Annotated in this window: 110 protein-coding genes, 3 tRNA genes, 2 pseudogenes, 1 CRISPR repeat array and 1 riboswitch (1 of these 117 only partly in view); of the genes and pseudogenes, 81 read left to right on the top strand and 34 right to left on the bottom strand. The window is 71.4% G+C overall.

All coding sequences use genetic code 11. The features are described from left to right. Positions 1-13 precede the first annotated feature (13 nt). The 6 genes from IE294_RS15000 to IE294_RS14975 all read left to right on the top strand — a co-directional run bounded on the left by IE294_RS15000 (position 14) and on the right by IE294_RS14975 (position 6,133). Positions 14-1,312, top strand: a complete 1,299-nt coding sequence (locus IE294_RS15000; RefSeq protein WP_189886119.1) for a polysaccharide deacetylase family protein — start codon at positions 14-16, stop codon at positions 1,310-1,312. Positions 1,313-1,432: 120 nt separating this feature from the next. Next, on the top strand, positions 1,433-2,023 hold the full coding sequence (locus IE294_RS14995) for a TlpA family protein disulfide reductase (RefSeq protein WP_189886117.1): 591 nt from the start codon (positions 1,433-1,435) through the stop codon (positions 2,021-2,023). Between the two features lies 1 nt (position 2,024). Further along, on the top strand, positions 2,025-2,798 hold the full coding sequence (locus IE294_RS14990) for a cytochrome c biogenesis CcdA family protein (RefSeq protein WP_189886115.1): 774 nt from the start codon (positions 2,025-2,027) through the stop codon (positions 2,796-2,798). A 3-nt stretch (positions 2,799-2,801) separates the two neighbouring features. Further along, the gene (gene resB / locus IE294_RS14985; RefSeq protein ID WP_189886113.1) at positions 2,802-4,511 is read left to right on the top strand and encodes a cytochrome c biogenesis protein ResB; all 1,710 of its coding nucleotides are present in this window, start codon (positions 2,802-2,804) and stop codon (positions 4,509-4,511) included. Continuing rightward, entirely contained in the window at positions 4,508-5,608 is a 1,101-nt protein-coding gene (ccsB, locus tag IE294_RS14980; protein ID WP_189886111.1) for a c-type cytochrome biogenesis protein CcsB, read from the top strand. The genes resB and ccsB overlap by 4 nt, the downstream gene beginning before the upstream one ends. A 117-nt stretch (positions 5,609-5,725) precedes the next feature. After that, positions 5,726-6,133: an SRPBCC domain-containing protein gene (locus IE294_RS14975; protein ID WP_189886109.1), complete on the top strand. Its 408-nt coding sequence runs from the start codon at positions 5,726-5,728 to the stop codon at positions 6,131-6,133. A 4-nt stretch (positions 6,134-6,137) separates the two neighbouring features. Here the strand turns inward: IE294_RS14975 and IE294_RS14970 are convergent, their stop codons facing one another. From IE294_RS14970 to IE294_RS14955, 4 genes are all read right to left on the bottom strand, one after another. Continuing rightward, entirely contained in the window at positions 6,138-7,544 is a 1,407-nt protein-coding gene (locus tag IE294_RS14970; RefSeq protein ID WP_189886107.1) for a condensation domain-containing protein, read from the bottom strand. A 155-nt stretch (positions 7,545-7,699) separates the two neighbouring features. Next, a complete protein-coding gene (locus IE294_RS14965) occupies positions 7,700-8,662 on the bottom strand; it encodes an isopenicillin N synthase family dioxygenase (RefSeq protein ID WP_189886105.1) in 963 nt (320 codons plus the stop codon). A gap of 57 nt (positions 8,663-8,719) precedes the next feature. After that, positions 8,720-9,073 carry a hypothetical protein gene (locus tag IE294_RS14960; protein WP_189886103.1) on the bottom strand — a complete coding sequence of 118 codons (354 nt, stop codon included), beginning with the start codon at positions 9,071-9,073 and terminating at the stop codon, positions 8,720-8,722. Then, positions 9,070-9,720, bottom strand: a complete 651-nt coding sequence (locus IE294_RS14955; protein ID WP_229917163.1) for a DUF6232 family protein — start codon at positions 9,718-9,720, stop codon at positions 9,070-9,072. Before IE294_RS14955 ends, IE294_RS14960 begins: the two co-directional genes overlap by 4 nt. A 248-nt stretch (positions 9,721-9,968) precedes the next feature. On the opposite strand from IE294_RS14955, the gene IE294_RS14950 reads away from it, so the two are divergent. The 9 genes from IE294_RS14950 (at position 9,969) to IE294_RS14910 (ending at position 17,291) form a co-directional block, all read left to right on the top strand. Then, a complete protein-coding gene (locus IE294_RS14950) occupies positions 9,969-11,426 on the top strand; it encodes a menaquinone biosynthesis decarboxylase (RefSeq protein WP_189886101.1) in 1,458 nt (485 codons plus the stop codon). Continuing rightward, positions 11,423-12,325 carry a menaquinone biosynthesis prenyltransferase MqnP gene (gene mqnP, locus IE294_RS14945; protein ID WP_189886099.1) on the top strand — a complete coding sequence of 301 codons (903 nt, stop codon included), beginning with the start codon at positions 11,423-11,425 and terminating at the stop codon, positions 12,323-12,325. Before IE294_RS14950 ends, mqnP begins: the two co-directional genes overlap by 4 nt. Positions 12,326-12,404: 79 nt before the next feature. Further along, a complete protein-coding gene (locus IE294_RS14940; protein ID WP_103812701.1) occupies positions 12,405-13,055 on the top strand; it encodes a UbiX family flavin prenyltransferase in 651 nt (216 codons plus the stop codon). Between the two features lie 57 nt (positions 13,056-13,112). Further along, positions 13,113-13,568: an Lrp/AsnC family transcriptional regulator gene (locus IE294_RS14935; protein WP_189886097.1), complete on the top strand. Its 456-nt coding sequence runs from the start codon at positions 13,113-13,115 to the stop codon at positions 13,566-13,568. A gap of 38 nt (positions 13,569-13,606) precedes the next feature. Beyond that, the gene (gene mqnE / locus IE294_RS14930) at positions 13,607-14,770 is read left to right on the top strand and encodes an aminofutalosine synthase MqnE (protein ID WP_189886096.1); all 1,164 of its coding nucleotides are present in this window, start codon (positions 13,607-13,609) and stop codon (positions 14,768-14,770) included. 84 nt (positions 14,771-14,854) lie between these two features. After that, positions 14,855-15,502, top strand: coding sequence for a UdgX family uracil-DNA binding protein (locus IE294_RS14925; RefSeq protein WP_189886093.1), 648 nt, complete (start codon positions 14,855-14,857; stop codon positions 15,500-15,502). A 16-nt stretch (positions 15,503-15,518) separates the two neighbouring features. After that, positions 15,519-16,043: a GNAT family N-acetyltransferase gene (locus IE294_RS14920; RefSeq protein ID WP_189886091.1), complete on the top strand. Its 525-nt coding sequence runs from the start codon at positions 15,519-15,521 to the stop codon at positions 16,041-16,043. Positions 16,044-16,123: 80 nt separating this feature from the next. Then, the gene (locus IE294_RS14915; RefSeq protein WP_189886089.1) at positions 16,124-16,432 is read left to right on the top strand and encodes a DUF4229 domain-containing protein; all 309 of its coding nucleotides are present in this window, start codon (positions 16,124-16,126) and stop codon (positions 16,430-16,432) included. A gap of 208 nt (positions 16,433-16,640) precedes the next feature. After that, positions 16,641-17,291, top strand: a complete 651-nt coding sequence (locus IE294_RS14910; RefSeq protein ID WP_189886087.1) for a TetR/AcrR family transcriptional regulator — start codon at positions 16,641-16,643, stop codon at positions 17,289-17,291. Positions 17,292-17,345: 54 nt separating this feature from the next. Here the strand turns inward: IE294_RS14910 and IE294_RS14905 are convergent, their stop codons facing one another. Next, positions 17,346-18,218 (bottom strand): MaoC/PaaZ C-terminal domain-containing protein, encoded by an 873-nt coding sequence (locus IE294_RS14905; protein WP_189886085.1) that lies wholly within the window; start codon positions 18,216-18,218, stop codon positions 17,346-17,348. 286 nt (positions 18,219-18,504) lie between these two features. Between IE294_RS14905 and IE294_RS14900 the strand changes: the two genes are divergently transcribed. Together IE294_RS14900 and IE294_RS14895 are read left to right on the top strand one after the other, a co-directional pair. Next, positions 18,505-20,445 (top strand): AMP-dependent synthetase/ligase, encoded by a 1,941-nt coding sequence (locus IE294_RS14900; protein ID WP_189886083.1) that lies wholly within the window; start codon positions 18,505-18,507, stop codon positions 20,443-20,445. Between the two features lie 217 nt (positions 20,446-20,662). Further along, positions 20,663-21,544 (top strand): LysR family transcriptional regulator, encoded by an 882-nt coding sequence (locus IE294_RS14895; RefSeq protein ID WP_189886082.1) that lies wholly within the window; start codon positions 20,663-20,665, stop codon positions 21,542-21,544. Here IE294_RS14895 and IE294_RS14890 read toward each other — a convergent pair. Continuing rightward, positions 21,495-21,959, bottom strand: a complete 465-nt coding sequence (locus tag IE294_RS14890; RefSeq protein ID WP_189886080.1) for an ATP-binding protein — start codon at positions 21,957-21,959, stop codon at positions 21,495-21,497. The genes IE294_RS14895 and IE294_RS14890 overlap by 50 nt on opposite strands. Before the next feature lie 107 nt (positions 21,960-22,066). On the opposite strand from IE294_RS14890, the gene IE294_RS14885 reads away from it, so the two are divergent. Beyond that, a complete protein-coding gene (locus tag IE294_RS14885; RefSeq protein WP_229917162.1) occupies positions 22,067-22,930 on the top strand; it encodes a helix-turn-helix domain-containing protein in 864 nt (287 codons plus the stop codon). Further along, positions 22,927-23,124: a DUF397 domain-containing protein gene (locus tag IE294_RS14880; RefSeq protein ID WP_189886078.1), complete on the top strand. Its 198-nt coding sequence runs from the start codon at positions 22,927-22,929 to the stop codon at positions 23,122-23,124. The genes IE294_RS14885 and IE294_RS14880 overlap by 4 nt, the downstream gene beginning before the upstream one ends. Here IE294_RS14880 and IE294_RS14875 read toward each other — a convergent pair. After that, positions 23,080-23,712, bottom strand: a complete 633-nt coding sequence (locus IE294_RS14875) for a class I SAM-dependent methyltransferase (protein ID WP_189886076.1) — start codon at positions 23,710-23,712, stop codon at positions 23,080-23,082. The two genes, IE294_RS14880 and IE294_RS14875, sit on opposite strands and share 45 nt — an antisense overlap. Positions 23,713-23,795: 83 nt before the next feature. Between IE294_RS14875 and IE294_RS14870 the strand changes: the two are divergent. After that, a pseudogene (locus tag IE294_RS14870) lies at positions 23,796-24,098 on the top strand (serine/threonine-protein kinase); the annotation flags it as partial. Positions 24,099-24,243: 145 nt separating this feature from the next. Next, positions 24,244-24,708, top strand: a complete 465-nt coding sequence (locus IE294_RS14865) for a hypothetical protein (RefSeq protein WP_189886073.1) — start codon at positions 24,244-24,246, stop codon at positions 24,706-24,708. 251 nt (positions 24,709-24,959) lie between these two features. On the opposite strand, the gene IE294_RS14855 is transcribed toward IE294_RS14865, so the two are convergent. Both IE294_RS14855 and IE294_RS14850 read right to left on the bottom strand, forming a co-directional pair. After that, on the bottom strand, positions 24,960-25,274 hold the full coding sequence (locus IE294_RS14855) for an AzlD domain-containing protein (protein ID WP_189886071.1): 315 nt from the start codon (positions 25,272-25,274) through the stop codon (positions 24,960-24,962). Beyond that, a complete protein-coding gene (locus tag IE294_RS14850; RefSeq protein ID WP_189886069.1) occupies positions 25,271-25,975 on the bottom strand; it encodes an AzlC family ABC transporter permease in 705 nt (234 codons plus the stop codon). Before IE294_RS14850 ends, IE294_RS14855 begins: the two co-directional genes overlap by 4 nt. 69 nt (positions 25,976-26,044) lie before the next feature. On the opposite strand from IE294_RS14850, the gene IE294_RS14845 reads away from it, so the two are divergent. Next, positions 26,045-26,608, top strand: coding sequence for a helix-turn-helix domain-containing protein (locus IE294_RS14845; RefSeq protein WP_189886067.1), 564 nt, complete (start codon positions 26,045-26,047; stop codon positions 26,606-26,608). Positions 26,609-26,709: 101 nt separating this feature from the next. Here the strand turns inward: IE294_RS14845 and IE294_RS14840 are convergent, their stop codons facing one another. Continuing rightward, positions 26,710-26,913 carry a cold-shock protein gene (locus tag IE294_RS14840; protein ID WP_003992177.1) on the bottom strand — a complete coding sequence of 68 codons (204 nt, stop codon included), beginning with the start codon at positions 26,911-26,913 and terminating at the stop codon, positions 26,710-26,712. A gap of 287 nt (positions 26,914-27,200) precedes the next feature. On the opposite strand from IE294_RS14840, the gene IE294_RS14835 reads away from it, so the two are divergent. The 4 genes from IE294_RS14835 to IE294_RS14820 all read left to right on the top strand — a co-directional run bounded on the left by IE294_RS14835 (position 27,201) and on the right by IE294_RS14820 (position 30,764). Further along, the gene (locus IE294_RS14835; RefSeq protein ID WP_189886065.1) at positions 27,201-28,049 is read left to right on the top strand and encodes a menaquinone biosynthetic enzyme MqnA/MqnD family protein; all 849 of its coding nucleotides are present in this window, start codon (positions 27,201-27,203) and stop codon (positions 28,047-28,049) included. A 50-nt stretch (positions 28,050-28,099) separates the two neighbouring features. Beyond that, complete coding sequence (locus tag IE294_RS14830) at positions 28,100-28,879, top strand: prepilin peptidase (RefSeq protein ID WP_189886062.1); 780 nt, start codon at positions 28,100-28,102, stop codon at positions 28,877-28,879. A gap of 72 nt (positions 28,880-28,951) precedes the next feature. Next, the gene (gene mqnC / locus IE294_RS14825) at positions 28,952-30,151 is read left to right on the top strand and encodes a cyclic dehypoxanthinyl futalosine synthase (protein WP_189886060.1); all 1,200 of its coding nucleotides are present in this window, start codon (positions 28,952-28,954) and stop codon (positions 30,149-30,151) included. 7 nt (positions 30,152-30,158) lie between these two features. After that, positions 30,159-30,764 (top strand): hypothetical protein, encoded by a 606-nt coding sequence (locus tag IE294_RS14820; RefSeq protein WP_189886059.1) that lies wholly within the window; start codon positions 30,159-30,161, stop codon positions 30,762-30,764. An 18-nt stretch (positions 30,765-30,782) separates the two neighbouring features. Here IE294_RS14820 and IE294_RS14815 read toward each other — a convergent pair whose 3' ends face one another. Continuing rightward, complete coding sequence (locus tag IE294_RS14815; protein WP_189886057.1) at positions 30,783-31,790, bottom strand: chitinase; 1,008 nt, start codon at positions 31,788-31,790, stop codon at positions 30,783-30,785. 239 nt (positions 31,791-32,029) lie between these two features. Here IE294_RS14815 and IE294_RS14810 point away from each other — a divergent pair, with 239 nt between their 5' ends. The 4 genes from IE294_RS14810 to IE294_RS14795 are packed head-to-tail and all read left to right on the top strand — an operon-like array spanning position 32,030 to position 36,404. Further along, positions 32,030-32,338 (top strand): hypothetical protein, encoded by a 309-nt coding sequence (locus IE294_RS14810; RefSeq protein ID WP_189886055.1) that lies wholly within the window; start codon positions 32,030-32,032, stop codon positions 32,336-32,338. A gap of 19 nt (positions 32,339-32,357) precedes the next feature. Beyond that, positions 32,358-34,595: a bifunctional polysaccharide deacetylase/glycosyltransferase family 2 protein gene (locus IE294_RS14805; protein ID WP_189886053.1), complete on the top strand. Its 2,238-nt coding sequence runs from the start codon at positions 32,358-32,360 to the stop codon at positions 34,593-34,595. Between the two features lies 1 nt (position 34,596). Continuing rightward, positions 34,597-35,715, top strand: coding sequence for an acyltransferase family protein (locus tag IE294_RS14800; protein ID WP_189886051.1), 1,119 nt, complete (start codon positions 34,597-34,599; stop codon positions 35,713-35,715). Next, positions 35,712-36,404: a demethylmenaquinone methyltransferase gene (locus IE294_RS14795; RefSeq protein WP_014674276.1), complete on the top strand. Its 693-nt coding sequence runs from the start codon at positions 35,712-35,714 to the stop codon at positions 36,402-36,404. The genes IE294_RS14800 and IE294_RS14795 overlap by 4 nt, the downstream gene beginning before the upstream one ends. 46 nt (positions 36,405-36,450) lie before the next feature. Here IE294_RS14795 and IE294_RS14790 read toward each other — a convergent pair whose 3' ends face one another. Next, complete coding sequence (locus IE294_RS14790; RefSeq protein ID WP_189886049.1) at positions 36,451-36,795, bottom strand: PASTA domain-containing protein; 345 nt, start codon at positions 36,793-36,795, stop codon at positions 36,451-36,453. 82 nt (positions 36,796-36,877) lie between these two features. Continuing rightward, positions 36,878-37,396, bottom strand: a complete 519-nt coding sequence (locus tag IE294_RS14785; protein ID WP_189886047.1) for a GNAT family N-acetyltransferase — start codon at positions 37,394-37,396, stop codon at positions 36,878-36,880. 99 nt (positions 37,397-37,495) lie between these two features. Between IE294_RS14785 and IE294_RS14780 the strand changes: the two genes are divergently transcribed. Next, positions 37,496-38,779: a geranylgeranyl reductase family protein gene (locus IE294_RS14780; RefSeq protein WP_189886045.1), complete on the top strand. Its 1,284-nt coding sequence runs from the start codon at positions 37,496-37,498 to the stop codon at positions 38,777-38,779. Between the two features lie 234 nt (positions 38,780-39,013). Here IE294_RS14780 and def read toward each other — a convergent pair whose 3' ends face one another. Both def and IE294_RS14770 read right to left on the bottom strand, forming a co-directional pair. Continuing rightward, the gene (gene def / locus IE294_RS14775; RefSeq protein ID WP_189886043.1) at positions 39,014-39,637 is read right to left on the bottom strand and encodes a peptide deformylase; all 624 of its coding nucleotides are present in this window, start codon (positions 39,635-39,637) and stop codon (positions 39,014-39,016) included. A gap of 233 nt (positions 39,638-39,870) precedes the next feature. Next, positions 39,871-40,701, bottom strand: coding sequence for a C40 family peptidase (locus IE294_RS14770; protein ID WP_189886041.1), 831 nt, complete (start codon positions 40,699-40,701; stop codon positions 39,871-39,873). A gap of 742 nt (positions 40,702-41,443) precedes the next feature. On the opposite strand from IE294_RS14770, the gene IE294_RS14765 reads away from it, so the two are divergent. The 15 genes from IE294_RS14765 to recQ all read left to right on the top strand — a co-directional run bounded on the left by IE294_RS14765 (position 41,444) and on the right by recQ (position 59,807). Next, positions 41,444-41,803, top strand: a complete 360-nt coding sequence (locus tag IE294_RS14765) for an NADH-quinone oxidoreductase subunit A (protein WP_003992243.1) — start codon at positions 41,444-41,446, stop codon at positions 41,801-41,803. Between the two features lie 15 nt (positions 41,804-41,818). Then, entirely contained in the window at positions 41,819-42,373 is a 555-nt protein-coding gene (locus IE294_RS14760) for a NuoB/complex I 20 kDa subunit family protein (RefSeq protein WP_009190037.1), read from the top strand. Continuing rightward, a complete protein-coding gene (locus IE294_RS14755; RefSeq protein WP_373315820.1) occupies positions 42,370-43,164 on the top strand; it encodes an NADH-quinone oxidoreductase subunit C in 795 nt (264 codons plus the stop codon). The genes IE294_RS14760 and IE294_RS14755 overlap by 4 nt, the downstream gene beginning before the upstream one ends. Beyond that, positions 43,161-44,501: an NADH-quinone oxidoreductase subunit D gene (locus IE294_RS14750; RefSeq protein ID WP_189886039.1), complete on the top strand. Its 1,341-nt coding sequence runs from the start codon at positions 43,161-43,163 to the stop codon at positions 44,499-44,501. Before IE294_RS14755 ends, IE294_RS14750 begins: the two co-directional genes overlap by 4 nt. Further along, a complete protein-coding gene (nuoE, locus tag IE294_RS14745; protein WP_189886037.1) occupies positions 44,498-45,364 on the top strand; it encodes an NADH-quinone oxidoreductase subunit NuoE in 867 nt (288 codons plus the stop codon). Before IE294_RS14750 ends, nuoE begins: the two co-directional genes overlap by 4 nt. Further along, the gene (gene nuoF, locus IE294_RS14740; protein WP_373315819.1) at positions 45,364-46,710 is read left to right on the top strand and encodes an NADH-quinone oxidoreductase subunit NuoF; all 1,347 of its coding nucleotides are present in this window, start codon (positions 45,364-45,366) and stop codon (positions 46,708-46,710) included. The genes nuoE and nuoF overlap by 1 nt, the downstream gene beginning before the upstream one ends. Next, complete coding sequence (locus IE294_RS14735) at positions 46,707-49,235, top strand: NADH-quinone oxidoreductase subunit G (protein ID WP_189886033.1); 2,529 nt, start codon at positions 46,707-46,709, stop codon at positions 49,233-49,235. Before nuoF ends, IE294_RS14735 begins: the two co-directional genes overlap by 4 nt. Beyond that, positions 49,232-50,599, top strand: coding sequence for an NADH-quinone oxidoreductase subunit NuoH (nuoH, locus tag IE294_RS14730; protein WP_189886031.1), 1,368 nt, complete (start codon positions 49,232-49,234; stop codon positions 50,597-50,599). Before IE294_RS14735 ends, nuoH begins: the two co-directional genes overlap by 4 nt. Next, positions 50,592-51,242, top strand: coding sequence for an NADH-quinone oxidoreductase subunit NuoI (gene nuoI / locus IE294_RS14725; protein WP_189886029.1), 651 nt, complete (start codon positions 50,592-50,594; stop codon positions 51,240-51,242). The genes nuoH and nuoI overlap by 8 nt, the downstream gene beginning before the upstream one ends. Further along, positions 51,239-52,084: an NADH-quinone oxidoreductase subunit J gene (locus IE294_RS14720; protein ID WP_189886027.1), complete on the top strand. Its 846-nt coding sequence runs from the start codon at positions 51,239-51,241 to the stop codon at positions 52,082-52,084. The genes nuoI and IE294_RS14720 overlap by 4 nt, the downstream gene beginning before the upstream one ends. Further along, on the top strand, positions 52,081-52,380 hold the full coding sequence (nuoK, locus tag IE294_RS14715; protein WP_189886025.1) for an NADH-quinone oxidoreductase subunit NuoK: 300 nt from the start codon (positions 52,081-52,083) through the stop codon (positions 52,378-52,380). The genes IE294_RS14720 and nuoK (IE294_RS14715) overlap by 4 nt, the downstream gene beginning before the upstream one ends. Positions 52,381-52,395: 15 nt before the next feature. Continuing rightward, the gene (gene nuoL, locus IE294_RS14710) at positions 52,396-54,342 is read left to right on the top strand and encodes an NADH-quinone oxidoreductase subunit L (protein WP_189886023.1); all 1,947 of its coding nucleotides are present in this window, start codon (positions 52,396-52,398) and stop codon (positions 54,340-54,342) included. Between the two features lie 5 nt (positions 54,343-54,347). Beyond that, positions 54,348-55,919, top strand: a complete 1,572-nt coding sequence (locus IE294_RS14705) for an NADH-quinone oxidoreductase subunit M (RefSeq protein WP_059263035.1) — start codon at positions 54,348-54,350, stop codon at positions 55,917-55,919. Then, on the top strand, positions 55,916-57,565 hold the full coding sequence (gene nuoN, locus IE294_RS14700; RefSeq protein WP_132787052.1) for an NADH-quinone oxidoreductase subunit NuoN: 1,650 nt from the start codon (positions 55,916-55,918) through the stop codon (positions 57,563-57,565). The genes IE294_RS14705 and nuoN overlap by 4 nt, the downstream gene beginning before the upstream one ends. A gap of 205 nt (positions 57,566-57,770) precedes the next feature. After that, entirely contained in the window at positions 57,771-59,807 is a 2,037-nt protein-coding gene (recQ, locus tag IE294_RS14695) for a DNA helicase RecQ (RefSeq protein WP_189886021.1), read from the top strand. A gap of 65 nt (positions 59,808-59,872) precedes the next feature. Here recQ and IE294_RS14690 read toward each other — a convergent pair whose 3' ends face one another. Beyond that, positions 59,873-60,820, bottom strand: coding sequence for a M56 family metallopeptidase (locus IE294_RS14690; RefSeq protein WP_189886014.1), 948 nt, complete (start codon positions 60,818-60,820; stop codon positions 59,873-59,875). A gap of 349 nt (positions 60,821-61,169) precedes the next feature. Beyond that, on the bottom strand, positions 61,170-62,387 hold the full coding sequence (gene fahA / locus IE294_RS14685; RefSeq protein WP_189886012.1) for a fumarylacetoacetase: 1,218 nt from the start codon (positions 62,385-62,387) through the stop codon (positions 61,170-61,172). A gap of 308 nt (positions 62,388-62,695) precedes the next feature. On the opposite strand from fahA, the gene IE294_RS14680 reads away from it, so the two are divergent. After that, a complete protein-coding gene (locus IE294_RS14680) occupies positions 62,696-63,508 on the top strand; it encodes an HAD family hydrolase (protein ID WP_189886010.1) in 813 nt (270 codons plus the stop codon). A 40-nt stretch (positions 63,509-63,548) separates the two neighbouring features. On the opposite strand, the gene IE294_RS14675 is transcribed toward IE294_RS14680, so the two are convergent. Continuing rightward, positions 63,549-64,040, bottom strand: coding sequence for a transglycosylase SLT domain-containing protein (locus tag IE294_RS14675; RefSeq protein WP_189886008.1), 492 nt, complete (start codon positions 64,038-64,040; stop codon positions 63,549-63,551). A gap of 5 nt (positions 64,041-64,045) precedes the next feature. Then, positions 64,046-64,227: riboswitch (cyclic di-AMP (ydaO/yuaA leader) on the bottom strand. A gap of 543 nt (positions 64,228-64,770) precedes the next feature. Between IE294_RS14675 and IE294_RS14670 the strand changes: the two genes are divergently transcribed. From IE294_RS14670 to IE294_RS14655, 4 genes are all read left to right on the top strand, one after another. Next, positions 64,771-65,781 carry a polyprenyl synthetase family protein gene (locus IE294_RS14670; RefSeq protein WP_189886006.1) on the top strand — a complete coding sequence of 337 codons (1,011 nt, stop codon included), beginning with the start codon at positions 64,771-64,773 and terminating at the stop codon, positions 65,779-65,781. A gap of 264 nt (positions 65,782-66,045) precedes the next feature. Continuing rightward, positions 66,046-67,257: a LolA family protein gene (locus tag IE294_RS14665; RefSeq protein ID WP_189886003.1), complete on the top strand. Its 1,212-nt coding sequence runs from the start codon at positions 66,046-66,048 to the stop codon at positions 67,255-67,257. 54 nt (positions 67,258-67,311) lie between these two features. After that, positions 67,312-68,286 (top strand): ABC transporter ATP-binding protein, encoded by a 975-nt coding sequence (locus IE294_RS14660; protein ID WP_189886001.1) that lies wholly within the window; start codon positions 67,312-67,314, stop codon positions 68,284-68,286. Continuing rightward, positions 68,273-69,154: an ABC transporter permease gene (locus IE294_RS14655; RefSeq protein WP_189885999.1), complete on the top strand. Its 882-nt coding sequence runs from the start codon at positions 68,273-68,275 to the stop codon at positions 69,152-69,154. Before IE294_RS14660 ends, IE294_RS14655 begins: the two co-directional genes overlap by 14 nt. A 7-nt stretch (positions 69,155-69,161) precedes the next feature. On the opposite strand, the gene IE294_RS14650 is transcribed toward IE294_RS14655, so the two are convergent. Then, entirely contained in the window at positions 69,162-69,764 is a 603-nt protein-coding gene (locus IE294_RS14650) for a flavodoxin family protein (protein WP_189885997.1), read from the bottom strand. A 196-nt stretch (positions 69,765-69,960) separates the two neighbouring features. Here IE294_RS14650 and IE294_RS14645 point away from each other — a divergent pair, with 196 nt between their 5' ends. Further along, positions 69,961-70,953 (top strand): tetratricopeptide repeat protein, encoded by a 993-nt coding sequence (locus tag IE294_RS14645; protein WP_229917160.1) that lies wholly within the window; start codon positions 69,961-69,963, stop codon positions 70,951-70,953. A gap of 31 nt (positions 70,954-70,984) precedes the next feature. Here the strand turns inward: IE294_RS14645 and IE294_RS14640 are convergent, their stop codons facing one another. The 3 genes from IE294_RS14640 to IE294_RS14630 form a co-directional block, all read right to left on the bottom strand. Beyond that, complete coding sequence (locus IE294_RS14640) at positions 70,985-71,452, bottom strand: VOC family protein (RefSeq protein WP_189816411.1); 468 nt, start codon at positions 71,450-71,452, stop codon at positions 70,985-70,987. A 72-nt stretch (positions 71,453-71,524) separates the two neighbouring features. Continuing rightward, positions 71,525-72,517 carry an EamA family transporter RarD gene (gene rarD / locus IE294_RS14635; protein ID WP_189885995.1) on the bottom strand — a complete coding sequence of 331 codons (993 nt, stop codon included), beginning with the start codon at positions 72,515-72,517 and terminating at the stop codon, positions 71,525-71,527. Positions 72,518-72,638: 121 nt separating this feature from the next. Then, on the bottom strand, positions 72,639-73,493 hold the full coding sequence (locus IE294_RS14630) for an SDR family oxidoreductase (protein ID WP_189885993.1): 855 nt from the start codon (positions 73,491-73,493) through the stop codon (positions 72,639-72,641). Positions 73,494-73,584: 91 nt separating this feature from the next. Between IE294_RS14630 and IE294_RS14625 the strand changes: the two genes are divergently transcribed. After that, the gene (locus IE294_RS14625) at positions 73,585-74,052 is read left to right on the top strand and encodes a winged helix-turn-helix transcriptional regulator (RefSeq protein ID WP_189885991.1); all 468 of its coding nucleotides are present in this window, start codon (positions 73,585-73,587) and stop codon (positions 74,050-74,052) included. A 13-nt stretch (positions 74,053-74,065) separates the two neighbouring features. On the opposite strand, the gene IE294_RS14620 is transcribed toward IE294_RS14625, so the two are convergent. The 5 genes from IE294_RS14620 to IE294_RS14600 form a co-directional block, all read right to left on the bottom strand. Next, the gene (locus IE294_RS14620) at positions 74,066-75,127 is read right to left on the bottom strand and encodes a 2-oxoacid:ferredoxin oxidoreductase subunit beta (protein WP_189885988.1); all 1,062 of its coding nucleotides are present in this window, start codon (positions 75,125-75,127) and stop codon (positions 74,066-74,068) included. Next, positions 75,120-77,048 carry a 2-oxoacid:acceptor oxidoreductase subunit alpha gene (locus IE294_RS14615; RefSeq protein WP_189885986.1) on the bottom strand — a complete coding sequence of 643 codons (1,929 nt, stop codon included), beginning with the start codon at positions 77,046-77,048 and terminating at the stop codon, positions 75,120-75,122. The genes IE294_RS14620 and IE294_RS14615 overlap by 8 nt, the downstream gene beginning before the upstream one ends. Before the next feature lie 338 nt (positions 77,049-77,386). Then, the gene (locus IE294_RS14610; protein ID WP_506005254.1) at positions 77,387-78,046 is read right to left on the bottom strand and encodes a response regulator transcription factor; all 660 of its coding nucleotides are present in this window, start codon (positions 78,044-78,046) and stop codon (positions 77,387-77,389) included. A gap of 595 nt (positions 78,047-78,641) precedes the next feature. After that, positions 78,642-79,967 (bottom strand): sensor histidine kinase, encoded by a 1,326-nt coding sequence (locus IE294_RS14605; RefSeq protein WP_189885984.1) that lies wholly within the window; start codon positions 79,965-79,967, stop codon positions 78,642-78,644. Between the two features lie 396 nt (positions 79,968-80,363). Beyond that, complete coding sequence (locus IE294_RS14600; protein ID WP_229917159.1) at positions 80,364-81,599, bottom strand: sensor histidine kinase; 1,236 nt, start codon at positions 81,597-81,599, stop codon at positions 80,364-80,366. Positions 81,600-81,797: 198 nt separating this feature from the next. Between IE294_RS14600 and IE294_RS14595 the strand changes: the two genes are divergently transcribed. The 12 genes from IE294_RS14595 (at position 81,798) to IE294_RS14540 (ending at position 93,665) form a co-directional block, all read left to right on the top strand. Continuing rightward, positions 81,798-82,217: an NADH-quinone oxidoreductase subunit A gene (locus tag IE294_RS14595; protein ID WP_189885982.1), complete on the top strand. Its 420-nt coding sequence runs from the start codon at positions 81,798-81,800 to the stop codon at positions 82,215-82,217. Next, positions 82,208-82,819, top strand: a complete 612-nt coding sequence (locus tag IE294_RS14590) for an NADH-quinone oxidoreductase subunit B (protein WP_189885980.1) — start codon at positions 82,208-82,210, stop codon at positions 82,817-82,819. Before IE294_RS14595 ends, IE294_RS14590 begins: the two co-directional genes overlap by 10 nt. Beyond that, entirely contained in the window at positions 82,816-84,342 is a 1,527-nt protein-coding gene (locus IE294_RS14585; RefSeq protein ID WP_189885978.1) for an NADH-quinone oxidoreductase subunit C, read from the top strand. The genes IE294_RS14590 and IE294_RS14585 overlap by 4 nt, the downstream gene beginning before the upstream one ends. Beyond that, entirely contained in the window at positions 84,339-85,307 is a 969-nt protein-coding gene (locus IE294_RS14580; RefSeq protein WP_189885976.1) for a complex I subunit 1/NuoH family protein, read from the top strand. The genes IE294_RS14585 and IE294_RS14580 overlap by 4 nt, the downstream gene beginning before the upstream one ends. A gap of 2 nt (positions 85,308-85,309) precedes the next feature. After that, positions 85,310-85,870: a NuoI/complex I 23 kDa subunit family protein gene (locus tag IE294_RS14575; protein WP_189885974.1), complete on the top strand. Its 561-nt coding sequence runs from the start codon at positions 85,310-85,312 to the stop codon at positions 85,868-85,870. Then, positions 85,867-86,463 carry an NADH-quinone oxidoreductase subunit J family protein gene (locus IE294_RS14570; protein WP_189885971.1) on the top strand — a complete coding sequence of 199 codons (597 nt, stop codon included), beginning with the start codon at positions 85,867-85,869 and terminating at the stop codon, positions 86,461-86,463. The genes IE294_RS14575 and IE294_RS14570 overlap by 4 nt, the downstream gene beginning before the upstream one ends. Then, the gene (gene nuoK / locus IE294_RS14565; protein ID WP_189885969.1) at positions 86,463-86,837 is read left to right on the top strand and encodes an NADH-quinone oxidoreductase subunit NuoK; all 375 of its coding nucleotides are present in this window, start codon (positions 86,463-86,465) and stop codon (positions 86,835-86,837) included. Before IE294_RS14570 ends, nuoK (IE294_RS14565) begins: the two co-directional genes overlap by 1 nt. Next, positions 86,834-88,828 (top strand): NADH-quinone oxidoreductase subunit 5 family protein, encoded by a 1,995-nt coding sequence (locus IE294_RS14560; RefSeq protein ID WP_189885967.1) that lies wholly within the window; start codon positions 86,834-86,836, stop codon positions 88,826-88,828. Before nuoK (IE294_RS14565) ends, IE294_RS14560 begins: the two co-directional genes overlap by 4 nt. 6 nt (positions 88,829-88,834) lie before the next feature. Then, entirely contained in the window at positions 88,835-90,463 is a 1,629-nt protein-coding gene (locus IE294_RS14555; RefSeq protein ID WP_189885965.1) for an NADH-quinone oxidoreductase subunit M, read from the top strand. Next, entirely contained in the window at positions 90,460-91,977 is a 1,518-nt protein-coding gene (locus IE294_RS14550) for an NADH-quinone oxidoreductase subunit N (protein ID WP_189885962.1), read from the top strand. The genes IE294_RS14555 and IE294_RS14550 overlap by 4 nt, the downstream gene beginning before the upstream one ends. 189 nt (positions 91,978-92,166) lie before the next feature. Next, the gene (htpX, locus tag IE294_RS14545; RefSeq protein ID WP_189885960.1) at positions 92,167-93,030 is read left to right on the top strand and encodes a zinc metalloprotease HtpX; all 864 of its coding nucleotides are present in this window, start codon (positions 92,167-92,169) and stop codon (positions 93,028-93,030) included. A 176-nt stretch (positions 93,031-93,206) separates the two neighbouring features. After that, positions 93,207-93,665 carry a hypothetical protein gene (locus IE294_RS14540; RefSeq protein ID WP_189885958.1) on the top strand — a complete coding sequence of 153 codons (459 nt, stop codon included), beginning with the start codon at positions 93,207-93,209 and terminating at the stop codon, positions 93,663-93,665. 23 nt (positions 93,666-93,688) lie between these two features. Here IE294_RS14540 and IE294_RS14535 read toward each other — a convergent pair whose 3' ends face one another. The 3 genes from IE294_RS14535 to IE294_RS14520 all read right to left on the bottom strand — a co-directional run bounded on the left by IE294_RS14535 (position 93,689) and on the right by IE294_RS14520 (position 99,798). Continuing rightward, a complete protein-coding gene (locus IE294_RS14535) occupies positions 93,689-96,280 on the bottom strand; it encodes a helix-turn-helix transcriptional regulator (RefSeq protein WP_189886177.1) in 2,592 nt (863 codons plus the stop codon). Between the two features lie 527 nt (positions 96,281-96,807). Then, positions 96,808-97,251: direct repeats of the CRISPR family, unit length 24 nt; unit sequence AACAACAATAATAACAACAACAAC. A gap of 700 nt (positions 97,252-97,951) precedes the next feature. Beyond that, positions 97,952-98,353, bottom strand: coding sequence for a YccF domain-containing protein (locus tag IE294_RS14525; RefSeq protein ID WP_189885954.1), 402 nt, complete (start codon positions 98,351-98,353; stop codon positions 97,952-97,954). Between the two features lie 191 nt (positions 98,354-98,544). Continuing rightward, positions 98,545-99,798, bottom strand: coding sequence for an APC family permease (locus tag IE294_RS14520; RefSeq protein ID WP_189885952.1), 1,254 nt, complete (start codon positions 99,796-99,798; stop codon positions 98,545-98,547). A 158-nt stretch (positions 99,799-99,956) separates the two neighbouring features. Here IE294_RS14520 and IE294_RS14515 point away from each other — a divergent pair, with 158 nt between their 5' ends. Further along, a complete protein-coding gene (locus tag IE294_RS14515) occupies positions 99,957-100,223 on the top strand; it encodes a GlsB/YeaQ/YmgE family stress response membrane protein (protein ID WP_014674331.1) in 267 nt (88 codons plus the stop codon). Positions 100,224-100,345: 122 nt separating this feature from the next. Here the strand turns inward: IE294_RS14515 and IE294_RS14510 are convergent, their stop codons facing one another. Further along, entirely contained in the window at positions 100,346-100,834 is a 489-nt protein-coding gene (locus IE294_RS14510; protein WP_189885950.1) for a YajQ family cyclic di-GMP-binding protein, read from the bottom strand. A 138-nt stretch (positions 100,835-100,972) separates the two neighbouring features. Here IE294_RS14510 and IE294_RS14505 point away from each other — a divergent pair. From IE294_RS14505 to IE294_RS14490, 4 genes are all read left to right on the top strand, one after another. Continuing rightward, positions 100,973-101,106: transfer RNA gene (locus tag IE294_RS14505), tRNA-OTHER, on the top strand. A 129-nt stretch (positions 101,107-101,235) separates the two neighbouring features. Then, positions 101,236-101,592, top strand: coding sequence for a DUF6233 domain-containing protein (locus IE294_RS14500; protein ID WP_189885948.1), 357 nt, complete (start codon positions 101,236-101,238; stop codon positions 101,590-101,592). Between the two features lie 44 nt (positions 101,593-101,636). Continuing rightward, a complete protein-coding gene (locus IE294_RS14495) occupies positions 101,637-101,861 on the top strand; it encodes a hypothetical protein (RefSeq protein ID WP_030641125.1) in 225 nt (74 codons plus the stop codon). Positions 101,862-101,922: 61 nt separating this feature from the next. Then, positions 101,923-102,135, top strand: a complete 213-nt coding sequence (locus tag IE294_RS14490) for a hypothetical protein (RefSeq protein WP_041665432.1) — start codon at positions 101,923-101,925, stop codon at positions 102,133-102,135. Between the two features lie 116 nt (positions 102,136-102,251). Here the strand turns inward: IE294_RS14490 and IE294_RS14485 are convergent, their stop codons facing one another. Together IE294_RS14485 and IE294_RS14480 are read right to left on the bottom strand one after the other, a co-directional pair. After that, the gene (locus IE294_RS14485) at positions 102,252-102,908 is read right to left on the bottom strand and encodes an NAD(P)H-binding protein (RefSeq protein ID WP_189885946.1); all 657 of its coding nucleotides are present in this window, start codon (positions 102,906-102,908) and stop codon (positions 102,252-102,254) included. A gap of 566 nt (positions 102,909-103,474) precedes the next feature. Next, positions 103,475-104,740, bottom strand: a complete 1,266-nt coding sequence (locus tag IE294_RS14480; RefSeq protein ID WP_189885944.1) for an amidohydrolase family protein — start codon at positions 104,738-104,740, stop codon at positions 103,475-103,477. A gap of 445 nt (positions 104,741-105,185) precedes the next feature. Here IE294_RS14480 and IE294_RS14475 point away from each other — a divergent pair. The 9 genes and pseudogenes from IE294_RS14475 to IE294_RS14435 all read left to right on the top strand — a co-directional run bounded on the left by IE294_RS14475 (position 105,186) and on the right by IE294_RS14435 (position 110,616). Then, positions 105,186-105,258 (top strand) — tRNA-Thr (locus tag IE294_RS14475). A gap of 45 nt (positions 105,259-105,303) precedes the next feature. Further along, a tRNA-Met gene (locus IE294_RS14470) sits at positions 105,304-105,376 on the top strand. Positions 105,377-105,466: 90 nt separating this feature from the next. Then, positions 105,467-105,631: a 50S ribosomal protein L33 gene (gene rpmG, locus IE294_RS14465; RefSeq protein ID WP_003948671.1), complete on the top strand. Its 165-nt coding sequence runs from the start codon at positions 105,467-105,469 to the stop codon at positions 105,629-105,631. Between the two features lie 172 nt (positions 105,632-105,803). Beyond that, the gene (locus tag IE294_RS14460) at positions 105,804-106,256 is read left to right on the top strand and encodes a MaoC family dehydratase N-terminal domain-containing protein (RefSeq protein WP_189885941.1); all 453 of its coding nucleotides are present in this window, start codon (positions 105,804-105,806) and stop codon (positions 106,254-106,256) included. 7 nt (positions 106,257-106,263) lie between these two features. Next, on the top strand, positions 106,264-106,692 hold the full coding sequence (locus IE294_RS14455; protein ID WP_014674339.1) for a MaoC family dehydratase: 429 nt from the start codon (positions 106,264-106,266) through the stop codon (positions 106,690-106,692). Positions 106,693-106,833: 141 nt separating this feature from the next. Continuing rightward, positions 106,834-107,403: a TetR/AcrR family transcriptional regulator gene (locus IE294_RS14450; protein ID WP_189885939.1), complete on the top strand. Its 570-nt coding sequence runs from the start codon at positions 106,834-106,836 to the stop codon at positions 107,401-107,403. Positions 107,404-107,488: 85 nt separating this feature from the next. After that, complete coding sequence (locus IE294_RS14445; RefSeq protein WP_189885937.1) at positions 107,489-108,943, top strand: MFS transporter; 1,455 nt, start codon at positions 107,489-107,491, stop codon at positions 108,941-108,943. 28 nt (positions 108,944-108,971) lie between these two features. Then, positions 108,972-109,362: pseudogene (locus tag IE294_RS14440) on the top strand (DUF3291 domain-containing protein). A 198-nt stretch (positions 109,363-109,560) separates the two neighbouring features. Then, complete coding sequence (locus IE294_RS14435) at positions 109,561-110,616, top strand: UDP-N-acetylmuramate dehydrogenase (RefSeq protein ID WP_189885935.1); 1,056 nt, start codon at positions 109,561-109,563, stop codon at positions 110,614-110,616. A 70-nt stretch (positions 110,617-110,686) separates the two neighbouring features. Here IE294_RS14435 and IE294_RS14430 read toward each other — a convergent pair whose 3' ends face one another. Beyond that, a complete protein-coding gene (locus IE294_RS14430) occupies positions 110,687-111,319 on the bottom strand; it encodes an NAD(P)-dependent oxidoreductase (RefSeq protein WP_189885933.1) in 633 nt (210 codons plus the stop codon). 114 nt (positions 111,320-111,433) lie between these two features. On the opposite strand from IE294_RS14430, the gene IE294_RS14425 reads away from it, so the two are divergent. Together IE294_RS14425 and IE294_RS14420 are read left to right on the top strand one after the other, a co-directional pair. Continuing rightward, positions 111,434-112,057: a TetR/AcrR family transcriptional regulator gene (locus tag IE294_RS14425; protein WP_189885931.1), complete on the top strand. Its 624-nt coding sequence runs from the start codon at positions 111,434-111,436 to the stop codon at positions 112,055-112,057. 32 nt (positions 112,058-112,089) lie between these two features. Next, positions 112,090-112,283, top strand: the 5' end (the start) of a protein-coding gene (locus IE294_RS14420; RefSeq protein WP_189885929.1) for a hypothetical protein. It continues 514 nt past the right edge of the window; only the first 194 of its 708 coding nucleotides appear in the window; its start codon is at positions 112,090-112,092; the stop codon falls past the right edge of the window.

Raw genomic sequence — 112,283 nt, 5'->3', positions numbered from 1 at the left:
ATCGGGGATTTCCATGCCCACCTTCTCCCGGACCTTCTCCCGGCGGGGAATGCTCGGCCTCGGCGCGGGGGCGGCGGCCGCCGCCTCGCTCGTCGGCTGCGGGAGCCTCACGTCCTCGGACGGCGGCGGCCACCCGAACGGTTCCGGCCAGGCCAAGCCCGGGAGCGGGGACGGCAAGGGGAGCACCGCGCACCCGGCGCGGCCCATCGGCGACGGCTCCACCTCCTTCACCGGCAAGCAGCCGCACCAGCCGGCCAAGCCCGAGCCGCTGGAGCCGGGACAGACCCCGCCCCAGTTCGTGATCTTCTCCTGGGACGGCGCCGGCGAGGTCGGCAACGGGCTCTTCCCGCGCTTCCTGGACCTGGCCAAGGAGCACGGCGCGTCCATGACCTTCTTCCTCTCGGGGCTGTATCTGCTGCCCGAGTCGAAGAAGCGTCTGTACGAGCCGCCGAACAACCCGCGCGGCGCCTCCGACATCGGCTACCTCACCGACGAGCACATCAAGGCCACGCTGACGAACGTGCGCCGGGCCTGGCTGGAGGGGCACGAGATCGGCACCCACTTCAACGGGCACTTCTGCGCCGGTACGGGCACGGTCGGCAACTGGACCCCGCAGCAGTGGGAGAGCGAGATCCGGCAGGCCAAGGCGTTCGTGAAGGAGTGGCGGACCAACAGCGGCTGGACCGACCTGCCCGCGCTGCCGTTCGACTACGACAAGGAGCTGGTCGGCGGCCGTACGCCCTGCCTGCTCGGCCAGAACAACCTGCTGCCCACCGCCCGGAAGCTGGGCTGGCGCTACGACGCCTCCTCGCCGGGCGGCCGTCAGGTGTGGCCGGAGAAGAAGCTGGGGATCTGGGACCTGCCGTTGCAGCAGATACCTTTCCCCGGACGTTCCTTCGAGGTCCTGTCCATGGACTACAACATGCTCGCCAACCAGTCCCTGAACTCCACCAAGGCGCCCGCCTACAACTACCCCGGCTGGCGCAAGCAGTCCGCGCAGGCGTACATCCAGGGCTTCCAGCGGGCATACGAGACAAACCGGGCACCGTTCTTCGTCGGCAACCACTTCGAGCAGTGGAACGGCGGCATCTACATGGACTCCGTCGAGGAGGCCTTCAAGCACATCGCGCGCGAGAAGGAGAAGGGCGCCGACGTACGGCTGGTCTCCTTCCGGCAGTTCGTGGACTGGATGGACGCGCAGAAGCCCGAGGTGCTCGCCAAGCTGCGCACGCTCGAGGTCGGGCAGCGGCCGGCGGGCGGCTGGAAGGAGTTCCTGCGCGGCGGCGGGTCCGCCTCCTCCGACGCCGCCTGAGCCGGCGCCGACTCGGGCCCTGTGTCTGAAATGTCCCGTGTAAATACGCCCTGAAATGCGGTTTTCCGCCCGGCAGGGGGGTGCGCGAGATCCCCGGAACAGGCATGCGAAACTTTTCACATGAGTACCCGTAGCCGCGCCGTCCTGCTCAGCGCCGTGGCCGCCGTCGCGGCCCTGTCCCTGTCCGCGTGCGGTAAGGGCGGCACCTCCGGAGGCGGTGGCGACACCCACTTCGTCACCGGCAACAACGGCATCGACACCGTGCCCGCCGGCAAGCGCGCCACGGCCCCGGACCTGTCGGGCGGGACCATCGACGGCAAGACCCTGGACGTCGCCGACTACAAGGGCAAGGTCGTCGTCGTCAACGTCTGGGGCTCGTGGTGCGGACCGTGCCGCGAGGAGGCGCAGTACTTCGCCAAGGTCTCCAAGGAGTACCAGGACAAGGGTGTCCAGTTCGTCGGCATCAACACCCGGGACACCAGCACCACCCCGGCCGTGAACTTCGAGAAGGAGCACGGCGTCACGTACCCGAGCCTGTACGACCCCACGGGCAAGCTGATGCTGCGCTTCAAGAAGGGCACCCTCAACCCGCAGATCATCCCCTCCACGCTCGTCATCGACCGGCACGGCAAGGTCGCCGCACGGGCCCTGGAGGCGCTCGACGACACGGGCCTGCTGAAGATGATCAAGCCGGTCCTCGCGGAGAAGTGACGTGAGCGCACTGCTGACGCTGGCCGCGGAGACGGGTCAGAACGACACGGTCCTGCACGGCGCCCTGCTGGTCGCCCTGCCGATCGCCCTGCTCGCCGGGCTCGTCTCCTTCTTCTCGCCCTGTGTGCTGCCGCTGGTCCCCGGTTACCTCTCCTATGTGACCGGCGTCGCGGGCACCGACCTGGCCGAGGCCAGACGGGGGCGGATGGTGGCCGGCGCCTCCCTGTTCGTGCTCGGCTTCAGCGCCGTGTTCGTCTCGGGCGGTGCGCTCTTCGGCTACTTCGGCTCCAACCTGATCGACTACCAGGGCGCCCTGTCCAAGGTGCTCGGCGTGCTCATGATCGCCATGGGCGTCTTCTTCATGGGGCTCCTGCCCTGGTTCACCATGCGCGAGTTCCGCTTCCACAAGCGGCCGACGGGCGGCCTGCTGGGGGCGCCCCTGCTCGGCGCCCTCTTCGGCGTCGGCTGGACGCCCTGCATGGGTCCGACGCTCTCCTCGGTGAGCTCCCTCTCCTTCCAGGAGTCGAGCGCGGCGCGCGGCTCGCTGCTGATGGTCGTCTACTGCCTCGGCCTCGGCGTGCCGTTCGTGCTCACCGCGATCGGCTTCCGCAAGGCCCTCGGCGCCTTCGCCTGGGTCAAGCGCCACTATGTGTGGGTGACGCGCATCGGCGGCTCGATGATGATCGTGACCGGTGTGCTGCTGCTGACCGGCGCTTGGAACAGTCTCGTGCAGCAGATGCAGACCTGGTCCGGCGGCTTCAATGTGGGGATCTGACCGATGAGCAAGACCGACACCGACACGAGCCAGGACCGGGACGAGCTGGGCGCGGCCGGCTCCCAGCTTTCCACCGCGCCGCAGGAGGAGCAGACGAGCCTGCCCGGCCTCGGTGTCATCGGCTGGGCGCGCTGGTTCTGGCGGCAGCTGACCTCCATGCGGGTCGCGCTGCTGCTGCTCCTGCTGCTCTCGCTCGGCGCGATCCCCGGCTCGCTGATCCCGCAGACCGGCGCCGACGCGAGCAAGGTCGAGGACTTCCGCGCCGCCCACAAGACGCTGGCGCCGGTCTACGACAAGCTCGGCCTGTTCCACGTCTACAGCTCGGTGTGGTTCTCCGCGATCTACATCCTGCTGTTCGTCTCCCTCATCGGCTGCATCGTCCCCCGCACCTGGCAGTTCGTCGGCCAGTTGCGTGGCCGACCGCCGGGCGCGCCCAAGCGGCTGACCCGGCTGCCCGCCCACACCGCCTGGCGCACCACCGAGGACCCGGAGCGGGTCCGTGAGGCCGCGCTCGCGCTGCTGCGGAAGCGCCGCTTCCGCGCCCACGTCGTCGGTGACGCCGTGGCCGCCGAGAAGGGCTACCTGCGCGAGCTGGGCAACCTGGTCTTCCACATCGCCCTGATCGTGCTGCTGGTCGCCTTCGCCTCGGGCCAGTTGTACAAGTCCGACGGCACCAAGCTGATGGTGGAGGGCGACGGCTTCTCCAACGCGCTGCCGATGTACGACGACTTCAAGTCCGGCAGCCTCTTCCAGCCCGACGACCTGGTCCCGTTCAGTTTCAACCTGAAGGACTTCAAGGGGACCTACGAGCTGACCGGCCCGAACAGGGGCACCGCGCGCACCTTCCAGGCGAAGATCACCTACAACAAGGGCGCCTACGGCAAGGAGACCACGACCACCATCAAGGTCAACGAGCCGCTGAAGATCGACGACTCGAAGGTCTACCTGGTCAGCCACGGCTACGCGCCCGTGATCACCGTTCGGGACGGCAAGGGCAAGGTGGTCTACCGCGACGCCGTGCCGCTGCTGCCGCTCGACGGCAACGTCACCTCCCAGGGCGTCGTCAAGGTCATGGACGGCTACCGCGACGCCAACGGCAAGAAGGAGCAGCTCGGCATCAAGGCCTTCTTCCTGCCGACCTACGGCGGGGCCGGCATGGAGATCGCCTCGGCCTTCCCCGCGCTGCTGAACCCGGTGCTGAACCTGGAGCCGTACCACGGCGACCTGGGCGTCGACTCGGGCCTGCCGCAGAGCGTGTACCAGCTCGACAAGTCCCACATGAAGGACTACAAGGACGCCAAGGGCGCGCAGCTGAGGGACAACCTCAAGCCCGGCGAGACCATGACGCTGCCCAACGGCGCCGGTTCCATCACCTTCGAGAAGGACGTCAAGGAGTGGGCCGGCTTCGAGATCGTCCAGGAGCCGGGCGGCGGCTGGGCGCTCACCGGTGCCCTCGCCGCGATCTTCGGCCTGGCCGCGTCCCTGTTCATCCAGCGCCGCCGGGTCTGGGTGCGCGCGGTGCGCGGGGCCGACGGCGTCACGGTGGTCGAGATGGCCGGGCTCGGCCGCAGCGAGTCCGCGAAGGTGCCCGAGGAACTGGGCGACCTCGCCGGAATCCTCTATGACCAGGCGCCGGGGGCACCCGACCCCGACGACGACTCCGCAGCAACCCCCGACCCCCAAGTCGTACCTGCCGAAGGGGCTGAGAAGTGACTCTCGCCGCCGCAACCGATCTCGCCGCCGCGACCAACGAACACCTCGCGAGCATCAGCAACACGCTGATCTACTCGTCGATGGCGGTCTACACCCTGGCCTTCTTCGCCTACATCGCCGAGTGGCTGTTCGGCAGCCGCAGCAAGGTCGGCCGTACGGCCGCCGCGCTCACCGCCGACAGCGGGCGGAGCGCGGGCGCGCCCGCCGTCACCGTGAAGCGGGCCGGCGGTACCGCCGTGCTGGAGCGGCCGAAGGTCGTCGTCCGCTCGGTGTCCGGCGCGCGGGACGTGCCGGACGGGCCCGGCGCGCACGGCGGTGACGAGCAGGGCGACCTCTACGGCCGGATCGCCATCTCCCTCACCGTGCTCGCGTTCCTGGTGGAGCTGGGCGGCGTCGTCGCCCGCGCGGCCTCCGTGGAGCGGGCGCCGTGGGGCAACATGTACGAGTTCAACATCACCTTCTCCACGGTCGCCGTCGGCGTGTACCTCGCGCTGCTGGCTTTGAAGAAGAACGTGCGCTGGCTCGGCCTGTTCCTCGTCACGACGGTCCTGCTGGACCTCGGCCTCGCGGTCACCGTGCTGTACACGGCCAGCGACCAGCTGGTGCCGGCCCTGCACTCGTACTGGCTGTACATCCACGTCTCCACCGCCATCTTCTGCGGTGCCGTGTTCTACGTCGGCGCGGTCGCCACGATCCTGTACCTGTTCAAGGACTCGTACGAGAACAAGCTCCAGCTCGGCGGCACGCCCGGGAAGTTCGCCTCCTCGGTGCTGGAGCGGCTGCCCGCCTCGGCGTCCCTGGACAAGTTCGCCTACCGGGTCAACGCGGCCGTCTTCCCGCTGTGGACGTTCACGATCATCGCGGGCGCGATCTGGGCGGGCGACGCCTGGGGCCGGTACTGGAACTGGGACCCGAAGGAGACCTGGTCCTTCATCACCTGGATCGCCTACGCCTGTTACCTGCACGCCCGGGCCACGGCCGGCTGGAAGGGCCGCAAGGCCGCCTACCTGGCGCTGATCGCCTTCGGCTGCTGGCTGTTCAACTACTACGGCGTCAACATCTTCGTCAGCGGCAAGCACTCCTACGCGGGCGTGTGACCGCCACCGCCGAGAGAGGGCCGGTTCCAGTGACACGGGTCACGGGAACCGGCCTTCGCCGTCCGGAGGCGGCCCTGACCACGTGCGCATCCCCGGGCCCGGGGGCAGGCTGGTGTCATGAGCGGTTCCATCGCACAGGGCACCAGCCAGACGCACGGGAACACGCACATCCTGCACTTCGTGGTGCGGCTCCCCCGGCGCATGGAGGAGGTCTGGGCCGCGCTGGCCACGCCCGAGGGGCTGGCGTCCTGGTTCACCGCCGCCGACGTGTTCGAACCCCGGCTCGGCGGCGCGGTCACCCTGCGCGACCTGGGCGACGGGCAGGTCACCGCGTGGGACGTGGACCGGGTCGCGGAGTACACGGTCGGCGGTGGCGGCCGGCTCCGGTTCCATCTGGAGCGGGACGGGGAGGACGGCAGCGTGCTCCGCTTCACCCATGAGTTCCAGGGCGAGGAGGACTCGGAACAGCGCTGGCGGAGCCGTTTCGAGCGCCTGATCGAGGCGCTGGGGCCGGGGCGGAGCTGAGCGTCTAGGAGACCGCGGGCAGGCTGTCGTGGGCCACCGAGGCGATCCGGTCCCGCAGCCGCTCGGCGTACAGCCGCATGTTCTTCGCCGCGACGTCCGTGTCCGGGTACCGGCTCGCCAGCCACAGCCCGTCGGGCAGCCGGTTCACCCACACGCACACCTGGTCGCCGTACGACACCCGCATCAGCCCGTACGCCTTCAGCTCCGCCCACCGCTCGGCGCCCGGGATGGCGCGGGTGTCGACGTACGACACGATCGAGTACAGGTCGGGGGAGGTCGGCCGGAAGTCCGCGCCGAGCAGGCTCAGCACCCGGGCCAGCGGCATCCGGGCCAGCGACCGGTTCGCCTGGAGTTCGGCGCGGACCGCTCGCAGGGCCTCCGGGAAGCCACGGGTGCGGCCCACGGGCACCTCGATCGGGGCGCCGCCCACGTACCAGCCCACCGAGTCCGTCCACCGCGACTTCACCCGGGTGTGGAAGGGCACCACCGTCCGGTACACCGGCTGACCGCCGAGTTCGTGCACGATCAGCCCGGTCGCGGCCAGCAGCCCGACCAGGCTGCCGCCGTACGGCCGGCAGTACGCCTCGAACGCCGCCGCCGCGTCCGCGTCCGCCAGCGGCTCGCACAGCATCCGCTGCGTAGGCAGCGGGCCGCCCGGGGTCAGCCCCAGGTCCACCGGGAAGCCCGGCAGCGTGCCGTCGCAGCGGTGGATGAACTCCCGCCAGCGGTCCACGAACGCGTGCCCGCCGTCGATGCCGTCCGCGTCCGCGCGCTCGATCTCGCAGAAGTCGACGTAACTCGCGGCGGGCGTGGCGGAGTCCGGTTCCCGGCCGGCCAGGCCCGCCGCGTACAGTTCGTGGATCTCGGCGACCAGCCGGTGCAGGGAGTAGGCGTCGACGTTGCTGTGGTCGAAGGCCATGTAGACGCTCGCGCCGTCGTCCCGGACGACCGCCGTGTAGATCAGGTTGGGCCAGCGCAGTGCGTCCGCGACCGTGTCGAAGCGCTCCTGGAGGTGCCGGACGAGGTCACCGGCGTCGGGGAAGTCGCCCCCCTCCGCCCGGCGCAGGGACACGTCGGCCGCGTCGAGCGTGAACCGGCGCAGTTCGTCACCGGCCCAGCGGAAGCCGCTGCGCAGCGTCTCGTGCCGCACGGTCCAGGCACGCAGCGCCCGCTCCAGCACGTCGAGGTCGACCGGGCCGGGCAGGTCGAAGGCGGTGCCGAGCCAGGTCGGCACGAACAGCCCGTCCTCCCGGACGCACTTGGCCGTCCTGATGTGCGACTCCTGGATGTAGGCGGGCGGCCGGGAGTCCTCCGGGAGCGCCGTCGCCGCCGCGACGGTCGCCGGGCTCAACGTCCACTCGACGAGCCGTCCCGGCCGGACCTCGCAGCGCTGGATGTCAGTGATTCGCACGCGTCTCCCATCGCAGAAGGGGGCCCCTGGATACGGGCCCCCCTGGAAGCCAATGCCGTGGGACGCGGGCGGGACATGCCCGGCCGGTTCATTTCAACGGAACGGGTGGCGGGCCGAACGCGGAAGTGAATAACGGTCGGTGACCGGTCAGGGGGTCACTCGACGGTGATCGAGTCCAGCTTCTCGCGGAGGTACGCGTGCGAGTCGACGGGCGGGTACACCACCCGGCCCACCGGCGCCGGAAGGGACTCCACCAGCGTGCCCGGGGTGCACTCGCCGAAGTAGACGAGCGAGATCAGCTCCTCGGCGGGCGCGTCGACGGGCGGCGGCAGCACCCGGTGCCGCCCGGACCGCCACCGGTCCCCGGTCCAACGGGCCAGCAGGTCACCGATGTTGACCGTGAACGCCGCCGGGTCGTACGGCGCGTCCTGCCAGCCGTCCGCGTCGGTGTACACCTGGAGTCCGCCCTTGCCGGCCTGCCGGTCGAGGATGGTGACGGTCCCGAAGTCGGTGTGCGGCCCGATCCGGAACTGCCCGGTCCGGGGAGCGCCGACGATCTCCGTCCCCGGGTACCAGTTGATGTTGAAGCCGTACGTCGGATGGTCCATGTGCCGGGTGAAGAAGTCGGCGCCGAGCCCGAGCGCGCACGCCAGCAGGGCCAGCAGCTCCTTCTCCAGCGCGACCATCCGGCCCAGGTACTCCTCGCACGGCCCGCGCAGCGCGGGCACCTCCGCCGGCCACACGTTGGGCGCGTACCACTCGGCGTTGACGACCGGGTCCTCGAACGGCTCGGCGGTGGCGAAGGTCAGCGACTCCTTCAGGTCCGGCGGGGTCTCGGTGCCCTCCGCGTACCCGTTGGCCTCGGCGCCCGGCCCGAGCCAGCCGCGCCCGCCGACCTTCGCCGCGTAGCGCTGCTTGACCCCGGCGGGCAGCAGGAAGAACTCCCGGGCGGCCGACCGGATCCGGGTCCGCAGCGCGGGGTCCACGCCGTGCCCGGTGACCAGCAGGAACCCGGCGGCCTGGAGCGCCTGGTCGACGTCGCGGGCCAGCGTGGCACGCGTCATCGCGTCCCCCACGGTCCAGCGCCGCAGATCGATGGTGGGAATCACACGGCCCATGCTTCCACTCTTCGCCGCCCGTCGCCGCGGTTCCCGGGAGGATCCGCGGGCGGCCTGCTAGCCGCCCAGCAGGCCGATGACCGCCTGGACCGCCTCGGTCACCGGCCGGCCGACCGCGCCGACCGTGGTGGCGATCCCGGCGATCGCCATCAACGCCCGGTGCCGCTCCTGCGCGGGCACGGCCGCCTCGGCGCTGAGCGCGGGCAGGGACTCCTCCAGCAGCTGGGCGCTGGGGGCCGGCACCCGGGCGCGCAGTTCGCCGATCTGCCGGTGCAGTTCGGCGAGGGCCGCGACCAGCGCGGGGTCGAGGCCGGCCGCGCCGGTGCCCGCCTGGGTCTTGACGATGCCCTGGTTGCCCTGGCCGCCGTACATGTTCACGTTGTCGCCGTAGTAGTAGTTGTTGCCGCTCATCGCGTGATCCCCACGTTTCCGTTGCCGCCGTACATGTTGACGTTGTCGCCGAGGTAGTAGTTGTTCGGTGAGACGGTGAGGCGCTCCACCGTCACGCGGAACTCGGTGTCGGGGTGGTCGATGGCGTACGAGATCTGGCCGACGAGCTGGTCCAGGTGGCGCGGGTCCCGGCTGGTGACCAGGCCGGTGGAGGCGCCGGACGTCTCGACGGCCAGGACGTAGTGCGCCTGGGCCGTCAGCACGGACATCATGTCCACGAAGAAGTAGATCGTGGCGGCGAGCGCCAGGAGCCACACCCAGCCGACGTAGCCGGCCCCGCCGGAGTCGGGCCCCTGGAAGGCCAGCGAGGGCAGGCCCGGCAGCATGGCGATGAACCCGACGACCAGCGTCCCGGCGGCGTACCGCAGGAACCGCAGCACCGCCTCCTTGCGCCTCGGCCGCATCACGAAGGTGTAGACGCGCGCGATGCCGTGCAGCGGGTAGACGGCCGAGCCGATCCACAGGATCCGCTTGCTGACCCGCAGCTCGATCGGGACCGGCGGGGCGGTCCGGGCCGGCGGCGGCACGTCCGGCATGGGCGGCCCGGCGTACGCGGTGGCCGCCGGACCGGGCGGCGGACCGGAGGGCGGACCGGACGGGGGGGTCACGGGCGGGGTGGCCGGTGCGGACGGCGGTGCGGGAGGGGAGGGCGGTGTGGAAGCGGGCGTGCGGTCAGGGTGTTCGGGCGGTGTGCTGGTTCCCAAGGGTCCCCCAGAGAGCGAAGATCACCGTTACTCGGCGTCGACCATTAACCCCGCTCCCGTGACCCGCTGTCCAGGGACTTGCCGAACCCGGGGCCGTCTCCGGGGCGACCCGGTGACGGGGCCGGGGTGGCGGGTGGTCGATACTGGGACACATGGCTTACGACGATCTTCGCTCCCTGCTCCGGGCGCTGGAGCGCGAGGGCGACCTCAAGCGCATCAAGGCCGAGGTCGACCCGTACCTGGAAGTCGGGGAGATCGTCGACCGGGTGCAGAAGTCCGGCGGCCCGGCGCTGCTCTTCGAGAACGTGCGCGGCTCGGACATGCCCCTCGCCATGAACGTGTACGGCACCGACCGCCGGCTGCTGAAGGCGCTGGGCCTGAAGTCGTACGGCGAGATCTCGGAGAAGATCGGCGGCCTGCTGCGGCCCGAGCTGCCGCACGGCTTCGTCGGCGTCCGGGAGGCCTTCGGCAAGCTGGGCGCGATGGCCCACGTCCCGCCGAAGAAGGTGAAGCCCGACAACGCGCCGGTGCAGGAGGTCGTCCTCCGGGGCGACGACGTCGACCTCGACCGGCTCCCGGCGCTGTTCACCTGGCCGAAGGACGGCGGCTCCTTCTTCAACCTGGGCCTGACCCACACCAAGGACCCCGAGACCGGCATCCGGAACCTGGGCCTGTACCGCCTCCAGCGCCACGACAAGCGCACCATCGGCATGCACTGGCAGATCCACAAGGACAGCCGGAACCACTACCAGGTGGCCGCGCGCAGGGGCGAGCGGCTTGCGGTGGCCATCGCCTTCGGGTGCCCGCCCGCGGTGACGTACGCCTCCACCGCCCCGCTCCCCGGCGACATCGACGAATACCTCTTCGCCGGCTTCCTCGCGGGCAAGCGGATCGAGATGGTCGACTGCAAGACGGTCCCGCTCCAGGTCCCGGCCAACGCCGAGGTGGTCCTGGAGGGCTGGCTGGAACCCGGCGAGATGCTGCCCGAGGGCCCCTTCGGCGACCACACCGGCTTCTACACCCCGCAGGAACCCTTCCCGGCCCTGAGGATCGACTGCGTGACGATGCGCAGGCGCCCCCTGCTCCAGTCGATCGTCGTCGGCCGCCCCCCGACGGAGGACGGCCCGCTCGGCCGCGCCACGGAACGCTTCTTCCTGCCCCTGCTCAAGATCATCGTCCCGGACATCGTGGACTACCACCTGCCCGAGGCCGGCGGCTTCCACAACTGCGCGATCGTCTCGATCGACAAGAAGTACCCGAAGCACGCGCAGAAGGTGATGCACGCCATCTGGGGGGCACACATGATGTCCCTGACCAAGCTGATCGTGGTCGTGGACGCCGACTGCGACGTGCACGACCTGCACGAGGTCGCCTGGCGGGCCCTCGGCAACACCGACTACGCCCGCGACCTCACGGTCGTGGAGGGCCCCGTCGACCACCTGGACCACGCCTCCTACCAGCAGTTCTGGGGCGGCAAAGCGGGCATCGACGCGACGCGGAAGTGGCCCGAGGAGGGCTACACCCGCGACGGCGGCTGGCCCGACATGGTCCTGTCGGACCCGGATACGGCGGCCCTGGTGGACCGCCGCTGGAAGGAGTACGGACTGTGACCTCGGCCTCCGCCGCCATCCCCCAGCCCGGCCGCACCAAGGCGTTCCTGCGCCTGGTGATGATCGAGCACTCGGTCTTCGCGCTCCCCTTCGCCTACATCGCCTCCCTCACGGCGATGTACGAGTGGGACCGGAACGTCCACTGGGGCCGTCTGCTCCTGGTCACGGTCTGCATGGTCGGCCTGCGCACCTTCGCCATGGCGGTCAACCGGATCATCGACCGCGAGATCGACGCCCGGAACCCGCGCACGGCCCACCGCGAGCTCGTCACCGGCGCGATGTCGGTCAGGCACGCCTGGACGGGCGCGCTGATCGCCCTGGTGGTCTTCCTGGGCGCGGCGGCCCTGCTGAACCCCCTCTGCCTGGCGCTCGCGCCGGTGGCGGTGGTCCCGATGGTGGTCTACCCCTACGGGAAGCGGTTCACGAACTTCCCCCAGGCCATCCTGGGGCTCGCCCAGTCCATGGGCCCCATCGGCGGCTGGCTGGCGATCAGCGGCGAGTGGTCCTGGACGGCGGTGATCCTCGGCCTCGCCGTCGGCGTCTGGATCGGCGGCTTCGACCTGATCTACGCCTGCCAGGACGTCGAGACCGACCGCGAGATCGGCGTCCTGTCGGTCCCGGCCCGCTTCGGCATCCCGGCCGCGATCTGGGGCGCGCGGGTGTGCCACACGATCACGACGGCCCTGTTCGTCTGGTACGGCCTGGCCACCCACGCCGGAGCGTTCTTCTGGCTGGGCCTGCTGATCGTCGCCGGCGCCTTCCTCTACGAGCACTCCATCGTCCGGCCCCACGACCTGTCCCGCCTGAACAGGGCGTTCTTCTCGGTCAACGGCTTCATCGGCATCGCCCTGTTCGTGTGTGCGCTGCTCGATCTCCTCGTACGCGGTCTGACCGTGTGAGCGGCCCGGCACCACCCGGCCCGAGGGCGGTCGGGCGCGCCGGTACGCTCAAGGTGTGAACGCAGGAGAAACGCGGCGTGTGCCTTGGATCGTGGGGGTGTCCGGAGCTTCCGGGACGCCGTATGCCGCTGCCGTGCTGCGGGCGCTGCTGGAGGCCGGGGAAGCGGTGGACCTCGTGGTCAGCCGGGCCTCGCGGCTGACGCTGCTGGACGAGACGGGCATCTCGTTCCGGGACGCGCACTGGCAGGACGACCTGCGGGAATGGCTGGCCCGTGGCGCCGACGGCAAGCCCGGCACCTTCGACGTGGACATCAGCGGGGTGCGGTACTGGAGCGCGGGCGATCTCGCCGCCGGCCCGTCCTCGGGGTCGTACCCGGCGAAGGGCATGATCGTCGTGCCCGCCTCCACCGCCTCCGTGGCCGGTGTGGCGCTCGGCCTCTCCAAGGATCTGCTCCAGCGCGCGGCGAGCGTCACACTGAAGGAGCGCCGGACGCTGGTCGTGGCCGTACGGGAGACCCCCTTGAACGGGCAGACGCTGCGCCACCTCGTCGCGCTGGACGACGCCGGCGCCACGGTCGTCCCGGCCTCGCCCGCCTTCTACGCGGGCGCCACCCACATCCAGGACCTGGTGGACTTCGTCGCCGGCCGCGTGCTGGACGCGGCCGGTGTCGCACACGGCCTGTACCGGCGCTGGAAGGGCGAGCTGGGCGGCGGCACCCCCGGCACGTAAGGCAAGCAGCACTACCCCTCATCACTCCAGGAACTTTCACCGGAAGGCTTCGATCGCATGGACGCGGTGGACAGGCAGCTCATCCAGGCCCTGAGGGAGAACGGCCGGGCCTCGTACGCGGAGCTGGGGCGCCTGGTCGGCCTGTCGGGCCCCAGCGTCACCGACCGCATCAACCGGCTGGAGGCGGCCGGTGTCATCACCGGCTACCGCGCCACGGTGGACGCGGCCTCCCTCGGCCTCGGCGTCATCGCCCTGATCGGCATCTCGCTCTCCGACGCCGCCGACCACGAGGACGTCGCCCAGCGGCTGCGGGACCTGACGGAGATCGAGGACTGCTGGTTCATCGCCGGTGACGACTCCTTCATGCTCAAGGTCCGCTCGACGGACGTGGACGGCCTGGAGAAGACCATCCGCCGGCTCAGCGGGACGAAGGGCGTCTCCCGCACCCGTACCACGATCGTGCTGTCCACCAAGTGGGAGAACCGGGTCGGAGAACTGCCGGACGAGGTCTAGGGATACCGTGGGTCGCGTTGTCGTAGAAAGGTGTGGGTATGGACGTCGGGCTCAAGCGCGAGCTGGAGGAGAAGGTCCGCTCCGGTGAGCGGCTGACCCGCGAGGACGGCATCGCGCTGTACGAGTCGGACGACCTGGCCTGGCTCGGCGGGCTCGCCCACGAGGTGCGGACCCGCAAGAACGGTGACGTCGTCCACTTCAACGTCAACCGGCACCTGAACATGACCAATGTGTGCACGGCCTCGTGCGCCTACTGCTCGTTCCAGCGCAAGCCGGGCGAGAAGGACGCGTACACGATGCGCATCGAGGAGGCCGTCAAGCTCGCCCAGGCGATGGAGTCGGAGAACCTCACCGAGCTGCACATCGTCAACGGCCTGCACCCGAACCTGCCGTGGCGGTACTACCCGCGTTCCCTGCGCGAGCTGAAGAAGGCCCTGCCGAACGTCTCCCTGAAGGCCTTCACGGCGACGGAGATCCACCACTTCGAGACCATCAGCGGCCTGTCGGCCTCCGAGATCCTCGACGAGCTGATCGACGCGGGCCTGGAGTCGCTGACCGGCGGCGGCGCCGAGATCTTCGACTGGGAGGTCCGGCAGCACATCGTGGACCACCGCACCCACTGGGAGGACTGGTCCCGTATCCACCGCCTGGCGCACGAGAAGGGTCTGAAGACCCCGTGCACCATGCTGTACGGCCACATCGAGGAGCCCCGCCACCGCGTCGACCACGTCCTGCGCCTGCGCGAGCTCCAGGACGAGACCGGCGGCTTCCAGGTGTTCATCCCGCTGCGCTACCAGCACGACTTCGTGGACATGAAGGACGGCAAGGTACGCAACACCCTCCAGGCGCGCACCCAGATGGCGACCGGCGCGGAGGCGCTGAAGACCTTCGCGGTGTCCCGGCTGCTGTTCGACAACGTCCCGCACGTCAAGGTCTTCTGGGTCATGCACGGCGTGCAGACCGCCCAGCTCGCCCTCCAGCACGGCGCCGACGACATGGACGGGTCGGTGGTGGAGTACAAGATCACCCACGACGCGGACAACTTCGGCACGCCGAACAAGCTGACCCGCGAGGACCTGCTGGAACTGATCCGCGACGCGGGCTTCCGCCCGGTGGAGCGGAACACGCGATACGAGATCATCCGCGAGTACGAGGGCCCGGACCCGGAGCGCCGGGAGTCCCCCCAGCCGATGCGGGTGTGAGGCGCGGCACGTAGCCGTGCGGCTGCGGGAGCGCGGGGGCTGGTCGCGCAGTTCCCCGCGTCCCCGGGCGGGTACTCGGGGCGCATGCCCACGAAGGCACCCGAAGACCGGTACGACGCGGCTCCCTTCGTTCCCGAGGGAGCCGGCCTGGACGTTCTCCGCCGAGCCGCCGCGGACTGCCGCGGTTGCCCCCTGCACCGCGCCGCCACCCGGACCGTCTTCGGCGCCGGGAACACCGACGCCCGCGTGATGCTCGTGGGGGAGCAGCCCGGCGATCAGGAGGACCGGCAGGGCAGGCCCTTCGTCGGGCCCGCCGGCAAGCTGCTCGACCGGGCCCTGGCGGAGGCCGGCATCGACCCCGCCGCGGCCTACGTCACCAACGCGGTCAAGCACTTCAAGTTCACCCGGGCCGAGCCCCGCAAACGCCGTATCCACAAGGCGCCGAGCCTGCGTGAGATGACGGCCTGCGGCCCCTGGCTCGCGGCCGAGCTGGCGCTGGTGGAGCCGGAGCTGATCGTGATCCTGGGCGCGACGGCCGGCAAGGCGCTGCTGGGGTCGTCGTTCCGGGTGAGCCAGGTGCGCGGGACGGTACTGGAGGAGGAGATCCACGGCCGGCCGGAGCGGCTGGTGCCGACCGTGCATCCGTCGGCCGTGCTGCGCGCGGACGACCGCGAGCAGGCGTACCAGGGCCTGGTGGCCGACCTGAAGGTGGCCGCACGCGCCCTTGGGTAATAAGTAAACTGCCGACGTGCCTCTTACTTTCACCCTGGACCCCGCCGTCACCCCGGCCCTCCGCGACGGCATCCTCGACCTGTGGGCGGACGTCACCGACGCGGGCGGCGCCGTCGGCTTCGTAGCGCCGGCGAACCGCGAGGAGATACGCCCGGAGCTGGTGCGGCACTTCGCGCAGATGGCCGAGGGCCGCACCCGGCTGCTCGTCGGCCGCGACGAGGCCGGCCAGGTGGTGGCGGCGGCCTTCCTCACCCGCAACACCCACCGGCTGATGACCCACTGGCTGTGGCTGTACACGGTGATGGTCCACCCCCGCCACCAGGGCCGGGGTCACGGCCGCGACCTGCTGGCCGCCGCCGCGGACGCGGCGCGCGGGATGGAGGGCATCGAGGCGGTCCGGCTGACCTGCCGGGGCGGGCTGGGCCTGGAGCACTTCTACGGCTCCTGCGGCTACAAGGAGGTCGGCCGCGTCCCGGACGCCATCCGGGTCGCGCCCGGCGACGACCGCGACGACATCATCATGCTGCTGCCGCTCCGCTGAGCCGACCCCCCTGCGTGATCGCCCGCCGCCCGTGCTTCACTGGACGACGACCCCTTTTGGAATCGGACGAGTGGATTGAGATGCTCCGCTACACGCTGATGCGCCTCGGTATCTTCGCGGGCTGCCTCGCGATCGTCTGGGGAGCCGTCTACTCGGGCATCTTCCCGCGCGGCTTCGGCGAGTCCAACGGACTGTGGGTCCTGCTGCTCGCCCTGGTCCTCTCCGCACCGATCAGCTGGGTGGCGCTGCGCAAGGAGCGGGACCGGGCCTCCGTGCAGATCGTGCACAGGGTCGACCGGATGAAGGCCAACCTGGACGCCAACCGCAGCCAGGAGGACGAGTCGGTCGACGCCTCGCGGGCGCAGGGCGGGGCCACCACGTCCGGCTGATCACGCCGCCGGCCCAACTAGGCCCTGTCGTCAAACTCCCGTCTGCCGCGCGACGCCATGCACGCACTCTCGCCGCACCGGGCCCCGACCCAAGTACATCCAGTACGAGGGCCGGGGCCCGGCGCGCCGAGAGCACGCACCTGACGCCGCGCGGCCCGCCCTCCGGGCGGACGACGGGAGTTTGACGACAGGACCTAGGCTTGCCCTCATGGGTGCCGTCAAGACCAAACGGATGCCGAGGGCGGTGCGGGAGCAGCAGATGCTCGACGCTGCCGTACGGATCTTCGGGCAGCGCGGGTACATGGCCGCCTCGATGGACGAGATCGCCGAACTCGCGGGCGTGTCCAAGCCGTTGGTCTACCTGTACCTGAACTCGAAGGAAGACCTCTTCACCGCGTGCATCCGCCGCGAGGCCGCCGCGCTCACGGAGGCCGTGCGCGCGGGTGTCCGGCCGGGGCTGCCCGCCGACCGGCAACTCTGGGACGGCCTGCGGGCGTTCTTCGCGCACACCGCCGAGCACCCCGACGGCTGGTCGGTGCTGCACCTCCAGGCCCGTACGCACGGGGAGCCCTTCGCGGCCGAGGTCGCCGCGATGCGCGCGGAGATCGTCGCGTTCGTGACCCGGCTGGTCGCGGTCGCGGCCCGTACGGCCCACCGGGACCCCGACCTGCCGGAACACGAGGTGGCGGGCCTGGCCGAGGCCCTGGTGGGCGCCGCCGAGTCCCTCGCCGCCTGGGCCAACGCCACCCCGGGGACGACGGCCCGCCAGGCCGCGGCCACCCTGATGAACTTCGCGTGGGCGGGCCTGGGCAACCTGATGCGGGGCCAGGTGTGGACACCGCCGACCGAACCGGCCTAGGGGCGCGGGGAACTGCGCGAGCGACCCCCACCCGGCCGCACCCGGCGACGGTCCTCACTTCCCCCGCACGTCCCCCTCCACGTGCACCCGCCCGCCCTCGGCCCCGCGCAACTCGAACCGCCCGCTCCCGTCGGCCCCGTACGCCACCGTCCCCGGCAACAGCACCGGCGCCCGGAACCGCGCCCGTACCTCGGTCGCCCCGGGTACGCCGTGGGCGGCCAGGCAGCGGGCCAGGGTCCACATGCCGTGGGCGATGGCGCGGGGGAAGCCGAAGAGGCGGGCGGTGAGGGGGTACAGGTGGATGGGGTTGCGGTCGCCGGACGCGGCACCGTACCGCCGCCCCACGTCCCCGGCGAGGCTCCACTCGGCGACGGCGGGCAGCGCGGCGCCGGCGTCCTCGCGTGGCTCGGGTGGCATGCCGGGGCCGGTGCGGTGCCGGGCCAGGTACGTGCTCCGGGACTCCCACACCGCGCTCCCGCCCGACCCCAGCTCCGTCACCACCGTCGCCTCCGTCCCCCGCCGGTGCGCGGCCAGTCCGGCGATCCACACGCCGAGTGCGTACTCCCTGTCGGCCGCCAGCGCGGCGCCCCGCGTGATCTCGATCGACGTGTGCACCAGCCCCAGCAGCGGCAGCGGGAAGTCCCGCCCGCTCATCAGCCGCATGGCCAGCGGGAAGCCGAGGACGTGGGGATAGGTGACCGGTAGGTCGGGCTCGCCGGTCGGGAAGCCGCAGACCCGCTCGTACGCGGTCAGCTTCGTCAGGTCCACGCGCACGCCGGGCAGCACCAGGCGGGTGCGCGGGAAGGCCGCGTCGGGGGCGGCGGGGCGCTTGAAGGGCGAGCGCAGGGCGCCCCGGGCAAGCAGCGGGGCCAGCGCGGGGGGCGCGGTCAGGGGGACGGCGGTCAAGCTGAGGTAGCGGTCGGCCATCTGCGACTCCCGCGCGACTCGGTCCGGAAGAGCTGGAATGTGCTTACTCTTGAGTAAGGTTACCGAAGGTAAGCTCAGGTGGGCCACTGCCGGGCGGAGCCGGGCACGTGGCGGGTAAAGGTGAGCAGCCGTCACATAACCCCCGAGGCTGCACATCCCCGGCCCCGGATCATCCCCGAACCCGCACAACCCCCTCACAGTGGAGCCGTACGATCACCTGCCTAACCAGCGGTAACCCGCTTCCGTGAGGCTCGCCGCAGGTGCACGCACGCCAGAGGAGCCGCCCGTGTCCACGTCGTACCCGACCCCGTCCGTCTCCTCCGGCACCCCGGTCTCCGCCATCGACTACGACGGCCGCCCGGTCCTCGTCGAACCCGAGATACGCCGGCTCGACGGGGCCGTACGGGAAGTGGCGGTCCCCCCGTTCGTCCCCCCGGTCACCCACGGCTCCCTCGCCGACATCCCGTACGAGAACGCGGTGACCGCCCCCGACCAGGTCGTCCTCAGCCGCAAGCGCTCCGACGGCGGCTGGACGGACGTGACGGCCGCCCGCTTCGCCGCCGAGGTGCAGGCCGTGGCCAAGGGCCTGATCGCCGAAGGGCTGATGCCCGGCGACCGCATCGCCGTCATGTCCCGCACGACGTACGAGTGGACCCTGCTCGACTTCGCCGCCTGGGCGGCCGGCCTGGTCACGGTCCCGATCTACCCGACCTCCTCCGCCTTCCAGGCCCGCTGGATCCTGCACGACTCCGGCGCGGTCGCCCTGGTCACCGAGACCCCCGCCCAGGCCGCCGCCATCGGACCCGAACTCGCCCACCTGCCCGACCTGCGCCACGTGTGGGTGATGGAGAAGGACCACGTGGCCCGGCTCGCCGACGCGGGCGCACTGGTGCCGGACGGTGAGACCGGCGTACGCCGGGGCATGCTCGGCCCCGACACGCTCGCCACCCTGATCTACACCTCGGGCACCACCGGCCGGCCCAAGGGCTGCGCCCTCTCGCACGGCAACTTCTTCGCCGAGGTCGACAACGCGATCGAACTCCTCCACCCCGTCTTCAAGGCGAAGGGCGAAGACCCCTCGGTCCTGCTCTTCCTCCCCATGTCCCACGTCTTCGGCCGCATGGTGGCCATCGCCTGCGTCCGCGCCCGGGTCCGCCTCGGCCACGCCCCCAGCCTGGCCCCGCGGGACCTCCTCCCGGACCTGGACACCTTCAAGCCGACCTGCCTGCTGACCATCCCGTACATGCTGGAGAAGGTGTACAACACGGCGCGCGCCAAGGCGGAGGCCGGCGGCCGGGCGTCGGTCTTCGACCGCGCGGCGGCCGTGGCCCAGCGCTACGGCGAGGCGCTGGAGGCCCGTCAGACCGGCGCGGGCAACGGTCCGGGCCGCGCCCTGAAGACACAGCGCGCCCTCTACGACCCCCTCGTCTACCGCCGCATCCGCGCCGCCATGGGGGGCCGCGTCCGGTACGTCATCTGCGGCGGCTCCCCGCTCGGCCGGCGCCTCGCCGCGTTCTACGCCGGTGCCGGCATCGAGATCTTCGAGGGCTACGGCCTCACGGAGACCACCGCCGCCTCCACCGTCACCCCGCCCCTGAAACCCCGCCTCGGCACGGTCGGCTGGCCGCTGCCCGGCACCCGGGTGAGGATCGCGGCGGACGGCGAGATCCTCATCGGCGGCGACCACGTGCTGCGCGGCTACTGGGACCCCCAGGCGGGCGGAGTGGTCCCGGCGACCCGCGACGGCTGGCTGCCGACGGGCGACCTCGGCGAACTGGACGACGAGGGCTACCTGACCATCACCGGCCGCAAGAAGGAACTCCTCATCACGGCGGGCGGCAAGTCGGTGGCCCCGGCCCCGCTGGAGAACTGGCTGCGCCAGCACCCGCTGATCTCCCAGGTGATGCTGGTGGGCGACGGCCGCCCCTACGTCGCGGCGCTGATCACCCTCGACCGCGACGGCATCACGCACTGGCGCCAGATGATCGGCAAGCACCCGGTACCGCCGGAACTCCTGGTCGACGACGAGGAGTTGCGCGCGGTCCTGCAACGCGCGCTGGACGAGGCCAACAGGATGGTCTCGCGCCCCGAGTCCATCCGCCGCTTCGCCGTCCTCCCGGCCGACTTCACCGAGTCGGCAGGCCACCTGACACCGTCCATGAAGCTGCGCCGGGACCAGATCCTGCGGGACTTCGCGGCGGAGGTGGAGGGGTTGTACGAGCGCTGAGGGGACCGGTGCCGGAACGGTGGCCCAACGGTCGCCTCACCGCACCGGCGACGGTCGGCACCCGCTCCTCGCTGGTCCCACCTCCTCCGGACTCGGCGGGGCGGGGAGCGGGTTGCCGCCTGGGTCGGTCGCGGCCCGCGCACGATCCTCGCGCGCTGTGCCGAGCCCAGTCAATCCTTGGGTTTCCTCACCAAACCCCAGTGTTAGCTTGGGTCTTGTGACCCTGGAAGACCTCCGCGTGTTCATCGCCGTGTGCCGTGCGGGCAGCCTCAGCTCGGTCGCCCGTGACCTCGGCCGCACCCAGTCCGCCGTCAGCCAGCACGTCAAGCGGCTGGAGCGGGAGACCGGCGTGGCCCTGCTGGAACGCCGGCCGCGCGGCGTCGTACCGACGCAGGCCGGCCGGATACTGGAGGCCGCCGCGGGCGAGGGCATCAACGCCCTGGACGTCGCCGTACGACAGCTCCGAGACCTGGTCGACGGCCACAGCGGGTACGTCCGCGTGGCCACCGGCGCGACGACCGTCCGGCACTTCATGTCCGACGCGGTCGTCACGTTCCGCCGCCGCCACCCCAACGTCAACCTGGAGTTCCGCACGGTCAGTTCGGGGCGGGGCAGCTTCGACGCCCTCGCCGACGGCACGCTGGACCTCGCCTGGATCACCATCGGCCCGCCGGTCCGGGGCATCGAACAGCGGACGGTCGCCGAGCTGCCGTGGCTCCTCGCGGTCCGGGCGGACGACCCGCTGGCCGGCCGCCCGTACCTGGACCCGGCCGAGCTGTCCGGCGCCCGGGTCATCCGGCTCCCGCCGAACTCCACGTCCGCCGCGCACCTGGAAGCGGCGTGCGCCGAGCGGGGAGTCCGGTTCGCCTACGAGCCGAACGTGGCCGACTGGGACACGGCCCTGCTGCTCGCCGAGCTGGGGATCGGAAGGGCGGTCGTCCCGGCCGTACCGGGGCTGCCGGTCCCCGGCGACGGCCCGCTGCGCCTGGTCCCGCTGCCCGGCCTGCGCCCCCTCCCCGTCGGCTGGGCCGTCCGCCGCTGGGACGCGCTCAGCCCGTCGGCCCGGGCCTTCGCGGACACGGTCGCCGCCCTGCGCTGAGCGCCAGCTCCACCCACACCGTCTTGCCGACGTCCCGCTCGGACACGCCCCAGAGTGTGGCCAGCACCTGCACGATCACGAGACCCCGGCCGTTCTCGTCCTCCAACCGCCCGTCCAGGAACCGCAGGGCGCGGTCACCCCGGGCATCGCTCACCTCGATACGCAAGGTGTCCTTGGCGGGGAGCAGCGCGAGCCGCAGTTCGAAGTCCCGGCCCGGTACGCGACCGTGGGTGACGGCGTTGGCGGCGAGTTCGGCCACGATGAGCTGGGCGGTGTGACTGAGGTCGCTGTCGTGGGGATACCCCCAGGTGGCGAGCGCGGTGCTGGTGAGCTGACGGGCCAGGCGGGCGCCTCGGGGCGTCGAGCTGAGCCGTTGGACGAGTTCGGTTGTGGGGGTGGAGATTTCTACGTTCACATCACCGAGCGTGGTCACTTCTCCCTACGCTGACCAGGGGAGACCCGGCGACTGTCCGTAGTCGTACGGGTGCGTGTCGTGGGAGTACGGGTCAGTCGGAGGGTGGCGTGGCGGAGGAGAGCGAGCGGAGGCCGGAGACGCCGGCGGAGGAGAACGGGTCGGCTGGGGTGTTCGCCGTCCTCGGCAAGCAGCTGAAGCTGATGCGGGAGCGGGCGGGGCTGAACCAACGGGAGTTCGGCCAGCTGGTGGGGTACGGCCCCGACCAGATCTCCGCCATGGAGCGAGGGGTACGCACACCGAGGCCGGAGTTCCTGCGGCGGGCCGACGAGATCCTGGGCGCCAACGGCATGTTCATCGCGGTCATCCCGGAGGTGGAGGAGGCGATGACCAGGGCGCGGACGCGGCATCCTGAGTGGTATCGGGGTTATGCGGCGCTGGAGGAGCAGGCAGTGTCCCTGCACGACTACAGCACCATGGGCGTGCTGGGCCTGCTCCAGACCGAGGACTACGCGCGCGCGGTGTTCACCCAGCGGCATCCGCCCCTGGACGAGGAGACCATCGAGAAGCGGGTGGCCGACCGGCTCTCACGCCAGCAGATCTTCGAGCAGTGGCCGCCGCCCGAGTTCAGCTTCGTCATCGAGCAGGCGGTGCTGGAGCGGCCGATCGGCGGACGGAAGGTGCACCGTGGCCAGCTCCAACAACTGCTGCGAATCGGGCGCATGCGCAACGTGCAGCTTCAGATCATGCCGACAGGCCGGGAGAATCACCCCTCACTTGGCGGTTCGCTCACCTTGCTCATCCCGAAGGGGAAGGAGCAGGTTGCGTACATGGAGATCCAGGGCTACCCCAAGCTGATCAGTGATCGAGAACAGGTCCGCGTCCTCGCCGCTCGCTATGGGATCATCCGGGCGCAGGCCCTCAACCCGTACGAGTCCTTGGACTTGATCGAGAAGATGCTGGAAGAGCGATGACCATAGAGCAGTTGAGCTGGCGGAAGTCCAGTTACAGCGACGGCGAAGGCGGCCAGTGCCTGGAAGTGGCCGCCCACCCCACCGCCATCCACATCCGCGACTCGAAGCAACCCCTCGCCGCCCATCTCACCGTCACCCCCTCCGCCTGGTCAGCCTTCCTTCTGGGCGAGAAGGAACGCCTGCGGAACGGGTGATTCCCCGCGCGTCACCTCGGGGCCCCGCACGGTGGTGGAGCGGAGGGCGAAACCGGCGTCGGAGAGCAGCTCTGCCATGTGCTCGGGGTGGCGCCGGTGGTAGTCCAGGGCCACGTCATGGCCGAAGGGGCGTTCGAGGCGGAGCGGCACGTCGCCCACCTGGAAGGCGAGCAGGAGACGCCCGCCGGGGGCCAGTACGCGGTGGAACTCGGTGAACAGGTCCGGGAGTTCGTCCACAGGTGTGTGGATGCTGGAGTACCAGGAGACCACCCCGGCCAGCGAACCGTCGGCGACGGACAGCTCCCGCATCGAGCCCTGCTCGAACCGCAGCGCGGGGTACCGGCGGCGGGCGATGGCGATCATGGCGTCCGAGAGGTCCAGGCCGAAGACGGACAGGCCCAGACCGGCCAGGTGCGCGGTGACGTCGCCGGGGCCGCAGCCGAGGTCGGCCACCGTGCCGCGGGGGCCGACCTGTTCGGCGTACGCGCCGAGGAGGGCCCGTTCCAGGGGCCGTTCGGCGAGGGGGTCGCGGAAGTGGTCGGCGTAGTCCTCGGCGATGGTGTCGTAGAAGGCGCGGGTGTCGGTCATGGGGAGGGACAGTAGCGGCCCGCACCGACACTCCGCTTAGGCTGCTGCCGTTGGCCAACGCATCAACTGGGGGGTACGGGCCGGTGAACCAGTCGACGGAGGTGTTCCAGCCACTCCAGGCGGACGACCCGCCCGTGGTGGCGGGCTACCGGCTCGCCGCGCGGCTGGGCGCGGGCGGTATGGGCCGGGTGTACCTGTCCCACACGCAGGGCGGCCGGCCCGTCGCGCTGAAGGTCGTACGGCCGGAGTTGGCGGACGATCCGGATTTCCGGCGGCGGTTCGGCAGGGAGATCAAGGCGGCTCGGCGGGTGAAGGGGGCGTACACCGCCGAGCTCATCGACGCCGACGCCGACGGCGTACCGCCGTGGCTGGCCACGCTGTTCGTGCAGAGATCGATTCGAGGGGGAGCGAAGCAGGCCGAAAGCAGCTGGAGCCTCCTCCAACGAGTCCGATCCATGGGGTCAGCACACACGGCGCTCGCTACCATGATCCGCGATCTCGTCAGTTAATCGTTCCTCTCAAAGGAACCGCATGCGACTTCCTCGTCGTGCCCTGGTCTTACTGACTACGCTGGCCACCCTCATAGGCGTCAACCTGCTCATCTCCACCCCCGCGCAGGCCGCCACCTCCTGCTCCGGCACCATCACTCATACCGAGACCTTCTCGTACCCAGGAGAAGGCGTAGTTGGTGAGCTGACCATCTATTACAACAGCAGCAACGGCGGGACCAACAGCGCCTGCTTCTACCACCGAGGCCGCGCCTACGGCGTTGTCGCTGAGACCTACGTCTACATCATGCGGTGTGCGCAAACGTCCGGCGAGGGTCAGCCATGCAAGTCCACCTTCCCTGGCGGCTCTGACGACGGTAACTATGCCTACCAGGCAGGTCCCGTCGGTGTGACCGGCACGGCAAACGACTGTGTCGGAGCGATAGGCTGGATCGTATGGCACGGGACGATCATCGGCACAGGCAATCCTAAGACGTGGGGTTGTTGATCGCGGCGTTCATGGCGGGGCTGTGGCAGATGCCGCAGTCCGGTCAGTCACCGGGCCCTCTGTGAGTACCGTCTCCTCCTCAAGCACGCAACGAAGCACAGTTGGACGCTCAGCATCGCGGCGACCGGTACCGAGTTCTGCATGAAGGACGACGAGGGCAACATCGGGCTGTACGTGATCCAGACGAAGTCCACCGCGATGCCCGACATCGCCTTCCTCACCGGCGACCTGACCGTCTGGCGCAACGCCGCCTAACCCACCCCCACCCCCCGCAGCACCGCCGTCGTCATGGCCGCCCCCAGCACCACCACGGCGAACGGTGCCCGGCGCCAGGCCAGGGCCGCGCCGACGAGGACGCCGGTGGGACGGGCCCAGCCCGCGAAGCCGCCGGACTCGGTCAGGGCGCCGGTGGCCAGCAGGGCGACCAGGAGGACCACCGCGCCCGCCGAGGCCAGTTCCTGGACGCGGGGCGGGACCGTGACCCGGCCGTGCAGGACCGGGCCCACCAGCCGGAACGCGTACGTGCCGACGGCCAAGGCGAGGATCACGACGAGCGTGGTGTTCACGCGGCGGCTCCCCGGTCGGTCGGGCGGCGGTGCAGGGCGAGTCCCGCCAGGGCCAGCAGGACCGGGACCCCGGCCGGGACGGCGGGCGTGGCCGCCAGGGCCAGGGCGGCGCCGGGCAGGGCACACCGCCGTACCGCCGCGTCCCCGCGGAGGGCGGGGAGGACCAGGGCGACCAGGACGGCGGGGAACGCGGCGTCCAGGCCGTAGCGGGCGGTGTCGCCGAGGGCGCTGCCCGCGAGCCCGCCGGCCAGGACGCCGGTGTTCCACACGGCGAACAGGCCGAGCCCGGATATCCAGAACGCCCGCCGCTGCCGTACCGGGTCGGACTGGGCGAGGGCGAAGGCGACCGTTTCGTCGGTGACCAGGTGGGCGCCGAGGAAGCGGGTCGCGCGGCCCGTGCCGATGATCTCGGCCACGGCGAGGCTGAAGGCCGCCGTCCGGGTGTTGAGCAGCAGCCCGGTGGCCACGGCGGCCACGGGGCCGCCCCCGGCGAGCAGCACGCCCACCGCGCTGAACTGGGCAGACCCCGCGTAGACCAGCAGCGACATCAGCACCGGCACCCACAGCGGCAGCCCGCCGGCGACGGAGACGGCGCCGAAGGAGACGCCGACGATGCCGCTGGCCAGCCAGACGAGCGAGCTGTCGCGGAGGAGGGAGCGGTCCGCGCCGGGCGCGGGCGTTGTTCGATGTGGCGAACGCATGTTCTCTACGATGGACAGTGAGCGCCCTGTCCGTCAAGGCGAACGATCGTACCGATGGAGCGAACGCACATGTCCGAGGTGCCCGCCCGGCTCCCCATGGAGTGGATCGCCGCGTCCCTGAAGCGGGAGCGCGGCCGTACCGGCCTGTCCCTGTCCGAACTGGCCAAACGCGCCGGAATCGCCAAGTCCACGCTGTCCCAGCTGGAGGCCGCGAGCGGAAACCCGAGCATGGAGACCATCTGGGCGCTCGCGGTGGCGCTCGGCGTGCCGTTCAGCGCGCTGGTCGAACCGCCCGTGTCGGCGGTGCAGGTGATCAGGGCGGGTGAGGGGCCCACGGTCCACTCGGACCAGTCGAGCTACCTGGCCTCGCTGCTCTCCGCCTGCCCGCCGGGCGCCCGCCGGGATCTGTATTTCGTCTGGCTGGAGCCGGGGACCGTACGGGATTCAGAGCCCCACATTCCGGGGACCGTCGAGCACATCGTGGTCAGCGACGGGGCCGTGAAAGCCGGTCCGCACGGCGAGGCCGTGGAACTCGGCCCCGGGGACTACATGTCGTACCGGGGAGACGTGCCCCACGCGTACGAGGCGCTCGCGGCCGGGACCAAGTTTGTGCTGATCATGCAGCACATGTGAGCGTTCGTGAATACGAAATGAACGGGGAAAGGCAGGAGCCCCGTCGCCGGTGGCGCGGGGCTCCTTGGGTACTGCACTCAGGTTCTGCGATCAGGCAGTGATCAGACGGGAGTGACGTTCTCCGCCTGCGGGCCCTTCGGGCCCTGCGTCACGTCGAAGCTCACCTGCTGGTTCTCCTCGAGGGAGCGGAAGCCGGAGGCGTTGATCGCGGAGTAGTGAACGAAGACGTCGGGGCCGCCGCCCTCCTGGGCGATGAAGCCAAAGCCCTTTTCGGCGTTGAACCACTTGACGGTTCCGGTAGCCATAAGCCCTCCTTGGGCTCAAAAGGGTTGCCCTGCCTCCAGAACCTGCAAGTGCGAAACGGTGCTGCACGACTGCATTCGTCTGAAAACGACGAGAGCCTGCGGTTACATGCTCCGCAGGCTCTGTACTGCAAGGGAAACCAAACTGCAACTTGCGGCAAGCCTAGCATCCGGGCAGCCGAAAGCAATAGGGGTCAAGATCACGTCACCCAGATGTTTGAACGTCCGCTAGGCCGTTTGAGGGTGGGGTCGGTCCCGGCACCGTACCCCACGGGGTCTAGTCTCGCGATGTGGACAATTCTCGCACCCGGCCGCGTGTCGGCCACATCCAGTTCCTGAACTGCCTGCCCCTGTACTGGGGGCTCGCGAGAACCGGCACGCTCCTCGACCTCGAGCTCACCAAGGACACCCCGGAGAAGCTCAGCGAGCGGCTCGTGCGCGGCGACCTCGACGTCGGCCCCGTCACCCTGGTCGAGTTCCTGCGCAACGCCGACGACCTCGTCGCCTTCCCCGACATCGCCGTCGGCTGCGACGGCCCGGTGATGTCCTGCGTGATCGTCTCGCAGGTCCCGCTGGACCGGCTCGACGGCGCCCGGGTCGCCCTCGGCTCGACCTCGCGCACCTCGGTCCGGCTCGCCCAGCTCCTCCTCGCCGAGCGGTACGGCGTCCAGCCCGACTACTACACCTGCCCGCCCGACCTCAGCCTGATGATGCAGGAGGCGGAGGCCGCCGTCCTCATCGGCGACGCCGCCCTGCGCGCCAACCTCCTCGACGGCCCCCGCTTCGGCCTCCAGGTCCACGACCTCGGCGCGCTGTGGAAGGAGTGGACCGGCCTGCCGTTCGTCTTCGCGGTGTGGGCGGCCCGCCGGGACTACCTGGAACGCGAGCCGTTCATCACCCGCAAGGTCCACGAGGCCTTCCTCGCCTCCCGCGACCTCTCCCTGGAAGAGGTGCACAAGGTCGCCGAACAGGCCGCCCGCTGGGAGGAGTTCGACGAGGCCACCCTGGAGCAGTACTTCACCACCCTCGACTTCAGTTTCGGCGCACCGCAGATGGAGGCCGTCGCCGAGTTCGCCCGCCGGGTCGGCCCGACGACCGGCTTCCCGGCCGATGTGAAGGTGGAACTGCTCCGGCCCTGAACGGGGTAGGAACCCGGAACAGGCCGGCCGAGGGGGGAAGCGTGGGCGGGGTGACCACGGGGACGCTGGTGCTCGGCGCCCTGCTGTGGGGCGCGCTGGCGGGGGCGCTGCTGCCCCGTGCCGCCTACCGCTTCGCCGTACCGTCCGGCGAGCCGTGGCGCGACCGCTGCCCCGGCGGCCACCACCCGGTCCGGGGGTGGCTGGGCGGGGTCCGCTGCGGGGAGTGCGCGCGCGGGGGCGAACGCGCGGGAGCCGAGGGGCGCGTGCCCGTCACGTCGTACCAGCCGTACGCCCCTTCCGCGCCCCTGCTCGCCACCGCTACCGCCCTCGTCTGCGCCGCCCTCACCGCCGCCACCGGCACCCGGCCGGAGCTGGCGGTGTGGCTGCTGCTCGCGCCCGTCGGCGTGCTGCTCGCCGCCGTCGACTTCCGGGTGCGGCGGCTGCCCGATCCGCTGACCCTCCCGCTCGCCGCCACCGCCCTCGCCCTGCTCGGCCTCGCCGCCCTGCTCCCCGAACACGCCGGTCACTGGCGCACCGCCCTCTACGGCGCCCTCGCGCTGGGCGCCGGCTACTACGTGCTGTACCGCGTCAACCCGGGCGGCATGGGCTTCGGTGACGTGAAGCTGGCCGTGGGCGCGGGCGCCGTGCTCGGCTGGTACGGCTGGCCCACCGTGCTGCTCGGCACCTTCGCCGGATTCCTGCTCGGCGCGCTCTACGGCGGCGTGCTCGTCCTGGCCCGGCGAGCGGGCCGGAAGACGGCCGTGCCGTTCGGTCCGTTCCTCCTCGCCGGTGCCCTCACCGGCCTGCTGATCGGCGCGTACGCGGCCTGAGCGTGGGCAGCCGAAAGGGCTGACGTAGGCTGACTTAGTCCGTCCACAACCCTTCACGAAAGGGGCACTCTGGTGACCGAGAAGGCCGACCTCACGTCTGTCCTCGACCGTGCCGCCGCCGGTGGGCGGATCACCCCGGAAGAGGCGCTCGTCCTCTACCGCGACGCCCCCCTGCACGCCCTGGGTGCCGCCGCCGACGCGGTGCGCCGCCGCAAGTACGCGGGCATCGAGCACATCGCCACGTACATCATCGAGCGGAACATCAACTACACGAACGTGTGTGTCACGGCGTGCAAGTTCTGCGCCTTCTACGCGGCCCCCAAGGACAAGGAGAAGGGCTGGACGCGGGACCTGGACGACATCCTGCGCCGCTGCGCCGAGACCGTCGAGCTCGGCGGCACCCAGATCATGTTCCAGGGCGGCCACCACCCGGACTACGGCGTCGAGTACTACGAGAAGCACTTCCGGGCCATCAAGGAGGCCTTCCCGCAGCTCGTCATCCACTCCCTGGGCGCGTCCGAGGTCGAGCACATGGCCCGGATCAGCGGGGTCTCGGTGGAAGAGGCCATCACCCGTATCCACGAGGCCGGCCTGGACTCCTTCGCCGGCGCCGGCGCGGAACTGCTCCCCGAGCGCCCCCGCAAGGCCATCGCGCCACTCAAGGAGAGCGGCGAGCGCTGGCTGGAGATCATGGAGACCGCGCACCGGCTGGGCGTCGAGTCCACCTCCACCATGCTGATGGGCACCGGCGAGACCAACGCCGAGCGGATCGAGCACCTGCGGATGATCCGGGACGTCCAGGACCGCACGGGCGGCTTCCGCGCGTTCATCCCGTACACCTACCAGCCCGAGAACAACCACCTGAAGGGCCGTACCCAGGCGACCCTCTTCGAGTACCTGCGGATGATCGCCATCGCCCGCCTCTTCCTGGACAACGTCCAGCACATCCAGGGCTCGTGGCTCACCACCGGCAAGGAGGTCGGCCAGCTGTCCCTGCACTACGGCGCGGACGACCTCGGCTCGATCATGCTGGAGGAGAACGTGGTCTCCTCGGCCGGTGCCAAGCACCGCTCCAACCGCCTGGAGATCATCGACCTGATCCGCAAGGCGGGCCGCGTCCCGGCGCAGCGCGCGACGACGTACGAGCACCTGGTCGTGCACGAGGACCCGGCGAACGACCCCGTGGACGACCGCGTGGTCTCCCACATCTCCTCCACGGCCATCGAGGGCGGCACGGCCCACCCCGAGCTGAAGCTGCTCGCGTCGAACTAGGGCCGCCGTGCTGACGATTCACGCGGACTCCAGGGGGCACGCCTTCCTCGTCAAGGGGGAGTGGATCGAGGCGGTCGGTCCCCTGGAGGAGCTGACCGCCGCGCAGCCACGCGTGCGGGTGCGCGCCTGGCCCGGCATCCTCACGCCCGGGTTCGTCAACCCCTACGGCAACGAGCTGCTGGAGCGGACGTACCACCCGGACCCACGCGAGGCCGACGAGCTCGGCACCGAGCCGCTGACCGGGGACGCGCTCGCCCTGCTCACCCTGGACGACGCCCGCTGGGGCGCGAGCGCCCGGCGCGGCATCCAGCGCATGCTGGCGTACGGCACGGTCGCCGTGGCCTGCGAGCCCTTCCGCAGCCGCGCGGTGCGGGACGCCGTACGACGCACCGGGCTCGGGACCGTGGGACGGCTGGACACCCCTGACGACCCGCCCTCCCTGGACCCCTTCGGCTCTGCCCGGCCCCCCGTGCCGGCGACCGAACGCCGCCAGGGCTCCGCCGCCCGCTTCGCCGTCTTCGACGTACGCGACGAGGACGAGCTGGCCGAGCGGGGCGCGGGGACGTGCGTGGCGACGGTGGTGGCGGGACGGCTGGTGTTCCGCCGCCGCTGAGCCGCCACGGCGGTCCGGTCAGCCGGAGAAGCGGCGCGCGAAGGCGCCCGACGTCTGGCTCACTCCGCTGCAATCCGTGGCCGCGTCGTCCTGCCCGGACCGCCCGTCCTCGCACGCGCGGTCCCGGAACGCCGACCACATCGACACCCAGGCGACCCCCTTGCGCTCCGCGAACGCCCGCACCTGCGCCGCGTCGGACAGCGTGAACGTCTCGCCGGCCACGTCGTTGACGCCGATCATCGAGGTCAGCGCCATGCCCCGCCAGGCGTTCGCGTCCGACAGCCCGAACACCTTCTCCAGCTGGGCGTGCGCGGCGGTCGCGGAGGTCACGGCGTAGCCCCCCATGTCACCGTCGTACGACTCGCCGTAGTTCATGGTCATGAGATTGACCGTGGAGACCTGGACGTCGTAGGTGTTGGCGGACTCCAGCAGCGCGAGGCCGTCCGCGTCGAGCCCCGAGGGCATCACCGGAAGGGTGAAGGAGACCTTCAGGTCCGGGCGTTCCTCCTGCAACCGCGCTATCGCCCGCGAACGCAAGCCGACGGAGGCGGAGTTCGTGAGCTCGTCACCCTCGATATCGAAGTCGGCCTCGCTGGAACCGGCCGCGTCCAGTGCCCTGCCATAGGCGGCGGCGAGTTCCGAAACACTGTCACAGACGGCGGCCAACTCCTTTCCGGAGGCGCCGCCGAACGAAACGCGGACCCCGGCGCCGGTTTTCCTCAGCGCGGATATCCGGGACGTCACGGCGGAGCCGGTGATCGCCTCGGTGCCGTTCCACTCCGGCGTACAGCCACTGCCACCGGAGATCACGAAGGCGAGGTTGTACGCCGCCGGGGACCCGGCGGAGTCGGTGGCCGCGGCCTCGGTGGCGCTGACGTAGGGGGCGTAGTCGGTGCTGGTGGCGGGGGCGGCGGCGGTGCCGGAGGCGGTGGTGTGCGGTGCACTCGTGGCCTCGGCGGAACAACCCGTCACCGCGAGCGCGACCGCGCAGCCGGCCCCGGCCAGCGGCCTCAGTGGACTCCTCATGGGGGGAAATCTCTCACACCGAGATGTGGATTCCGTGCGTTCCCCCAGCTCGCCGACAGGTTCAAGGCGCCTTCATGGGCGGCTCACAAGAACCTCGGGTGGCTCACAAGAATCCCCGAGAAATTGCCACATAAAGGCTCTCTAATATCCGAGGAATGCAATCCGAACCCGCCATCGAAACTCGCACCGCCGGGCGCGGTCGTCGCCGCAAACATGGCAACGGGTCCACAGAGGGACCCGTGTTCGTTGACACCACCGGACGCCGGTCGAAGGTGCTGCGCCGCCTCGGCCTGTTCCTCGGCGCCGTCTGCCTCGCCTACGCGGGCGTGCTCACCGCCGCCTTCACGGGCTGGGGCACCTCGCTGAACCCGTCGTCCCTGCTGCCCTTCGGCACCAGCGCCGAGGGCGGCCGGGCGCCCGGCCGGATACGGCCGGAGGGCGGCATCGGCCGCCAGGCGGACCTGCCGGACACCGTCCGGCCGACGGCTTCCCCCACCGCGTCCACGACCCCGTCCGCCTCCGCATCCGCGTCCGCGGACGCCAACTGACCGGAGCGCAGCGGCAGTCATGACCACTCCGACATCCTCCCGGGGCCGCAGGCGCGCGCCCACCCGCATCGAGCGCGCGGCAGGCAGGGCCGCGGCGCTGCAACGCCCCCGCGTCATCCTCGCCCTCCTGCTCCTGCTCGCGCTGACCTGCGTGATGCTGCTCGACGGGTATCTGCGCGCCGAGGTCGGCGGCGACCAGCGCGTGCGCAGCGGGGCCGACTCCAGCGAGGTCCCGGACGCGATCCTCGACGGCGGTCCGATCCTCACCTTCCGGGGCGGCCAGGCCACCACGGTCTCCGTGCCCGCCAAGACCATCGCCCTCACCTTCGACGACGGCCCGAACCCGACCTGGACGCCGCAGGTCCTGGACATCCTGCGGAAGTACGACGTCCCCGGCACGTTCTTCCTGGTCGGCTCGATGGTGTCGCGCTACCCCGGCATCGTGAGGACGATGGTCGAGCAGGGCAACGAGGTCGGCATCCACACGTTCACGCACGTCGACCTGTCGTACCAGTCCGCGTCCCGCGTCGACCGCGAGATGGAGCAGACGCAGCTCGCCCTCGCCGGTGCGGCCGGCATCACCACGACCCTGTTCCGGGCGCCGTACTCCTCCGAGACGGACGCCATCGACGACTACAGCTGGCCCGTCTACCAGAGGCTCGGCAAGGACGGCTACACCAGCGTCTTCGTCGACACCGACAGCGACGACTGGAAGCGGCCGGGCGTCTCCGACATCGTGAAGTGGGCCACCCCGAAGGGCACCCAGGGTGCCTCGGTGCTCTTCCACGACGCGGGCGGCGAACGGTCGCAGACGATCGCGGCGCTGCCGCGGTACATCGAGAAGATGAAGGCGAAGGGCTACACCTTCACCACCATCAGCGGGGTCATGGAGCGGCAGCGCGCGGCGGACCGGCAGGCGGCGGGCGGCGGCACGCCGACCGGCCCGCGCCTCCAGGCCGCCCACCACCAGGCCACCGGCCTGACCCTCTACGAGGGCAAGGCCCTCATCGCGGCGGTGGCCGTCGCCGAGTGGACCGTACCCACGCTGTCGGTCGGGCTGGCGATCGTCGGGGTGGCCGTGCTGGGCCGCTTCGGGATGATGCTGGTCCTCGCCCGCCGCCACCACCGGCAGCGCAACGGACACCGGTTCGGCTGGGGCCCTGCGGTCACCGGGCCGGTGAGCGTGATCGTCCCGGCGTACAACGAGAAGGAGTGCATCGCCAACACCCTTCGGTCGCTGGCGCGCAGCACCCACCCGATCGAGATCATCGTGGTGGACGACGGCTCGACCGACGGCACCGCGCGGATCGCGCGCGACGCGGCCGCGTCGCTCGGCATGACGAACGTCCGGGTGGTCCGCCAGGAGAACGCCGGCAAGCCGGCCGCGCTGAACAACGGCGTGCGCAACGCGTCGTACGACATCGTCGTCATGATGGACGGCGACACGGTCTTCGAACCGGACACCGTGCGCCACCTGGTGCAGCCGTTCGCCGACCCGTCCGTCGGCGCGGTCGCCGGCAACGCCAAGGTCGGCAACCGCACCACGGTGATCGGGGCCTGGCAGCATATCGAGTACGTGATGGGCTTCAACCTCGACCGGCGCATGTACGACCTGCTGCGCTGCATGCCCACCATCCCGGGCGCGATCGGGGCGTTCCGCCGGGACGCCGTGCTGGCGGTTGGCGGCATGAGCGAGGACACCCTCGCCGAGGACACCGACATCACCATCGCCATGCACCGCGCGGGCTGGCGGGTCGTCTACCAGGAGCACGCCCGGGCCTGGACGGAGGCGCCGGGCTCCCTGGGGCAGCTCTGGTCCCAGCGCTACCGCTGGTCGTACGGCACCATGCAGGCCCTGTGGAAGCACCGCGAGTCCCTGACGGACCGGGGACCGTCGGGCCGCTTCGGCCGCGTCGGCATGCCCCTGGTGGTGGTCTTCCAGGTCGTCACGCCGCTCTTCGCCCCGCTCATCGACGTCTTCACCGCCTACTCCATGATCTTCGTCGACTTCCGGGCGGCCCTGCTGGCCTGGCTGGCGGTCCTCGGTGTCCAGCTCCTCTGCGCGGCCTACGCCTTCCGCCTCGACCGCGAGAAGTACCGCTACCTGCTGATGATGCCCGTGCAGCAACTGGCCTACCGCCAGATGATGTACCTCGTGCTCATCCACTCCTGCGTCACCGCGCTCACGGGCGGCCGGCTGCGCTGGCAGAAGCTGAGGCGGACGGGCGAGGTCGGGACACCGGCGGGGGCGGGCTGAGATGGGAGCGCACAGCAGAACCGGGACCGTTCCCGCCGTACGGCCGTCCCGGCCCGAACCCGCCGGGCGCGACCGCTACTTCGACACGCTCAGGGCCCTGGCGCTGGTCCGGGTGGTGACCTACCACACCTTCGGGTGGGCCTGGTGCGGGCTGGTGTTCCCCTCCATGGGCATCATGTTCGCCCTGGCCGGGACCCTGATGGCGAAGTCCCTGGAACGCCCGGCCCCGAAGGTCCTCAGGAGCAGGCTCAGACGGCTCCTGCCCCCGTTCTGGTTCTGGGGCTTCTTCGTGGTCCTCGCGATGCTGGTCCACGGCTGGATCCCGGGCCGGCAGATCGTCTACTGGATCGTCCCGCTCGGCGACCCGCCGGGCAACGCGTGGGGCGAGCAGGCCTGGGAGATCCTCTGGTACCTGCGCACCTACCTCTGGTTCGTGCTGCTCTCCCCGCTGCTGCTGCGGCTCTTCCGGCTCGCCCCGGTCCCCGTCCTGGTGCTGTCCCTCGTGCCGGTCCTGGTGCTGGGCTTCGTCTGGTCCGGCCCGGACAACCGGCTGGGCAGCGCCCTGTGGGACCTGTCGACGTACCTCTTCTGCTGGATGCTCGGCTTCGCCCACCGCGACGGCGTGCTCCAGCGGGCGAAGCCGGCCCCGGTGATCGTCCTGTCGCTCGCGGCCCTCGGCTACGGCGCCTGGTACGCCTTCGGGCACCAGGCGGACTTCGGGACGTACGACCTGGACGAGAACCCCCTCGCGCAGGCGTTCTGGTCGGCCGGCTTCGTGACGCCGCTGATGTGGGCGAAGGCGCGCTTCGGGATCGGCTTCGCCGCTCTGGCCCGGTTCCGGCGCCTGGACCGCGCGGTCACCGTGTTCAACGCCCGCGCGGTGACGATCTACCTGTGGCACCAGATCGCGCTGGTGCTGGCCGTCCCGCTGATCGACCGGCTCTGGGACGTGCCGGCCTTCGAGACGTACCTCCCGCTGGACAGCCAGTGGTTCCTGTTCGGCGTCGGCTGGATGCTGATCGCCTTCTTCGTGCCGGCGTGCGGGTGGGTGGAGGACATCGCGGCACGCAGGAAGCCGACGCTCCTGCCGGGAGGGCGGGCTGCAAGAATGGGCGGGTGACCCGCGCTTCCCTGAACAAGCAGCCGCACGAAGTCGCCTCGATGTTCGACGACGTGGCGGAACGGTACGACCTGACGAACGACGTGCTGTCGCTCGGCCAGGACCGGCGCTGGCGCAAGGAGGTGGCGAGGGCGGTCGACGCGCGCCCCGCGCAGAAGGTCCTGGACCTCGCCGCCGGGACGGCCACCTCCTCGCTGCCCTTCGCGCGGACCGGCGCGTACGTCGTCCCCTGCGACTTCTCCCTCGGCATGCTCCAGGTCGGCAAGAAGAAGCACACCTGGCTGCCGTTCACGGCGGGCGACGCGACGAGGCTGCCCTTCAAGGACGACACCTTCGACGCGGTGACGATCTCCTTCGGGCTGCGCAACGTGCAGGACACGGACGCGGCGCTGCGCGAGATGTACCGGGTCACCCGGCCCGGCGGACGCGTGGTGATCTGCGAGTTCTCCCACCCGACGTGGGCGCCGTTCCGCACTGTCTACACCGAGTACCTGATGCGGGCGCTGCCGCCGGTCGCGCGCGCGGTGTCCTCCAGCCCGGACGCGTACGTCTACCTCGCCGAGTCCATCCGGGCCTGGCCCGACCAGCCCGCGCTCGCCGAACGGCTGGGCAAGGCGGGCTGGTCCAAGGTGGCGTGGCGCAACCTCACCGGCGGGGTGGTCGCGCTGCACCGGGGCTTCAAGGAGTAGCGGGCCTCCAGGTCACCCCGGGCCGGTCTTCGGGGCCGTCGACGCTTCAGAAGAAGCCGGATCCGGCCACCGCGCAGGGGTCGCCGGGCTGCTCCAGCTCCCGTCGCAGTCCGCCCGTCGGGGGCCGCGGAACGCGTGGTTCACGCACGCCTCCGCCGCCCTCGCCCCCACCGAAGTCGAACCACACGTAGACCATCGAGTCCGGCGGCACCTCGGCCCCGGGCTGCGGGTACTGGCGTACGACGTAGTCGACGACGGTGCGGTGGAAGTCCGGGCGGTCCGGCGCGTTGAGGAACAGACCCCGCGCCCTGGCCGTTTCGCGCGCGTCCACGGCCATCAGACCGACCAGATGCGGGACGCGTACTTCGGGTGTTTCGGGTGTTATAGGCACAGATGTCACCCCCAGCGGTACTGGCAGGGTAACTCCCGCCCGGCCCGGCCGGAAGGCTTCGGTGCCTTTCGGTGACAGACGGCTACGGAGCGTGAGGGAAGTGAAGCCGGAAACACAGGGCCGGCTCGTCCAGCGTGGGGTGCGGGTAGGTCTCCGCCCGCTCCATGCCGAGCCGCCGGGTCACCGCGATCGACCGCTCGTTGCCCTGCCGGACCATCGCCACCACCCCCGGCACCCCGGCCTCCCGCACTCGCCGCAGCGTTTCCCGCGCCGCCGCGGTCGCGTACCCCTTGCCCCAGTGCGCCCGACCGAGCCGCCAGCCGATCTCGATCTCGCCGACCGGGCCCCAGTCCGGCCTCCACGGCTGCGCGCCGGTGAAGCCGATGACCTCGCCGGAGTCGTCCAGCAGGGTCCACAGGCAGAAGCCGTGCTCCGCGTCGTGCCGGCGCTGGCGCGCGGTGAGTTCCTCGTACACCGACAGCTCCGCCGGCCTGCCGCCGTGGAACTCCATGACCTCCGGGTCGGCGAAGACCCGGTGCCAGGCGACCGCGTCCTCGTGCGTGGGGACGCGCAGCCGTACCGCGGGGAGAGGTCGCTTCACAGGGCAGCCCTTCAGCCAGTCGATCAAGTCCGCTGAATAGACTGCCCATGTCCAGTGCCGGTCGGCACGCAGATTTCGAAACCTTGGGGAGATCCCGCCGTGACCGAGCCCCTCTCCGACCACACCGCCGATGTGATCGTCGTCGGCGCGGGGCCAGCCGGCTCCACGACCGCGTACCACCTCGCCAAGGCCGGTCTCGACGTCCTGCTCCTGGAGAAGACCGAGTTCCCGCGCGAGAAGGTGTGCGGCGACGGCCTCACCCCGCGCGCGGTCAAGCAACTCGTCGCCATGGGCATCGACATCTCGGAGGAGGTCGGCTGGCTGCGCAACAAGGGCCTGCGCATCATCGGCGGCGGCTCCCGCCTCCAGCTCGACTGGCCGGACCTCGCCGCCTACCCGAACTACGGTCTGGTCCGCAAGCGCGACGACTTCGACGAGCAGCTCGCCCGCAACGCCCAGAAGGCCGGCGCCCGGCTGTACGAGCGCTGCAACGTCAGCGGCCCGGTCCTCGACGACCGCACCGGCCGCATCACCGGCGTCACCGCCAAGCTCGGCGAGGAGAAGCGCGAGGTCACCTTCCACGCGCCGCTCGTCGTCGCCGCCGACGGCAACTCCACCCGCCTCTCCCTGGCGATGGGCCTGCACCGCCGCGAGGACCGCCCCATGGGCGTCGCCGTCCGCACGTACTTCACCTCGCCCCGCCACGACGACGACTACCTGGAGTCCTGGCTGGAACTGTGGGACCGCCGCGGCCCCCAGGACCGCCTGCTGCCCGGCTACGGCTGGATCTTCGGCATGGGCGACGGCACGTCGAACGTGGGCCTCGGCGTGCTGAACACCTCCGCCTCCTTCAAGGAGCTGGACTGGCGCGAGATCCTCAAGGCGTGGTGCGCCTCCATGCCGGAGGACTGGGGTTACACCCCGGAGAACATGACCGGCCCGATCCGCGGCGCCGCCCTGCCCATGGCCTTCAACCGCCAGCCGCACTACACGCGCGGGCTGCTGCTCGTCGGTGACGCCGGCGGCCTGGTGAACCCCTTCAACGGCGAGGGCATCGCCTACGCCATGGAGTCCGGCCAGATCGCCGCCGACGTCATCGTGCAGGCCCACGCGCGCGCGACGCCCGCCCAGCGCGAGATCGCCCTCCAGCGCTACCCGCGCGTCCTCAAGGACACCTACGGCGGCTACTACACGCTCGGCCGCGCCTTCGTGAAGCTCATCGGCAACCCGAAGGTCATGCAGATCGCCGCCCAGCGCGGTCTCACCCACCCGCTGCTGATGAAGTTCACCCTTAAGCTGCTGGCGAACCTCACCGACCCCACGGGCGGCGACGCGATGGACCGCATCATCAACGGCCTGAGCAAGGTGGCCCCGAAGGCGTGACCAGGTCCTGTCGCCAAACTCCCGTCGTCCGCCCGGAGGGCGGGCCGCGCGGCGTCAGGTGCGTGCTCTGGGGGTCCCCCGGCCGAAGGCTGGGGGAGTGCCGGGCCCCGGCCCTCGTACTGGATGTACTTGGGCCGGGGCCCGGTGCGGCGAGTGGGCGCACCTCCCACGCCGTCGAGGCAGTGGGGGAGCGTGCAGGGCGTCGTACGGCAGACGGGAGTTTGACGGCAGGGCCTAGGAGCTGAAGGCCGCGGCGTTGGCGGCCCGGCGCGCGTCCACCGCGTCCCGCCGGTCCGCCATCTGCCGTAGCGCGTCCTTCTTGTCCCGTTTCGAGAGCCGGTCCAGATAGACGTACCCGTTGGTGTGGTCGGTCTCGTGGGCCAGGCACCGCGCGAAGTACCCGGTGCCCTCGACGACGACGGCGTTGCCGTCCCTGTCCTGTCCGCGCACGACGGCCCGGTCCGGCCGCGGTACGGCCATCACGGCACCCGGGACCGACAGGCACCCCTCGCCCTCGTCCAGCAGCCGTCGCCCGGTCGTGGGCGTTTCGAGCACCGGATTGACGATGTGTCCGACATGTCGGACTCCGTCGTCATCGGGGCAGTCGTACACGAACAGCCGCAGATCCACCCCGACCTGATTCGCCGCCAGTCCGGCGCCCTCGGCGACGTACATGGTGCGGAACATGTCGTCGATGAGCGCGGCGAGGTCGGGCCCGAACTCCGTGACGTCCCGGCACGGCCTGTGCAGCACCTCCTCGCCGACCTCGGTGATGCGGCGCACCGCGCCCCGCCCGGCCTCGGGGGCGTACCGCGGGTAGTGGTCGGCGGGACTTCCCTGTACGAACACGCGTGGCATCGCGTGGACTCCTTCGCTCGGCGACGGACCACCGGACGGCGGCCCGAGCAGAGCATGCCAGGGAGGAGGAGAGGCGTGTCGGGGACGGGGCGAGGCGCGTCAGGGGCGGCGCACGGCGTTCCAAGGGCGGCGTGCGGCGTTCCACAGGTGGCGCGCGGGGTTCCGGGGACGCCGCGAGGGCCGCTGCCACCGAGCGGCTGCGGCCCTACGCGTGTGAGAGGTGCGGGGTGCGCTCAGAGTACCCGTACGGCGCCGGTGGGCGGGTCGTACGACAGCGGGCGCTCCACGACACCGGTGGAGGGGTTCTGCGCGCCGACGAACATGCCGTCGCCGACGTACACCGCGACGTGGTACGCGGCGCCCGAGCTGCCCCAGTACAGGATGTCGCCCGGCTGGAGGTTGCTCAGCGAGACCTGGGTGCCGGCCGTCGACTGGTCCTGGGAGACGCGCGGCAGGCTGATGCCGACCTGCTTGAAGGCCGTCTGCACCAGGCCGGAGCAGTCGTAGGCGGAGGGACCGGTGGCGCCGGAGACGTACGCCTTGCCGACCTGCGCCTTCACGAAGCTGATGACGGCCGCGGCCGAACCGGTGGCCGTGGACGTGCTGGTGCTGGTGGACGTGGAGACGGTGGTGGAGCCGGCGTCCGCCGTGGTGGAGAGCGTGGTCCGCTCCGCGGTGCGGGAGGCGCGGGCGGCGGCCTCCTTGCGGGCGGCCTCCTGGGCCTTCTTCTTGGCCTCCGCCGCCTTCTCCTTGGCGTCGGCGAGGTCCGCCTTGGCCTGCTTCGCGGCCTTCGCGGCAGCCGCGTCACGCTCGGCTTGCAGCTGGTAGTTCGCGGCGGCCTGCTCGGTGGCGTCCGCGGACTGGGCCGCCTGAGCGGCCAGGTCGGCCGTCAGGGTGGGCAGTTCGAGGGTCTGCGTCACCGGCTCGGCAGCGTTCGCCGAGCCGGACGCCCCGGCGACTGCCAGGGTGCCGAGGACGCCACCGGCAACTCCGGCCCGCATCGCGAGGGTCGACGCGCTGCGGCGGGGCTTCCGGTGGCTGCGTATGTGAGCGGTGTGGGACATGGGAACAACCGGTACCAGGGGCTCCTTCATATCTTCAAGAAACGTGTGCTGCGCCACAGTTGTTCAATCGAGACCTGGAAACCCGGGCGTGTCGCTCTTTATTGACGCCGTAACGGACATTGCGGACGCCCGTGATCAAGCCCTTGATCACGGTCTTTGATCATTAAGTCCGAATTGCCCCCCGCCTACCACTGGTTGGGTTCGTTGGCCAAGCCCGGTTCTCAGACGTCTCTCATGAATGTGGCGGACGTCACGGAACGATTACCGGAATGGTGGCGTCCGGTGCGTGTTCGGCTCGTGAACGCGTGCACGCGCCCCGACCACGTCCACATTCCGCCCCGGCCTCCCTCCGAGGTGTGAACGCGCCCCACTACCAGCCCTGCGCGTCCACCGCCAATTTGCATGCGTCGGAAGTCTCTTGATATGGAGACGCCCCCTCCGGCCTGCGGCGACATGCAAGATTGTCACTTCTGGTGATCAACTGAACGCTTCGCGTATGAAGATCACCCATCATCCGACTTCATGATCCTTCGTCAGGTGGTGGAGATCACAAAGCTTGTGCAATACCCCGTGTCGCAGATCACAGAGCGGCGGGCATAAGATGCGGAGCAGTTGGGCTTGTGACCTGCTTCACATGTTCGCGATCTTCGCCGGGGCGGGCGGGGTTCGCGGGGCCGGTGAGGCCGGTGTGAGCCCAGTGCAACCGCCAGCAGTCAGCGCCGACTGAGAGGAGCGAGGAGCGGTGAACGCGTATGCGCCCATCCTCGTACTGGGAGCCCTCGGGGCAGGCTTTGCGATCTTCTCCGTGGTCATGGCCACGCTGATCGGTCCGAAGCGGTACAACCGCGCGAAACTCGAAGCCTACGAGTGCGGCATCGAGCCGACCCCCACGCCGGCCGGCGGCGGGCGCTTCCCCATCAAGTACTACCTGACGGCGATGCTCTTCATCGTCTTCGACATCGAGATCGTCTTCCTCTACCCCTGGGCGGTCACCTTCGACGCCCTGGGGATCTTCGGGCTCGTGGAGATGCTGCTCTTCGTGCTCACCGTCTTCGTCGCGTACGCGTACGTATGGCGGCGCGGCGGCCTGGAATGGGACTGAGGGGCCTTTAACGACATGGGACTCGAAGAAAAGCTGCCGAGCGGCTTCCTGCTGACCACCGTCGAGCAGGCCGCGGGCTGGGTGCGCAAGGCGTCCGTCTTCCCGGCCACCTTCGGCCTCGCCTGCTGCGCCATCGAAATGATGACCACCGGCGCCGGCCGCTACGACCTGGCCCGCTTCGGCATGGAGGTCTTCCGCGGCTCACCGCGCCAGGCGGACCTGATGATCGTCGCCGGCCGGGTCAGCCAGAAGATGGCGCCCGTCCTGAGGCAGGTCTACGACCAGATGCCCAACCCCAAGTGGGTGATCTCCATGGGCGTCTGCGCCTCCTCCGGCGGCATGTTCAACAACTACGCGATCGTCCAGGGCGTCGACCACATCGTCCCGGTCGACATCTACCTGCCCGGCTGCCCGCCCCGCCCCGAGATGCTGATGGACGCGATCCTCAAGCTCCACCAGAAGATCCAGTCCACCAAGCTCGGCGTGAACGCCGAAGAGGCGGCCCGCGAGGCGGAGGAGGCGGCGCTCAAGGCCCTGCCCACGATCGAGATGAAGGGGCTGCTGCGGTGAGCGACGCGAACGGCACCCAGGGAAACCACGGGGCGAACGGCCCCGCGAACGGGGTGAACGGCTCCGCGAACGGGGTGAACCCCGAGAAGGACCTCTCCGCCTCCAACCTCCCCGGCCAGCGCGGCCAGGGCGGCGAGGAGATCCGCGTCCAGCGCGGCATGTTCGGCGCCAACAACGGCGGCGACACCTCCGGCTACGGCGGCCTGGTCCGCTCGGTCCGACTCCCGGGACCGGCGACCCGGCCCTACGGCGGCTGGTTCGACGAGGTCGCCGACGAACTGGAGGGCGCCCTGGAGGAACAGGGACTCCTCCCCGGGAACGCCATCGAGAAGACGGTCGTCGACCGCGGCGAGCTGACCTTCCACATCGAACGCGAGCACCTGGTCCGCGTCGCCCGCACCCTGCGCGACGACCCGGCGCTGCGCTTCGAGCTGTGCACCGGCGTCAGCGGCGTCCACTACCCGAAGGACAAGGGGCGCGAGCTGCACGCCGTCTACCACCTGCGCTCGATCACCCACAACCGGCTGATCCGCCTCGAAGTCAGCGCGCCCGACAGCGACCCGCGCCTGCCGTCGCTGGTCCCCGTCTACCCGACGAACGACTGGCACGAGCGCGAGACCTACGACTTCTTCGGCATCGTCTTCGAAGGTCACCCGGCCCTGACGCGGATCATGATGCCGGACGACTGGCAGGGCCACCCGCAGCGCAAGGACTACCCCCTCGGCGGCATCCCCGTCGAGTACAAGGGCGCCCAGATCCCGGCTCCGGACCAGCGGAGGTCGTACTCGTGAGCACGCAGTCAGCATCCGCCGCGTCGGCCGCGTCCGCGCGCGAGACCACCGAGGGCACCGTCTACACGGTCACCGGTGGCGACTGGGACGAGGTCGTCCAGTCCGCGACCCGCGCCGACGACGAGCGCATCGTCGTCAACATGGGTCCCCAGCACCCGTCCACCCATGGAGTGCTCCGCCTGATCCTGGAGATCGAGGGCGAGACGGTCACCGAGGCCCGCTGCGGCATCGGCTACCTCCACACCGGCATCGAGAAGAACCTCGAATACCGCACGTGGACGCAGGGCACCACGTTCGTGACGCGCATGGACTACCTGACGTCCTTCTTCAACGAGACCGCCTACTGCCTCGCCGTCGAGAAGCTCCTCGGCATCGAGGACCAGATCACCGAGCGCGCCAAGATCATCCGGGTGCTCCTGATGGAGCTGAACCGGTTGTCCTCCCACCTGGTGTGCATCGCCACCGGCGGCATGGAGCTGGGCGCCACCACGATCATGATCTACGGATTCCGTGATCGTGAAATGATTCTCGACATCTACGAGCTGGTCACGGGCCTGCGCATGAACCACGCGTACATCCGGCCCGGCGGACTCGCCCAGGACCTGCCGCCCGGCGCGGTGGACCAGATCCGCGAGTTCGTGAAGAAGATGAAGAAGAACCTCCCGGAGTACGACAAGCTCGCCACCGGGAACCCCATCTTCAAGGCCCGCATGCAGGACGTCGGCTACCTCGACCTGGCCGGCTGCATGGCCCTCGGCGCGACCGGCCCGATCCTGCGCGCCACCGGCCTGCCGCACGACCTGCGCAAGACCCAGCCGTACTGCGACTACGAGACGTACGACTTCGACGTCCCGACCGCCGACACCTGCGACGCCTACGGCCGCTTCCTCATCCGCCTGGAGGAGATGCGCCAGTCGCTCGGGATCGTCGAGCAGTGCCTGGACCGGCTCCAGCCCGGCCCGGTCATGGTCGCCGACAAGAAGATCGCCTGGCCCGCCCAGCTCGCCCTGGGACCGGACGGACTCGGCAACTCCCTCGACCACATCAAGAAGATCATGGGCACCTCCATGGAGGCCCTGATCCACCACTTCAAGCTGGTCACCGAGGGCTTCCGGGTCCCGCCGGGACAGGCGTACGCGGCCGTCGAGTCGCCCAAGGGCGAACTCGGGGTGCACGCGGTCTCCGACGGCGGCACCCGCCCCTACCGGGTCCACTTCCGCGACCCGTCCTTCACCAACCTTCAGGCCATGGCGGCGATGTGCGAGGGCGGCCAGGTCGCCGACGTCATCGTCGCCGTCGCGTCCATCGACCCCGTGATGGGAGGCGTCGACCGGTGACCACCTCTTCTTCGGAGCGGGGCGTCAGCCTGGGCATGCCCGAACTGCCCGCGCCCGCGTACCCGGACGACGTCCGGGCCCGGCTGGAGGCGGACGCGCGCGAAGTGATCGCGCGCTACCCGGACTCCCGGTCCGCCCTGCTGCCGCTGCTCCACCTCGTGCAGTCGGAGGAGGGCCATGTCACGCGCACCGGCATGCGGTTCTGCGCGGACATGCTGGGGCTGACCACGGCCGAGGTCACCGCCGTCGCCACCTTCTACACGATGTACCGGCGCAAGCCGTCCGGTGACTACCAGGTCGGCGTCTGCACCAACACGCTGTGCGCGGTCATGGGCGGCGACGCGATCTTCGAGACCCTCCAGGAGCACCTGGGCGTCGGCAACGGCGAGACCACGGACGACGGCAAGGTCACCCTGGAGCACATCGAGTGCAACGCGGCCTGCGACTACGCGCCCGTCGTGATGGTCAACTGGGAGTTCTTCGACAACCAGACCCCGGCGAGCGCCAAGCACCTGGTCGACGACCTGCGGGCGGGGCGCCCCGTGCAGCCCACGCGCGGGGCGCGCCTGTGCACCTTCAAGGAGACCGCGCGGATCCTGGCCGGCTTCCCCGACGAGCGGCCCGGGGCCGTCGAGGAGGGCGGCAGTGCGGGACCCGCGTCGCTGGTGGGCCTCCGCCTGGCAAGGGGAGAGGCCGCACCCGCGCGCGTGGTCCATCCGCGCGGAGGTCCGCATGAGGGGTCGCAGGACAGGGTGCACGAGCCGTCGCCGGCCGAGCACCTGAGCTCCCATGACGCGCCGCAGGACACATCGGCCTCCGACCCTGCCCACCCCGCGGGGCCTACCGCAGAGGAGGGGGAGTGATGACCGTGGTATCCGAGGTCAAGGACCCGAGCCCGGAGAAGCTGCTCGCACCCGTGCTGTCGGCCTTCTGGGACGACGACCGGTCCTGGACTCTGGACGTCTACCGGAGGCACGAGGGGTACGAGGGGCTCCGCAAGGCCCTCGCCATGTCGCCGGACGACCTGATCGCGTACGTCAAGGACTCCGGGCTGCGGGGCCGCGGCGGCGCGGGATTCCCGACCGGGATGAAGTGGCAGTTCATCCCTCAGGGCGATGGGAAACCGCACTATCTAGTTGTCAACGCCGACGAGTCGGAACCGGGCACCTGCAAGGACATCCCGCTCCTCTTCGCGAACCCGCACAGCCTCATCGAGGGCATCGTGATCGCGTGCTACGCCATCCGGTCGTCGCATGCCTTCATCTATCTGCGGGGTGAAGTCGTCCCCGTCCTGCGGCGGTTGCACGAGGCCGTGCGCGAGGCCTACGCGGCGGGCTACCTCGGCGAGAACGTCCTGGGCAGCGGACTCGATCTCCAGCTCACCGTGCACGCGGGCGCCGGCGCGTACATCTGCGGTGAGGAGACCGCACTGCTCGACTCGCTCGAAGGCCGCCGTGGTCAACCGCGGCTCCGTCCCCCCTTCCCTGCGGTGGAAGGCCTCTACGCCTGTCCCACTGTGGTGAACAACGTCGAGTCGATCGCGTCGGTTCCCGCCATCCTGAAAAACGGCAAGGACTGGTTCAGGTCGATGGGCAGCGAGAAGTCCCCGGGCTTCACGCTCTACTCGCTCAGCGGCCATGTCGCGAGCCCCGGCCAGTACGAGGCCCCGCTCGGCATCACGCTGCGCCAGCTCCTCGACATGAGCGGTGGCATGCGGCCGGGCCACCGCCTGAAGTTCTGGACGCCGGGCGGCTCCTCCACGCCGATGTTCACCGACGAGCACCTCGACGTCCCCCTCGACTACGAGGGCGTCGGCGCCGCCGGTTCCATGCTCGGCACCAAGGCGCTCCAGTGCTTCGACGAGACGACCTGCGTGGTGCGGGCGGTGACCCGCTGGACCGAGTTCTACGCCCACGAGTCCTGCGGCAAGTGCACCCCCTGCCGCGAAGGGACGTACTGGCTGGTGCAACTGCTGCGGGACATCGAGGCCGGCAAGGGCGTGATGTCCGACCTCGACAAGCTCAACGACATCGCCGACAACATCAACGGCAAGTCCTTCTGCGCCCTCGGCGACGGCGCCGCGTCCCCGATCTTCTCCTCGCTGAAGTACTTCCGCGAGGAGTACGAGCAGCACATCACGGGCCGGGGCTGCCCCTTCGACCCGGCCAAGTCGACGGCCTGGGCGGACCGCCCGGAGGTGAACGCATGACCGTGACCACCAGTGCTCCCGCGGGTGGGGGAGAGGCGGCGGTCCCGCCGGAGGACCTCGTCACGCTGACGATCGACGGCATCGAGATCAGCGTGCCCAAGGGCACCCTGGTCATCCGGGCCGCCGAGCAGCTCGGCATCGAGATCCCGCGCTTCTGCGACCACCCCCTGCTGGACCCGGCCGGCGCCTGCCGCCAGTGCATCGTCGAGGTCGAGGGCCAGCGCAAGCCGATGGCGTCCTGCACGATCACGTGCACGGACGGCATGGTCGTGAAGACCCAGCTGACCTCGCCGGTCGCCGAGAAGGCCCAGCACGGTGTGATGGAGCTGCTGCTCATCAACCACCCGCTGGACTGCCCGGTCTGCGACAAGGGCGGCGAGTGCCCGCTACAGAACCAGGCGATGTCGCACGGCAACGCCGAGTCCCGCTTCGACGGCAAGAAGCGGACCTACGAGAAGCCCGTACCGATCTCCACCCAGGTGCTGCTCGACCGCGAGCGGTGCGTGCTGTGCGCCCGCTGCACCCGCTTCTCCAACCAGATCGCGGGCGACCCCATGATCGAGCTGGTCGAGCGGGGCGCGCTCCAGCAGGTCGGCACCGGCGAGGGCGACCCGTTCGAGTCGTACTTCTCCGGCAACACCATCCAGATCTGCCCGGTGGGCGCGCTCACCTCGGCCGCCTACCGGTTCCGCTCCCGCCCCTTCGACCTCGTCTCCTCCCCGTCGGTGTGCGAGCACTGCTCCGGCGGCTGCGCCACCCGCACCGACCACCGGCGCGGCAAGGTCATGCGGCGGCTCGCCGCCTACGACCCCGAGGTCAACGAGGAGTGGATCTGCGACAAGGGACGCTTCGCGTTCCGGTACGCGCAGCAGAAGGACCGCCTCGACACGCCGCTGGTGCGCAACGCCGACGGTGTCCTGGAGCCCGCCTCCTGGCCGGAGGCCCTGGAGGTGGCCGCGCGGGGCCTGAGCGCCGCCCGCTCCCGGGCCGGTGTCCTCATCGGCGGCCGGCTGACCGTCGAGGACGCCTACGCGTACAGCAAGTTCGCGCGCGTGGCGCTCGACACCAACGACATCGACTTCCGCGCGCGCGTGCACAGCGGCGAGGAGGCCGACTTCCTGGCGGCCCGGGTGGCCGGCCGGGGCCGGGACCTCGACGCCAAGGGCGTCACGTACACCTCCCTGGAGAAGGCGCCCGCCGTCCTGCTGGTCGGCTTCGAGTCGGAGGAGGAGGCACCCGGCGTCTTCCTGCGGCTGCGCAAGGCCTGGCGCAAGCGCAAGCAGCGGGTGTTCTCGCTGGCCACGCACGCCACCCGGGGCCTGGAGAAGGCGGGCGGCACGCTGCTGCCGGCCGCACCGGGCACCGAGACGGAGTGGCTGGACGCGCTCGCGAGCGGCGTCGGCCTGGAGGAGCCCGGCACGCTCGCCGCAGAGGCCCTGCGCGCCGAGGGCGCCGTCATCGTCGTGGGAGAGCGGCTGGCCGGTGTCGCGGGCGGGCTCACCGCCGCGCTGCGCGCCGCCACCGCGACCGGCGCCGAACTGGTGTGGATCCCGCGCCGGGCCGGTGAGCGCGGCGCCGTCGAGGTGGGCGCGCTGCCCTCGCTGCTGCCGGGCGGTCGCCCGGCGACCGACCCGCGCGCGCGGGAGGAGGTCGCCGCGGCCTGGGGCCTCGCCGAACTCCCGGCGCGCTACGGCCGCGACACCCACCAGATCGTCGAGGCCGCCGCCACCGGCGAACTCTCGGCGCTCCTGGTCGCCGGAGTGGAGGTCGCCGACCTGCCCGACCCGGCACGCGCGCGTGAGGCGCTGGACAGCGTCGGCTTCCTGGTGTCGCTGGAGCTGCGGCCCAGCGAGGTCACCGCCCGCGCCGACGTCGTCCTGCCGGTCGCGGCGGTCGCCGAGAAGGCGGGCACCTTCCTCAACTGGGAAGGGCGCGTGCGCTTCTTCGAGGCCGCGCTCAAGCCCGACCAGATGACCCGCCCGCTCGCGCCGACCGACACGCGGGTGCTGCACATGCTCGCCGACGCCATGGACGGTGTCGAAGGCGCCGACGGACGCCGCCTGCTGGGCCTGCCGGACCTGCGCACCACGCGCGCGGAGATCGACCGGCTCGGCTCCTGGGACGGCCCCCGTGCCTCGGGGCCCATGGAGACCGCGGGCGCGCTGCCCCGCCCGGCCGCCGGGGAGGCCGTGCTCGCCGGGCACCGGCTGCTGCTCGACCAGGGCGTCCTCCAGGAGGGCGACGAGGCGCTCGCCGGAACCCGGCACGCCGCACACGCGCGCGTGTCCGCCGCGACGGCCGCCGAGGCGGGCGTCGCGGACGGCGAGATCCTGACCGTCACCGGCCCCGCCGGCACGGTCGGACTGCCCTTGCAGATCACCGAGATGCCCGACCGGGTGGTCTGGCTCCCGCTGAACTCCGTCGGTGCCGGCGTCGCCTCCGGCACCGGGGCACGACCCGGCTCCCTCGTCCGCATCGGCCCGGCGGCAGTCGCCGAAGAGGCCCCCAAGGAGGTGGAGGCATGAGCCCGTACCTCGCCGCTGAAGACCTCTCGATGTTCGGCCGCGACCCCTGGTGGCTGGTCGTCGTCAAGGCGGTCTTCTGCTTCGCGTTCCTGATGGTGACCGTGCTGTTCTCCATCGTCTGGGAGCGCAAGGTCGTCGCCTGGATGCAGTTGCGCATCGGCCCCAACCGGCACGGCCCCTGGGGCATGCTCCAGTCGCTCGCCGACGGCGTGAAGCTGATGCTCAAGGAAGACCTCATCGTCAAGCGCGCGGACAAGGTGGTCTACGTCCTCGCGCCGATCGTCGCGGCCATCCCGGCCTTCATGGCGATCGCGGTGATCCCCTTCGGACCGGCCGGCAACGAGATCTCGATCTTCGGTCACCGCACCACGATGCAGCTCACCGACCTGCCGATCGCGATGCTCTACATCCTCGCCATCGCCTCGGTCGGCATCTACGGCATCGTGCTGGCGGGCTGGAGCTCCGGGTCCACCTACCCGCTCCTGGGCGGCCTGCGCTCCTGCGCGCAGATGATCTCGTACGAGATCGCCATGGGCGCCGCGTTCGCCTCCGTGTTCCTCTACTCGGGGTCGATGTCGACGTCCACGATCGTGGCGCAGCAGCACGACCGCTGGTACATCCTGCTGCTGCCGGTCTCCTTCATCCTGTACATCGTCACCATGGTCGGCGAGACCAACCGCGCCCCCTTCGACATGCCGGAGTCCGAGGGCGACCTGGTCGGCGGCTTCAACACCGAGTACTCGTCGATCAAGTTCGCGATGTTCATGCTCGCCGAGTACGTGAACATGGTGACGGTCTCGGCCGTCTCGACCACCCTGTTCCTCGGCGGCTGGCGCGCCCCCTGGCCGGTCAGCTCCTTCTGGGAGGGCGCCAACCACGGCTGGTGGCCGCTGCTCTGGTTCATCATCAAGGTGCAGCTGCTGCTGTTCTTCTTCATCTGGCTGCGCGGCACGCTCCCGCGCGTCCGCTACGACCAGCTGATGAAGCTCGGCTGGAAGGTCCTCATCCCGGTCTCGTTGACCTGGCTGATGCTGGTCGCGACCGTCCGCGCCCTGCGCAACGAGAACTACGACTTCGCCGACATCGCCCTCTACGTCGGCGGCGGTGTCCTCGCCCTGCTGCTGATCTCCTTCGTCGCGGACATGTTCCGCGACAAGGCCGGGCCGGCCGAGGAGCCGGCCGGCCGGCAGCCGGCGTTCGACCCGATGGCGGGCGGGTTCCCGGTGCCGCCGCTGCCCGGGCAGGAGCTGCCGCCGGCGCCGCGGCGCCGCCCCCGGTGGGGCGAGCGGGAGCTGATTGTCAGTGGTGGGCCGGACACTGTCAGTGACGGATCTTCGGATGGAAAGGAGGCGTCCGATGGCTGAGGAGCCTCAGGAGTCCGGGCGGACCGAGCCCGGCTTCCAGAACCCCGTGGCCGGCTTCGGCGTGACCTTCAAGGCCATGTTCAAGAAGCGGCTGACCGAGCAGTACCCGGAGCAGAAGAAGACCACGGCTCCGCGGTTCCACGGACGGCACCAGCTCAACCGCCATCCGGACGGCCTGGAGAAGTGCATCGGCTGCGAGCTGTGCGCCTGGGCCTGCCCCGCCGACGCCATCTACGTGGAGGGCGCCGACAACACCGACGAGGAGCGCTACTCGCCGGGCGAGCGGTACGGCCGCGTCTACCAGATCAACTACGCCCGCTGCATCCTGTGCGGGCTGTGCATCGAGGCGTGCCCCACGCGCGCGCTGACGATGACGAACGAGTTCGAACTGGCCGACTCCAGCCGCGCCAACCTCATCTACACCAAGGAGCAACTGCTCGCCGGACTCGAAGAGGGCATGGTCGACACGCCGCACGCGATCTTCCCGGGGACGGACGAACAGGACTACTACCGCGGCCTGGTGACGCAGGCCGCGCCCGGCACGGTCCGTCAGCCGGCCGTCTCCAAGGGCGAGGTCCCGCAGGAGGCCGCCTCCACCTTCGGCGAGGACGAGCCGGCCTCGAAGAAGGTGATCGGCCGATGACCGCGCAGCACCTCGCCGCCTACACCACCTCCACCGGTGAGGCCTTCCAGTTCTGGGTCCTCGGCACGATCGCGGTGATCGGCGCCCTGTGCACCGTCTTCATGAAGAAGGCCGTGCACAGCGCGCTCTGCCTCGCCGGCACCATGATCGTCCTGGCGGTGTTCTACCTCGCCAACGGCGCCTACTTCCTCGGCATCGTGCAGATCGTCGTCTACACCGGCGCGATCATGATGCTGTTCCTGTTCGTGGTGATGCTCGTCGGCGTCACGGCCGCGGACTCCCTGAAGGAGACCATCAAGGGCCAACGCTGGCTGGCCCTTCTGTGCGGGGTCGGCTTCGGGGTCCTGCTGTTCGCCGGCATCGCCAACGCCTCCCTGAAGGAGTTCACCGGCACCGGCCGGGCGAACGCGAACGGCAACGTGGAGGGGCTGGCGTCCCTCATCTTCACCAAGTACGTCTTCGCCTTCGAGATCACCGGCGCGCTGCTCATCACGGCCGCGGTCGGCGCCATGGTGCTCACCCACCGGGAGCGCACCGAGCGCGCCAAGACGCAGCGCGAGCTGTCCGAACAGCGCGTCCGCGAGGGGAAGCACCTCCCGCCGCTGCCCGCCCCCGGTGTCTACGCCCGGCACAACGCCGTGGACATCGCGGGTCTGCTGCCCGACGGCACCCCGTCCGAGCTGACCGTCAGCAAGACGCTGCGCGAACGCGGGCAGATCCGTGACGTGTCCGCCGAGGCGCTGGGCGACCTGCGGGCGCTGGAGCAGCGCGCGGAGGAGCGCCTGGAGCGCCGGGCGATCGAGCCGGAGACGTTCAAGCGGTCCGAGGAGGCGTCGAAGTGAACCCGGTCAACTACCTCTACCTCGCCGCCCTGCTGTTCACGATCGGCGCGACCGGCGTCCTGGTCCGGCGCAACGCCATCGTGGTCTTCATGTGCATCGAGCTGATGCTGAACGCCTGCAACCTCGCGTTCGTCACCTTCTCCCGGATGCACGGCAACCTCGACGGCCAGATCATCGCCTTCTTCACGATGGTCGTCGCCGCCGCGGAGGTCGTGGTGGGCCTCGCGATCATCGTGTCGCTGTTCCGTGCCCGCCACTCGGCCTCGGTCGACGACGCCAGCCTGATGAAGCTGTAAGGGGTCGGAAGAATCGTGGAGAACCTGATCGCGCTGCTCATCGCGGCGCCCCTGCTCGGAGCGGCCGTCCTCTTGGTCGGTGGCCGGCGCCTGGACCGCGTCGGCCACTGGATCGGCACGCTCCTGTCGGCCGCCTCCTTCGTGTTCGGCCTCGTCCTCTTCGCCGACCTGCTCGGCAAGGGCGCGGAGCAGCGCACCCTGACGCAGCACCTGTTCAGCTGGGTCCCGGTGGCCGGCTTCCAGGCGGACGTCACCTTCCGCCTGGACCAGCTGTCCATGACCTTCGTGCTGCTCATCACGGGCGTCGGCTCGCTGATCCACCTGTACTCGGTCGGGTACATGGAGCACGACGAGCGGCGCCGCCGCTTCTTCGGCTATCTGAACCTGTTCCTCGCGGCGATGCTGCTGCTCGTCCTCGCCGACAACTACCTGCTGCTGTACGTCGGCTGGGAGGGCGTCGGTCTCGCCTCGTACCTGCTGATCGGCTTCTGGCAGCACAAGCCCAGCGCCGCCACGGCCGCGAAGAAGGCCTTCCTGGTCAACCGGGTCGGCGACATGGGCCTGTCGATCGCGATCATGCTGATGTTCACCACCTTCGGCAGCTTCGCCTTCGGCCCGGTCCTCAGCCACACCGGTGACACCTCCGAGGGCAAGCTCACCGCGATCGGCCTGATGCTGCTGCTCGCCGCCTGCGGCAAGTCCGCCCAGGTGCCGTTGCAGTCCTGGCTCGGGGACGCCATGGAGGGTCCGACCCCGGTCTCCGCCCTCATCCACGCGGCGACGATGGTGACCGCGGGCGTCTACCTGATCGTCCGCTCCGGCGCCATCTTCAACGCCGCCCCCGACGCACAGCTGGCCGTCACGGTCGTCGGCGCCGTCACGCTCCTGTTCGGTGCGATCGTCGGTTGCGCCAAGGACGACATCAAGAAGGCGCTGGCCGGCTCGACCATGTCGCAGATCGGCTACATGGTCCTCGCGGCGGGCCTCGGCCCCATCGGCTACGTCTTCGCGATCATGCACCTGGTGACGCACGGCTTCTTCAAGGCCGGGCTGTTCCTCGGCGCGGGTTCCGTGATGCACGGCATGAACGACGAGGTCGACATGCGCCGCTACGGCGGCCTCAGGAAGTACATGCCGGTCACCTTCATCACCTTCGGCCTCGGCTACCTCGCCATCATCGGCTTCCCCGGCCTGTCCGGCTTCTTCTCCAAGGACAAGATCATCGAGGCGGCGTTCGCCAAGGGCGGCACCGAGGGCTGGATCCTCGGCGGCGCGGCCCTGCTGGGCGCGGCCATCACCGCCTTCTACATGACGCGCGTGATGCTGATGACGTTCTTCGGTGAGGAGCGGTGGCGCAAGGCCCCGACCCCGTCCCCGGCCGAGCCCAGCGTGGAGCCCGCCGCCGAGACCCGGGGCGAGTACGCCGAGCCGCATCCGCACGAGTCCCCGAAGGTCATGACGATCCCCATGATCGTCCTCGCCGTCGGCTCGGTCTTCGGCGGTGCCTTCTTCAGCATCGGCGACCGCTTCCTGCACTGGCTGGAGCCCGTCACGGGACACAGTGAGGGCGACTCCCCGCTCAGCGCGGCGACCGTCACCGGCGCGACCATGGTCTGCCTGGTCATCGGCGTCGCCATCGCCTGGGCCCAGTACGGCCGCAAGCCCGTCCCGGCGGTCGCACCGCGCGGCTCCCTGCTCACCCGCGCGGCCCGCCGCGACCTGCTCCAGGACGACTTCAACCACGTGGTCCTGGTGCGCGGTGGCGAGCACCTGACGCGCTCCCTGGTCTACGTCGACCACACCCTGGTCGACGGCGTCGTCAACGGCACGGCGGCCGGTTTCGGCGGTCTGTCCGGACGGCTGCGCCGGCTCCAGAACGGCTTCGCCCGCTCCTACGCGGTCTCGATGTTCGGCGGCGCGGCACTCCTGGTCGCCGCGACCCTGCTGATGAGGGCGGTCTGATACCGATGTCCTTTCCTCTGCTGACAGCGACGGCGGCGCTCCCGGCCCTCGGGGCGGTGGCCACGGCCGCCGTACCGGCCGCCCGGCGCACCGCAGCCAAATGGCTGGCACTGGTCGTCTCGCTCGCCACGCTCGCCCTGGCGGTCACCGTCCTGGTCCGCTTCGACCCGGACGGCTCCCGCTACCAGCTCACCGAGTCCCACGCCTGGATCAAGGACTTCGGGGTCAGGTACGAACTGGGCGTCGACGGCATCGCGGTCGCGCTGATCGCGCTGACCGCCGTACTGATCCCGTTCATCATCCTCGCGGGCTGGCACGACGCCGACCCGCTGGAGACCGGCAGCCGGCGCTGGCGGCCCACCCAGGGCTTCTTCGCGCTGATCCTGGCCGTGGAGGCGATGGTGATCGTCTCGTTCGAGGCCACCGACGTCTTCCTCTTCTACATCTTCTTCGAGGCCATGCTCATCCCGATGTACTTCCTCATCGGCGGCTTCGGGGACCGTGCCCATGAGCACGGCGAGGAGACGGCCGCCACGCAGCGGTCGTACGCGGCGGTGAAGTTCCTGCTCTACAACCTGGCCGGCGGTCTGATCATGCTGGCCGCGGTGATCGGCCTGTACGTGGTCGCCGGGAACTTCTCGCTCACGCAGATCGCCGAGGCCCGCGCGAACGGCTCGCTGCACATGGCGACCAGCACCGAACGCTGGCTGTTCCTCGGCTTCTTCTTCGCCTTCGCGGTGAAGGCGCCGCTGTGGCCGCTGCACACCTGGCTGCCGAACGCCATGCAGGAGTCCACCGCCCCGGTCGCCGTCCTCATCACCGCGGTCGTCGACAAGGTGGGCACGTTCGCGATGCTCCGCTTCTGCCTCCAGCTGTTCCCGGAGGCGTCGAAGTGGGCGACGCCCGTCATCCTCGTCCTGGCGCTCATCAGCATCGTCTACGGCGCACTGCTCGCCGTCGGCCAGCGGGACATCAAGCGCCTGGTGGCCTACGCGTCGATCTCGCACTTCGGCTTCATCATCATGGGCATCTTCGCGATGACCAGCCAGGGCCAGTCGGGCGCCACGCTCTACATGGTCAACCACGGCATCTCCACGGCCGCCCTGATGCTGGTCGCCGGCTTCCTCATCTCCCGGCGCGGCTCCCGGCTCATCGCCGACTACGGAGGCGTGCAGAAGGTCGCCCCGGTGCTCGCCGGCACCTTCCTGATCGGCGGCCTCGCCACCCTCTCGCTGCCCGGACTGGCGCCGTTCGTCAGCGAGTTCCTCGTCCTGGTCGGCACGTTCACGCGCTACCCGGTGATCGGCGTCATCGCCACCTTCGGCATCGTCCTCGCCGCGCTGTACACGCTCGTGCTGTACCAGCGGACGATGACGGGCCCGGTGAAGCCGGAGGTCTCCGCGATGCCCGACCTCCGCGTGCGTGAGCTGGTGGTCGTCGCCCCGCTGATCGTGCTGCTGATCTTCCTGGGCGTCTATCCGAAGCCCGTGACGGACATCGTCAACCCGGCGGTCAAGCAGACCATGTCCGACGTCCAGAAGAAGGACCCCAAGCCCGAGGTGGAGGCGGCCAAGTGAGCGCACCAGCCGTCCACAGCCTGTGGACAACCGCGGCCGAACCGATCTCGAAGATCGACGCGCCGAAGATCGAATACGGACAATTGTCGCCGACGCTGATCGTCATCGGCGCGGCGCTGGTCGGGGTGCTCATCGAGGCGTTCGTGCCGCGCCGGTCCCGCTACTACGCGCAGGTGTTCGTGTCCGTCGTCGCCCTGTGCGCCGCGTTCGCCGCGGTCGTCGCGCTCGCGGCCGACGGGTTCGGCACCACGAAGGCGCACATCGCGGCGATGGGCGCCATCGCGGTCGACGGCCCGGCCCTCTTCCTCCAGGGCACGATCCTGCTGGCCGGCCTGGTCGGTCTGTTCACCTTCGCCGAGCGGCGCCTGGACCCGGCGGCGCACGGCAACCGGGTCGACTCCTTCGCCGCGCAGGCCGCCTCCGTACCCGGCAGTGACAGCGAGCAGGCCGCCGTGAAGGCGGGCTTCACCACCACGGAGGTCTTCCCGCTGCTGCTCTTCGCGGTCGGCGGCATGCTGATCTTCCCGGCGGCGAACGACCTGGTGACCCTGTTCGTGGCCCTGGAGGTCTTCTCCCTGCCGCTGTACCTGCTGTGCGCGCTGGCCCGCCGCAAGCGGCTGATGTCGCAGGAGGCCGCGGTCAAGTACTTCCTGCTGGGCGCGTTCGCCTCCGCGTTCACCCTGTTCGGCATCGCGCTGCTGTACGGCTACGCGGGCTCGATGTCGTACGCGCGCATCGCCCAGGTCGTCGACGGCACGGTCACCGACGTCGACCCGGCCCTCGCCAACACCATGGGCAACGACGCGCTGCTGCTGGTCGGCGGCGCCATGCTCCTGATGGGCCTGCTGTTCAAGGTGGGCGCGGTGCCGTTCCACATGTGGACGCCCGACGTCTACCAGGGCGCGCCCACCCCGGTGACCGGCTTCATGGCCGCGGCGACGAAGGTGGCCGCGTTCGGCGCGCTGCTGCGCCTGCTGTACGTCGTCCTGCCCGGGCTGCGCTGGGACTGGCGGCCGGTCATGTGGGCCGTGGCGATCATCACCATGCTCGGCGGTGCGATCGTCGCCATCACCCAGACCGACATCAAGCGGCTGCTGGCGTACTCGTCCATCGCGCACGCCGGGTTCATCCTCGCGGGTGTGATCGCCACCTCGAAGGACGGCGTGTCGTCGGTGCTGTTCTACCTGGCGGGCTACTCCTTCGTCACGATCGGCGCGTTCGCCGTGGTCACGCTGGTGCGCGACGCGGGCGGCGAGGCGACCCACCTGTCGAAGTGGGCGGGTCTCGGCCGTCGCTCGCCGCTGGTGGCGGCCGTGTTCGCGGTGTTCCTGCTGGCCTTCGCCGGTATCCCGCTGACCTCCGGGTTCGCCGGGAAGTTCGCCGTGTTCAAGGCGGCGGCGGACGGCGGCGCGGCCCCGCTGGTCGTGATCGGTGTGATCTCCTCGGCCATCGCCGCGTTCTTCTACATCCGCGTGATCGTGCTGATGTTCTTCAGCGAGCCGCGGCCGGAGGGCCCGACCGTCGCCGTCCCGTCACCGCTGACCATGCTCGCGATCGGCCTGGGCGTGGCCGTCACTCTGGTCCTCGGCGTGGCGCCGCAGTACTTCCTGGACCTGGCGAACCAGGCGGGAGTCTTCGTGCGCTGACGCCCGCGGCACCCGCGCCGCTGCCCGGCACCCTCACCGGAGGGCGCCGGGCAGCGGTGTTCCCCGGGGCACGCCGGCGATGGCTGACCGATGGCGCACGGAAACGACCGAGCCTGTGGATAACTCCGGGACTGTCGGTCCGGACCCCTATGGTGGAGGCAGCGGTCGAGAGACGACACACGGGGGACCGACGGGGGACAGGACGATGGGCGTGACGGGCGGTATCAGCGAGATGGCACAGGTGACCGAGGGGCCGGGCGCGGCCGACAGCGAGGCGCTGGCCACGCTGCACCGGGTCTTCGGATACGACGCCTTCCGGGGCGAGCAGCAGGCGATCATCGAGCATGTGGTGGCGGGCGGCGACGCCGTCGTCCTCATGCCGACCGGCGGCGGCAAATCGCTGTGCTACCAGATCCCGGCCCTGGTCCGGCCCGGCACGGGCGTGGTCGTCTCACCGCTGATCGCCCTCATGCAGGACCAGGTGGACGCCCTGCGCGCCCTCGGTGTCCGCGCCGGCTTCATCAACTCCACCCAGGACTTCGACGAGCGGCGCATGGTCGAGGCCGAGTTCCTGGCCGGCGAGCTGGACCTGCTGTACCTGGCCCCGGAGCGGCTGCGCGTGGACGCCACGCTGGACCTGCTCTCCCGCGGCAAGATCTCCGTCTTCGCGATCGACGAGGCCCACTGCGTGTCCCAGTGGGGCCACGACTTCCGCCCGGACTATCTCGCCCTGTCCCTGCTCGGCGAGCGCTGGCCGGACGTCCCGCGGATCGCCCTCACCGCCACGGCCACCCGCGCCACCCACCAGGAGATTACCCAGCGGCTGAACCTGCCGACGGCCCGGCACTTCGTCGCCAGTTTCGACCGGCCCAACATCCAGTACCGGATCGTGCCCAAGGCCGACCCCAGGAAGCAGCTGCTCGCCTTCCTCCGCGAGGAGCACCCGGGCGACGCCGGCATCGTGTACTGCCTCTCGCGCAACTCGGTGGAGCGCACGGCGGAGTTCCTGACCGCCAACGGCATCCAGGCGGTGCCGTACCACGCGGGCCTGGAAGCGGCCACGCGCGCGGCGCACCAGGCCCGGTTCCTGCGCGAGGACGGCCTGGTCGTGGTCGCGACGATCGCCTTCGGCATGGGCATCGACAAGCCGGACGTACGCTTCGTCGCCCACCTGGACCTGCCCAAGTCGATCGAGGGGTACTACCAGGAGACCGGCCGGGCGGGCCGCGACGGCCTGCCGTCGACGGCCTGGATGGCGTACGGCCTGAACGACGTCATACAGCAGCGCAAGCTGATCCAGTCCGGCGAGGGCGACGAGGCGTTCCGCCGCCGGGCCGCCGCCCACCTCGACGCCATGCTCGCGCTGTGCGAGACCGCCCAGTGCCGCCGTGGCCAGCTGCTCGCCTACTTCGGCCAGGACCCCGAGGCCGCGGCCTGCGGCAACTGCGACACCTGCCTCACCCCGCCCGAGACCTGGGACGGCACGATCGCTGCGCAGAAGGTGCTGTCCACGGTGGTGCGGTTGCAGCGGGAGCGCGGGCAGAAGTTCGGCGCGATGCAGATCGTCGACATCCTGCTCGGCAAGCGCACCGGCAAGGTGATCCAGTTCGACCACGACCAGCTGTCCGTCTTCGGCATCGGCCAGGATCTCTCCGAGGGCGAGTGGCGCGGGGCCATCCGGCAACTGCTGGCCCAGGGGCTCCTCGCGGTCGAGGGGGAGTACGGCACGCTGGTGCTCACCGAGGCGAGCGGCTCGGTGCTGCGGCGGGAGCGCGAGGTGCCGCTGCGCAAGGAGCCGAAGAAGCCGACCGCCTCCCGGTCGCGCTCCACCGGCTCCTCCGGGGGCGACCGCAAGGCCAAGGCCGTCGCGGTCGAGCTGCCCGAGGCGCTGCTCCCCGCCTTCGAGGCCCTGCGGGCCTGGCGCGCCGAACAGGCCCGGGAGCAGGGCGTCCCGGCGTACGTCATCTTCCACGACGCCACCCTGCGCGAGATCGTGACCCGGTGGCCCGGTTCGGTGCGGGAGCTGGGCACGGTGAACGGCGTCGGCGAGAAGAAGCTGGCGACGTACGGCGAAGGGGTCATCCAGGTGCTGGCCTCCCTGGACGGGGCCGCCCCGGTGGCCGCCGACGCCCCGGCCGCCGCTGCCACCCTGGCCACTGCCGACGCCCCGGCCGCCGGCGACAGTCAGGACGCCGACTGGCCTGAGCCGACGGACGAGCCGGAACCGGACGACTGGATATAACCGGGACGCCCGGACCCCCGGGACAGACAGCCCAGGACCCCCGGGGCGGGGCGTGCGCGGTGCCGTCAGGCCCTCAAGGACAGTGCGGTCAGGCCCGGGGCGAAGGTGATCAGCAGCGGGAGCAGCGGCACCAGCGCGGCCACCGTCGTCGTCAGTGCCCGGTGCCGGCGCAGCAGCCGGGGCGGCGGCTCCAGCAGGCGGTCGACGCGCTCGCCGAGGAGGCGGCGGCTGGAGTCGCAGGACAGGACACCCCGGTGCTGGTTCAGCTCGATCAGGGCGAGGGCCGTGGTGAGGTGTCCGCAGCGCCGGGAGGCCGTGTCGTCGGCGGCCAGCTCGACCAGGCGGTGCGTCTGGTCGCAGAAGTGGGCGAAGAGCGGCACGCGAGGGAAGCCCGTGGCGAGGGCGGTGGACAGGTGCAGCAGCCAGTCGTGGTGGGCGCGGGCATGCCCGCGCTCGTGGGTGAGGACGGCGTCCAGCTGAAGGTCGGTGAGGCGGTGCAACGCCCCTGTGGTGACGACCAGTTGGGCTGGGTGCCCCGGCATCCACCAGGCGTCCGGGTACTCGTCCTCCAGTACCAGCATCGGCCCGCGCGCCGCCGGCAGTCCGGCCGGCAGTTCGGGGGCGCGCTCGCGCAGGTGCGCCCGCACCTGGCCGCGGCTGCGGCGGGCCTCGACGAGTTCGCGGGCCAGCATCGCCGTCGTCCAGGCGGCCCCGCAGGCCAGCAGCACGGTGAGCGCGGCGGCCCATCCCGGCGCGGTGGACAGGTCGTAGGCGGCGGTGACGGCGGGCGGCGCGGGCGCGAACACGTGGTCGCGGACGGTGTGGAAGACGGCCGCCGCGCCCAGGACCAGCGCGGTCAGGCAGCACAGCAGGACGGTGGCGACGAGACACTGCCACACCCACAGTGCGACCACGGGTTCCCGCTCGGGCCAGGCGGCACGGGTCAGCGCGCGCGGCGCCGGTACGGCGGCCGTCAGGGCGACGACGCTCAGCAGGAGCAGGCAGACAGTCATGCCGGGGCCCCGGTTCCTGGTCGGAGAGGTGTGCGGGTGACGGTGGTGCCGGGCACGCGTCACGCGACGGCGGCTCGCGCGTGGTGCGTGCCCCGTCAGTATGACGAAGACGGGCGGCCGGAGTCAGGTGTCGACACCGATCGGCCGGGACCGGCCCGGGCCCGAGGCTCCCGCCACGCCCGGCCGGCCCGCCACGCAAGCCACCCGGCCCGCCCGCCACGCAAGCCACCCGGCCCGCCCGTCACGCAAGCCACCCGGCCCGCCCGTCATGCAAGCCACCCGGTCCGCCCGGCGTGCCCGTCCGGCGCTCTCTGCCCGGCAACTTCCGCCCCGGCAACCCTCCGCGGTGTCAGCCCGACACCACCCGCCCGCTGACCTCCCCCAGCCCCACCCGGCCGCCGTCCGCGCCCGGGGCCCATGCCGACAGGGTGACCACGTCGCCGTCCTCCAGGAAGGTCCGCTTGCCGTCGGGGAGTTCGAGGGGGTCGCGGCCGTTCCAGGTCAGTTCCAGCAGGGAGCCGCGCTGGCGTTCGGTGGGACCGCTCACCGTGCCGGAGCCGTACAGGTCGCCCGTGCGCAGCGAGGCGCCGTTCACGGTCAGGTGGGCGAGTTGCTGGGCGGCGGTCCAGTACATGGTGGAGAAGGGCGGTTCGGAGACCACATGGCCGTTGACCGCGACCGAGATGCGGAGGTCGTAACCGCCGGGCTCGGTGCCGGGCGCCGAGTCGTCCAGGTAGGGCAGCAGCGGATGCGTGCGCTCCGGAGGCGCCACGCGCGCGTGCTCCAGCGCCTCCAGCGGGGTGATCCACGCCGACACCGAGGTGGCGAAGGACTTGCCGAGGAACGGGCCGAGAGGGACGTACTCCCAGGCCTGGATGTCCCGCGCGGACCAGTCGTTCAGCAGGCAGAGCCCGAAGACGTGCTCCCGGAAGTCGCCGAGCGCCACCGGGGTGCCGAGCCGCGACGGCACGCCCACGACGAAGCCGACCTCGGCCTCGATGTCCAGCCGGATCGAGGGGCCGAAGACGGGCGCGGGGTCGGCCGGGCCCTTGCGCTGCCCGGAGGGGCGTACGACGTCCGTGCCGGAGACGACCACGGTGCCGGAGCGGCCGTGGTAACCGATCGGCAGGTGCTTCCAGTTGGGGGTGAGGGAGTCCTCGGCGTCGGGGCGGAAGATCCGGCCGACGTTCCGGGCGTGGTTCTCCGAGGCGTAGAAGTCGACGTAGTCCGCGACCTCGAAGGGAAGGTGCAGGGTCACCTCGGACAGGGGGTGGAACAGCGGCTCGACGGCCGTGCGGTGCGCCGGGTCCGTGACCCAGGACGTGAGGGCGCGCCGTACCTCCGACCAGGTGGCGCGGCCGGCGGCCAGCAGCGGGTTGAGGGTGGGCCGGGCGAGCAGCGGCTGGTGGGGCGAGCCGAGCGCGGCGGCTGCGGCGCCCGCGTCGAGGACGTGGTCCCCGAGCCGGACGCCGATCCTCCGCTCCGTGCTGCCGGAGGGCGAGAACACGCCGTAGGGGAGGTTGCGCGGACCGAAGGGGTCACCCTCGGGGACGTCGAAGGGGGGCATGGGGTGCTGCCTCACTCTCATCCGGGCCATGCATGGCACTGCGTTCCATGTGGTCGGGCCACACGTTACGGCCGAGCCGCGCGTCTTGGGCAGTGCCTCACCAGGTGCTCGAAAGGTTGGAGGAAGAGGAAGAGGGCGGCAGCCCCCTGCTCGGGTTCGCTTCGCGGCACCCGGTCCCACACCGGCCGCGGCTCACGGTTGCGCACCGCCCATCGCGCCGTCCGCGGCGAGCGGTTGGGCGGGGGCGGTACGTAAGTGCGGGCAATGAGCGGTGAGTCGGCGGAGCGTGTTGTCCGTATTCTCTGATCATGGCACCCACCCCGGCATATGCACTGATCGCCACTGACCTGGACGGGACGCTGCTGCGCGGCGACGACACCGTCTCGGACCGGTCCCTCGCCGCGCTCGCGCGGGTGGCGCGGGCCGGCGCCCGGCACCTGGTGGTGACGGGTCGCCCGGCCCCGCGGGTGCGACCGCTGCTCGCGGACCTCGGCCGCGCCGGGCTCGCGGTGTGCGGGCAGGGGGCCCAGGTCTACGACGCGGCGACCGACCGTCTGCTGTGGTCGGTCCGGCTGGACCGGGAGCTGGCCGAGACGGCGCTCGGCAAGATCGAGGCGGAGGTGGGGCAGGTCTACGCGGCGGTCGACCAGGACGGCGTGGACGGGCTCACGCTCATCGAGCCCGGCTACCGGATGCCCCACCCGACGCTGCCCGCGGTGCGGGTCGGCCGGCGGGACGACCTGTGGTGCGCGCCCATCAGCAAGGTGCTGCTGCGGCACGCCACGCTGTCCGACGACGAGTTGGCGGCCGTGGCCCGAGCGGCGGTGGGCTCGCTCGCGACGGTCACCATGTCGGGGCCGGGCACGGTGGAGCTCCAGCCGTGCGGGGTGACGAAGGCGACCGGGCTGGCGCTGGCCGCCGAGCGGCTGGGGATCGCCGCCGAACGGGCCATCGCCTTCGGTGACATGCCCAACGACATCCCGATGTTCGAATGGGCCGGGCGCGGTGTGGCCATGGCCAACGCCCATCCGGAACTCAAGGCGGTGGCCGACGAGGTCACCCTGTCGAACGAGGACGACGGCATCGCCGTCGTCCTCGAAGGACTCTTCCCGGCCGGCTGACCGGGATGTCAGGGGCGCCCGGCCCGGCCGCCGGTGCCGGTCAGTACGCGCCGAACACGTTGTCGATGGACCCGTACCGCGCGGCCGCGTAGTTGCAGGCGGCGGTGATGTTGGCGACCGGGTCGTAGATGTCGAAGGACGTTCCGGCCACGTGGTACGCGTTGAACGTCGGGTCGATGACCTGGAGCAGGCCCTTGGAGGGGATGCCCTTGGCGGCGTTGGAGTCCCAGAGGTTGATGGCCTTCGGGTTGCCCGAGGACTCGCGGATGATGTTGCGGTAGATGCCGTTGTAGGTGCCCGGGATGTGCTTCTCGGCCATGATCGCCAGCGACTGGCGGATCCAGCCGTCGAGGTTGTCCGGGTAGCCGGCGGGGGTGCTGGCCGTCGTGGTGGTGGCCGTGCTGGGGGCCGCGGAGGCGCTGGCCGCGCCGATGAGCGGCAGGGCGAGGACGGCGGCACCGGTGCCGACGGCGGTGAGCGCGCGGACGAGGCGGCTGTTCCGGGTACGGCGGGGCTGGGCGACAGCAGACATGGGGGCGTTCCTCTCCGGCGCCTGCGAGGTGAGCTGTCGGGTTCGGGCGGGGAGGTGCCCGGCCGTGCTCCTGACGGAGGCATGGCTTCACCCCTAGCCGTCCCGGCGCGGCGTGTGCCGTTCCGGACCGGCGGCTTGCCTGGGTCCCCCGCTCCTGCCGTACGAATGAGTTCGTCGATGGGTATGCGGGCGGCGGCAGGATTCGGCGTCCGCCCGACGGCCCGGAACGTATGCGAGAGCACATGTCGGGAACAAGGGCCGGATTCATACAACGTGCGGTTTGACCTTGATCGACAGTGTATGGGGTGCTTGATCCTTTGCGGTTGCCAATCCTCAACTCGCCGACAGGGCAAGGAGTCATGGCGGCCGGGCCGAGGGGGAGGGTCGGCCGGGCGCGTGACCCAACTCACGAAATAGCAAACAGTTTCAATTCGGACATGACGGATTAGGGGGATTCGCACCTGAAGTCGGGGAGATGGTGGAACCCGGCATGCGGGGAGCGTCGTTGCCGAGGTGCGGGCACAGTGTCCGGATTACTCTTATATGGATAAAAATCCGCTCACACTGTGTGATCAAAACCATGCCGGTCATGATCCGGTATCGCCCGGGCTGGACCGGTGGGCGCTATCGGTGATCGAAAGAGGACCGGATACGCTGACTTGAGTGAGGGCAGCGACCTATCGACAAACCGTGTAATCGCCAGCAGACACCAGCAGACAGGAGACCCCTCGTGACCGTCGTCGGGCCGTTCGGGCTGAGCGTGCGGGACCAGGCTCTGGAAGCCGATGTCCAGGCCGGATTGGCGGCTGTCGAGGAAGGCTTGCTCGAAGCCACCAAGAGCGAGGTCCCGTTCATCACGGGGGCCGCGCAGCACCTCGTGCGGGCGGGCGGGAAGCGGTTCCGGCCACTCCTCGTGATGCTCGCCGCCCAGTTCGGCGACCCCTACGCGCCGGGCGTGGTGCCCTCGGCCGTCGTCGTGGAGCTGACCCATCTGGCCACGCTGTACCACGACGACGTCATGGACGAGGCGGCCGTACGGCGTGGCGTGGACAGCGCCAACACGCGCTGGGGCAACTCCGTCGCGGTCCTCACCGGCGACTTCCTCTTCGCCCGCGCCTCCCAGATCCTTGCCGACCTCGGCCCCGAGGCGGTCCGGGTACAGGCACTCGCGTTCGAACGGCTCGTCACCGGCCAGATCCTGGAGACCGCGGGTCCCTCGGACGGCCGAGACCCGGTCGAGCACTATCTGGACGTGCTCGCCGGCAAGACGGGCTCCCTGGTGGCGGTGTCGTGCCGGTTCGGCGCGATGATGTCCGGCGCGGACGAGACGGTCGTCGACGTCCTCACCCAGTACGGCGAACGGCTCGGCGTCGCCTTCCAGCTCGCGGACGACGTCCTGGACATCGCCTCCGACTCCCACGAGTCCGGCAAGACCCCGGGCACCGACCTGCGCGAGGGCATCCCCACCCTGCCGGTGCTCCGGCTGCGCGAGCGGGCCGCCCGGCTGGGGCTGCCCGAGGACGTCGCGCTGTGCGAGCTGCTGGACTCCGACCTCAGCGACGACGCCCGGCACGCCCGGGCGCTGGCCGCGCTGCGCGCGCACCCCGCGCTGGAGCAGGCCCGCCGGGACACCGTGCGGTACGCGGAGGAGGCGCGGGCCGCGCTCGCCCCGCTGCACGAGTGCGATGCCAAGGCGGCGCTGATCGAGCTGTGCGACGCGGTCGTGCACCGCGCCGGCTGACCCGGCCGGTCACCCGTACGGGCCCCGGCGTCCGGCACGACCCCTACGGGTCGGGTGGAGGAATCACCGCCGGGTGTCATACCGCAGGTGTAGACGGAGTTGGCTCCGAGGTCTGACGCTTGTTCACAGCCGATTTGGTCAGATGGTCACCACGGAAATCACCACTCCTCACCGTTTCGGGTGAGAATGGCGGCTCAGGGTGGACCAGCGGAGCAGCGGAGCAGCGTGAGGACAGCCGCCGCCGACGACGGAGGTAAGGCACACATGGCACCGTACGAATCCGACGACGCAGTGGGCGCCGCGCGCGACGAGCACCCGCGCTCCGGCCGGCGCAAGGCCGCCCGGTACGCCGTGCCGGTCGCGGTGGTGGGGGTGGCGGCGGCCACGATCGGGCTGGTCCCGGCGCTCGCCGACTCCGGTGACCCCGACCTGCCGAAGATCAGCGCACAGCAGCTCATCGAGAAGATCGCCAAGTCGGACGTGCAGCAGCTGTCCGGCACGGTGAAGATCAGCACCGATCTCGGCCTGCCCGACCTCGGCGGCCTGGAGAACGGCCTGATGTCCGGCGCGGGCCGGGGCGGCTCGGGCGACGGCTCGTCCGCCGACCCGCAGGCCAAGCTCACCGAGCTGGTCTCCGGCACGCACACCCTGCGCGTCGCCGCCGACGGCCCGGACCGGCAGAAGCTGTCGCTGCTGGAGAGCGGCGCCGAGTACAGCCTCATCCACGACGGCAAGGACGTCTGGGGCTACGACAGCAAGAGCAACGAGGTCTACCACTCCACCGGGGCCGGCTCCGGCAAGGACCGCGAGGCCGAGCCGCCGGCCACCCCCCAGGACTTCGCCGACCAGGCCCTGAAGTCGGTGGACGACACCACGTCCGTCACCGTCGACGGCACCGCGCAGGTCGCCGGGCGCGACGCCTACAAGCTGCTGATCCGGCCCAAGCAGTCCGGCACCACGGTCGGCGCGATCAGCATCGCCGTGGACGCGAAGACCGGCATGCCGCTGAAGTTCACGCTGACCCCGAGGAGTGGCGGCGCCGCCGTGCTCGACGCGGGCTTCACCCAGGTCTCCTTCGCCCGGCCGGCCGCCTCCACCTTCGACTTCACGCCGCCCAAGGGCGCGAAGGTCACCGAGGAGAAGGACGCCCCCGGGGCCCGGGAGCACGCCCCGAAGCACGGCGAGGACTTCGCCGGGGGCCTGGAGGGCAAGGACGGGCTGAAGGTGCTGGGCAAGGGCTGGACGTCCGTCGCCACCTTCGACACCGGTGCCAAGGGCGGCCTGCCGACCGGCTCCCAGGGCGGTGACCTCGGCGGCTTCCTCGGTTCGCTGGGCGACCCGGTCTCCGGGAAGTTCGGCAAGGGCACGGTCTTCTCCACCCGCCTGGTCAACGCCCTGATCACCGACGACGGCAAGGTGTACGCCGGCACGGTGACCAAGGAGGCCCTGGTCAAGGCGGCCGACGCGGGGAAGTGACCTCCCGGGCACACCGCACCGGATGAGACGAACCGGATGAACCGAGGGGAGCCGATGGACGAGCCGTCCGCCACGCAGCCGGAGCCGGGCGACACGACGGCGAGTGTGATCGCCACGCGCGGCCTCACCAAGCGCTACCGCGGCGGACAGCTCGCCGTGGACGGTCTGGACCTGACCGTCCCGGCGGGCAGCGTCTTCGGCTTCCTCGGCCCGAACGGCTCCGGCAAGACCACCACGATCCGCATGCTGATGGGTCTGATCGAGCCGACCGCGGGCACCGCCCGGGTGCTCGGCCGGCCCATGCCGCGGGCGGTCCGTACGGTCCTTCCGCAGGTCGGCGCCCTCATCGAGGGCCCCGCCCTGTACGGCTTCCTCTCCGGCCGGGACAACCTGCTGCGCTACGACGCCGCGGACCCGACCGCCGACCCGCGCACCCGGCGCGCCCGTGTCGCCGCGGCGCTGGACCGGGTCGGTCTTGCAGCCGCCGCCGGCAAGAAGGCGAAGGCGTACTCGCTCGGCATGAAACAGCGTCTGGGACTGGCCGCCGCGCTGCTCCAGCCGCGCAGACTGCTCGTCCTGGACGAGCCCACCAACGGCCTCGACCCGCAGGGCATGCGCGAGATCCGCACCCTGATCAGGGAGTTGGCCGCCGACGGCACGACCGTCTTCCTCTCCTCCCACCTCCTCGACGAGATCGAGCAGGTGTGCACCCATGCGGCGGTCATGGCGCAGGGCCGGCTCGTCACCCAGGGCGCGGTGGCCGACCTGGCCGCCGGGGCGCGCGACCGGCTGGTGGTGACCACCCCGGACCCGGTCGAGGCGGCACGCGTGCTGAAGGAACTGGGTGTCGGGGACGTGACGGCCGACGGGGACCGGGTCACCGGTGAGCCGCCCGCGCGGGATCTGGCCGAGGTGACCGCGGCCCTGGTCACGGCGGGCGTCCGGGTCCGGGGCCTCACTGTCGAACGGGCCTCGCTGGAGGAGGCGTTCGTGGCGCTGACCGGGGAGGGCTTCGATGTCGCGGGCTGATGTGCTCCAGGCGGGCGCCGGGCGCCGGCCGAACCCCCTGTGGTCCCTCGGGCTGTTGCGCAGCGAGCTGGGCACCACCATCCGCCGCTGGCGCACGCTGGCCCTGCTCGGGGTGCTGGCCGCGGTGCCGGTGCTGGTCGGGATCGCCGTGAAGATCGAGACACGGGGCGGCGGCCCGGCGGGCGGAGGCGGCGAGGGCCCGGCGTTCATCTCGCAGATCACCAACAACGGCCTGTTCCTGGTGTTCACCGCGCTGGCCGCGACCCTGCCGTTCTTCCTGCCGATGGCGGTCGGCGTCGTCGCGGGCGACGCGATCGCCGGGGAGGCCGGCGCGGGCACCCTGCGCTATCTGCTGGTCGCGCCGGCCGGCCGTACCCGGCTGCTGCTCACCAAGTACGCGACGGTGCTGGCCTTCTGCCTGCTGGCCACGCTGGTCGTCGCCGTCTCGGCACTGCTCGTCGGCGCGTTGCTCTTCCCGCTCGGCGAGCTGACGACGATCTCCGGCACCCGGATCAGCTTCGCCGAGGGACTGGGCCGCGCCCTGCTGATCGCCCTGGTCGTCGCCGCGTCACTGGTCGGTGTGGCGGCCCTCGGCCTGTTCGTGTCGACGCTCACCAACAGCGGCATCGCGGCGATGGCCACCACGGTCGGCCTGCTCATCACCGTGCAGATCGTCGACCAGATACCCCAGCTGCACGCGCTCCAGCCCTACCTGTTCTCGCACTACTGGCTGTCCTTCGCCGACCTGATGCGCGACCCCGTCTACTGGGACGACCTGGTGAAGAACCTCGGTCTCCAGGCGCTGTACGCGGCCGTGTTCGGCGCGGCGGCCTGGGCGCGGTTCACGGCGAAGGACATCAACGCCTAGCGCCCCCTCACCGAGATGCGGCGCCGACGGCCTCGTACGGGAAGCGGGCGAGGGGCGCGTCCTGCGCGAAGAACGTCTTGGCGCGCGCCAGCGCGTCGGCGTCCTCGCGTACGTCGCCGGGCGCGCTGCCGTTGCCGAGCAGGACCCCGCCGAAGCGCATCCGCAGGTAGGCGGCCGAGTTGTTGAGCGTGCCGGCGTACGGGTCGGCGACCGACGGCTCGTCGTCCGCCAGCGCGGCGATGCCCCACAGGGTGCGGCCGGCCATCGTCGCCTTGAAGTCGACGCCCGGGGTGCGCAGCCAGGCCGACCAGTGGTCCAGGTAGCGCTTGGTGAGGCTGGACACCGAGTACCAGTACAGCGGCGAGGCGATCACGACGTCCGTCGCCGCCAGCGTGGCGTCCAGCAGCAGGCCGGCCGGGGTGTCCGGGGACGGCCGGACGTGGTCGCTGTCGTGCCGCAGGTCCACGAAGTCGGGCAGGAGGTGGTCGGCGAGGCGGATCCAGTGCTGTTCGGTGTCGCCGGGCAGGTGCGCGGCGGCCTCGCGGGCCAGCAGTTCGGTGTTGCCCGCCTCGCGGGCGCTGCCCAGGACGAAGAGGAAACGGCGGCTCATGGGTCCCCCAGACGCGTTCGTGTCGCACTCCGGTTGAATGCGTGTGCATTCTATGCACGCGCAATCAATCTTCGCCAGGGTGCGGCTGGTGCGAGGCTGTGACGTCGCGGTGACGTGGAAAACCGCGGGGAGCGGACACACTGGTGGGCAGGACGCGTACGACCGGATCGCGACGCCGGGGGAGTGAGGGACACCGATGGCTGGAGTCAGCTTCGAGAAGAAGCGGGCGCGGCAGCCCGTGGGGCCTGCGGCGGCGGTGTCCGTCCGGGTGTTCGGCGCGGGAGGCGCGTCGGTGGACGGGGCGTCGGTCGTGGCGGCACCGGGCGAGGAGATCCAGCAGGCCGTGCTCGACCACCTTCAGCGCCTGGCCATCAGCGTCGGCGCGCCCATACGCGCCACGGTCCACGACGACCTCGCGGGCTGCGTGGTCCCCCTGGAGGTCTCGGCGGACGGCTCCAGCCGGGTGACGGGGAAGGCGGTCCGGGTGACCCCGCGGCCGGCGGCGGCCGGGACGCCGGTCACCCCGCAGGCCCCGACCGGGCACTTCGGACCGGCGCCGGTGATGGACGGGCCCGGCACGGACCCCCAGGGCCCCGCGGCCCACAGCGCCCTCGCCGCCGTACCGCCGGAGCCCCCCGCCCCCGCCCCCACCCCGGCCCGTGGATTCGACGCGGTCGCCGAGGAGGTGCTCGGCGACGGGCCGCTGACCGAGACCGCCGAGGGCGCGAAACTGCTCACCGAGCCGATGGGCCGGATCAACGAGGCCGTGCGGGCGGGCCGTATCGACACGGCGGCGGAACTGGCCGACCGGACGCTCGCCGAGGCCACCGCCGTGTTCGGCCCGCGCCACGCCGAGGTGCTGCACCTGCTCGAACTGTCCGCCTACATCGCCTACCTGGCCGGTGACCCGGTCCGCGCCTTCCGGCTGTCCCTGGACGTGGCCCGGCTGCGCCGCCAGGCACGGGACGGGGAGGCCGCCTACGACAACGTGCGCAGCGCGGCCACCGCCTGGCGCGCGGTGCGTGACCCGGAGGAGGGCCTGCGGCTGGGCCGCGACCTGATCGACCTGTGGACGGACCTCACCGCCGAGCCGGGCCCCGCCGCGGACGACCCGGGCCCGCTGGAGTCCGCCCGCGCCCGCATGGTCCGCCTGACCGACCGCGCGGCCAAGGCGGCGGCGCGGTCCTGACCGGCCCCGCCCGGAGCAGGCGCACCCGGGGTCACTGCACGCAGAACTCGTTGTCCTCCGGGTCCGCCATCAGCACCCACCGGCCCCCGGGCTCCTTGACCTCGCGCACCACCCGCGCGCCCAGCGCCTGAAGACGTGCCACCTCCTCCGCGCGCCGTTCCGGGCCGGCGTGGACATCGAGGTGGAGCCGGTTCTTCACGGTCTTCGGCTCCGGTACCCGCTGGAACAGCAGCCGCCGCCCGAGCCCGGTGCCGGTCTCGGGGTCGTACGGGTCGTCGGGGTGCCGTACGGCGATCAGGTCACGGAACGCGGCCCGCCCGTGGTACTCGACGGTGGCCTCGCCGGACAGCGCGCCGAGGGACAGCAGCCGTTCGACGAGGGCGCTGTTGTCCTCGGGGGTGTAGTGCAGCGCGGCGGCCCAGAAGTCGGCCTGTGCGTGCGGGTCGGCCGCGTCGACGACGAGCTTCCAGTGCAGGGGGGCGGGCGCCTGTGTGGTCATGGCTCCCACTTATAACCGGACGCGTCGGTGGAGGGGGGTACTCCGCCCACTTGGGCGACTGTGGTCCTCCGGTCAGGCATCCGCCGGAGCCGAAGCGGAAGCCGAAGCCGACGGTGATGGTGACGGCGAGGGCGACGTCCCGGCCGCGCGGGCCGTCGGCACCGCGAGCCGTGCGGGTCGCCTGGCCCACCGCAGCGCGTCGCCCGTGAGCAGGACCAGCGCCAGCCAGACCAGCGCGAATCCGGCCCACCGTTCGGCCGGCATGGCCTCGTGGAAGTACACGATGCCGAGCACGAACTGGAAGATCGGGGCCAGGTACTGCAACAGGCCCAGTGTGGACAGGGGCACGCGGATCGCCGCCGCGCCGAAGCAGACCAGCGGGAGGGCGGTGACGATGCCCGTGGAGGCGAGCAGGGCGGCGTGTCCGCCGCCGTCGTTCAGGAAGCTGGCGCCGCCGTGCGCGGTCAGCCACAGCAGGTAGCCGAGCGCCGGCAGGAACTGGATCGCCGTCTCGGCGGCCAGCGACTCGACACCGCCGAGGTCCACCTTCTTCTTCACCAGGCCGTAGGTGGCGAAGGAGAAGGCGAGGCAGAGGGAGATCCACGGCGGGCGGCCGTAGCCGACGGTCAGCACGACGACGGCGGCGAGACCTATGCCGACCGCCGCCCACTGCACGGGGCGCAGCCGTTCCTTGAGGAGCAGCACGCCCATCGCGATGGTGACCAGCGGGTTGATGAAGTAGCCGAGCGAGGCCTCGACGACGTGGCCGGCGTTCACGGCCCAGATGTAGACGCCCCAGTTCACGGTGATGACACCGGCCGCCACGGCGACGAGGCCGAGCCGCCGGGGCTGGCGCAGCAGTTCTCCGGCCCAGGCCCAGCGGCGTACGAAGAGCAGCGCGGCGGCCACGAACACCAGGGACCACACCATGCGGTGGGCCAGGATCTCCAGGGCGCCGGCCGGTTTGAGCAGCGGCCAGAACAGGGGCACCAGCCCCCACATCCCATAGGCGGCGAAGCCGTTCAGCAGGCCTGTGCGGTGCTCACCCTCGGACGTCGCGGCCACGTCCCCTCCTTCTCGCCCGCGCGTCCGGCGTGGACGCACGAGGACGAAGGTAACGCCGGGCGTCCCCGGCTGTCATGCTCGTATCGCCATACGGTCATGACAGCCGGGGGGCCCGCCCCGGTCAGCCCTTGAGCGCGGCGGTGACGGCCTGTGCGAGCGGCGTCGTCGGACGGCCGGTCAGCCGGGACAGGTCGCCGGAGGAGACGACCAGCTCACCCTTCTCGATCGACGCGTCCACGCCCGCCAGGATCCCGGCCACCGGCGCGGGCACCCCGGCGCCGGTCAGGATGCCGGTGAGGGCCTCCACCGGGACCGGGTTGTAGACGATCTCCCTGCCGGTCTGCCGGCTCAGCTCGGCCGCGTACTCGGCGAAGCTCCACGCCTCGTCGCCGCCCAGCTCGTACGTCGTGTTCTCGTGGCCCTCGCCGGTCAGCACCGCGACCGCGGCGGCGGCGTAGTCGGCGCGGGCGGCGGAGGAGACCCGGCCGTCACCGGCGGCGGCCACGACCGCGCCGTGCTCCAGCACCGGTGCCAGGTTCTCGGTGTAGTTCTCGTGGTACCAGCCGTTGCGCAGCAGGCTGTAGGGCAGGCCGGAGGCGAGGAGCACATGCTCGGTCGCCCGGTGGTCGTCGGCCAGCGCGGCCTTCAGGGTGCCCGGGGCACTGGTGTAGGCGAGCAGCGCCACGCCGGCCGCCCTGGCCGCCTCGATGACGACCGTGTGCTGCCCCACCCGGCCCTTGTCGAACTCGTTGCCGGAGATCAGCAGGACCTTGTCACCGGCGGCGAACAGGCCGTCGAAGGTCTCGGGCGCGTTGTAGTCCGCGATGGCCAGCTTCACCCCGCGGGCGGCGAGGCCGGCGGCCTTCGCCTCGTCCCGCACGACGGCGGTGATCCGCTCGGCCGGGACCTTCTCCAGCAGCTGTTCCACGACGTGCCGGCCGAGGTGTCCGGTGGCTCCGGTGACGACGATGCTCATGAGGGGTGACTCCTTCTCCGGTGGGTATGTCACTCACCCTAGGAGCTGCACTAACCCAACGAAAGTACCCACTTTGAAGTAAGGTACTGGTATGCCGGTAAGCAAGAACGCGGTGGACGCCGAGGCGATGTGCCCGCACCGCCTGGTCCTGGAACACGTCACCAGCCGCTGGGGTGTCCTCGTCCTCATCGAACTGCTGGAGCGGCCGTACCGGTTCAGCGAGCTGCGCCGTGCGATCAGCGGCCTCGGCGGCCGGGGCGTCAGCGAGAAGATGCTCACCCAGACGCTCCAGACGCTGGAGCGCGACGGCCTGGTCCACCGGGACGCCAAGCCGGTCATCCCGCCCCGCGTCGACTACTCGCTCACCGCACTCGGCCGGGAAGCGGCCGAGCAGGTCCGGGCCCTCGCCCAGTGGACGCACGCCCGCATGGACGTGGTGGAGGAGGCCCGCCGGTCCTACGACGAGAACCGCCGCGCATACGACGAGAGCCGCCAGGCCTACGACGCGAGCCGCGGCGCGTACGAAGAGGCCCGGGGGAACCAGTCCCGGGCCTCCTGAACCGGCGGACGGATCAGCCGACGACCGTCCAGGTGTCCCCGCCCGCCAGCAGCGCGGCCAGGTCGCCCTTGCCCTGCTGCTCGATCGCGGTGTCGAGCTGCTCGGCCATCGCCGTGTCGTAGACCGGCCGTTCGACGGAGCGGAACACCCCGATCGGGGTGTGGTGCAGGGTGTCCGGGTCGGCCAGCCGGGACAGGGCGAACGCCGTGGTCGGGGACGGGGTGTGGGCGTCGTGCACCAGGACCTCCGCCTCGTTCTCCGGGGTCACGGTCACCACCTTCAGGTCACCGGTCCGCCGGTCGCGCACGACCCCTCTCGCGCCGTCGGCGCCGAAGCGGATCGGCTGCCCGTGCTCCAGCCGGATCAGCGCCTCCTCGGCCCGCTGCTTGTCCTTCAGGGCGTCGAACGCGCCGTCGTTGAAGATGTTGCAGTTCTGGTAGATCTCGATCAGCGCCGTGCCCGGGTGGTCGGCGGCGGCGCGCAGCACCTCGGTCAGGTGCTTGCGGTCCGAGTCGATCGTGCGCGCCACGAAGGACGCCTCCGCGCCGATCGCCAGCGACACCGGGTTGAACGGTGCGTCCAGCGAGCCCATCGGCGTCGACTTGGTGACCTTGCCGACCTCGGAGGTCGGCGAGTACTGGCCCTTCGTCAGGCCGTAGATCCGGTTGTTGAACAGCAGGATCTTCAGGTTGACGTTGCGGCGCAGGGCGTGGATCAGGTGGTTGCCGCCGATGGACAGCGCGTCGCCGTCACCGGTGACGACCCACACGCTCAGGTCCCGGCGGGAGGAGGCCAGACCCGTCGCGATGGCCGGGGCGCGGCCGTGGATGGAGTGCATCCCGTAGGTGTTCATGTAGTACGGGAAGCGGGAGGAGCAGCCGATGCCGGAGACGAAGACGATGTTCTCCCGCGCGAGGCCCAGTTCCGGCATGAAGCCCTGGACGGCCGCGAGGATCGCGTAGTCACCGCAGCCCGGGCACCAGCGCACCTCCTGGTCCGACTTGAAGTCCTTCATCGACTGCTTGGCCTCGGCCTTGGGGACCAGCTGGAGCAGCCCGTTGGTGGCGTCAGTCATCGATGGCCTCCTTCAGCGCCGCGGCGAGCTGTTCCGCCTTGAACGGCATGCCGTTGACCTGGTTGTAGGAGTGGGCGTCGACCAGGTACTTCGCCCGGATGAGGGTGGCGAGCTGCCCGAGGTTCATCTCGGGGACGACCACCTTGTCGTAGCCCTTCAGGACCGTGCCGAGGTTGCGCGGGAAGGGGTTGAGGTGGCGCAGATGGGCCTGGGCGATCGACTCGCCGGCCGCGCGCAGCCGCCGTACCGCCGCCGTGATCGGGCCGTAGGTCGAGCCCCAGCCGAGCACCAGGGTCCTCGCGCCGTCCGGGTCGTCGACCTCCACGTCGGGGACGTCGATGCCGTCGACCTTGGCCTGCCGGGTGCGGACCATGAAGTCGTGGTTGGCCGGGTCGTAGGAGATGTTGCCCGTGCCGTCCTGCTTCTCGATGCCGCCGATGCGGTGCTCCAGGCCCGGGGTGCCCGGGATCGCCCACGGCCGGGCCAGTGTCTTCGGGTCCCGCTTGTACGGCCAGAAGACCTCGGTGCCGTCCTTCAGCGTGTGGTTCGGGCCGGAGGCGAACCGCACCCGCAGGTCGGGCAGCTCCTCCAGGTCGGGGATGCGCCACGGCTCGGAGCCGTTGGCCAGGTAGCCGTCCGACAGCAGCATCACCGGTGTCCGGTATGTCAGCGCGATCCGGGCCGCCTCCAGGGCGGCGTCGAAGCAGTCGGCCGGGGTCTGCGGCGCGACCACCGGCACCGGCGCCTCGCCGTTGCGGCCGTACATCGCCTGGAGCAGGTCGGCCTGTTCGGTCTTGGTCGGCAGGCCCGTCGACGGGCCACCGCGCTGGATGTCCACCACCAGCAGGGGCAGCTCCAGCGAGACCGCGAGGCCGATCGTCTCGCTCTTCAGGGCGACACCGGGGCCGCTCGTCGTGGTCACCGCCAGCGAGCCGCCGAACGCCGCGCCCAGCGCCGCGCCGATGCCCGCGATCTCGTCCTCGGCCTGGAAGGTGCGCACGCCGAAGTTCTTGTGCTTGCTCAGCTCGTGCAGGATGTCCGAGGCCGGCGTGATCGGGTACGACCCCAGGAACAGCGGCAGATCCGCCTGGCGGGACGCGGTGATCAGGCCGTAGGCCAGGGCGAGGTTGCCGGAGATGTTCCGGTAGGTGCCGAGCGGGAAGGCCTTGGTGGCCGGCGCGACCTCGTAGGAGACCGCGAAGTCCTCGGTCGTCTCGCCGAAGTTCCAGCCCGCGCGGAACGCCGCGATGTTGGCCCTGGCGATGTCCGGCTTCTTCGCGAACTTCGACTTCAGGAACTTCTCGGTGCCCTCGGTGGGCCGGTGGTACATCCAGCTCAGCAGGCCCAGCGCGAACATGTTCTTGCTGCGCTCGGCCTCCTTGCGGGAGAGGTCGAACTCCTTCAGCGCTTCCACGGTGAGCGTGGTCAGCGGCACCGGATGGAGGCTGTAGCCGTCGAGCGAACCGTCCTGGAGCGGGTCGCTCGCGTACCCGACCTTCTGGAGGGCCCGCTTGGTGAACTCGTCGGTGTTGACGATGATCTCGGCCCCGCGCGGGAGGTCGCCGATGTTGGCCTTCAGGGCGGCCGGGTTCATGGCGACCAGGACGTTCGGCGCGTCTCCGGGGGTCAGGATGTCGTGGTCGGCGAAGTGGAGCTGGAAGGACGAGACACCCGGCAGGGTGCCGGCGGGGGCGCGGATCTCGGCGGGGAAGTTCGGGAGGGTGGAGAGGTCGTTGCCGAAGGAAGCGGTCTCCGAGGTGAAACGGTCCCCGGTGAGCTGCATGCCGTCACCCGAGTCCCCCGCGAACCGGATGATCACCCGGTCCAGGCGCCGCACGTCCTTCGCGCCGCCCGGTTTGCGCTGCTCTCCCACGACGGTTCCGTCGGTCTGCTCCGCTGGGCTGCTGACCTGGCTGGTCACTGAACTGGACCTCCTTCGAGGCGGCTGTCCGGGGCCGGTCGTCCCACGGACCATCCCAGGATCAACCCTACGTCGGTTAGGGTCGCCTTCCCGAGGCCATCCAGGGATTGGACGACATTTCGAGACGGCCTGTCGCGCTGTGTGCACATCATGTCCCGCATCGCCTGAGCACCGGTCAAGGCGCTCCCCGCGCGTGTACAGGTTCTCTCCTCCGGCTCCCGACCGGGCCCCCGGTCGCCCCCTACGGGTCGCTCCGGGCCTTCCTCCCGGTACCCGCCTCCACCGAAGCGGGAGAGGCTGACGGGGCGCTGACGGGAGGCTGACACCGGACCGGCCGACTAGGAGTTCAGGTAGGTGAGAACGGCCAGAACCCGCCGGTGATCCCCCTCGCTCGGGGCCAGGCCGAGCTTCAGGAAGATGTTGCTGACGTGCTTCTCCACGGCGCCATCGCTGACCACCAGCTGCCGGGCGACCGCCGAGTTCGTCCGCCCCTCCGCCATCAGCCCCAGCACCTCGCGCTCCCGCGGCGTCAGCCCCGCCAGCACGTCCTGCTTGCGGCTGCGGCCGAGCAACTGCGCGACCACCTCCGGGTCCAGCGCCGTACCGCCCTCGGCGACCCGCACCACCGCGTCCACGAACTCCCGGACGTCCGCCACCCGGTCCTTGAGCAGATAGCCGACGCCCCGGCTGGAACCGGCCAGCAGTTCGGTGGCGTAGCGCTCCTCGACGTACTGCGACAGCACCAGCACCCCGAGCCCGGGGTGCAGCCGGCGCAGCAGTACGGCCGCCCGGACGCCCTCGTCGGTGTGCGTCGGCGGCATCCGTACGTCCGCCACGACCACATCGGGCAGCTCGCCCCGCTCGTCCAGCTCGGAGATGGTCTTCACCAGCGCGTCCGCGTCACCGACGCCCGCCACGACCTCGTGCCCGCGGTCGGTCAGCAGCCGGGTCAGGCCCTCCCGCAGCAGCACTGAATCCTCGGCGATGACCACCCGCACCCTGTCCTCCACGATTCTTCCGGCCCCCCACAGCCCGATCCCCCGCGACGCCGTCCGCCCGGGGCGTCCTCCAGGGGTCCAGCATTCCAGCAATCCCCCCGGAACGCCGCCGACCCGGGGGAATCTCGGGGGAATACCGGGGGCGCGGCCCGGGCGCGCCTTCGGGGCTCGGGCGGATCCGCATGCGCCCTGTCACTCGGGCGCGCGGGGGTCGGCCGTTCCGCCGTTCCGGTGCTTGGGTGTGCCGCCGTGCCGCCGTGCCGCCGTGCCGCCGTGCCGCCGTGCCGGCGCCCGGCCGCCCCGCGGTTCCGTGGCGCGGGGGCGTGGGCGCGCGGGCGTCGGCCGTTCCGCCGTTCCGTGGCGCGGGCGTCCGGCCGCTCTGACGTTCAGGCGTCCCGCCGCTCTGCCACTCAGGTGCTCAGGTGTGCCGCTGTCGCGCCGCTCAGGCGTGCCGCCGCCGAGGCGCCCAGGTGTGCCGCCGCTTCCGCCGCGCGGGCGTACCGGCGCTTCGCCGCGCAGGTGCTCAGGCGTACCGCCGCTCCGTCGCTCAGGCGTTTCGCCGCTCCGTCGCTCCGGCTCTGCGGCGGGCGTGCGTTCAGCCGCGCCAGGGGAGTTCCGCGATGACCCGGGTGGGGCCGCCCGCCGGGGAGTCCACCATGAGGATGCCGTCCACCGCGTCCAGGCGGGCGGCGAGACCGGCCAGCCCGGAGCCCCGCGAGGCGTCGGCGCCGCCCACGCCGTCGTCGGTCACCTGGAGCATCAGCCGGTCCTCCGAGCGCCACACGTCGACGGAGGCGGACCGGGCGCCGCTGTGCTTGCTGATGTTCTGGAGCAGCTCGGAGACGGTGAAGTAGGCGATGCCCTCGATGGCGGGCGCGGGCCGGGCCGGCAGGTCGACCTCGACCCGCACCGGCACCGTGCAGCGGGAGGCGACCGCCGACAGGGCCGCGTCCAGGCCGCGGTCGGTGAGCACGGCCGGGTGGATGCCCCGGGCCAGGTCGCGCAGTTCCTGGAGGGCCGTCTTCACCTCGCCGTGCGCCTCCTCCACCATCCGCGCCGCCGTCCGCGGGTCCTCCCGCAGCTTCTCCTTCGCCAGCCCCAGATCCATCGCCAGGTTCACCAGCCGGGCCTGCGCCCCGTCGTGCAGGTCCCGCTCGATGCGGCGCAGATCGGCGGCGGCCGTGTCGACCACGACCCCCCGGTCCGATTCCAGCTCCACCACCCGCGCCGACAGCGGCGACGGCCCGAGCAGCCCGCGCACGAGCAGCCCGTCCACGGTCGTCAGGGCCCGTACGAGCCAGGGCGTGGCCAGGGTGAACACCAACCCGACCAGCGCCGTGACGGTGATCTCGAAGGGGTTGTCGAGATAGACGCTGTGGTGGGCGTCGCCGTAGAGCTGGATCCCGCCCTCGCCGGCGTACGCCGGGAACACCCAGAACCACAGCGGATAGCTCAGCAGCCCCCAGCCGCAGGACCAGAAGGTCACCGCCACCGAGAACGAGAACACCGCCCACGGGAACTGCACCAGCGCGTACAGCACGTGCCGCCAGGAGGCGCCGCTCTTGAGCATCGCGCCCATCCAGGCCGCCGCGCCCGGCTTGCGCATCCGCAGCGGCTCCGGGTCGGCCACCTCAAGGCCGAGCAGGCCGCGCGCCCGCGCCCGCTCCAGCACGCCGAAGCCCCGGCAGCCGGCGAGCGCCGCCGCCAACACCGGGATGCCGAGGAAGGTCACCAGCAGGCCCGCGCCGAGCGCGACCATCGTCACCGTCCAGCTGAACAGGACGGTCGCCAGCGGCAGGCTCAGCAGCACGTAGCCGAACTCGCGCCGGCTGCGCGCCTCGAAGGGCGCCCGCAGCCCGGCGGGCAGCCGGTGCCGCGGCTCGCTGCGGGTGGCGTACCCCTGTCCGTAGTCCGTGACCATCGGTGTCGTCCCGTTCTCCTCGTTCCGGCGGCGGTTCCAGCCGTACCTCCAGGTTCGTCCGCCGGACGCTGCCGGGGTATGGAGTCCGTCGGCGTCTTGAGCGGGGGGTTTTCCCCACCCCCGCGCTCCGTCCAGCCGTAGTGCAGTGGTCGGAGCAGTGCCGTGGCCGGTCGCAGTGCCGTGGAAGGCGCTGCCGACGCGCGGCGCGGAAACGACGCCACGCGCGCGTGAGGCGTTTCCGTGTCTCACGCGCACGTGGCGCCGTGATGGCCGGCCATGTGCGGACGGGGCTGCTCCTGTGCCATGTGCGGGCGGGGCCCCTCCTGTGCCATGTGCGGGCGGGACCACTTCCGTGCCGTGTGCGGGCCGGCCGCTCCCGTGCATGTGCGGGCCGGGCTACTCCTGCCGGTCCCGCCAGGGCAGCTCCGCCGTGATCACCGTCGGGCCGCCCGCCGGCGAGTCGACCACGAACAGGCCGTCCACCGCGCCCAGCCGGTCCGCCAGGCCCCGCATCCCGCTGCCCCCGTCCAGCCGGGCGCCGCCCCGGCCGTCGTCCCGGACCTGGAGCATCAGCCGGTCCTCCGAGCGCCACACGTCGACGGAGGCGGACCGGGCGCCGCTGTGCTTGCTGATGTTCTGGAGCAGCTCGGAGACGGTGAAGTAGGCGATGCCCTCGATGGCGGGCGCGGGCCGGGCCGGCAGGTCGACCTCGACCCGCACCGGCACCGTGCAGCGGGAGGCGACCGCCGACAGGGCCGCGTCCAGGCCGCGGTCGGTGAGCACGGCCGGGTGGATGCCCCGGGCCAGGTCGCGCAGCTCCTGGAGGGCCAGCTTCACCTCGCCGTGCGCCTCCGCCACCATCGCCGCCGCCGTGTCGGGGTCCTCCAGCAGCTTCTCCTTGGCGAGGCCCAGTCCCATGGCCAGGTTGACCAGCCGCGCCTGGGCCCCGTCGTGCAGGTCCCGCTCGATCCGGCGCAGATCCGCCGCCGCCGTGTCCACCACGATCCCGCGGTCGGACTCCAGCTCGGCGATCCGGCGCTCCAGCTCGTCCGAGGGCGACAGCAGGCCCCGCACCATCGCCCGGTCCAGGTTCGTCATGCCCCGTGCCAGGTACGGGAGCACCGGCCACAGCACGAACAGCGAGATCAGCACCGTGCAGAAGGTGAGGATGCCCCAGGGCAGCCGGATGGCGTCGTACAGCAGCGTGCGCCAGCCCACCGGGTCCTTCAGCGCCATCCACAGCCGCTGCACCGGGCCTCCGCCCTTGGCGAGCGGCAGCGGCGACGGCTCCTCCACCCGCACCCCGAGCAGCTTCCGGGCCCGGGCCCGTTCCAGCTTGCCCAGTTGCCGGGCGCCCAGCAGGGACAGCGCGAGCAGCGGGAGACCGATCACGGTGAGGGTGAGGGTGCCGCCGGCCACCAGCACGGTGACCGCGTACGTGAATCCGAACAGCGCCACCGGCAGGTTCAGCAGGAGATACGCGATCTCCTTCCAGGTGTGCGCCTCATAGGCCGGCCGGGGCGGCGGCAGCCGGTGCAGGCCGTCGTGTCCGTCGGGTCCGTCGTTTCCGGCGCGGCCGTCACGTTCGTCGGTGCCGCCGGTCCGGTCGGCGGCGGGGCTGGGAGCGGTCATGCTGATCAGCCTGCCGTGCGCGGCACCGTCCACGCCATGCGGTACGCCGCCCTCCGCCGCCGGGGGAAAACCCCACCCCGTCCCGGGTACCGGCTGTCTCACGGCCTGACGGGCTGCTTACCGGTTCTTTATCAGGGCCTAGACTCCCGTGCGTACAGGTCAACGAGGTCGACGAGGTCAGGAAGCGAGGGACGGACGGTGCGGGAGACGTTGGGGGACTCGTCGTACGCCGCGGTGAACGTCGTCGCGGCCGGTTACTTCCGGTCCTACTCGGTGGTCGGACTGCTCGCCCTCATCGGCGTGCTCTTCGTCGCGGTCGCCTTCGGCGCGGGCCGCCTGCTGCGCCCGGTCGTGCCGACACCGGAGAAACTCCTGACCTATGAGTGCGGCGTCGACCCCGTCGGCGAGGGCTGGGCCCACACCCAGGTCCGCTACTACGTCTACGCCTTCCTGTACGTGATCTTCGCGGTCGACTCGATCTTCCTGTTCCCCTGGGCGACGGTCTTCGCCGCCCCCGGCTACGGCGCGACGACCCTGGTGGAGATGTTCCTCTTCCTCGGCTTCCTCGCCGTCGGCCTGCTGTACGCATACAAGAAGGGCGTCCTGGCATGGACGTGAACCCCTCCACCTCCGAGTCGGTGTACCTGCCGGAGCCGAAGAGGCTGGGCGCGCTCGCCCGCCTCGCTCCCGAGCCGATGAAGGTCGTCCTGAACTGGGGCCGCCGCTACTCGCTCTGGGTCTTCAACTTCGGCCTCGCCTGCTGCGCGATCGAGTTCATCGCCGCGTCGATGGCCCGCCACGACTTCATCCGCCTCGGCGTGATCCCGTTCGCGCCGGGCCCCCGCCAGGCCGACCTGATGGTGGTCTCGGGCACGGTGACGGACAAGATGGCCCCGGCGGTCAAGCGCCTGTACGAGCAGATGCCGGAACCCAAGTACGTCATCTCCTTCGGCGCCTGCTCCAACTGCGGCGGCCCCTACTGGGACTCGTACTCGGTGACGAAGGGCGTCGACCAGATCATCCCCGTCGACGTCTACGTCCCCGGCTGCCCACCGCGTCCCGAGGCGCTGCTCCAGGGCATCCTCAAGCTCCAGGAGAAGATCGCCCGCGAGTCGCTGGGCGAGCGGTACGACAACGGGCCCGCCCGGCCGTCCGCCGCCGCCCTCCAGAGCGGCCTGGTGCCGCCCCCGGCGCCGGCCGGTGAAGGGGGCCCGCGATGAGCACGGCCGCCGGCTGGCTGCCCGCCCCCGCCGAGGAACTCTTCGGTACGGGGGCCACGGCCGAGGAGTCCTACGACGTCCTGACCGTGGACGTACCGCCGTCCGCCTGGCTCACCGCCCTGGAGACGGCCCGTACGACCCTGTCCTGCACCTACTTCGACTGGCTGAGCGCGGTCGACGAGCCGGGCACCGGCTTCCGGGTCTGCGCGCACGTCGTCGCCCTGCACCCGGTCCGCCGGCTCCTCGTCCGCACGACCGTGCCGCACGACGCCCCGGCCCTCCCCTCCGCCGTCGGCGTCTACGCCGGTGCCGCCTGGCACGAGCGCGAGACCCACGAGATGTTCGGCGTCGTCTTCGAGGGCCACCCGGGGCTGGAGCACCTCCTCCTCCCCGAGACCTTCGAGGGCCACCCCCTCCGCAAGGACTTCGTCCTCGCCGCCCGCGTCGCCAAGGCGTGGCCGGGCGCGAAGGAACCCGGCGAGTCCGAACACGGCGGCCCGAAACGCCGTCAGATGCTGCCCCCCGGCGTCCCCGACCCCAACGAGTGGGGCCCCCTGAAGGGCCAGCTCCCACCCGCCCCGACCCGCCCGGCCAGGGCGGCGGCGGGCCGCGCGGCGGGGGAGCGCCCGGTGCGGCGCACCCGCTCGGCCTCGGAGGGCTCGGCCAGCCAGACCGCTGCCGCGGGTGGGGCCGGGGAGGCCGGTGCCGCTGGTGCTGCTGGTGCTGCTGGTGCCGCTGGTGCTGCTGGTGCCGCCGGTCGGCCGCGTCGGATGAGGAGTGCGAGCGAGGGCTCGGTGAGCCAGGCGGCGGTGCCGGGCGAGGACGCGGCGAGCCGCAAGCAGGCCACGACCGAGGGCGACGCCACCCGGGCGGCGGCGCAGGGACCCGCGGACGGGCCGGCTGCGGAGGCCTCGGTGGCGCACGAGCCCGGCCCGACGCCCGCACCCGCCCGGCCGCGCCGTGCCCGCAGCGCCTCGGAGGGCTCGGCCTCGCAGCGGACCCAGGCGGCGGCGGAACCGGCCTCGACGGAGGGGACCGGACCGACGGAACCTGCGGAACAGGCAGGCCCGGCACAGCGAACGGAACGGGCGGAGCCGACGGAACCGGCGGAGTCGGCGGGAACGGCCGACGCGACCCGTCCCACCCGCCGCAGCACCGCTCCCCGCAGCTCCGACGCCCCGTGGCACCACGCCCGCCCGGCGTTCGCCGAGCCGGAACCAGGGCCAGGGCCGGAGCTGGAGCCGCCTGCGGAGCCGGAGCAGTCCGCGCAGCCGCAGCCGCAGCCGCAGCCGCAGCCGCAGCCGCAGCCCACGTCGGCGTCGGCATCGGGCGAGGAGCCGGCACCGGAGGCCGAGCCCGAGCCCGACCGCGCGCCCGCGCCCCCGCAGACACCCCAGCACCAGCCGCAGCCGCAGCCGGAGCAGGCACGCGCCCCCGAGCCGCGCCCCGACGCCCCCGGGAGCGACCCGGCCACCACCCCCGACCCGACCACCCCCGACGACTCCGCAGGAGGCCCGCGGTGAACGGCGCGTTGGACGTCGCCCTGCGACTCGTGGTCGTCTTCGTCGTCTTCCTCACCTTCCCGCTGATCGTGGGCCAGACCGAGCACAAGGTGATGGCCCACATGCAGGGCCGGCTCGGACCGATGTACGCGGGCGGCTTCCACGGCTGGGCCCAGCTCATCGCGGACGGCGTGAAGTTCGCGCAGAAGGAGGACGTGGTCCCGGCGGGCGCCGACCGCCGCGTCTTCCAGCTCGCCCCCGCCGTGGCCCTGCTGCCGTACCTCCTCGTCCTCCTCGCCATCCCCATCGGCCCGAGCGAGGGCGCCGTCGGCCAGGTCCTGGACGCCGGCGTGTTCTTCGTGCTCGCGGTGATGGGCGTCGGCGTCCTCGGCTCGCTGATGGCCGGCTGGGCCAGCGCCAACAAGTTCTCCCTGCTCGGCGGCCTGCGCACGGCCGCCCAACTGCTCGCCTACGAACTCCCGATGCTGCTGGCGGCGGCCTCGGTCGCGATGGCGGCGGGCACCGTCTCGCTGCCCGGCATCGTGCACGCCTTCCACTGGTGGTGGCTGCCGTGGCAGATCGTCGGCGCGATCGTCTTCTTCGTCGCCGGACTCGCCGAGCTGCAACGCCCGCCGTTCGACATGCCGGTCGCCGACTCGGAGATCATCTTCGGCGCGTACACCGAGTACACCGGACTGCGGTTCGCGCTCTTCCTCCTCGCCGAGTACGCCGGGATCGTCGTCCTGTGCGGCCTGACCACCGTCCTCTTCCTCGGCGGCTGGCACGGGCCCTGGGACCACGACGGCCTGGGCTGGCTGTGGACCCTGCTGAAGACCGCGATCCTCGCCTTCCTCGTCATCTGGCTCCGCGTCACCTACCCGCGGCTGCGCGAGGACCAGCTCCAGAAGCTGTCCTGGACCCTCCTCGTCCCCCTCTCCCTCGCCCAGATCGCCCTCACCGGCATCGTCAAGGTGGTGATCAGCTAACCATGGCCCCCATCCCCGGCAGCGGCCTCGCCAAGGGCCTGGCCGTCACCCTCCGCACGATGACGAGGAAACACGTCACCGAGCAGTACCCGGACGTCCTGCCCGAACTCCCGCCCCGCACCCGTGGCGTGATCGGCCTGTTCGAGGAGAACTGCACGGTCTGCATGCTGTGCGCCCGGGAGTGCCCGGACTGGTGCATCTACATCGACTCGCACAAGGAGACGGTCCCGCCCGCCGCCCCCGGCGGGCGTGAGCGCAGCCGCAACGTCCTCGACCGGTTCGCGATCGACTTCTCCCTGTGCATGTACTGCGGTATCTGCATCGAGGTCTGTCCTTTCGACGCCCTGTTCTGGTCCCCGGAGTTCGAGTACGCCGAGACCGACATCCGCGAGCTCACCCACGAGCGGGACAAGCTCCGCGAGTGGATGTGGACCGTGCCGGCCCCGCCCGCCCTGGACCCCGGCGCGGAGGAGCCCAAGGAGATCACCGCTGCCCGCAAGACCGCCGAGAAGCTGGCCGCCGCCCAGGCCGGGCCGGCCGAGCAGCGGGAAGGGGAGTCGTGACCCTCGCCGCGGCCACGGTGACCGCTTCCGGAACTCCGGGCTTCCTGTCCCCGACCGGCGTCGAGATCGCGTTCGTGCTCGTCGGCCTGGTCACCCTCGGCGCCGCGCTGGTCACGGTCACCACCCGGCAGCTGGTGCACGCCGCGCTGTGGCTGGTGGTCGCGCTCGGTGGCCTCGCCGTGGAGTACCTGCTGCTCACGGCCGAGTTCATCGCCTGGGTACAGGTCCTGATCTACGTCGGATCGGTCGTCGTCCTCCTCCTGTTCGGTCTGATGCTCACCCGGGCCCCCATCGGCCGCTCCCCGGACGCCGACTCCGGCAACCGCTGGGCCGCCCTCACGGTCGCGGTCGCCGCCGCCGTCGCCCTGGTCTGGGTGGTCGTCGACGCCTTCCGGACCACCTGGATCGACCTGGGCGGCCCCGCCGCCGGCACCACCGAGGTCACCGGCGCGAGCCTGTTCCGGCACTGGGTACTGCCCTTCGAGGCCCTGTCCGTGCTGCTCCTCGCCGCGCTGGTCGGCGCGATCGTCCTGTCCCGCAAGGCCAAGGCCGACGCCGGCCCCGCGGTCCCCGGTAAGGAAGGCGTCCGCTGATGCACCTCGCCTACCCCGCCGTACTCTCCGCCCTCCTGTTCTGCACCGGCCTGTACGGCGTCCTCGCCCGCCGCAACGCGATCCTGGTCCTGATGTCGGTCGAGCTGATGCTCAACGCCGTCAACCTCAACCTGGTCGCCTTCGACGTCTGGCTCAGCCGCGCCGCGCGGGACACCCTGCACTCCGGCCAGGCGCTGACCCTGTTCACCATCGCCATCGCCGCCGCCGAGATCGGCATCGGCCTGGCGATCGTGCTCGCCGTCTACCGCAACCGCGGCACCTCCGACATCGACAAGCTCCGCGACACCGCCGAGGGCCCCGAGACCGAAGGCCCCGGCACCTCCGCGGCCGAGAAGACTGAGGCCACCGCGTGACCACGACCACCCTCGCCGTCCTCGTCCCCCTCCTGCCGTTCCTGGGCGCCGCGGCCGGCCTGCTCCTCGGCCGCACCACCCCCGGGTTCGTCCGCCCGCTCGCCGTGCTGCCGCCGCTGGCCTCCCTGGTGCTGGCCGCGCTGGTCGCCGCACGGCAGGGCGGCGACGCGGCCGTCGACGCCCACACCGAACTGACGCCCACCGGATCGGTGCCGATCGAGCTGGCCCTGCACATCGACGGCTTCGCCGCGCTCGTCGCCGTCCTGGTCGCGTTCGTCGCGGCCTGCGTGCAGATCTACTCCACCGGCTACCTGCGGGACGACCCGCGCTACCCCTCGTACGCCGCTCTCGTGTCCCTGTTCACCTCCGCGATGCTGCTGGTCGTCTACTCCGGCGACCTGATCGTGCTGCTGGTCGGCTGGGAAGTCATGGGCATCTGCTCCTACTTCCTGGTCGGCCACTACTGGGAGACCCCCGAGGCCCGCGCCGCCTCCCTGAAGGCCTTCCTGGTCACCAAGCTCGGCGACGTGCCGTTCCTCATCGGTCTGTTCGCGCTGGCCACCGAAGCGGGGTCCTTCCGCATCACCCGCGTCCTCGGCGCCGTCGCCAGCGGCGGCATCGACCACCCGACGGTGATCGCGCTGCTGCTCCTCGCGGGCGTCGCGGGCAAGTCGGCGCAGTTCCCGCTGCACACCTGGCTCCCGGACGCGATGGCGGGCCCGACGCCCGTCTCGGCGCTGATCCACGCCGCGACGATGGTCGCCGCCGGTGTCTACTTCACCGCCCGTCTCCTCCCGCTCTTCGAGGCCTCCCAGGCCGCGATGGTGGTGCTCGCCGTCATGGCCGCCGTCACCATGGCCGGCTCCGGTCTCGCCGCGCTCGCCCAGGACGACATCAAGCGCGTCCTCGCCTACTCGACGATCGGCCAGCTCGGCTACATGACCGGCGCCCTCGCCGTCGGCGACCGCGGTGCGGCCGTCTTCCACCTCCTTACGCACGGCGCCTTCAAGGCGCTGCTGTTCCTCGCGGCCGGCGTGATCATCCACGCCGCCGGCACCAACTCGCTGGCCGCCATGTCCCGCATGCACGGCCTGCGCGACCGCATCCCGGACGCCTACTGGACGATGACCGTGGCGCTGCTCGCCCTGGCCGCGATCCCGCCCTTCAGCGGCTTCTTCTCCAAGGAGTCCGTCCTCGGCGCCGCCGAGCACGTGACTTCCGGCCACACCGGGCACGCCCCCGCCGTCGCCGGCTGGATCGTCCTCGTCGCCGGCCTGCTCACCGCCGTGCTGACGGCCGCGTACGCCACCCGGCTGTGGCTGCTGGCCTTCCGCGGCCACGGCCCCGAGGCCCCCGACCACGGCCGCCAGCCGCTGACGATGACCGTGGTGCTCTGGGTCCTGGCGATCCCCTCCCTCGCTCTCGGCGGGCTCGCCTACCGCGCGCTGCCCGGCTGGTTCGACGGCCGCGACCTGACCCCCACCCCGCTCACCTCGGTCCTGGGCACGGGCCTCGCCCTGGTCGGCGGGCTGCTCACGTACGGCTGCTGGCAGCGCACCGCCCGGCTCGCCGCGGGCACCCCGCTGGGCGCGGTCGCCGCCCACCCCGAGGAGGACGCCGGACTGGTCGAGGCCGAGGCCATCGCCACCCACGAGCCGGCCTACGGCGACATCGCCTACGCCCCCGACCCGGCGGACCCGTCACGGCTGCTGCTCGGCCCGCTGCACCGGCACGCGGCCGAGGGCTTCCACCTGGACGCCGTGTACACGGCGCTGTTCGTCCGCCCGGTCCAGGCCGGGGCGAGTCTCGTCCGGTTCCTCGACCGCGAGGTCGTCGACACCTACGTCCACGGCGCCGCCGCCCTGCCCCGGCTGCTCGGGGCCGCCGTGCGGCGGGCGCAGACCGGAAATGTGCAGACCTATGTGAGCGCGCTGCTCGCCGGCACCGTCGTCCTGGCGGTCGCCGTCCTCCTCGTCGCCACGGGAGTGTGAGCAGGCGTGATCGATATCAACGAGTCCGTGATGCAGTTCCTTCTGGCATTCGTCGTCGTCGGCCCGCTCCTCGGCGCCGTCGCCGCTCTCCTCCCGGCCCCGCCCGGACTGAAGGGGAAATCGCCCGAGCAGGCCGTGCTCCGGCACGGCGTGACCGTGACCGGCGCGGTCCTCATCGCCGCGATCGTCCTCGCGCTCGGCTTCGACCACGACCACCCGTCGAAGATGCAGGCCACGACCGACATCAGCTGGATCCCCGCACTCGACGTGCGGATCCACCTCGGCATCGACGGCATCTCCCTCCCCCTTCTGGTCCTGACCGCGCTGCTGACCTTCCTCTGCGCGCTCTACTCCTGCTTCAAGCCGCCGTCGGGCCCGTCCCCGAAGGCGTTCGTCGCCCTGCTGCTCCTGCTGGAGGCCGGCACCCTCGCGACCTTCGCCGTCCTCGACCTGCTGCTGTTCTTCCTCGCGTTCGAGATGGTGCTCATCCCGATGTACTTCCTCATCGCCCGCTGGGGCGGCGAGGGCCGGACCCGGGCCGCGTGGAAGTTCATCCTGTTCACGCTGCTCGGTTCCGTGGTCATGCTGCTCGGCCTGCTCCTGATCGGAATCAAGGCGGGCACATTCGACATGGTGGCACTCGCCACTGACAACGGCCGGTCGCTGACCGCATCCGTGCAGGTCATCGCCGTTCTGGCGATCGGGATCGGGCTCGCGGTGAAGGCGCCGATGTGGCCGCTGCACAGCTGGCTGCCCGACGCCCACACCGCCGCGCCGACCGTCGGCTCGGTCCTGCTGGCCGGTGTCCTGCTCAAGATGGGTACGTACGGTTTCGTCCGTATCCTGCTGCCGGTGGCGCCGGACGGTTTCCACACGTTCGCGCCGTACCTCGCCGCGTTCGCCGTCGTCGGGATCATCTACGGGTCCCTGGCCTGCCTGGCCCTCGCCAAGCGGGGCGCGAAGGGCGACCTCAAGCGCCTCATTGCGTACTCCTCCGTCGGCCACATGGGCTTCGTCCTGCTCGGCGTCGCCACCATGACCCCGACCGGCGTGAACGGCGCCCTGTTCGCCAACATCGCCCACGGCCTCATCACCGGCCTGCTGTTCTTCCTGGTCGGCGCCCTGAAGGACCGCACCGGCACCACCGACCTCGACACCCTGGCCCTCCCGTCGCCCGACCACCACCCCTCACCGAGCGGCTCCGTCGCGCCGGATCGATTCCAGACCGGCGCCGCCCTGTACGGCAGAGCCCCGCGCCTCGGCGGCCTGCTCGCCTTCGGCGCCGTCGCCTCCCTCGGCCTGCCCGGACTCGCCGGGTTCTGGGGCGAGATGCTGGCCCTGTTCGGGGCGTTCCGGCCCGCCGCCGACCTCAGCCGCCCCGCCTTCCTCACCTTCATGGCGATCGGCGCGTTCGGCACCCTGCTCACCGCCGCGTACATGCTGATCGTGGTCCGTCGCGTCTGCATGGGCGACGCGGAGCGGGAGGTGCCGAAGCTCGCCGACGTGCACGGGTACGAGTTCGCCGCCTGGACCCCGCTCGTCGCCCTCACCGTCCTCGCCGGACTGTGGCCGAAGGCCCTGCTCGGCCTGACCGACCCGGCCGTGCAGCAGCTCCTCGCAGGAGGCACCCGATGAGCGCCCAGCCGCTTGCCGAGTCGCTGGTCCAGTCCGTCGACTGGCTCGCGATCGCCCCGCCCACCCTCGCGGCCGTCGTGGCGCTCGTCGTCCTCGTCGCCGACCTGTTCCTGCCGGAGCCCCGCAAGGCCCTGCTCGGCTGGATCTCGGTCGCGGGCCTCGCCGCGGCGACCCTGCTGCTCCTGCCCCTCCTGGACGGCGACCGCAGCACCTTCTGCCTCACCGGCCCCGCACGCGCGTGCAGCTACACCGCCGACCACTTCACCCTCGTCATCCAGTTCCTGGTCCTCGGCGGCGCCCTGCTGGCGGCCCTGCTCTCCGTCACCCACCTGGACGACGAGCGGCGGCGCGTCCCCGCGGGCGAGTTCTGGTTCCTGCTGTTGTCCTCGGCGGCCGGTGCCGCCCTGCTGCCCGCCTCCCGGGACCTGGCCACCCTGATCGTCGCCCTGGAGGTCGCCTCCCTGCCGGCCTTCGCGCTCGTCGGCATCCGGCACGGCGACAAGCGGTCCTCCGAGGCCGCCCTGAAGTTCTTCCTCTCCTCGGTCACCGCCACCGCGGTCAGCCTGATGGGCATCAGCTTCGTCTACGCCTCCACCGGCACCCTCTACCTCACCCAGGTCGCCCAGCGCCTCCCGCACGTCGACGGACAGCTGCACACCCTCGCCCAGGCCGGCGTCGTCCTCACCCTCGTCGGCTTCGCCTTCAAGACGGCCGCCGTACCCTTCCACTTCTGGGTGCCCGACACCTACGTGGGCGCGCCCCTGCCCGTCGCCGCGTACCTGTCCGTCGTCGGCAAGGCCGTCGGGTTCTCCGGGCTGATCCTCGTCACGGTCGTCGCGTTTCCGTCGTACGCCGACGTCTGGGGGCCCGCGCTCGCCGCCCTGGCCGCCCTCACCATGACCGTCGGCAACGTCGCCGCCCTGCGCCAGCAGGCCACGCGCGCGTACAGCGCCGTACGGCTGCTCGCCTGGTCCTCCGTCGGCCAGGCCGGCTACCTGCTGGTGCCGATCGCCGCCGCCGGGTACACCAAGGACGCCCAGAAGGCGATCGGCTCCACGGTCGCGTACGCCCTGATGTACGCCGCCGTGAACCTCGGCGCCTTCGCGGTGGCCGCCCTGGTGGGCCGCAGTCGCGCCCTGAACCGGATCAGCGACTACCGGGGCCTGTACGCCACCCATCCGATCGGCGCGCTCCTGCTGGCCTTCTTCCTGCTGTGCCTGGCCGGGCTGCCGCCGGGCATCATCGGCCTGTTCGCCAAGGTCACCGTGTTCTCGGCGGCCGTCGACGCGGGCCTCGGCTGGCTTGCCGTCGTGATGGCCGTCAACGTCGTGATCGCCCTCTTCTACTACCTTCAGTGGACGGCCCTGCTGTTCCGCGCCCCCGAGGGCGAGCCCGCCCGGCACCGCGTCCCGGCGCCCGTCACCGCCACCCTCGCCCTCACCGGAGCCGTCGCCGTCGCCCTCTCGGGAGCACCCCAGCTGGTCCTCCGCTTCGCGGCCGGCGGACTGTTCTGAGGAGTCGCCACGCGCGTGTGGGGCACTCGTGCCGGCACGCGCGCGTGGCCGAACCCGCACGTCACCCGGACGGCCGTCGCGCACCGCCGTACGCACCGGGGAACTCGTGGCCGCCGGCTGGCGTTGTCATCAGCGGGAGGGTCCACTGGATCAGAGTGTTCCCCAGCTGCACGACTTGGAGGGCGTACCGTGCACCGCCGGCACAACGGGCTCAGGACCGCCGTACTCCTCGGGGGACTGTCCGCACTCATCATCGTCATCGGTAGCTTCTTCGGCCGCGCGGGACTCGTCGTCGCGGTCCTGGTCGCTCTGGGCACGAACGCGTACGCGTACTGGAACAGCGACAAGCTGGCCCTGCGCGCGATGCGCGCCCGCCCGGTCAGCGAGTTCGAGGCGCCGGCGCTGTACCGGATGGTGCGGGAACTGTCCACGCAGGCCCGCCAGCCCATGCCCCGGCTGTACATCTCGCCGACGGAGGCCCCGAACGCCTTCGCCACGGGCCGCAACCCGCGCAACGCGGCCGTGTGCTGCACGGAAGGCATCCTGCGCCTGCTGGACGAGCGGGAGCTGCGCGGCGTCATCGGCCACGAACTGAGCCATGTCTACAACCGGGACATCCTGATCTCCTCGGTCGCCGGCGCGCTCGCCTCGGTGATCATGTTCCTGGTCAACTTCGCCTGGCTGATCCCGGTCGGCCGCTCGGACGACGACGACGGCCCCGGCCTGTTGGGCATGCTGCTGATCATGATCCTCGGCCCGCTCGCCGCCACCCTGATCCAGCTGGCCATCAGCCGCTCCCGGGAGTACGAGGCGGACGCCTCCGGCGCCCAGCTCACCGGCGACCCGCTCGCCCTGGCCGGCGCCCTGCGCAAGCTGGAGACGGGCACCCGGCAATTGCCGCTGCCCCCCGAGCCCCGGATCGAGACGGCGAGCCACATGATGATCGCCAATCCCTTCCGTCCGGGCCAGGGACTGTCCAAGATGTTCTCCACGCACCCGCCGATGGCAGAGCGCATCGCCCGGCTCGAAAAGATGGCGGGCGGCCACCGATGAAGGCCGTATTCACCGTTTCGGTGGCCGTTGTTTCCGGCCTCGTGAGCCGCGTGGAATCCTGAGGCTGTCCGGGGGAAAACGCGGGCGTCACCGCGCGCCTGAGGATTGTCCAAGGCCCGTCGTCGTCATCCTGTCCTTCGAGAATGCGGCACCAGGGACGACGAAAGGTTGGCCGAGTGAAGCTCACCAAGCGGTTCGCCGCGATCAGTACCGCCGCGATCACGGTGGTGCTCTTCAGCGCCGGCGGCGCACAGGCTCAGGGCGACGGGGGGCTCCTGTCACGCCTGGGCGTCACGTCACTGCTCCAGGCCCCCTACCGCGGGGGGCAGGGAGGCTCCGACACGCAGAGCACTACGAACACGACCACCCGCAATAACACCAACAACAATAATAACAACAATGCCGGTAATGGGGTGAACAACAACAACAATAACAACAACAACGGGGACAGGAACACGACTACCAACACCAACAACAACAACATCCTCGCCGGAACCCAGGCGCAAGGCGGCGGGGGACTTCTCTCGCTTCTGGGCATCCCGCCACTCCTCCAGATCTGTCACCCGACGGGGCAGGCCGCACAGGGGAACAACACCTTCACCGGCAGCCAGAACCTCAACTGCAAATTCAGTTGAGGTGACGAATCCGTCGCGGAGCCCTATTCGCGCTCGGGATGGTGGAGTTTGCGGGCGGCTTCGTGGCGGGTGTGGACGTTGAGCTTGATCAGTACGGCCCCCACGTGATGCCCCGCCGTCTTGGGGCTGATGTAGAGGCGGGCGGCGATCTCGGCGTCCGAAAGGCCCTCGTCCAGCAGCTTCAGGACGTCCATCTCCCGGTTGGTGAGCCGGTACGGATTGGCCCGGGTGGCCGGCCGCGGGCCTCGCCGGATCGGGCGGACACCGCGGACACGCATCAAAGAGCGGGTGCGAGCCACGGCCGGCCGGGCACCGAGGCCCTCGAAGGCGGCCAGGGCCTGGCGCAGCGCGGGCGCGTCACCGGACAGACGGGCCAGCGCGGCGTCGTACGGGCAGCCGAGCCCGTCCCATCGTGCCGCGGCGCCGGCCCAGTCGCCGGCCAGTTCCAGCGCGTACGGTCCGGCCGCCGGGGCCTGCGGAGGCTCTCCTCCGGCACGGCGGACCCAACAGGCCAGGGGACCGGACAGCCAGGGATGGGTACGGTTCGCCAGCGCGGCCAGACCGCGTCGGCCATCGGCCTGAACCTGCTCGTGATCACCGGCCAGCCAGGCCGCCTCGACCCGGGCCTCCCACCCCAGGCCCGTGTCGAGCAGGCACTCCGGATCGACCAGGCTCGCCGCTCGGTCCAGCAGCGGCCACACCTCGGGCCTGCCCTGGCGGGCCCGTACCAGGCCCAGCACGGTCAACGCCAGGGCCCGGGCGACCGGGGGCGAGCCGGGGTGGGACAGGACCTTCTCCGAGACATCGGCGGCCTGCGGCCACAGGCCCCGGTGGAGCAGCCCCCAACTGCCCCAGGCCCTCGCGCACAGCAGGTAGGCCGGCAGGCCGCGATCGAGGCAGTAGGTCTCCGCCCGGCTCACGGCCGCGGTCGACCGGGCGGCATCCCGCCGCAACGCGGCCAGCCAGCACAGGACGAGCGTCATGGAGCCCGTGTCCGGCGACAGGTCACGCGCCCTCGCGTCGGACACCGCCTGCTCGCAGTCCTCCCAGCCGTGCCCTTCGCTCAGCAAGCGTGCCGCCGCGGCATGGAAGCGCGCCTGGACAACCACCCCCGCATCGCCGGAGCGCTCACCCACAGCGATCGCCTTCTCGGCGTAGGCGGCGACCACCGCCACGCCCTCATGCGCGTAGCAGGCCAGTTGACAGAGGTTCAGGTACGCCCTGGCCAACTCCCTGCCCGGTGTCAGCCCTTCGAGTACCCGCACCGCGTCCAGGCCGGTCTGCCTGGCCTCGGCGGCCCGCCCGGCCGGCCACAACCAGCATGACAGCCAGCGCAGGTCATCGCCCTCATGCGACCGGTCGCCGAGCGCACGGCGCAGCCTCACCGCCGTACGGCACGAGGCGATCCCCTCGTCGAGCTGGCTGGACAGGAGACAGGCCTGGGAATGGCCCTCCAGCAGAGAGATGTGTCGCTCGGGCGGCAGGCGGTCGGCGTACCGCAGGGCACGGGCGTACTGGCCGGCGGCTTCCCGGTGCGCGCCCAGCGCGGCGGCACGGACGGCCGCCGCGGGCGCGTACTCCAACACGGCGGCCGGGTCCCCGGCGCCGTCGGCGTGATCCGCCAGCAGCGGCAGATCCTCCGCGGCAACCGGGCCGGACCGCATCGCCGCCAGCACCTGCCGGTGGACCCGCAGACGGTAGGCGGCAGGCACGGCCTCCAGCACCGCCAGCCGGGTCAGTTCATGGCGGAACTCCGTCACCTGTCCGTGGGTGCGCACGATGCCGCAGGCCGCGGCCTCGTCGAGGGCCTCCTCCGGGGCCGGCAGGATGCCGGCCAGCAGGGGCAGCGGGACCCGGGCCCCCAGGACGGCCAGGACGTCGACCACCCTGCGCGCCGCGCCCGACAGGCCCGCCAGGCGGCCGGCGACGGCCTCGCGCACGGTGGCCGGGATGGGGTCGGCGGGCGCGGCCAGGATCTCGGCGACGATGAAGGGGTTGCCGGCGGAGAGGCGGTACAGCTGCTCGGTGTCCACGGTGCGTCCTGTGGCCAGCCGGGCGACGGCCTCGCGGCTCAAGGGGGCCAGATCGTGGCGGTAGACCCAGGGATAGCCGGCCAGGGTGCCGAGGAGGGCGGTCAGGCCGTGGGTGCGGCCGATCTCGTCGTCGCGGTACGTGGCCAGGACCAGCGCCGGAACGTTCGGCAGGCGTCGGGCCAGGTACCGCAGCAGGTCCATCGTGGCCTCGTCGGCCCAGTGGATGTCCTCGACGACCAGCAGGCTGGGGTAGGCACTCAGGTCGGCGAGCAGGCAGTCGTAGACCTCGTCAGAACGGCCGGAGCCGGTCAGCGTGCCCGTCAGGGCGGTGCGCGCCTCCCGGCCCAGGCGCGGAGCCAGGTCCAGCAGAGGACCCAGGGGCCGGGGGGAGGCGAGCGGGTCGCAGGCGCCGATCACGACCCGGACGTGGGGATCGGCCAGTTGGGCGAGACGGTGGACGACGGCGGTTTTGCCGATGCCGGCCTCGCCGCGGACAAGGGCCAGGCGTCCGGGGCCACTCACGGCTGCCTTCAGGTGACCGGTGAGGTCCTGGAGTACGGCCTCTCGCTCTAGAAGGTCCATCACCAGTCAGTTTCCTCCGGTGGCCGGAGCCGCGCAAAAGATCCAGACCCGATCAAGGCCCCCGGGCGGGTGGGGTCTTGTCGCGGACTGCCGGGCGGTACGTGGGGTGCGCCGGACTACGAGGTGGGGTGGCCCGGGTGGAACTTGGGGTGCTCACCCGATGCGCCCGCCGACCACGGCTGGGCATGCTGGCCGAAGAGTGTCGGACCCGGGTATCCGAGTTCGCGGCACCGGGCGTTCCGCGCCGAGCGCGCCACCTGTCATGTGCCTCCGGAACGACTCTGGCGGTGCATGCAGCACCTGAAACTCCCGGGAACCGATCCGGCACCGAAATGGACTGCGATCCACGACGTCCATGCCCGCGGAAAGGAAACATCATGACGAACAAGTACGCCAAGCGTGCGGCCCTGGTAGCCGCATCGGCAGCTCTGGCTGCGGGAGGCGCCCTGGTGCCGTCGAGCTCCTTCGCCACCCCGGCACCCACCGGAACCCACGCGATGGCGCCGAGCAACCACGGCGGAAACAACAACAACAACAATAACAACAACAACGGCAGGGGCGGAAACAACAACAACAATAACAACAACAACGGGCGAGGCGGAAACAACAACAATAATAACAACAACAACGGGCGGGGCGGGAACAATAACAACAACAACAACGGCAGGGGTGGGAACAACAATAATAACAACAACAACAACGGGCGAGGCGGGAACAACAACAATAACAACAATAACAACGGCGGAGGTGCGAACAACAACAATAACAACAATAACAACGGCGGAGGTGCGAACAACAACAATAACAACAATAACAACGGCGGAGGTGCGAACAACAACAATAACAACAATAACAACGGCGGAGGTGCGAACAACAACAATAACAACAATAACAACGGCGGTGGCGGGAACAACAACAATAACAACAACAACGGCGGTGGCGGGAACAACAACAATAACAACAACAACGGCTGAACTTGAGGGTTCGGCGGCCAGGTCTCCGAAATTCCCTGGCCGCCGGACTGTCGCGTTCGCGCCTCGCGGCGCTCCGCCTGCCTGCGGCTCACAGGGTGATGACGATGCAGAAAGCGGCCTTGCGCAGAGGCGTCCTTGCAGTGGCGGCGGCGACCTGCTGGACAGCCCTGGGTGTATGGGATGCCACGATCAGTGAAGCAAGTGGCTCACTCGTGAATTCGGCGACTCGGTGTTATGCGACGCGGGGAAACCCGGACGATGTCGTGTGTTATCGGAATTCCTGGAAGGCGGAGTACAGGCGCGGCGAAATAGTCTACGTACCTTTTCTCATTCAGGTACCCAAGCCTTCACATGTGCTGCCCGTGATTCTCGTCGACAGCCTGAATGATATTCATCCGAGCGGTACCGTGGCCGCCTAGGTGTCACAGCCGCCGTCCCCCCAGACCTCGTCACAGCCGCGGTCCGACTGGTGGGAATGCGAGGGGACATGAGCCGGGGCTGCCGTCGAGGCGGTTTCCGGAGCGCCTAACGCGGCGGAGCCGGCCAGGAGAAGGCCGAGCGCGAACACCGTCAAGGGGTGTTTGGTGTGCTGTGTACCCGTACGGATCGAACTGAGCATAAACCCATTGTCGGACATTATTCGGGCTGCATCCAGTTGAACCGCGGCAAGGGAGACCGAGGCAATGAGGCGGTGAGTTCAGCGTCCGCCGAATGCCTCGTCCGTGGGCACGACCTCCTGTCCCAGCGGCATGAGCGAGATGGGAATGAGCTTCAGGTTCGCCCAGCCGAAGGGAATCCCGATGATCGACAGGAACAGGGGGATGCTCGTGATCAGGTGGGCCAGTGCGAGCCACCAGCCCGCGAAGACGATCCAGATGACGTTGCCGACGCATGACGGCGCTCCGGCGTCGGGCCGTTGCACGGTGGTACGGCCGAACGGCCAGAGGACGAACCCGGCGATGCGCAGCGACGCGATGCCGAACGGGATGGTGACGATCAGGACGAAGCAGATCAGGGCGGCGACCAGGTAACCGATCGCCATCCAGAGCCCGCAGAAGACGAGCCACAAGATGTTGAGCAGCAGGTTGAACACCTTCATGACCGGTACCTCTCCAGGCAGCTCGGTCGGCATGCCTGCTACCGCCAGTATCAGCGGAGCACGCGCTCAGGAGGAAGCGGAGCGCTCTCGCGGGGAGCGGTGCGCGCTGCTGTCGGTCCTCGGGCGCAGGCGGGGCCGCTCTTGACGGTGCCTGGAGCCGGGAGCCCGAGGATCGACCCTTCCGGCGTACGTCACCCCGCGTAACGCCCCGCCCACCACCGCCGTACGCCGTAGGCCGCCCCGCCCACCGCGAGGACGCCCGCGCCCGCGGCCACCGAGGCCGGGGGCAGCGCGAACGCCAGCGTGGCGCAGCCCAGCAGGCCCACCGCGGGCACCGTCCGCGAGCGCGGGGCCGTGCTCAGCGTCCAGGCGGCGGCGTTGGCGACGGCGTAGTAGGCCAGCACACCGAAGGACGAGAAGCCGATCGCGCCGCGCACGTCCACCGTCGCGGCCAGTACGGCGACCACCGCGCCCACGGCCAGTTCCGCCCGGTGCGGCACGCGGAAGCGCGGGTGCACGGCTGCCAGGGCGCCCGGCAGGTGCCCGTCCCGGGCCATGGCGAGCGTCGTACGCGAGACCCCGAGGATCAGCGCGAGCAGTGAGCCCAGCGCGGCCACCGCGGCTCCGGTCCGCACCACGGGCACGAGCCCCGGCACCCCGGCCGCCCGCACCGCGTCGGCCAGCGGCGCCGCCGCCTGCCCGAGCCGGCCCGCGCCGAGGACGGCGAGCACGGCGACGGCCACGCACGCGTACACCACCAGCGTGATCCCCAGGGCCAACGGGATCGCCCGTGGGATCGTGCGCGCCGGATCGCGCACCTCCTCCCCGAGGGTGGCGATCCGCGCGTACCCGGCGAACGCGAAGAACAGCAGCCCAGCCGCCTGGAGCACCCCGTCGGCCCCCGCCGACAGCCCGATGTCCAGCCGCCCCGCGTCGGCCTGCCCGGAGACCAGGCACACCACGACCACGGCCGCGAGAATGGCCAGGACGACGGCGACGATCGACCGCGTCAGCCACGCGGACTTCTGGATGCCGCCGTAGTTGACGGCGGTCAGGGCCACCACCGCCGCGACCGCCACCACGTGCGCCTGCCCCGGCCACACGTACGCGCCCACGGTGAGCGCCATGGCTGCGCAGGAGGCCGTCTTGCCGACCACGAAGGCCCAGCCGGCCAGGTACCCCCAGAAATCGCCGAGCCGCTCCCTGCCGTACACGTACGTCCCGCCGGAAGCCGGGTAGCGGGCGGCGAGCCGGGCCGAGGACATGGCGTTGCAGTAGGCCACCACGGCGGCGAGGGCAAGGCCCGCCAGCAGCCCGGACCCGGCCGCCCGTGTGGCCGGCCCGAGGGCCGAGAAGACGCCCGCGCCGATCATCGAGCCGAGGCCGACGACCACGGCGTCCCGCACGCCCAGGGTGCGCCGCAGCCCGGCGTCGGTACGTGTCATGCGCCGCACCCTACTGATCGCGGCAACCGGCGGGTGGACCTGTGACGTCCTCTTCATCGACACGGCACGAACACGCGCGCGACGCGCAGCGGGTCCGGGAGCGAGAACTCACACGGAACCGACGGTGCGGACACAGCGCGGAAGGGCAGGTTCACGGCATGAGCATCATCGGTTGGATCATCCTGGGACTGCTGGCCGGAGCCATCGCCAAAGTCCTCCTGCCGGGACGCGACCCCGGCGGCTTCATCGGTACGACCCTCATCGGCATCGCGGGCGCGTTCATCGGGGGCTGGATATCGGCCCGCTGGCTGGACCACCCCATCAGCAAGCACTTCTACGACGGCGCCACCTGGGCCGCGGCCGTCGGCGGCTCCCTGGTGCTGCTGATCGTCTACCGGATCCTGTTCGGCAACTCACGCGACTGAGCGCGCGGCGCGGCAGCACGGCAGGCGCGGCAGCGCGAGGGTGGGCACCACGCCGCACGGTTGCGCACCGCACGGTTCCGCACCACGGGGCGCGGGGTGCCCACCCTTCTCTCTCTTACCTCTTACCGGTAGTTCACGAACTGGAGCGCGAAGTCGAAGTCCTTGCCCTTCAGCAGGGCGATGACGGTCTGGAGGTCGTCGCGGCTCTTGGAGCTGACGCGCAGCTCGTCGCCCTGGACCTGGGCCTTCACGCCCTTGGGACCCTCATCGCGGATGATCTTCGCCACCTTCTTCGCGTTCTCCTGGGAGATGCCCTCCTCGATCGACGCGAAGATCTTGTACTCCTTGCCGGAGAGCTGCGGCTCGCCCGCTTCCAGCGCCTTCAGCGAGATGCCGCGCTTGATGAGCTTCGACTGGAAGACGTCGAGGACAGCCTTCACCCGGTCCTCGGAGTTCGCCTCCATGAGGATCTTGTCACCGGACCAGGAGATCGAGGCCCCCACGCCCTTGAAGTCGTAGCGCTGCGAGATCTCCTTGGCGGCCTGGTTGAGGGCGTTGTCGACCTCCTGCCGCTCGACCTTCGAGACGATGTCGAAACTGGAGTCGGCCATGTCCTGTGGCTCCTTGTATCGGGGTGCGTATCGGGTGCGTGCCGGCGTGCGCGGCGGCGACCGCCGGGCCCGGTGGAGTACCGGGCCGCATCCGCACCAGCCTAGCCACCCCGCGCCCCGCCAGGTGGAGATCAATCGGGTGGCGAAGCACCCCCGGGCATCGGGTATTGTTTACGTCGTTGCCGGGGAGCACCGCCGAAAGCGGGTTCGAAGCGGCAGCACTACCCGGCGGTGTGGCTCAGCCTTCCCAGGTTCGAATCCTGGCGCCGCCACACGGGAGCGAGGCCCCGTGATCTGCGAGAGCAGGTCACGGGGCCTTCGTCGTTGTCTCCGGGTGCCGTGGGCGGGACCGGGGTACCGCTGGTCGCGCCGCGCCCTCGCACCTCATTAGAATCGAACGCGTGAACGAGGACCGTCCGCTGACGCGTCTCGACATGCTGCGCTTCGCCCGCCGCGTCGTCGAACACCAGGCCGCCAGGCAACTCGCGCTGATGGACCGGTGGATCGCCGACGAGGAACGCCGGGAGGCCGAACGGCAGCGCCGTCTCGGCGCCCGGAAGGCCGCCGCGGAGTGGGCCATCGAGCGCGGTCTCAGCGGCCGGAGCGCGGTGTACGTCCACGTCGGCGGCTGTACGGGCGCCGGCGGCGGGCGGGCGAAAGGCGTCGGCCGGGAGCAGGCGGTACGGGCCCTCACCGAAGAAGGAGTCCCCGCGTGCCCGCTGTGCCGGCCGGACACCGCGCTGGGGATTCTCGAATGACCGGCCCGGGTGCGGGCCCGGCCGGTCCGGATGATGCTGGAGCCATGGCCGGGAAACGTCCCATCATCGTGCACCTGCCGTCCCCGACCGGCGGTCGCCGGGTACGGGTGGACGGCGAGATCCTCGGCCTCGCGCACAACGTGCGGGACCTGGTGGAGTTCCTCCGCCGGGCGGGGCTGGAGATCGAGCCGGAGGAGGTGGCCGACTCACCGCTGATCGACTGGCGCGGAGTGGGCCCCGACCGGTGGGAGGCGGAGACCCGGACCTGATCACGCCGCCGTCGTCGGCCGGGAGAGGTGCGCCGAACGCCCGCTCGGGCACACTGACGGCATGTCCTCCCGACGCAGAACCTGTCCCGTGTGCCACCGCGACATCGCCGTCGTCGCGGGCCGCTTCGCACGGCACGACCCGCCCGGGGCACGGGAGAACGGGGAACTCGTCTCCTGCGCCGGGTCGCGACAGCCGGCGCAACTCGGGGCGGTGCAACCGTCCTTGGACGGCTACGCCGTGCCCGAATTCCCCGGGCAGCTGCCGCTGTTCTGAGCCCTGACGGGCCGACAGCAGGCGGGTCGAGGTCTCCTACGGCTCGTCAGTACGCGGGCGCTGACGGTCAGGAAGGGGCGAGGCGGGCCTGACCGGTCAACGGCCGGCCGCCCGGCTCAGTTCCCGGCGACCGACTTCACCGCCACCGACACCGGCGTCGAACCGCTGATCAGCTCCAGCGTGAGACCGGCCGTCGCCGGCGTGTCCACCAGTTCCGCGAGGATGGTCGCCACGTCGTCCCGGGGGATCGAGCCGCGCCCCGTGTGCGCCTCCAGCCGGACCAGGCCGGTGCCCGCTTCGTCCGTCAGCGCGCCCGGGCGCAGGATCGTCCAGTCCAGCGCCTCCTGCCGGGTGACGTAGGCGTCGGCCTCACCCTTGGCACGCAGGTACACGTCGAAGACGTCGTCCCCCTGGTGCGCGGGATCCGCTCCCATCGAGGACACCACCACGAAGCGGCGCACACGCGCGCGTACGGCCGCGTCCGCGAACAGCACCGCCGCGCCCCTGTCCACCGTGTCCTTGCGGGCCGCACCGCTGCCCGGACCCGCGCCGGCCGCGAACACCGCCGCGTCGGCGCCCTGGAGGTGCGCCGCGACCTCCTCCACCGAGGCGGACTCAAGGTCGAGCAGGACCGGTTCGGAACCGGCCGCGCGCAGATCGTCGCCCTGCTCGGCTTTGCGGATGATGCCCGCGACCTCGTCCCCGCGCGCGGAGAGCACACGCTCCAGCCGCAGCGCGATCTGACCATGACCACCAGCGATGACAATGCGCATGGAACCGACCGTACGCCCGGAGAGCCGCATCCGCCGCACGAGTTGACCGCCGCGTCCGGAGCACCCCGAAGGCGCGCCCGCGCCCGCTCACTCCCGGACGCTCACCAGCGCGGCTCGGGGCGTACGCGCGGACGGGCGCCGGTGTGCGAAGGGGCGGTTCGCCGGTGGGCACGGCTCCCCGACGCCCGCCCGGCACGCAGCGAACGACCCGCGCGCGGAGCGAGCCCGCCGCGAACGGGGAACGATCACGCGCCGTCCGGGCACTTCGTTCCGCTGCCCACATGCGCCCCCGGACACCCCGTTCCACTGCCCGCACACGCCCCCTGCGCGCCCCAAGCGTGCCCCCCCCAGACACCCCGTTTTCCGCCCGCACACGCCCCCCTCCGCGCCCCCAGCGCACCCGCCGACACCGCCTCACGACTGCACGCCGACTGCACACCGGCTGCACACACCCGCGCCACCACGAAGCGCTCCGCGCCGCCCCCACGAGGTCTCACAGCCCCGGCCGGCTCCCGCACCGCCCCACGCCAACCCGCTCCCACCGGCTTCCCGCACTGTCCCGCCGCTCACGACAGTTCCCCCCGCCCCTGCCGCGGCAGGCCCAGTTCCGCTGTCGCCGCCGAGTTGCAGTACTCGCGGACCGCGCTCGTGCGGGCCACCACTCGGCCGCGGTGGACGACGATCCGGCTGTAGGCCAGGGACAGCGCACCGGGGAGGTGGTCACCGCGTACGGCCAGCAGTTCGGCCGGGAAGCCCGCTTCCACGCGGACCTCCGGCAGGCCCAGCACCGCGCGTGCCGAGGCGCACACGGCGTCGTAGGCGTCCTCGGGGCGCAGACCGTGGGCGGAGGCGAGGAGGTAGGCGGCCTCCAGCGGGTCGCCGCGGCCGACGGGGTTCGACACGTCGCGCAGGGCACCGCTGCCGGCCGCCACCCGCACCCCGGCGGCCCGCAGCAGCCGTACCGGTGCCGTGCCCCGCCGATCGGCGCCGCCGCAGCCGCCCTGGGGCAGGCACACGACCGTCACTCCGGCCGCCGCGAGCTGGTCGGCGACGCGGGAGGCGGCTTCGGTGGGCAGGCGCGCGAGACCGGCGCACGGTCCGATCGTCACGCCGGGGCGCAGGCCCCCCGCCATGGCCGCGAGCCGGGAGAGCCGGGCCGGGTCGGCGGCGTCCGTGTGCAGGTCCACCGGGCAGCCGTGTTCGGAGGCCACCTCCAGGACCGTCTCCACGTAGCCGGTGGGATCGGGGTCCAGGTCGGGGCAGCCGCCCACCACACAGGCGCCCATCTTCACCGCGTCCCGCAGCACCGCGAGCCCGTCGGCCCCGGCCGCCCCGGTCAGCAGCCGTGGCATCGCCACCGCCGTCAGCTCCGCCAGCCCCCGCAGCGACCGTCGCGCCTGCAAGACCGCGCCCAGTGCGCCGAGCCCCTGGACGTCGCCCACGCGCACGTGCGCGCGTACCGCCGTCGCGCCGTGCCCGAGCTGGAGCAGGGCCGCCTCCGTGGCCCGGCGCTGGACGTCCTCGGGGGCGTACGACGCGGGGCCGGGGCGCTCGGCCGACAGGGCGGTGTCGCCGTGGGCGTGCGGTTCGGCCGGTGCCGGCAGGAGCAGGTAGCCGCTCAGGTCCACGCGCGTGGCGCTCGTCCGGGCCGGGCCCGGCGCGAGACTGCCGGTGGTGCCCACGGCCTCGATGCGCCCGCCGCCCAGCCGTACGTCCACCGTTCGGCCGTCGGTGAGGCGCGCCCCGCAGAGCAGGAGCGCGGCCTGGTCGGACGGTCCGGAGGACCCCGACGAGTTCGACGGCGGTTGCGGCTGCGGCTGGCTGTCGGGCATCGCGCTCCAGGGTGGGGCCGGGGGGCGGGCGGGCCGGCGTGGGGAATCGGGGCCGTCCACCGCCCAAGATCACGCAGAGTGAGTCGAGCCTAGGGCGACGAGCCGCGCGGGACGCGCAGGAGCGCAATAGTCGTACCGGCGTGGCCCGCCCCAGGAGGCACACGCGTCGCTCACCCGCGAGCGGGTGGACCGGAGCGCCGGTGGCGACGCCTCCCCGGGCCTTGGTCACCCACGCGCGCGGGCGGGCCGCAGCCGCGCGACGGCGCCGCGCAGCAGGCGCCCGCACGCCCACACCCACGCGCGTGGCGGCGGCGATCGCGTCGCGTCTACCGGGCGCCCACCGGGGCTCAAGGGACTGCCGAGCGGGCTGTGGGGAGGGTTCCGGCGGGCGGCGGGATACGGATTTGGGTGAACGGCGGCGGACCGTGTAATGTCTTCATCGCTCGCCCCAATAGCTCAGTCGGCAGAGCGTCTCCATGGTAAGGAGAAGGTCTACGGTTCGATTCCGTATTGGGGCTCTGGTGTGAGAGGTTCCCGTCGCGAGGCGGGACCGATCGCATCAAAGCGGTGTAGCTCAGTCGGTAGAGCAAGCGGCTCATAATCGCTGTGTCACCGGTTCAAGTCCGGTCACCGCTACTGACAGTAGCCGATTGCGGGGTCGGTCCTTCGATCGGCTACTCTTTCTTGCGTTAAATCAGTCCACCCGTTCGGCATAGGAGCACTCACGTGGCTGCCACCGACGTCCGCCCGAAGATCACGCTGGCCTGCGTGGAGTGCAAGGAGCGGAACTACATCACCAAGAAGAACCGGCGTAACAACCCGGACCGTCTTGAGATGAAGAAGCACTGCCCGCGTTGCAACGCGCACACCGCGCACCGCGAAACGCGATAAACAGGCTCGTCCGTGAGGCCGTCCCCTTCCAAGGGGGCGGCCTCACGGCGTTTCACCGGCTCGGCACCCAGCCCGCCGTACCCACCCCGCCGCGCCGCCCCCGTGCGCGTTCCGCGGCCGGTTTCCCGCTAATTTGGGGCCAGCCACAGCAGACATCAGGAGGTGCCGGGCCATGGCGCTCGACCAGTCCTTCGTGGGACGGACCTACCCGCCCACCGCGCCCTATGAGGTGGGCCGGGAGAAGATCCGCGAGTTCGCCGAGGCGGTGGGTGAGACCAACCCGGTGTACACGGACCCCGAGGCCGCCAAGGCATTCGGTCACTCCGATGTGATCGCCCCGCCGACCTTCGTGTTCTCCATCACGTTCCGTGCCGCCGCCCAGGTCGTCGAGGACCCGCAGCTGGGGCTCGACTACAGCCGCGTGGTGCACGGGGACCAGAAGTTCGCCTACGCCCGCCCGGTGCGCGCCGGCGACCGGCTCACGGTCACCTCCACGATCGAGGCGATCAAGTCCCTCGCGGGCAACGACGTCCTGGACATCCGCGGTGAGGTGCACGACGAGGCCGGCGAGCACGTCGTGACCGCCTGGACCAAGCTCGTGGCCCGCGCGGCCGAGGAGGCGTGAGAACCCGATGACGGCGAAGATCGCCTACGACGAGATCGAGGTCGGCACCGTGCTGCCGGCGCAGACCTTCCCCGTGACCCGCGCCACGCTCGTGCGCTACGCGGGCGCCTCCGGGGACTTCAACCCGATCCACTGGAACGAGAAGTTCGCCAAGGAGGTGGGCCTGCCGGACGTCATCGCGCACGGCATGTTCACCATGGCCGAGGCGATCCGCGTGGTCACCGACTGGGTCGGCGACCCGGGTGCGGTCGTCGAGTACGGCGTCCGCTTCACCAAGCCCGTCGTCGTCCCCAACGACGACCAGGGCGCCCTGATCGAGGTCAGCGGCAAGGTCGGGGCCAAGCTGGACGACAACACCGTACGGGTGGACCTGACGGCGATGAGCGCCGGCCAGAAGGTGCTGGGCATGTCCCGGGCGGTCGTACGGCTCGCCTGACGTGCCAAAGCGGTGCGTGTGAGGGGCGTCCTCCTTCGCGGGGCGCCCCTTACGCATGGGCGGGGTGCCCCTTGCGCATGCCGTTCCTCACGCACACCCCCCGCCTTGACGAAGTTAGTGATTGAGTACTAACTTTCCCGCATGCCCAGGATGAGCGCAGAGGAGCGACGCGAGAGCGTCATCCGCGCGGCGACCGCCGAGTTCGCGCGCGGCGGGTACCACGGCACCTCCACGGAGGCCATCGCCAGGCGGGTCGGTGTCTCGCAGCCGTACCTCTTCCGGCTCTTCCCGGGCAAGAAGGCGATCTTCCTGGCGGCGGCCGAACGCTGCGTGGACGACACCATCCGGACCTTCGAGGAGGCCTCGGAGGGGCTGCGGGGCGAGGAGGCCCTGCACGCCATGGCGAACGCGTACACCAAGGTCATCGCGGAGCGGCCCGAGTGGCTGATCATGCAGATGCAGATGTACATCGCCGTGGCCGCCGCGGAGCAGGAGGGTGACCGGGAGTTCGGCGAGAGCGTACGGGCCGGCTGGATGCGGCTGTGGGACACCGTGCGGCTCGCGCTCGGCGCGGACGTCGACGAGACGACCGCCTTCCTGGCTCACGGGATGCTCATCAACTGCCTGGTGGCCATGGGGTTTCCGCCCGAGCACCGGGTGTGGGAGGGGCTCTATCCGTCGGCCCGGGTCACGGGCCGCCTGGAGGTGTAGGGGCCTGGCCCCGTCGCCTCGGCGGGCACTGGCATGCCCAAGAAAGTTAGTCAGCAATAACTAACTAAGATCCCTGGGGGAAGCGATGGCACAGCAGACAGCACCACCCGGCACCACCACCCCGTCGCGCGCGAGCGCGGTATGGGCCCTCGTCATCACGAGCGTCGCCGGATTCATGGCGTCCCTGGACAACCTCGTCGTCACCACCGCCCTGCCCTCCATCCGTGAGGACCTCGGCGGGGCGCTGGACGACCTGGAGTGGACCGTGAGCGCGTACACGCTCACCTTCGCCGTCCTGCTGATGTTCGGCGCCGCGCTCGGCGACCGCTTCGGACGCCGGCGGATGTTCATCGCCGGACTCGCCGTCTTCACCGGCGCGTCCGCCGCCGCGGCCATGGCGCCCGGCATCGACTCCCTGATCGCCGCCCGCGCGGTGCAGGGCGTCGGCGCGGCCGTGATGCTGCCGCTCACGCTGACCCTGCTCACGGCGGCCGTGCCCGCGGCCAGGCGCGGGACGGTGTACGGCATCTGGGGCGCGGTGAACGGACTGGCCGTCGCCTCCGGGCCGCTGATCGGCGGCAGCCTCACCGAGCACGTCTCCTGGCACTGGATCTTCTGGCTGAACGTCCCCCTGGGCCTCGCCGCGCTGCCGCTCGCCCGGCTGCGCCTCGCCGAGTCCCGCGGCACCGGCGCCCGCCTCGACCTTCCCGGCACGCTCCTCGCCAGCGGCGGGCTCTTCGGGATCGTCTACGGCCTGGTCCGCGGGCCCGCCGACGGCTGGACCGACTCCGTGGTGCTGACCGCGCTCGGCGCGGGCGGGGCGCTGCTCGCGGGCTTCGTCGGCTACAGCTCCCGCACGGCGCACCCGATGCTGCCCATGCGGCTGTTCCGTTCCCGGGCCTTCTCCGGGATCAACGCGGCCAGCCTGCTGATGTTCGTCGGCATGTTCGGGTCGATCTTCCTGCTCAGCCAGTACATGCAGGGCGTCCTCGGCTACTCGCCCACCGAGGCGGGGCTGAGGATGCTGCCGTGGACCGGCATGCCGATGCTCGTCGCGCCCGTCGCCGGGCTCCTCTCCGACCGGATCGGCGGCCGGCCGGTCGTCGCCGCGGGCCTGTTCCTCCAGGCCGCCGGGCTCGGCTACATGTCCTGGGTGGTCACCACGGACGCCTCCTACGCCGTCCAGCTGCCCGGTCTCATCGTCAGCGGCGTCGGCATGGCCCTGTACTTCGCGCCGGCCGCCAGCCTGGTCATGTCCGGCGTCCGTCCGCAGGAGCAGGGGATCGCCTCCGGCGCGAACAACGCGCTGCGCGAGGTGGGCGGCGCGCTCGGCATCGCGGTGATGTCGTCGATCTTCTCCGCGCGGGGCGGTTACGAGTCCGCGCAGAGCTTCGTGGACGGTCTGCGGCCGGCCCTGGTCACCGGCTCCGCGGTGGTCGTCCTCGCCGCGGTCGCGGCCCTGGTGATCCCCGGCCGCGAAAGCGCCGTCCTCGCGGCCGGGGAGGCGCCCGCGCCGGTCCTCGAAACCGCCTCCCGCTGACCCGCCACCCCCGCGCAAGGAGCCCGCGATGCCCACGCTCCCCCGGACCGTGCCGAACTCCCCGCCGGCCGGCGCCGAGGCGCGCGTCTTCGCCTCGCGCTTCGGGATCCGCACCCTGGGGGGCGCCCTCCGCTTCCTCGTCCGCACACCGGCCGTCCGGCGGCAGGGCGGCCGCGCGCCCGGCGCCTACGGGGCCACCCTCGGGGCGCAGCCCCTGCGGCGGACCTTCTGGACCCTGTCCGCCTGGGAGTCGGCCGCCGCACTCAAGGAGTTCGCCCGCTCCGGAGCCCACCGGCGCCCACCGGCCGACGTCCCGGGCCGTGGCGGACCAGATGCGGGACGTCCGGTTCGCCACGTGGCGGGCCTCCGCCGGTGAACTCCCGGTGAGCTGCGAGGAAGCGACGCGGCGACTGGCGTAGCCGCCGGGACGGCACCGCACGCGCGCGTGGACCCACGGCCCGCAGGAAGGCCCACGCGCGCGTGCGTGCTGTTTCCGGGCACGGCGACGCGTGTGCACACGGCGGCGGAGCGGGGGAGGGGCCTGCACGCGCGCGTGCCGCGTTCCCCGCCCTCCTGCCGGCGCGGCCCCCGCCGACCCGTCTCGTAGTCTTGGGCCCGTGCAGGTACTCCACGACGCCCCCCTTGCTCCGCTGACCACCTTCCGGCTGGGTGGTCCCGCGACGCGGCTGGTGACCGCCGCCACCGACGCCGAGGTGATCGCCGCCGTCCGCGAGGCCGACGACAGCGGCACCCCGCTGCTGGTCATCGGCGGCGGATCGAACCTGGTCATCGGCGACAAGGGCTTCGACGGCACCGCACTGCGCATCGCCACGCGCGGGGTCGAGCTACGCGGCACCACCCTGGAGCTCGCGGCCGGCGAGGTGTGGACCGACGCCGTCGCCCGCACCGTGGAGGCCGGGCTCGCCGGGATCGAGTGCCTGGCCGGCATCCCCGGATCCGCGGGCGCCACGCCGATCCAGAACGTGGGCGCCTACGGCCAGGAGGTCTCCTCGACGATCACCGAGGTGATCGCCTACGACCGGCGGGCCGGCGAGACCGTCACGCTGACGAACGAGGAGTGCGCCTTCTCGTACCGCCACAGCCGCTTCAAGGCCGACTCCGAGCGCTACGTCGTGCTCCGGGTCCGCTTCGAGCTGGAGGACGCGGGCGGGCTGTCCGCGCCGGTCAAGTACGCCGAGACGGCCCGAGCCCTCGGGGTGGAGCCCGGGGACCGGGTGCCGCTGGCCGACGCCAGGGAGACCGTGCTGAAGCTGCGCGCCGGCAAGGGCATGGTCCTCGACCCCGAGGACCACGACACCTGGTCGGCCGGCTCCTTCTTCACCAACCCGATCCTCACCGAGGAGCAGTTCGCCGCGTTCCACGCGCGCGTGCGCGAACGGCTGGGCGAGGACGTCGAGCCGCCCGCCTACCCGGCGGGGGAGGGCCGTACGAAGACCTCCGCGGCCTGGCTGATCGACAAGGCGGGCTTCACCAAGGGCTACGGCACCGGCCCCGCCCGCATCTCCACCAAGCACACCCTCGCGCTCACCAACCGGGGCGGCGCCACCACGGAGGACCTGCTCGCCCTGGCCCGCGAGGTGGTCGCCGGCGTCCGCGAGGCGTTCGGGGTCACCCTGGTCAACGAGCCGGTGACCGTCGGCGTCAGCCTCTAGGAGCGGGGTTCCGAGAGGCTCTGCGGCGGCTCCGGGAGCTTTCAGGGAGCGGCTCCCGGACAGCACGGGGTCAGTAAGCCACCCCGACCCCCTGCTTCAGGGTCTCCCTCGCGTCGATCATCGACAGCATCGCGTGCGCGACGTCCGCGCGCGCGATGAAGCGACCCCGGGGCGGGAAGCCGCCGACGACGGTGCGGTAGCGGCCGGTGAGCGGCTTGTCCTGGAGCCGGGGCGGCCGTACGGACGTCCAGTCGGTGCCGCTGCGGGCCAGCTCGGCCTCCATCTCGCGCAGGTCGGCGTAGACGTCCTTGAGGATCGCCGACACCAGGTGCCGCACCCCTCGGTCCAGGGGGCCGTCGTGCGCCGGGGCCGGGCCGACCGGCGCGGCGCTCACCACCAGCAGCCGGCGTACACCCTCCGCCTCCATGGCGGCCAGGACCGTACGGGTCAGCCGGGCGGCCACCCCGGCGTCCTTGCGGCTGCGCGCGCCCAGGCCCGACAGGACGGCGTCCCGGCCCCGCACCGCGGGCCGCAGTTCCTCAGGACCGGTCAGGCCGCTGCGGACGACCTCCAGACGGTCGCCGGTGACGGCGAGCCGGGCCGGGTCCCGTACGACCGCGGTGACCTCGTGACCGGCGTTCAGGGCCTGGCCGACCAGCTCCCGGCCGATCCCTCCCGTGGCGCCGAAGACAGTGAGCTTCATGGTGACGTCCGACTCCCCTCGTCCGCGGACGTGGTGGGTGAGTGCTCACTCACCACATGCCGCCTCTAGGGTGGGTAAACACTCACCCGCCCGTCAAGCCCCGATCGGAGCCCCATGGAGACGAAGCCGGCGCGTGTGCGCATCCTCGACGCGGCCCACGAACTCATGCTCACGGTCGGACTCGCCCGCGCCACCACCAAGGAGATCGCCCGCGCGGCCGGCTGCTCCGAAGCGGCCCTCTACAAGTACTTCGACAGCAAGGAGGAGCTGTTCGTACGGGTCCTCACCGAGCGCCTGCCCCGCCTCACCCCGCTGCTCAGCGGCCTCGCCGCCGCACCGGGCCGGGGCACGCTCGCGGGGAACCTCACCGAGATCGCCCGCCAGGCCGCCCTCTTCTACGAGCAGAGCTTCCCGATCGCCGCCTCCCTGTACGCCGAGACCCAGCTCAAACGCCGTCACGACGAGGCGCTGCGCGCGATCGGCTCCGGCCCGCACCTGCCCATCGAGGGCCTGGACGCCTACCTGCGCGCCGAACAGGCCGCCGGCCGCGTCCGTGCCGACGCCGACACCTACGCCGCCGCCTCACTCCTCCTCGGCGCCTGCGCCCAGCGCGCGTTCGCCTACGACGCCACCGAGACCCGCGAACGCCCGCCCGTCGACGAGTTCGCCGCCCGCCTGGCGGCGACCCTGGTGGGCGGAATCTCCGTTGCGGACACGCCGGACGACCCACGACCCTGACGCCATGAGGCACCGCGCATGAGGCGTCCCCCATGCGGCTGAGGCTGCGCGAGTTCCGGCCCCGCACCGGACCGCACGAGCACCGGATCGTCCGGCCCCGGCACACCCTGCGCCACACCTCGCTGCGCGCCCCCGACCCCGTCGGCACGCTGCTCGGCGACCACGACGGGCTGAACCGGCTCGCCGGCCTGTTCTCCTTCGCCGCCCGCTCCCCGCACACCGTCGT

It is taken from the genome of Streptomyces canarius (genome assembly GCF_014650735.1).
GTDB classification, from domain to species: domain Bacteria; phylum Actinomycetota; class Actinomycetes; order Streptomycetales; family Streptomycetaceae; genus Streptomyces; species Streptomyces olivaceoviridis.
Note: the sequence above shows the minus strand (reverse complement) of the source record. Positions and strands in the feature narration are given on the sequence as shown.

Bases quoted from the DNA above. Each gene is read 5' to 3' on its own strand.
- IE294_RS14880 (WP_189886078.1), top strand. From the start codon at position 22,927: ATGACCATAGAGCAGTTGAGCTGGCGGAAGTCCAGTTACAGCGACGGC.
- IE294_RS14495 (WP_030641125.1), top strand. From the start codon at position 101,637: ATGGCCGGGAAACGTCCCATCATCGTGCACCTGCCGTCCCCGACCGGC.
- IE294_RS14460 (WP_189885941.1), top strand. From the start codon at position 105,804: ATGGCGCTCGACCAGTCCTTCGTGGGACGGACCTACCCGCCCACCGCG.
- IE294_RS14535 (WP_189886177.1), bottom strand. From the start codon at position 96,280: ATGGACCTTCTAGAGCGAGAGGCCGTACTCCAGGACCTCACCGGTCAC.
- IE294_RS14640 (WP_189816411.1), bottom strand. From the start codon at position 71,452: ATGACCACACAGGCGCCCGCCCCCCTGCACTGGAAGCTCGTCGTCGAC.
- IE294_RS14875 (WP_189886076.1), bottom strand. From the start codon at position 23,712: ATGACCGACACCCGCGCCTTCTACGACACCATCGCCGAGGACTACGCC.
- IE294_RS14645 (WP_229917160.1), top strand. From the start codon at position 69,961: ATGGCTGGAGTCAGCTTCGAGAAGAAGCGGGCGCGGCAGCCCGTGGGG.
- recQ (WP_189886021.1), top strand. From the start codon at position 57,771: ATGGGCGTGACGGGCGGTATCAGCGAGATGGCACAGGTGACCGAGGGG.
- IE294_RS14690 (WP_189886014.1), bottom strand. From the start codon at position 60,820: ATGACTGTCTGCCTGCTCCTGCTGAGCGTCGTCGCCCTGACGGCCGCC.
- IE294_RS14485 (WP_189885946.1), bottom strand. From the start codon at position 102,908: ATGCGCATTGTCATCGCTGGTGGTCATGGTCAGATCGCGCTGCGGCTG.
- IE294_RS14455 (WP_014674339.1), top strand. From the start codon at position 106,264: ATGACGGCGAAGATCGCCTACGACGAGATCGAGGTCGGCACCGTGCTG.
- IE294_RS14625 (WP_189885991.1), top strand. From the start codon at position 73,585: ATGCCGGTAAGCAAGAACGCGGTGGACGCCGAGGCGATGTGCCCGCAC.
- IE294_RS14905 (WP_189886085.1), bottom strand. From the start codon at position 18,218: ATGGCCGACCGCTACCTCAGCTTGACCGCCGTCCCCCTGACCGCGCCC.
- IE294_RS14705 (WP_059263035.1), top strand. From the start codon at position 54,348: ATGTCCTTTCCTCTGCTGACAGCGACGGCGGCGCTCCCGGCCCTCGGG.
- IE294_RS14680 (WP_189886010.1), top strand. From the start codon at position 62,696: ATGGCACCCACCCCGGCATATGCACTGATCGCCACTGACCTGGACGGG.
- IE294_RS14585 (WP_189885978.1), top strand. From the start codon at position 82,816: ATGAGCACGGCCGCCGGCTGGCTGCCCGCCCCCGCCGAGGAACTCTTC.
- def (WP_189886043.1), bottom strand. From the start codon at position 39,637: ATGCCACGCGTGTTCGTACAGGGAAGTCCCGCCGACCACTACCCGCGG.
- IE294_RS14445 (WP_189885937.1), top strand. From the start codon at position 107,489: ATGGCACAGCAGACAGCACCACCCGGCACCACCACCCCGTCGCGCGCG.
- IE294_RS14720 (WP_189886027.1), top strand. From the start codon at position 51,239: ATGACCGCGCAGCACCTCGCCGCCTACACCACCTCCACCGGTGAGGCC.
- IE294_RS14620 (WP_189885988.1), bottom strand. From the start codon at position 75,127: ATGACTGACGCCACCAACGGGCTGCTCCAGCTGGTCCCCAAGGCCGAG.
- IE294_RS14950 (WP_189886101.1), top strand. From the start codon at position 9,969: ATGGCTTACGACGATCTTCGCTCCCTGCTCCGGGCGCTGGAGCGCGAG.
- IE294_RS14510 (WP_189885950.1), bottom strand. From the start codon at position 100,834: ATGGCCGACTCCAGTTTCGACATCGTCTCGAAGGTCGAGCGGCAGGAG.
- IE294_RS14480 (WP_189885944.1), bottom strand. From the start codon at position 104,740: ATGCCCGACAGCCAGCCGCAGCCGCAACCGCCGTCGAACTCGTCGGGG.
- IE294_RS14575 (WP_189885974.1), top strand. From the start codon at position 85,310: ATGGCCCCCATCCCCGGCAGCGGCCTCGCCAAGGGCCTGGCCGTCACC.
- IE294_RS14490 (WP_041665432.1), top strand. From the start codon at position 101,923: ATGTCCTCCCGACGCAGAACCTGTCCCGTGTGCCACCGCGACATCGCC.
- IE294_RS14935 (WP_189886097.1), top strand. From the start codon at position 13,113: ATGGACGCGGTGGACAGGCAGCTCATCCAGGCCCTGAGGGAGAACGGC.
- nuoH (WP_189886031.1), top strand. From the start codon at position 49,232: ATGAGCCCGTACCTCGCCGCTGAAGACCTCTCGATGTTCGGCCGCGAC.
- IE294_RS14995 (WP_189886117.1), top strand. From the start codon at position 1,433: ATGAGTACCCGTAGCCGCGCCGTCCTGCTCAGCGCCGTGGCCGCCGTC.
- IE294_RS14525 (WP_189885954.1), bottom strand. From the start codon at position 98,353: ATGAAGGTGTTCAACCTGCTGCTCAACATCTTGTGGCTCGTCTTCTGC.
- IE294_RS14975 (WP_189886109.1), top strand. From the start codon at position 5,726: ATGAGCGGTTCCATCGCACAGGGCACCAGCCAGACGCACGGGAACACG.
- IE294_RS14850 (WP_189886069.1), bottom strand. From the start codon at position 25,975: ATGCGTTCGCCACATCGAACAACGCCCGCGCCCGGCGCGGACCGCTCC.
- IE294_RS14550 (WP_189885962.1), top strand. From the start codon at position 90,460: ATGAGCGCCCAGCCGCTTGCCGAGTCGCTGGTCCAGTCCGTCGACTGG.
- IE294_RS14425 (WP_189885931.1), top strand. From the start codon at position 111,434: ATGGAGACGAAGCCGGCGCGTGTGCGCATCCTCGACGCGGCCCACGAA.
- IE294_RS14660 (WP_189886001.1), top strand. From the start codon at position 67,312: ATGGACGAGCCGTCCGCCACGCAGCCGGAGCCGGGCGACACGACGGCG.
- nuoI (WP_189886029.1), top strand. From the start codon at position 50,592: ATGGCTGAGGAGCCTCAGGAGTCCGGGCGGACCGAGCCCGGCTTCCAG.
- IE294_RS14650 (WP_189885997.1), bottom strand. From the start codon at position 69,764: ATGAGCCGCCGTTTCCTCTTCGTCCTGGGCAGCGCCCGCGAGGCGGGC.
- IE294_RS14845 (WP_189886067.1), top strand. From the start codon at position 26,045: ATGTCCGAGGTGCCCGCCCGGCTCCCCATGGAGTGGATCGCCGCGTCC.
- nuoF (WP_373315819.1), top strand. From the start codon at position 45,364: ATGACCGTGGTATCCGAGGTCAAGGACCCGAGCCCGGAGAAGCTGCTC.
- IE294_RS14805 (WP_189886053.1), top strand. From the start codon at position 32,358: ATGACCACTCCGACATCCTCCCGGGGCCGCAGGCGCGCGCCCACCCGC.
- IE294_RS14520 (WP_189885952.1), bottom strand. From the start codon at position 99,798: ATGACACGTACCGACGCCGGGCTGCGGCGCACCCTGGGCGTGCGGGAC.
- IE294_RS14770 (WP_189886041.1), bottom strand. From the start codon at position 40,701: ATGTCCCACACCGCTCACATACGCAGCCACCGGAAGCCCCGCCGCAGC.
- resB (WP_189886113.1), top strand. From the start codon at position 2,802: ATGAGCAAGACCGACACCGACACGAGCCAGGACCGGGACGAGCTGGGC.
- IE294_RS14965 (WP_189886105.1), bottom strand. From the start codon at position 8,662: ATGGGCCGTGTGATTCCCACCATCGATCTGCGGCGCTGGACCGTGGGG.
- IE294_RS14800 (WP_189886051.1), top strand. From the start codon at position 34,597: ATGGGAGCGCACAGCAGAACCGGGACCGTTCCCGCCGTACGGCCGTCC.
- IE294_RS14925 (WP_189886093.1), top strand. From the start codon at position 14,855: ATGCCCACGAAGGCACCCGAAGACCGGTACGACGCGGCTCCCTTCGTT.
- IE294_RS14675 (WP_189886008.1), bottom strand. From the start codon at position 64,040: ATGTCTGCTGTCGCCCAGCCCCGCCGTACCCGGAACAGCCGCCTCGTC.
- IE294_RS14815 (WP_189886057.1), bottom strand. From the start codon at position 31,790: ATGAGGAGTCCACTGAGGCCGCTGGCCGGGGCCGGCTGCGCGGTCGCG.
- IE294_RS14840 (WP_003992177.1), bottom strand. From the start codon at position 26,913: ATGGCTACCGGAACCGTCAAGTGGTTCAACGCCGAAAAGGGCTTTGGC.
- IE294_RS14515 (WP_014674331.1), top strand. From the start codon at position 99,957: ATGAGCATCATCGGTTGGATCATCCTGGGACTGCTGGCCGGAGCCATC.
- IE294_RS14600 (WP_229917159.1), bottom strand. From the start codon at position 81,599: ATGACCGCTCCCAGCCCCGCCGCCGACCGGACCGGCGGCACCGACGAA.
- fahA (WP_189886012.1), bottom strand. From the start codon at position 62,387: ATGCCCCCCTTCGACGTCCCCGAGGGTGACCCCTTCGGTCCGCGCAAC.
- IE294_RS14665 (WP_189886003.1), top strand. From the start codon at position 66,046: ATGGCACCGTACGAATCCGACGACGCAGTGGGCGCCGCGCGCGACGAG.
- nuoK (WP_189885969.1), top strand. From the start codon at position 86,463: ATGCACCTCGCCTACCCCGCCGTACTCTCCGCCCTCCTGTTCTGCACC.
- IE294_RS14865 (WP_189886073.1), top strand. From the start codon at position 24,244: ATGCGACTTCCTCGTCGTGCCCTGGTCTTACTGACTACGCTGGCCACC.
- IE294_RS14590 (WP_189885980.1), top strand. From the start codon at position 82,208: ATGGACGTGAACCCCTCCACCTCCGAGTCGGTGTACCTGCCGGAGCCG.
- IE294_RS14655 (WP_189885999.1), top strand. From the start codon at position 68,273: ATGTCGCGGGCTGATGTGCTCCAGGCGGGCGCCGGGCGCCGGCCGAAC.
- IE294_RS14630 (WP_189885993.1), bottom strand. From the start codon at position 73,493: ATGAGCATCGTCGTCACCGGAGCCACCGGACACCTCGGCCGGCACGTC.
- IE294_RS14450 (WP_189885939.1), top strand. From the start codon at position 106,834: ATGCCCAGGATGAGCGCAGAGGAGCGACGCGAGAGCGTCATCCGCGCG.
- IE294_RS14760 (WP_009190037.1), top strand. From the start codon at position 41,819: ATGGGACTCGAAGAAAAGCTGCCGAGCGGCTTCCTGCTGACCACCGTC.
- mqnE (WP_189886096.1), top strand. From the start codon at position 13,607: ATGGACGTCGGGCTCAAGCGCGAGCTGGAGGAGAAGGTCCGCTCCGGT.
- IE294_RS14960 (WP_189886103.1), bottom strand. From the start codon at position 9,073: ATGAGCGGCAACAACTACTACTACGGCGACAACGTGAACATGTACGGC.
- IE294_RS14605 (WP_189885984.1), bottom strand. From the start codon at position 79,967: ATGGTCACGGACTACGGACAGGGGTACGCCACCCGCAGCGAGCCGCGG.
- IE294_RS14910 (WP_189886087.1), top strand. From the start codon at position 16,641: ATGGGTGCCGTCAAGACCAAACGGATGCCGAGGGCGGTGCGGGAGCAG.
- IE294_RS14430 (WP_189885933.1), bottom strand. From the start codon at position 111,319: ATGAAGCTCACTGTCTTCGGCGCCACGGGAGGGATCGGCCGGGAGCTG.
- IE294_RS15000 (WP_189886119.1), top strand. From the start codon at position 14: ATGCCCACCTTCTCCCGGACCTTCTCCCGGCGGGGAATGCTCGGCCTC.
- IE294_RS14915 (WP_189886089.1), top strand. From the start codon at position 16,124: ATGCTCCGCTACACGCTGATGCGCCTCGGTATCTTCGCGGGCTGCCTC.
- IE294_RS14735 (WP_189886033.1), top strand. From the start codon at position 46,707: ATGACCGTGACCACCAGTGCTCCCGCGGGTGGGGGAGAGGCGGCGGTC.